Here is a 115343-nt window from a genome sequence, read left to right as displayed (position 1 = left end):
CGGGCACGGACGAGGTCGTGGAAAACCATAAGATCCGTTGCACGCATTTTGATGCCTTCCGTTTCTACACTCCGGAGGCGGTGCCGCTCAACGAACTGCAGCCAACCCGTGAGACGCAACGCGACCTCGAACAGCCGGGCTGCCTGCATGGAAATATGGACCTGTATAAATGGGCCTATAAGTTGAGCCCGGCAGTTCCCAGCGATCTGGTCATGGACTGCTTTGAACTGGCGTGGGATATCCGCACCATGGACATGCAAGCTTCGCCCTATGACCTTGGGGATTGGGGCCAAGAGCCGATCCGAATCGAGACTCCGGAGGGCAAGGCGCACTATGTGCGTCTGCAAAAGGAGTTCGCCCTGCGGGCGGAGAAGCTGCGGATGGAACTATTGCAGGTGGTGCTCAGCCTGCCAATTGCCTCGGAACGCTAGCGTGTTGAACTAAAAGGGAAGCACAATTGGTTCATGGGACGACTGAAGAATCGGAAGGCGCGCACGGGCCTGGTTTTTGTAGCTCCGCTACTGGCCGGTCTGCTGCTCGCTGGTTGCGCCAGTTCGGCTCCCACCGCGGGCACCTCACCCGTTGGCGCTGACGCAGACCTCAAGATCAGCATCAGCTTCGAGGGGAAATCCGTCGACAGCGAATACCATCTATCCTGCCGCGGCGCCCAGGCCGCTGATTCCAGTACGCTGCCCGAGTCGAATGCCGCCTGTGCGTTATTGGCCAAGAATCCCGAAGTGCTCACCCCGCAACGCTCGCCGCAGCAAAGCTGCACTGAGATCTATGGCGGGCCCGCGACGGCAAGGATCAGCGGAAAATTAGGTGGGAAACAAGTCGATACGAGCTTCGACCGCCACAATGGCTGCGCGATTAGCGAATGGGATGCATTGGCCCCGCTGCTGGGCGAGGGCATGAAATAACCCGTTATATCCTCCTCTAGATGCCGCCACGGATAGCTCCAGCGACTAGAATAGGAAGACTATGGAGTTCTTCCTGCTGATCATCGCGCTGCTGTTCGCCACTATTTTGATTGTCGGGCTGGGTGAGCGCATCAAGCTCCCCTATCCAATCCTGATGCTCATTCTTGCCACCTTGGCCGGCTTCCTCCCGTTCATGCCTGAACTGCATATCGATCCAGCGTTGATCCTGCCCATCTTCCTGCCGCCGCTGCTCTTTGCCACCGCGCAGCGCAGCTCCTGGTCGGTGTTCCGGCTGCGCTGGAAAGCGCTGATCCGCCTCGCGGTCGTGCTGATCGTGGTAACCGCCGGCGCAGTGGCGGCAACCTCGCTGGCCTTCGCACCCTTCCTGTCGGTTCCCTTGGCGATCGCCCTCGGTGCCATCGTCGCCCCACCGGACCCGGTAGCGGTGGACGCGATTGCGACGAAGGTGAAAATGCCGCGGAGGCTCACCTCCCTGCTGGAGACCGAGGGGCTGTTCAATGACGCGATGGCCATCGTGCTCTTCCAGCTTGCGGTCACCGCCACGCTGAACGGCACCGAGGTCGGCTTGGATCTCATTCCGAAATTCTTGATCGGTGCGGCGGTGGCCATCATCGTGGGCATCGCCATGGCCTGGATTGTTGGTTGGCTGAACCGGTTCGTGCCTAATCTGGCGGCGCGCTGCGCGGCAACCTTGGTGGCACCCTACGCCGTCTACATGCTGGCCGAGGAAGTCCATGCCTCCGGCGTGGTCGCGGTCGTGGTGCTGGCCCTGGAGCTGGGCCGCCGCGACCGTCCGCAGGACTCGCAAGAACGCTTGACCCGGCACGCCTTCTGGGAAGTGCTCGAAATGCTGGCCACCGGTCTGGCCTTTGGCCTCATGGGCCTGGAGATGAACTCGGTCATCCAGGAAGAGGGCAGCAACCTGCTCGGGTTCATTCCCGGCATCCTTGCCATCTGTGTCGTAGTGATCCTGGTTCGGACGCTCTGGATGTTCGGCACCTACTATCTGCCAAATGCCCGGCGCGGGATGGAGAAGGTCTCCGCGGCCAAGGATTCTCTGGTGCTCACCTGGTGCGGCATGCGCGGGCTGGCCACCCTTGCGCTCGCCTTGGCTCTGCCGAAGTTCACCGCGGAAGGTACCCCCATCGAGGGAAGAAACTTCGTGGTGGTTGCCGCCTGCTCCGTACTGCTCGCCACCCTCGTGGTCCCGGGGCTGACGCTGCCGATGCTGATGCGGGCGCTCAAGCTGCGAGGCAATGACCAGGCCACCAAAAAGGCCCGCCGCGCGCTCGCTCGCCGGGCCGAAGAAGTTGCGGTGCAGACCCTGAAACAGAATCTTGAGCTGCAGCAGTTGCCGGAGAACTACCGCCACGTGGTCACCCGACGCATGCACGACCTGCACAACATCTTGCTGACCGATCCGGATACGCATGACGCGATCACCGATGAAAAATACACCCAGTTGCGCGCGGTGATCACCAAGGCCGATGCGATTCAGTCCACGGCGCTGGCGGCGGCCCGCGACGAGTTGCTCCGTGCCCGGCGCGAACCCGGGGTTGACCCGCATATGGTTGACCAGATCATGCAGCGCCTCGATATGCGCACGGCCACCTTGGACCGCTAGCAAGCAATAGGGTGGCCGGAACCTGCTAATGGTTCCGGCCACCCTATTGCGCATCTATACGCGTTTAGCCTGCGGCGCGTTCGAGACGAACGATCACCTCGTAGTGATTGGTCTGCGGGAACATGTCCATCACCCGGGCCTGCTTCGCGGTGAATTTGTCCAGCCTCGCGAGGTCCCGGGCCAGCGAAACCGAATTGCAGCTGGAGTACACCACATGCTGCACCGTCGAATCGTTGAGCCACTGCGCCAACTCGGCCGAAATGCCCCGACGCGGCGGATTGACGATGACCGCTTCCGGCGCCTGCTCGGCGGATAACGCGAATTCGGTGGCGTCCATGGCGGTGAACGTTGTGTTCTCCAAGCCCATCTCCTCCACCGCGACCTGCGCCGCGGCCACCGCCTCGGTGCTGGTTTCGATTCCCTGCACCCGACGCCCGCCTTCGGCGCAGTGCAGCGCGAAGCCGCCCACCCCGCTGTACAGGTCCCAGAGGCTGGCAGGATTCGCATCGGTAATCCACTGGCGCGCCTGGCGGTACAGCGCGGCGGCAATCTCGGTGTTCGTCTGGAAGAACCCCTGCGGGCGCAGGTGCATCGGCACGCCATTCAGGCCGAATTCCAAGGTGGTGCGGCGGGTGAGGATGATTTCTTCTTCACCCTCCAAGACGGCCTTGTGCTCGGGCAGGAAGTTCACCGAAACCACGCTGTGGCGCGGGAGCAGCTCGAGGAATTGAGGCAGGGAATCGCGAAGGGCCACGAAGTGCTTCTTGGTGCGCAGCACCCAGCGCACCATGACCGCTCCGGTGTCCGAAAGAGTGAGGATGACGTGCTTGAGCTGTCCCTTGCCCTTGGGCACGTCATAGGGGATGAGTTTCAGTTCCTTGATGAAGCGCTCGATCACCGGGAACAGCGCGCGCAGTTCGGGAGCGCAAACCCCGCAGTTGCGCAGGTCTACGCCGTGGCCGTCGGCGTCGAGGATTCCGATGGTCGGATTCTCGGTAGTTCCGGAGATCACCATTTTCGCCTTGTTGCGGAAGCCCGATTCGGAGCTGGCCTGCGGCGGCAAGAATTGCAGGTCGGGGAACTGCGCGAGCGCGGTGGCGCAGTGGTCGGCTTTGGCCTGGAGCTGGTCAACGTACGGCACCGTCATTTGGGTGCATGAACGGCAACGTCCGGCGGAGAAGTAAAGGCATTCCATGGTGCCTCCAATTTTAGCGAAGAAGCCTGAGCCTGGGGCGCAAAGAGATTTCGACGGTTATTGACCGCAAATTTTCAGCTTTCCCCGATATGCTCACTAGCAGATCGACATTCGGCAGGAACATCACCGCTACCGGAAAACCGCGGATCATTGAAAGGAAAGATGGCACTTCGACACGGGCATTCCACGCAACGACGTGGCTACGCATTGCTAGCGCTCCCCTTGGCCGCCGTACTTGGAGCTTGCAGCAGTTGCGCTTCTTCAGTCCCCCAAGCGGCCCCCGTCCCGTCGGCCACCTCTTCCAATAGCCCGACAAATTTGCCGGTGCAAAGTCCTGCTGCTGCTCCCTCCAGCGCGCAGAGCAAGCCATCTGCCGCCACCAGTTCCAGCACCGGCCTGGCAACCAAACCCGCCACGAGCGCGAGCGCCAAGTCGACGTCGAACCCCGCCGCTTCCCAAGGAAGCGTTGCCCCCTTGTCGAGTGCAGCTTCCTCTGGATCTGCCAGCATCAAGCCGTTGACCCAAAGCGGACCGATCCATTCGACCTCAACCACCGCTCTATTTGCGGCGGTTGCCGAAGGCGATGTCGACTCGGTGCGTAAAGCCTTGAAAGACGGCGCCGAGCTGGAAGCCAAAGACGCACGGGGGAACACTCCGCTGATGCGCGCGGTACTGGACCGCAATCATCAGGTCGCCAAGCTGCTGCTGGCCGATGGGGCGAGTCCTAACGCAAAAAACAAGTCCCAGGAATCACCATTTCTGCGAGCCAGCGCCTTTGGCCTCGAAGACGTGCTGCGTTCCGCACTGGCCCACGGCGCCGACGTAAACAGCGTCGATCGGCTGGGCAGCACCGCCTTGTTCGTGGCCAGCGAAGCCGGACAGGTGGAATCGGTTCGTGTCCTGCTGCAGCACGATATCCCGCTGGACAAGGTCAATGATCTTGGCTGGAGCGCACTGCATGTGACCATCTCCTTGGGCCAGGGCTCGAATAATTCGCTGTCCATAGCCCGCCTGCTCTTGGCCGCCGGGGCTAATCCGCACCTGACCGACCCTTCCGGATCCAACGCCTTCGAACTTGCCGAGAAGCGCAACCAGCCGCAGATGCTTTCGGCCCTGCGCAACTCCAGCAAATAGCGCGGCGAGTTCCGCTACAGGGCATCGACGTAGAACCAGGCGCCGTCTTCCCGCACGAACGAGCTGACCTCGCGCTGGCTGTCCCGGCCCTGCCCGAGGCTGTAGTGCGCCTCGAATTCCACGACTCCACGCGTCGCGGTGGCGCCTCCTGCACGGGTTGCAATGATGACCAGGCCCAACCAGCGCATTTGGGCGTCCAGCTCCAGTTCCTTGGGCCGGGTGGTCTCATGCCAGGTCTCAAGCAAATACCGGCGCAGTCCCAAGGCAAAGGCGCTATAGCGCGAGCGCATCAGCTCTTCTGCGGTGTCGGGCAGCGCTGACCGGTCGGTCCGTCCGTCATGAAAGGGCTGGCAGCATTGCGCGTAGCTGCGCTGCTCTGCGTCCAATTCACGGCAGGGACAGCGGGTTTCCTTGGAGTTTTGCACGTATCCAGCTTACTTGCACGCTCCGGTGACCCAGCCCACGAGCCGAATATCACACGTCTTAATCGCCGCTAAAGCGGTAGTTGCACACACCCCTGCGTTTTGCGCGTCACATACCCGGTAGACTTGTAAAGCAAGCTCGCGGAGCGCCAAATCCCCCTGGTGTGAGACGGCAACTCCGTGTGGCATTTAACTTAACCTCGCCAACAGGAGATATGCCGGATGCCCCGCATCGTTGTAGATGTCATGCTCAAGCCAGAAATCCTTGACCCTCAGGGCAAGGCCATCGCGGGAGCACTTCCCCGCCTAGGCTTCACCTCCTTCGAAGCTGTCCGCCAGGGCAAGCGCTTTGAACTCACCGTCAATGGCGAGGTGACCGAAGAAATCCTCGCCCAGGCGCGCGAAGCGGCGGAGACCCTGCTGTCGAACCCGGTCATCGAGGACGTTGTCAACGTCGAGGTAGTCGAAGACTAATGAGCACAGAACTTCCCTTGATTGGCGACTACTCGACGCCAACTTCCGAACTTTCTGGAGCGCGCATTGGCGTGGTGACCTTCCCGGGCACCCTCGATGACCGCGACGCCGCGCGTGCGGTGCGCGCAGCCGGTGCCGAAGCGGTGTCCCTGTGGCACGCCGACACCGAGCTGCAGGATGTTGACGCCGTGGTGATCCCCGGCGGCTTCTCCTACGGCGACTACCTGCGCGCCGGCGCGATCTCCCGTTTCGCACCGATGATGTCCAAGATCGTCGATGCCGCGAACTCCGAAGCCAAGCTGCCCGTGCTGGGCATTTGCAACGGTTTCCAGATCCTCACCGAGTCGCACCTGCTGCCCGGTTCGATGATCAAGAACGACCACCTGAAGTTCCTCTGCCGCGATCAGCTGCTGCGCGTGGAGAACAACCAGACCGCCTGGACCAACGGCTACGAAGCCGGCCAGGAGATCACCATCGTGCTGAAGAACCAGGACGGCCAGTACGTGGCCGACGAGAAGACCCTGGACATGCTCGAGGCCGAGAACCGCGTGGCGTTCAGCTACGTGGGCTGGAACCCGAACGGCTCGCGCCGTTCGATCGCCGGCATCTCCAATGCGGCGGGCAACGTGGTGGGCCTCATGCCTCACCCGGAGCACGCCATCGAGGCCGGTTTCGGTCCGGATCACCGCGGCACCGACGGTCTGACGTTCTTCACCAGTGTTTTGACCCACCTCGTTGGAGGCAAGAAGTGAGCCAGGAAGTGACCAAGGAATTCAATATCGACACCGTCGATAACGCGGCCGGTACCCCGAATGTGGAACTGCCGTGGGCCGAGCTGGGCCTGAAGGACAACGAGTTCGCGGAGATCATCAAGATCCTGGGCCGCCGCCCGACCGCGGCCGAATTGGCCATGTACTCGGTGATGTGGTCCGAGCACTGCTCGTACAAGTCCACCAAGAACCACCTGCGCCAATTCGGCGACAAGGTCACCGAGGAGATGAAGAAGGACCTGATGGTCGGCATCGGCGAAAACGCCGGCGTCACCGACCTGGGCGACGGCTGGGCCGTGACCTTCAAGATCGAATCGCACAACTCCCCCTCCTTCGTCGAACCGCACCAGGGTGCGGCCACCGGCATCGGCGGCATCGTGCGCGACATCATCTCCATGGGCGCCCGCCCGATCGCCGTGATGGACCCATTGCGCTTCGGCGCGATCGACCACCCCGACAGCCAGCGCGTGGTGCACGGCGTGGTCTCCGGCATCGGCAGCTACGGCAACTCGCTGGGCCTGCCGAACATCGGCGGCGAAACCGTCTTCGACCCGATCTACCAGGGCAACCCGCTGGTCAACGCGCTGGCAGTCGGCGCGCTGCGCCACGAAGACCTGCGCCTGGCCAACGCCTCGGGCGTGGGCAACAAGGTGGTGCTCTTCGGCGCGCGCACCGGCGGCGACGGAATCGGCGGCGCCTCGGTGCTGGCTTCCGAGTCCTTCGACGACACCAAGCCTTCCAAGCGCCCGGCCGTGCAGGTCGGTGACCCCTTCGCCGAGAAGGTGCTCATCGAGTGCTGCCTGGACCTGTTCAAGGCCTCCCTGGTCGAGGGCATCCAGGACCTGGGTGCCGCCGGCATCTCCTGCGCCACTTCCGAGCTCGCCTCCAACGGCGAGGGCGGCATGCGTGTCGAGCTGACCGATGTGCTGCTGCGCGACCCGACCCTGACCCCGGGCGAAATCCTGATGTCGGAGTCCCAGGAACGCATGATGGCCGTGGTCACCCCGGAGAACGTCGCGGCTTTCGAAGCCGTCATGGCCAAGTACTCCGTGGAGTACTCCTGGCTCGGCGAGGTCACCGACACCAACCGCCTGATCATCACCTGGGATGGCGAAGTCATCGTGGACGTGGATCCGAAGACCGTCGCCCACGACGGCCCGGTCTATGACCGTCCGTATGCTCGCCCAAGCTGGCAGGACGCCCTGCAGGCAGATACCTTCAAGGCGTCGGAGGCCGGGGCGAACCTTCCGGCTGCCGGTGAAGAGCTGAAGGCTGCGGTGCTCGAGCTGATCGCCAGCCCGAATATGTGCGACAAGTCCTGGATCACCCGCCAGTACGACCGCTACGTCGGTGGCAACACCGCCCTGGCTTCCCCGGATGATGCAGGCGTGGTCCGTATCGATGAGGAAACCGGGCTTGGCGTAGCCATCGCTACCGATGCCAACGGCCGCTACACCTACCTGGACCCTTACCTGGGTGCCCAGCTGGCGCTGGCCGAGTCCTACCGCAACGTCGCCACCTCCGGCGCGATCCCTGCGGCGGTCTCGGACTGCCTGAACTACGGCTCCCCCGAGGATCCGGATGTCATGTGGCAGCTGGCCGAAGGCATCCGCGGACTGTCCGACGCCTGCAAGGTGCTCGGCGTCCCGGTGACCGGCGGCAACGTCTCGCTGTACAACCAGACCGGCACCACCGCGATCCACCCGACCCCGGTCGTTGCGACCCTGGGCAAACTGGATGACGTGGCACGCCGCACCCCATCGGGCTGGCGCGAAGAGGCCGACGGCCAGGCGATCTACCTGATCGGCGAGACCTTCGACGAGCTGGACGGTTCCGAATTCGCCAACCTGCGCGGACACCTCGGCGGCTTGCCGCCGAAGCTGGACCTGGAGGTTGAGAAGGAACTCGGCGCGATCCTGATCAACGCCAGCCGCGACGGCATGGTCGACGCGGCGCATGACCTCTCCGAGGGCGGCCTTGCGGCCGCGCTGTCGGAAATGGTCCTGCGCTACGGTGTCGGTGCCCGTGTGGCCCTGGACGACATCAAGAAGCGTGACGGTGTCGATTCGTTCACCGCGCTGTTCTCCGAGTCGCAGTCCCGCGCACTGGTTGCGGTTCCGCGCAGCGAAGAGGTTCGCTTCAACGACATGACCAGCGCCCGCGGTGTGACCGTGGCTCGCCTGGGCATCGTCGATGCGGAATCGAGGGCCTTGGAGGTACAGGGTGAATTCACCGTGTCCGTCGAGGACCTGCGTGCCGCGCACGAAGGCACCATGGAGAAGTACTTCGGCTAAGCCTCCGCGCTAATAGCCCAATACGGCCAACGGCCCGTTTCCTCGGTGAGGAGACGGGCCGTTCGCCGTATTCATGCCGATTCGAGGTGTTCCCCGGCTCGGGATCCAGCGGTTTTAGTGGTGCTTGTGCTCATCGTGTTCCCTGCGCGATGCCGACTTCTTGGCATCATGCTGGGCACGAAGGTCTTCGGCGTCATGCTGCTCGGCGGCTTTCTCCTGCTGAATCACTTGAGCGAAAAGCTTCTCCATCTCCTTGGCGACACCAGCTGCGGACGCCGGATTCTGGCCGGTGACCAGACGATCGTCGACGACAACCTTTTCTTCGAAGTTTTCAGCCGCCTCGTGGGTGGCGCCTTGTTCAACCAGCCTGTCGGCGAGGAGGAACGGGACGACCTTGTCCTTGCCGACGGCGACCTCTTCTTCGTTGGTGAATGCCGCGACGGTTCTCCCTTCGATGAGGCGCAATCCATTTTTTAATTCGACGTCGAGCAGTCCGGCAGAACCGTGGCAAACCGCACCGACCAGTCCCCCTGCATCGTAGACGCTGGCTACAAGTTTCTGCAGCCCTTCATTTTCAGGGAAGTCCCACATGGTTCCGTGGCCACCGACCAGGTAGACGCCATCATATTGTTCGGGGTCCACGACCTGGACCCTGGCGGTGTTGTAAAGGCCCGCCCGCGTAGCCTCATTCTGCGTGAATGCCACTTGGATTGGGTCATCGGTGTCCACCGTGTCCTGGGGTGGCTGTCCGCCCTTGATCGAGGCAAAGTCTACGAAATGCCCGGAGTCCTTGAATACTTTCCATGGATGCGCGGCCTCGGCCACGTTGTATCCGGTTTTTTCTCCCGTGTCGCCGATCTCGGAAACACTGGTTAGTACCATGAGGATTTTCTTCATGACGTGCTCCTTTCACCCGATCCCCAGCCTAGGCAGGAGCTCTTCATCTGGCTACCTATTCCAGATAGCTCTCGGTTAAATCTCAGGAATTGCCTTTGGCGGGTGAAGAATTTTTGCCCTTGAACTCCGTCCTCCCGGAGCGAAATTGGCGCATTCGAAAGACAAGGCCACCGGGAGTTGTTGCGGAACCTTGCCTTGCCTTCCCTGTGGGGCTTGTTTGCTCCCTCTAGACAGCGCACACTCGGATCAAGAACATTTCCAGCGGGCGCAAGAGTCGGGAGCACAGGTCGTGTCAAAGCATCACAGATACAGCAAGCACGCTCCGCAACTGGTCGTGTCCGCATCGGAGCACTTCATCCTGCAGGCGGTCAATCGTGCCGAAAGGGCGGGCGGAAAACTCGGCTACAAGATTGCCAAGAAGGAACTGAAGAACGCGCAGCATGAAGGGTTCGAGCTTTCCGAGCAACAGACCGACGAACTGCTCCAGGCCGCCGAACGCGCCGGAGCTGCGGCGGCATTGGCCGCCGCACGACGCGTGTTGGGCAAGAGCGTCCAGGGCAGGCAGATCAAAAATCCCGGCGAGATCTCCGAGCACAAGAAGGGCCGCCTCGAACTCACCGAGCCAGCTCCTCTGAACCACGGCATGGGCCAACACGTGCTGGCGGTTAAACGCGTGGAGCATTTGAGTCCGGAAATGATCCGGGTGATCGCCGGAGCCGATCGACTCGCCGGGTTCCGTCCGAACGGCAAGGCGGATCAGTACGTCAAGGTGTACTTTGCCGATCGCGAGCTGGGGCTCACCGCCCCCTACGATTTGAAGGCGTTGCGCCATCGACTGCCCCGCGAGCAGGTTCCACGCTCACGTTCCTACACCATCCGCTGGGTCGACCGGTCGGCAGAAGAGCTGGCCATTGACTTCGTAGTGCATGGAGACCGTGGTTACGGTGGCTCGTGGGCCGCCAAGGTACTGCCGGGCGACCCACTGGTAATATCGGACCCACGTGGCAAATTCACGCCGAGCTCGAAGGCCGGGAACTATCTGTTCGCAGCCGATGAGGCGGGAATTCCGGCCGTTTCCGTGGCGTTGAGTATGCTGCGTGCGGATGCCCAAGGAATTGCGCTGTTGGAAGTGGCCGGGGCCGCGAGCGAATTTGAAATCGAGCATCCGGCCGGGATCGAGCTACGCTGGTTGCACCGGGACGGTCTTCGCCCCGGAACCAGCGATCTGCTTCCCCCGGCGCTTCTAGCGCTGGGACAGCCCGGCCCCGGGACAAGCGTGATGGCACACGCCGAGCGATCCACCGCGAAAGCCATCTCGAATATCACCGCTCAATGGGGTCTGAATAAGAAGTACGTCCACGTTTCTTCCTACTGGACGCTGAGGCGCTAGCGTTAGCGCCTCAGGTCAGCGAGCGATATCGTAGGGAGCGGTATCTTTTCGAAGTGAACCGAGGATCAACTAATGGCTCAGCTCCCCCGCACCCGGCGACTGCTCGGTGCCGTCGGCGGGTTGCTATTGGTCATTATCGGGCTCGCGCTGGCAACCAACTCCGCAGCTTCGGTATCTCTCATCGTCCTGTTGCTCTGCTCGGGGTTGATTCTCACCGGCCTATTGCGTCTGCCAGCCGCGTGGCAGGCAAGCAGCCGGCGAGCGGCACATCTCTCTGGCCCAGTTGTGCTGATCCTCGCTGGTATCGCCCTGCTCATCTGGCGCTCCGCATCCCTGCCGATGCTCGCTTTGCTCGTCTCGCTTGCGCTCTTCGCCGGCGGACTGCTCAGAGCGCTCCCGGTAGTTCAAGGCGAGCGCAAGCCCTCGGTGCGTGGGGTGCTGACCGTAGTGGTTGGCTTATTTGGTTCGGTGCTGGTTATCTTCTGGCCTAGGCTGTCGCTGTGGGTACTCGGCGTAGCCTTTGGCGCCTGGCTGGTCCTCTTGGGACTGCACAATATTTACGAAACTTTTGCACACCGGCTTCCCAAGATCCCCCGGTGGCTCTCCCGGCTGGGGCAGAAGGGACTCACCCTTGCCATCGCCGGTTGCCTCGTGCTCCTGCTTGCCGCCGGCGCTGCCACCGCATGGCTCTATTCCAGCAACGGACAGGCGGTTGCGGACCAGTTCTACCTGCCACCAAGCTCGGTTCCCGACGAACCCGGCCGGCTGATCCGTTCGGCAGTGCTCGAAGGAGAGAGGCCGAGCGATACGCAGGCCTGGCGCATCCTTTATACAACCACGCTTGCCGATAACCGTCCCGCCATAGCTTCGGCAGTGGTCACCGTTCCGCTCCGAAACCCTGATGCCAGGCATCCGGTCATTTCTTGGGCCAACGGCACCAAGGGCCTGATTCCCCGCTGCGGGCTGTCGCAGTCAGAGGCCCCCTACGAAGATGGACCCGGCGTTGCACGCAATGAGATCCTGAAGTCTGGTTGGGCGGTAGTCGCAACCGACTACGTCGGCCTAGGGACCAAAGGCCCACACCCCTATTTGGTCGGCGATTCCGAGGCCTACGCGGTCTTGGACGCGACCCGTGCGGCGGGCGAGCTTCCCGAGGTGAATCTAAGCCAGCAAACAGTGCTTTGGGGGCATTCGCAAGGCGGTCATGCGGCCCTTTTCGGTGCGGCTCGTGCCAAGAGATATGCTCCTGAACTGGAAGTGCTCGGTACTGCCGGGATGGCTCCGGCAACGGATCTGACTCGACTTGCGACAGGAATCAAGGACGAGGCTTCGGGAAAGATCGTCACCAGCTATATTGCCTCCGCCTGGGAGAAGATCTACCCCCAATTGGAGATCTCCGCGCAACAGAACTCATCGGTCCGCTCCGCCGTCGAGCACATTTCACAGTTGTGCTTCTCCGGCAAAGACGTACTCACCGCGCTGGCCACCAGCTCTCAACTATTCGACGCGGTCATCGGCGAAGAAGCCTTGGCTGGACCCATCGGCGATCTACTGCGAGAGAACTCGGCGCCACAAGTGACTTCTGTACCAACTTTTGTCTCACAGGGAACTGCCGATTCGCTGGTGCTCCCCTCCATGCAACGCGCGTGGCGCGTCGACGCGTGCGCAGCTGGAAGCGATCTGCTCTACCGCGAATATGACGGCCTAGATCATCTGGGGCTCGTCGGAGAAAATTCACCGTTGAATCATGATCTCGTGCAATGGACCAAGGAATTGCTGGCGGGGGAACAAGAACGTGGAAACTGCACCCGCCAACTAGCCACCGGGCGAAGTTCCGGACCGTGACGGGCAATTCGGGCCTCTCGCTGCTTAATCAAGAACGATCCGTTTCTCCAACTCTGAAGTCTGCTGTGGAGCTCGACGGCAGAGCCAAATTGCCGATTGGGGCAGCGGCGTGACGGTCGTCATCCTCGGTCTGTCCTGCTCCCAATGCCGTGAAGCATTCCACTGACCGTGGCCTGGCCGATTCTAGACAAGGCGCGTCAGATCAGGAGTTCTCTATTGCTGCTCCCCCACGATCGCGGCTCGAATCATCTCACATTTGAACACGCAGGTGAACAACTCCTCTTGTCGGTGGCAACGAATAGAGTTCTACAGGCGGAAGACGAATCCACCAAGGTCCTATCGAAGCAGGAGAATTCCCCGGGCATGCGCTTATCGCGACGAATTATTTCCATCACGCTGGTAGCCGCCACCCTTGGCTTGAGTGCTTGCGCTTCGCTTGGATCATTGGAGCTTTCAGAGCTGGTCCCCGAGGCCACCGCCCAACCGACAACCACGCTGGGCGATAAAGATGAGTTCGCGAATTCCCTCACCCTGCTTGAACAGATCGAGAGCAAGGGGCGAGCGCCAAAAACCGGTTATGCACGTGATCAATTCGGCAAAGGCTGGAAGGACCCAGACCGCAACGGCTGCGATGCGCGCAACGATATCTTGGCCCGCGATCTGGAAGACGTGGTCTTCAAGCGGGCACGGGTCGACTGCGTGGTGCTCAGCGGCATCTTCCATGATCCGTATACGGGAGAAACCATCGAGTTCCGGCGCGGGCAAGGAACCAGCTCCGAAGTTCAGATCGACCACGTAGTCGCGTTGTCTGATGCGTGGCAAAAGGGCGCACAGAAATGGGATGCACAGACTCGGCTCGAATTCGCCAATGACCCGTTGAACCTTCTTGCCTCGGATGGGTCGGCAAATGCCTCCAAAGGTGACAAGGATGCGGCTACCTGGCTTCCACCAAACAAGAGCTTCCGCTGTGCTTACGTTTCACGCCAGACTCAGGTGAAGGCAAAATACGGCGCGTGGATGACCCCGGCAGAACACACTGCAATTGCCAAAACCCTCAGGTCATGCCTGTAAAACTCAGACAATCGCCTCTCCCTCATACAAAAGGATGAGGGCAATAGGCCATAATTGCACCAAAAGTTTTATATTCAAATCGGTGAACCTGTGGCAGAATTGTATTAGTCCAGCGTTTTGGGAATAACTCCCGACGCGATGAACACGAATCTACAGAAACTGGTGCACCATGAAGGCACGACTGCTCGGCTCGATACTTCTAGCCGCCAGCGTCTGCGTCTTCATGCTCGCCCTGGACGTCCAGCAACGCGAAATCGCCACCGCCTGCTGGGTAACCTCATCACTGATGTTCATTGTCTCGGCAATGATTCTGGTGACCAGCACGCTGGAGAGATCCGAAGTAACTGCCGGAGATCCGCGCCGCCGAAAGGTCTAGCGGACTAGGCTTTCTTCACGATGGAAGATTTCAGTTCCATTGGGCCGAAGCCATCAACCTTGGCGAAGATATCGTGGTCACCGCTGCCCGGAGTCAGCCTGATATTACGCACCTTGGTTCCGGATTTCAGCGCAGCTTGTGCGCCCTTGACCTTCATGGTCTTCACAATGGTCACCGAGTCGCCATCCTGCAAGATATTGCCCACGGCATCCTTTATTTCGGCGCCCACGGAATTGCCGCCTTCCTCCCCAGAAGTGTGCGCATTCCATTCGTGCGCGCATTCGGGGCAGACAAGTAGCGAGTCCATGGCATAGGTGTATTCGCTAGAGCATTCGGGGCACGGCGGCAAGGTTTCACTCATGGGCAAAATCCTATCAACGCTGGCGACCGACTACCTCACCCTGGAGAGCCAAGCGGCGAGCCGGCCGGTAGCGCCCATACCGGAATCGGCGTAATTTCCATATAGATGGACAAATTTCACGAGAAGTCATCGACAGGTTCACCTGCATGCGATAGACATGATGCATGTCACTCGCACACTACTAGGAGGACCTATGTCTGCATTCAAGCAGATAAGGAACACTGGGCTAGCTTCGCTAGCCGCATTGTCCCTGCTCAGCTCGGGCGCAATTGCCACTCAGGCGACCACCACCGAAGCACCCGCTGCTGGCGAAAATGTCACCCTCGACCTCGTCGGGATCAACGATTTCCACGGCCGTATCGCAGCCGACCGGGATTCGGCAGGCGCCGCGGTAGTGGCCGGCGCCGTCGATGCCCAACGCGCAGCGAACCCGAACACCCTGTTCCTCTCGGCCGGCGATAACATCGGCGCTTCAACCTTCGCCTCCGCTTCTCAAGAAGACGAACCGACCATCGATTCGCTTGTCGCCGGCGGCTTGGACGCCGCAGCTGTGGGCAATCATGAATTCGACGGCGGATACGAGGACCTCAGCGGCCGCGTCATCGAACGCTACGCGCAAAAATCCGGTATGGATGGCGCCGACTACGCGCTTGGCGCCAACGTCTATGACAAGGGAACCAAGGATCCCGCCTTGCGTGAATACGCGATCCGCGAGGTGGACGGGCTGCGCGTCGGAATCATCGGCACCGTCACCGCCGATGTCCCCTCGCTGGTCAGCCCGAATGGCATCTCCTCCCTTGACTTCGGAAGCGAACTGGAAGCGGCCAACCGAGTCGCGGCCCAGCTTTCGGATGGAGACGAGGCCAACGACGAAGCCGACGTCCTGGTCCTGCTGACCCATAACGGCTCGGAGAACGATACCTGCGAGGTCATCGCCGAAGAGGACAGCGACTACGGCACGCTCATCCGCGATGCCAGCCCCGAGATCGACGCGATCTTCTCCGGCCACACGCATCAGGCCTATAACTGCGATATCGCGGGCCGATCGGTCATCCAGTCGCACCAGTACGGCACCACCTTGGGCAAGGTTTCCCTAGAGCTCGACGCCACCACCGGTGACGTCGTTGAGAGTGCAACGGAACTCGTCGCGCTGGCAACCGAAGACGCCAATGGCGATTGGTCGCCAAACTACGAGGCAAATGCCGAGGTCCAGGCCATCGTTGATGACGCCGTAGACAAGTCGGAAGAAGTCGGCAGCGTGAAGGTCGGCCAGATTTCCGAGGACATCCTGCGCGGCGGCGAAGAGCCAGGATCCGACCGCGGTGTCGAGTCGACACTGGGAAACACTGTGGCAGATATTCATCTATGGGCCACCTCGAACGAGAACTTCGCCGGAGAGCCGGCGGAGATCGCGTTCATGAACCCAGGCGGCCTGCGCGCCGATCTGCTCTACGGCCAAGACGGCACGGTGACCTACAAGGCCGCCGCCGACGTCCAGCCCTTTGCCAATACGTTGATCACCTTCGAGATGACCGGCGAACAGATCCGTGAGGCTTTGGAGCAGCAGTGGCAGCCGGAAGGCTCGGAACGGACCAAACTGCATCTGGGTATCTCCGAAGGATTGGAATACACCTACGTTGAAGGCGCAATTGCCGGAGAGCATATCAAGGACATTGCCTTCAACGGTGAGCCACTTGATGAGAGCGCATCCTTCAAGGTCGCGGCCAACGCGTTCCTCGCAACCGGCGGCGATAACTTCGCCGCCTTTGCCGAAGCCACCGGCCACACGGACAGCGGCCAGATTGATCTGGACGCCACCGTGAACTACTTCAAATCCCACGACGTGGTTTCCCCGGCACCTTTGGGCCGCGCCACCTTGTCGGGTACCGACTGGGCCAGCGTGGAGATTTCGCCTTCCGAGGTCGTTCCCGGTGAAAGCGCTCAGGTCTCCGTGACGGGCCTCGAAGAAGGGGCAGAAGTAACTGCCACCGCCTTCGACGGCGAATTGGCAGTGGATGATATCCCTGCCGCGGATGCGGAAGGCAAGACCTCCTTCGAGCTTGCCGTTCCAGCCGATGCCGCGTTGGGGGCGAACTCGCTGGTCCTCTCCCAGGTGCAGCGCGAGGACATCTCGGTGGACTTCACCGTGATCGAGCCGGCCGCGGAACCGACTCCGAGCGCCGAACCGACCGAGGAGCCTTCGCAGAGCCCAAGCGAGGAGCCATCGCAAAGCCCTTCGCAGTCGCCGAGCGCAACGCCTTCCGAGGACAGCAAGCAGTCGCCTAGCGAGCAGCCTCGCGACAAGGATTCTCTGGCGGACACCGGGTTCGCCGCTAGCTGGATCGGCATCGCCGCAGGGGTGGTGCTGGTCGCCGGAATCATCTTGCTGGTGATTCGCAGCCGCAAGAAGAACACCCACTAAGCAGGAACGCACAGGCCAACGGCACCCCGGAATCCATCCGGGGTGCCGTTGGTCTTTCAGGAACTATGTACTAGTCAAACCCTGCTAAAACCTCGTTCAAGGCCTCGGTCGAAGACGGGTGGGTGAAGATCGAGTCGCGCAGCGTGCTGGCGGTGATCCCGGAGCGCATGGCTAGCGCCACCAGGTTGATGACTTCCTGTGCGTCTACGTGCATCAGCGCCGCACCAAGTATCTGGTCGCTGTTTCGATCCACCACAAATTTGATGATGCCTCGCGGATCCCGCACAATTTTCGGCCGTGGCATCGCCGCAATATCGGCAACTTTTTTCACCGCCACCTTAATGTCCAGTCCTTGGGCACGCCCCTGGTCTTCGCTGAGACCTACCCGGGCCAGGAGCGGGGTGGTGAACATGGTGGTTGGCACCGCCACCCGGTCTTCGAGGTTCCGTGCGCCCTCCCCCAAGAACTGGTCTTTGAGGATCCGCTGGTCATCTAAAGATGTGTAGGTGAACTGCGGTCCGCCGATGACATCGCCCAATGCGTAGATCCCCTCCGAGCCGGTGGCCAAATGCTTATCAACCTTGATCTCGCCTTTGTCTCCCAAGCGAACATCGGTCGTTTCCAGGTTGAGCCCCTGGGTGGCAGGTGTTCGTCCAAGTGCCAGGAGCACCGCGTCGGCTTCGATGCTTCGCTCCATTCCGTCTCGCTGATAGATCACCGTGACGCCTTCGGCATCCTGACGCATCGAGGTGGCACTTGCGGAATCGAGGATTTTCACTCCGGCATCAGATAGAGCCGAGGCCACCTCGGCGGCAACGTCTTCGTCTTCGCGCTTCAATGGCCGCGCTCCGCGATCCAGCACGGTCACCTCCGAACCGAATTGCGCGAACATGGAAGCGAATTCCAGCCCCACGTAACCACCGCCCACCACAAGAAGCTTGGCCGGGAATTCAGCATGTTGCAGGGTCGTTGAATCGTGGATTCGCCCGCCAATTTCTGCGCCGCTAATTGGCGCAACGGAAGGTAGCGCCCCGGTGTTGATGACGATCCTCGGGGCGCTGAGCTCCAGTACCTCCTCGCCGCCTTCCACCTTGATGCTGTGCGGGCCGGTGAAACTGGCCCTGCCCGTGAGCACCAGAACGGAGTCCAGATCGTTCAGCATCGAGAAATTCTTTTGGCGCATCTTCGCGGTGAGTTCGTCGCGGCGTTCGACCGACTTGTAGAAGTAGTGGGCATCTGCCCTATTGCCCCGATGCTGTTCCGCATCATGGATCAAGGTCTTCGTTGGGACGCATCCAATGTTGATGCAGGTTCCGCCATACATCGACGTCGACTGCTCAACGATAGCCACCCGTTGTCCTGCGCGGGCAAGCGTTCCGGCGAGAGTTTTGCCGCCCTTTCCCCAGCCAATGACAATGACATCCAGGTCCATAGCCGCAACCACGTCCTCACAATTGGTTTTCTGCTTCCAAGCCGGGTCTTCTCCGCGTGTAGCTTCAAAGCAACCCATGGACTCGGGGAATGAGAAAGGCGCGGCCTGTAGTTGGAACTTCTTCCAACTACGGGCCGCGCCGCTTCGCTGTCTGCAAGACTAGCCGATCTGGAGCTCGCCCATTTCGTCCCAGTCTTCGCCTTCGATCTTGCGCGAGATGATCTTCGGGGTCTCAACGAGCAGTGGACGCATCGACTCAAGCCCTGCTGCGAAGTGCTCCGAGTTGACGTGAGCCGCTGCGGCTTCGTCATCGCGGAAGGCCTCGACGAGAACATACCCGTTCGCGTCCTCGACACTTCGCGACCAGTCGAACCACAGGTTGCCTTCCTCGGCGCGGGTAGCCTGAGTGAATTGCGCAACGTGGGACATGAAGCTTTCGGAAAATTCCGGCTTTACCTGATATTTAACGACGATGAAGTACATGTGAATCAGTCTAGCGATTCGTTCGCAATTTTTGTTTGCATGCGGATGAATTCTCGGTCACGCCTCGGCATGCCCTCGACCACCAGATCATAGGAGTCCTCAACGAGTTCCCGCAGGTGCTGCGGTTCCAGCCCCGGACGCACCGAATTCCAATGTTTTTTGCTCATATGATATCCGGGGATGATCTCGTCATATTCGCTGCGCAGCTGGTCTGCGATCGCGGGTTCGCATTTGAGGTTCAGCAGCAGCTCGCCCCGATGCACCATGAGCAACCCGAACATCTTGGATTTTGCGCGGTCGCGGCCGGCAACCTTGAACACGGTGCTGTCTTCACCAAAAGGGTGGTCCTCGAATGCCCCGGGCAGTTCCAGGCAGAGGGCGCGCCACCGTTCGTGGAGTTCTTCCATCGAAGCTTCGGCCATCGATCTGCCCCTCCAATTATGGCTCTGGGTTGTTGCCTGCCACGGTACCAAGTTTTCCCGGACGGACGTTGGCGAGAGCTGCTTTTCAGAGCAGCGGATACTCAATTTTCGGACAGGTATCCATGACAACTTCCAGGCCGGCATCCTTGGCCCGTTGAGCTGCTGCGTCGTCTCTGACGCCCAACTGCATCCAGATGGCCGACGCTCCAACGCTGATCGCCTGGTCGACCACGCCACCCACCTTTTGCGAGTTCACGAAGCAGTTCACCACATCGATCTTTCCTGGGATATCGGCGAGCTTGGCATAGCCTTGTTCGCCGAGCGCATTTTCTGCGCGCAAGGACACCGGGATGATCTCCATGCCCAACGCGTCGCGCAGGTACCGGGCAATCGACGGCGCAACGCGATGCGGGTTAGCGCTCAAACCCACCACCGCCCAGCGTGCCGGAGTCGTTAATAACCGTCGGATGAGCTCGGGATCATTAACCTGGTTTTCGTTCATGCTCGTCACCCTACAGGGTGTGGATACGAAAAGGCCGCCGGTGCACAGCTTGCCCCGGCGGCCTAAACGGTCTGCGTGCTAATGCTGAAGCGCCGCTTCGGTGTTCGTCGCGGAGAACTCTCCGAAGGCGCCACGGTACCGCGCCGCGGGGTGGTTCTCCGGAAGCTTGTCTCCGCGTCCAAAGACCTTCGCACGCAGGCTGCCCGGAGCATATTCGCTCTGCGCCAAACCGCGCCGCCGCAGCTCGGGAAGCAGCCCCTCGATGAAGTTGTCATAGGAGCCAGGCAAAATGTGGTTGATGACATTCAGCCCGTCGATCCCCGCATCCTGCCATTCGAGCAGCTTGTCGGTGATCTGTTCCGGGGTTCCCACGATCTGCTGGGCCTTGGCCCGGTAGTGCGCGAGGTCGCGCAGCGTCGGGTTGCGGCCCGGGGTGGAAGCCAGCGCGGCTTCCAGGACGCCTTGGGCGCCCTCGGTTTTCACCTCGCCCAGCGGGGTGTCCAAATCCAATCCGCCCAAATCCACGCCGATGCCTCCACCGATGTGAGCGATGATCGCGTGCGGATCAAGGTACTGGTCGTATTCGGCTTCCAGCGCTTTGGCCTCCGCCTCGGTGGAGCCGACCACGAAGGAAAGGCCTGCGAAGACCTTCAGATCCTCGCGGCTGCGGCCCGCGGCGTTGAGGTTCTGCGTCAACGCGGCGACCTTCTTGGCCACATACGCCGGGTGCGGCGCGAAGAGGAACGTCGCCTCTGCATGGGTGGCCGCGAATTGGCTTCCGCGAGGAGAGGATCCCGCCTGGAAGAGGAATGGTGTGCGCTGGGCGCTGGGAATCGCCTGATGCGGGCCGTCGATCGAATAGATCTCGCCGCGGTGATTGATCTTGTTAATGCGCGCCGGGTCGGCGTAAATCCCGGATTCCTTGTCGGCCTTCAGCGCATCGTCTTCCCACGAGCCTTCCCAGAGCTTGTAAGCGGCATCGACGTATTCCTCGGCCCACCCATAACGGTCGTCGTGGGCCATGAGGTTCTTCGCGCCGAAATTGCGGTGCGAGTTCTCCAGCACGCTGGTCACGATATTCCATGCCACGCGTCCTTGCGAGAGATGGTCCAGCGTGGAGATCTGTCGTGCGAATTGGAACGGATGGGACTGGACGACCGAACTGGTCATCGCCAGCCCGATCTCCTTGGTGCTGGCGGCCAGCGCCGAAAGCAGCACCAGCGGGTCGTGGCTCGGGATTTGCATTCCCTTGCGTGCCAGGGAGGCCCAACCGCCCTCGTGATCTGCGTACAGTCCGGCCACGTCGGCGAAGAACAGGTTGTCGAATTTCGCATCTTCGAGTTTCTTGGCCAGATCCACCCAGAGCCCCAGCTCATGGAACCGGTCCTGTTGCGCTTCCGGATGACGCCACATTCCGCCGAGGATATGGCTAGAAGTATTCATCAGGAAGGCCGAGAGGATGAAGCGTGGTCGTGTTTCGAAGGTACCCATTTTACTTTGCTCCCTTGGCTTCGCCGATTGAGTTCAGGCCGGTCGGAATCGTGCCATTGATGAAGTAGTCGCCTACCGAGCGGGCCTTGAAGGCCACCGGGTTGTGCGTGGCGACGGTGCGTGCGTTGCGCCAGTAGCGGTCCAGCGACTTGCTGGTGGACACCGCCGAGGCGCCGGTGACGTCGAACAGTTCGCTCGTCGCATCGAGCACCAGCTTGGGCGTGATGACGTGTGCCTGCTGCACCGCGATCTCCGCGCGTAGGAAAGCGGCTTCGTCATCCAGGTTCAGCGCCGGGTCGTGGGCGGCATCCAGTTCGCGGGCCGCGGTGACCACAATAGCTTCCGCGGCGTATACGTTCGCCGCAAGCCGGCCCACCAGTTCCTGAATCTGCGGATCGTTGCGGAACAATTCTCCGGAGCCGGTATTGAAGGTCCGGGTGCGGGTTTCCACGATGCGGGCGGCCTCGTCGCGCGCGGCCTTGCCGATGCCGACGAGTACCGCAAGCAGGCAAAGCTGGAAGAACGCGGGCTCCAGCGTGGAGGCGACCTTGCGTTGCAGGATATTTGCCTCTTCAACGGGAACCTCGGTGAAAATACCGGTTCCGGTACCGGTCAGCGGCTGGCCGAAGCCGTCCCAGTCGTCAAGGATCTCCACCCCTTCGCCGTGGCGGTCAACGATTGCGTACTGGCGGCCTTCGACGCCTTCGGTGGAGGCCATCACGACTACCCAATCGGCGAAGATCGAGCCGGTGGTGTAGTACTTTTCGCCGTTGAGCACCCAACCGACAGCGCCCCGGCTGAGCCGGGTGTTGGTGGTTCCCAGCGCGTTGCCACCACGTTCGGTGGCCGCATTGCCGAAGATCTGGCCGGCGAGCACGCGGGGGAACCAGCGGTCCTGGAATTCTTGGGGCTGCAGCGCGATCGTTTCGACAAAGGAGAAGTGGCTGCGCAGCAGGTGGGCGACGTTCGAATCCGCGGAGGCCAATTCGATCAGCAGCCGGAAAAGATGCTCGTGGCTGACCGGTTCCCCGCCGTGGCTGCGCGGCACACGCAACGTGGTGAAGCCGGCGTCCTTGAGCCATTGCACCTGCTCGAAGGGCAGGATCCGCTGCTGCTCGCGCTGCGTAGCGCCCTCGCCCACGCGGGCGAAGACCGGAGCGAAACGCTCAGCCAGGGCCTGGTAGGTGGCTTCGGGACTCAGGGTTTGGCTGAGGTCAATGCTCATGTGCTTCTCATTCCTTGTCACTGGAAATCTGTCTGGGATGAATCTGCCGCTCAGGCGCTGCGCAGGTGCTCGAATTCGCGCAGCACCGCGCCGGGGTTCGCCGCAAGCAGGGTGCGCGTGTATTCATGGCGGGGGTTGGAGAACACCTGCTCAACGGTTCCGGTTTCCACCAGTTCGCCGCGGCGCATCACGCCCACCCGGTGGCTGATCCGTTCGACCACGTGCAGGTCATGGGAGATGAACAGGTAGGTCAATTGCTGTTCGGTCTGCAGCCGATCGAGCAAGTTGAGGATCTGTTCCTGGGTGAGCACATCGAGCGCGCTCAATGCTTCGTCGAGGACCAGGATCTTCGCGCCGCTGGCCAGGGCGCGGGCGATGGCCACGCGTTGGCGCTGGCCCCCGGAAAGTTCCGGCGAGCGCTTGGCGGCCAGTTCCGGGGCGAGGTTCACCTGCGCCATCAGCTCGTTCGTACGTGCTTCGCGCCAGGCTGAATCGCCAAGCCTGTAGTTGCGCATCGGCTCCTGGATGATCGAACGGACCGTTTGCCGGGGGTCCAGAGCCGAGTCGGGGTTCTGGTAAACCAGCTGCGCCTCGCGCCACAGCGCGTAGCGCTGCTTGCCGCCGATTGAGCTGACGTCCTGGCCGTTCACCTCGACGCTGCCCTGGCTTGCGCCAAGCAGCCCCATGATGATTTTAGCCGTCGTCGACTTTCCCGATCCCGACTCTCCGACCAGCGAGAAGGTCGTGCCGCGAGCCACCTCGAAGCTGACCTGCTGGACCGCCTGATGCGCCTTGGAACCCTGTCCAAACTCCTTGCCGAGGTCCGTCACGCGAATCGCCACGTCGCTGATTTCGGCCGTGTCTCGGCGCTGGTTGGTGGCGTACGCCTGGTCGAGCAGGGCCTTGGTGTAGTCATTGGTGCTGCTGGCAATCAGCTCGCGGACCGAACGGTCTTCGAGCACCTCGCCACCATTCATCACCAGTACCCTGTCGGCGATGTCGGTAGCTACGGCGAGGTCGTGGGTGACGAACAGGACGGTGGTCCCCTTCTGCCGGGCCAAGGACACGAAGACTTCAAGCACCGTGCGCTGCACGGTGACATCCAGTGCGCTGGTTGGCTCGTCGGCGATCAGCAGCTGCGGATTCAGCGCGAAGGCGATGGCGATCAGCACGCGTTGCTTCAGCCCGCCGGATAGCTCGTGCGGGTACTGGCTCAGGCGTTGCTCCGCCCGGTCGATCCCGACGCTGCCGAGAAGTTCGATGGCTTTTTCACGCCACCGGTTCTTGGGCACCGAACGGGTCGGGTGCAGGCGGAACACCTCGATGAGCTGCGAGCCGATGGTCTTCACCGGGTCGAGCGAGGCGCCCGGGTCCTGCGGGACCAGCCCGATACCGGCGCCCCGGATATCGCGCCATTGACGCAAGCTCAGCGCGGTGACCTCGGTGCCGCCAAAGCGGATGCTGCCGGTGGTGCTGGCGTCCTGGGGAAGCAGCCCGATCAGTGCCTTGGTCAGCGTCGATTTCCCCGAACCCGATTCGCCAACGATTGCCACGATCTGCCCGGCCGGGATTTCGAGGTTGATCCCCTGCGCGGCGAGGGTGCCTTGGGCGTACCGCACCGAAAGATCCTCGATGCGCACGACTGGGTTGGTGCCGGTGTCATTGGTAGTCATAATCTGATCCCTTCACAAATTTTGGTCCCCGGTGCCGGTTAGAAGCGGAATGCCTTGTTGATTGCGCGGCCGAGCACGGCGGTGAGCATCACTGCCGCGACGATCACCAGCCCCGGAAGCGTGGTCAGCCACCAGGCGACGGTGAGGTATTGGCGGCCTTCGGAGATCAGCAGCCCCCATTCGGGTGTTGGCGGCGGCGAGCCGAATCCCAGGAAGCCGAGCCCGGAGATCGCCAGGATCGCCGCCCCCAGGTCGACCGCCAGCAGGGCGAGCACCGGGCCGATCACGTGCGGGATGATATGGCGGCGCAGCACGGTGAGGTAGCCGCCACCGCTCATCAGCGCCGCCTGCACGAAATCGCGTGAACGTACGCGCAGCACCTCGGTGCGGACAAGCCGCGCGAAGGCCGCGATCGAGGCGATGCCCACACCGAGTCCCAGCGAGAATGGACCGGGTTCGGTCGCGGTGACCAGGATCAGCGCGATCAGGAAGGCGGGAACCGCCAGCACCACGTCGACGAAGCGCATCGCGACCGAGTCGGCGAAACGGCCGGCGGTGGCGGCGAGCAGGCCCAGCAGGCTGCCCACCACGCTGCCGATCAGGCAGGCCAGTCCGGCGGTCATCAGCGTCTGGCTGGTTCCGTGGACCACCCGGGCATAGACGTCGCGCCCCAGGTGGTCGGTTCCGAAGGGATGGGCCAGCGATGGTTCCGCGAGCTTCTGCTGCGGCACCCCGGTGAGCGGGTCCTGTCCGGAGAACAGCCCCGGCACTACCGCCCAGGCGAGCAGGAGCGCCAGCGGGAGGAGCACCCACCAGTTCCGCAACCAGCCAAGCAGCGTGGTCTTGGGCGTGGCGCCATGCTCCGGTCGGAGCGCGCTGCCAGGGGCCAGCTCCACGGCCGGGGTACCCCGTTCGGTCAAAAGACTCATGATCGTTTCCTTTCCCTAGGCTGCCAGCGCGCGAGGCGAACCGGCGTGGGAGGTGATGATGCGTGGATCAAGCTTCGGATGGATCAGGTCGACGAGCAGATTCACCGCGGTGAAGGCGGCGGCGGTGAGCAGCACCAGTCCCTGCACCAGCGGGATGTCCTGCACCGTGACCGCCTGCAGCACCAGCTGGCCCAGGCCGGCACGGGCAAAAACCGTCTCGGTGATGACGGAACCGGCGAGCAGGGTGCCGATGGTGATGCCCGCGATGGATAGCGCCGCCGGGGCGGCGTTTTTCAGCGTGTGCCGGTAGAAGATCCATTCCTCGCTGGCGCCCTTGGCCCGCAAGACATCGACGAAGGGCTGAGTGTTCACCTCGTGCACGCTCTTGATCAGCACCTGGGCGATGGGTGCGCTGAGGTGGATGGCCAGAACGAGGATCGGCACCGCCAGCGAGAGGAACGAGCCGTCCGGGAACAGCGACATCACCCCGAGCTGCACCGCGAGCACCTGAAGCAGCACCAGTCCGAGCCAGAACACCGGGATGGAAATCATCAGCGGTGGCAGATTCAGCAGGGCGTTGCGGACCCGGGTGCGGCGCGACAGGCTGGCGGCGGCCGTCAACGCGACCGCCAGCACCAGCGCCAGGGCGAAGGCGCTCCCGGCGAGCAGCAGCGTGGAGCCGATGACCTCGCCTATTCGGGTGGACACCGCCGAGCCGGAGGACAGGGAATAGCCCAGGTCTCCGGTCAGCAGCGCACCGAGCTGGGTGAAGTACTGCACGATCAGCGGCTGGTCATAGCCGTAGTAGGCCTTCATCTGCGCGATCGTTGCCGGATCCGCAGACGAGTCTGCGGAGAGGAAGATCGTGACCGGGTCGTTCGGCAGGGCCTGCACCGCGAGGAAGACCGCGGTGTAGGCCAGCAGGATCACCAGCAGTGCCTGACCGATGCGTTGTGCGATGTATCCACCCATGTTGAGTTCCTTTAGCCGTTGCTCTTCCAGGCGCCCTGGAAGATTGGTGCGGTGCCGGAGGTGAAGTCGATGTGCGCGTCCTTGTTGGCGCCGTACACCTGCACTTCGTCCCACAACACGAGGGTCAATGCCTTGTCCAGAACCAGCGCGCGCTGCTCCTCGCCGATGAGCTCCAGATGCTCTTCTTCGGTGGTCGCCGCCTGCTCGCGGGTGAACAATTCGTTCAGTTCCTTGTCGGCGTTCAGCGTCTGGTTATTTGTCGCCGGCGCGTAGACCGGCCCCAGGCCGCCGTAGGCGAACTGGCGGGTTCCGAAGAATTCGATCTGGTCATCGACCATGGCGTTGGTCAAAAATGAATTGTCCGCAGCACGGTTGACCAGCTGCACTCCGATCTCCCGCCATTGCTGTTCGATCAGCTCGAAGGCCGGCTTGATGACCACGGAGTTATTCGAGCTGGCCACCGTGATTTCAAGCTTCTTGCCGTCCTTCTCACGGATCCCGTCCGCACCAACGCTCCAGCCCGCTTCTTCAAGCAAGGCCTTGGACTTCTCCGGGTCATAGCCGAGCTCGGCAGACAGATCCACGAAGCCCGGTGCCTGGTGGTTGAGGATCGACCCTGCGAGCACATAGCTGTCCGAGAGGACCGTGTCCTTCAGCGCCTGGCGGTCGATTCCCACCTGCAACGCCTGGCGCACCTTGGTCTCGGCCAGCTTGCCCGAACCGATTCGAATCGCGGCATGGTTGGTAGTCAGGTCCACGCCTTGGGCGGCGAAGATCTGCCCGCCTCCGGCACTGAGCACCTCTTCGTCAACGGGCTGCAGTCCGCGGACCAAATCGACCTGGCCGGACTGCGCCGCGCCGGCCCGGTGGGCAACTTCTGGCAGGTACTTGACGACCAGTTGTTCAAGGTATGCGTCACCCTGGTTTGCTGCGGTTTCCGGGGCCCAGGCGTAGTCATCGCGGCTGGTGAAGATGACTTCTTCATCTGGCTTTTCGGACTCGAAGACGAACGGTCCGGAACCGACGATCTGCGATATTGCGGTTTGCCCTGCATTGTCCAGTTCCAGTGTGCCCGGGGATACCAGCCCGGCGGTCACCGAGGAGGTGGAGCGCAGGAAGTTCGCATCCGGGCGCTTCAGGGTCACCTTGACCTGGTTCTCGCCGACGACCTCGGAGCTCTTGTAGGCTGAAAAGTCGACGTTCGGTTGAATCTGCGCGGATTTCACGCCTAAGCCCAGCGCGTCCAGATTTTTCTTGACCGCTTCGGCATCCAGGGCCGTGCCGTCCGAGAATGTGACGCCATCACGAATGGTGAAGGTGAATTCGGTCTGTGCCTTATTGGCGGTGAACTCGGAGGCGATCCAGCCTACGAGCTTGCCGGATTCGGTATCAAAATAGGTCAACCGGTCCAGCACCGAGTTCAGCACATTCGCCTTCTCGTAGAAGCGAGCGGCCTGGGTCTGCCAGTTGTTGATCGGGGTTACCTCGGCAAAGGTGAACGTTCCTCCCTCTACCGGGGCGCCTGCTTCCGCGGAAGCTGCCGGCTCGGAGCTCTCCGCGGTGGATGCGCTGTTGCCGCCACAGGCGGTCAGCGAAAGACCTAGAACTGCGAGTAGTGCTGCGGCCTTCAGGCTCAGTGGTGTGTTGCGCATTTTCTGGTGTTCCTCTCGGTAATTTCCCGAGGATTACGCCGAAATCCCGATCCTGCCGCGGTATTGCGGGGCGGGAAGAAGGCAGACTTCTCCCCTGTGCGGACCGTTGCGAAATCTAGCAATCTCCATCGGTCCTGGCCTTAGCACCGCTCCCTGCCGGGATGGTTGCTGCAACGTCAACGAGCCAGGTCTCTCGGTCGCTCTGGATGGTTATCATTCGGTGTCTTTGCCGAACAATTTAAGTCTGCGCGCGCAGGTGCGGTGTGACCAACCATGACGTTATATACGCGTCACGAAGTCATCCCAATACACACTTTGGGGCAAAAACAGGCCCTGAAGCCGGTCACGAAACGTCATAAGTCAGTTCATGACGCTGCTGACTAACAAATTTTGCTATCTGCTGCATAAATTGAATATAATCTCGAATTTCCTAAGGTGGAGACTGCGCCAATAGAAAGCCCCCGACATGAAGGCCTTGAATCTCACCGGCGCGCTATCCCCGCTGAACTTTTCAGTCTGCGGATAGCTATGATGCCGTTTGCCAAGTTGAACATCGCGTCAATATTATAGATTTTCGTACCGTACCAATTGCTCTTTTGAAGCCGCGATTGGGCAACGAGTTGGTTCGCTCCACGTCCCAACATATTCGCGCTCACAGTGGTGCACCTTTGGTGCTGTTCACTGCGTTGAAGTCTAGCTCGGTGAGTAGCTCCCAAGTGCTCTTGCTGTCGTAGACGGCATCCAGATGCACGGTGATTTGGGATGGGAGGAGATAACCGAAACGGCTAAGTCGTTCGAGGTGGGACGAATTAGCGGTGAACCGTGGCGGCTGGCCCGTCTATGACTCATCCGCTGGGGATACCTTGGCCGCCAGTTAGCAGTGAGCGTTTGGCGGCTCACCTCCCCCTGCCTATTGGGGTGACCATCCGACCGCTTCGCCTCCGCAGGGTGTTTTGACCTAGCATCCCTCGACAACTATATTCTCTAGGACCAGTCCGGTTATTCGGTCGTAGCCTTCGAGACAGAGTTGTTCGAGGTTCAGGAAGATGCCTGCCGGTACTGATCCAATCGTCGCGTAGGCGTCGGATGGTGGTTGCGGAGCAAGTTGTGTCGTCGATTTTCTCGTAGGCGGCTCCGAGGACGAGCACCTGGATGAATTTGCTGAAGTCGAGTTCGTCGTTGAAGCGTGTGCGGTGGCATCCCCAAAGGTGCATGCTTTTGCCTTTTAGGGAAGAGGGCGCTGGGTTGACTCCGTAGGGGACTACTTTTCGGGGACCCAACCAAAAGGACAGACCGGACTGGAACGACATGGTGAACGGAGCATCGAGTGGTTGATGTCGAAGAGGGGCCAATCTGCTGGCGATGGCCGCGGGGATCTGGCATAACTGGAAGATTAATGACCCACACAAGCGCTCGTTGCTTGCTTATGATCATTGAGTTTTGCACGGGGCGGAAATTAGGAATTAATCAACTTGGTGTCCGTCGCACAGCTGCTGGTCAAGTTTCTGATACTCGCCGCGCTGCGCCGGTCCTTCGGATAGGCACATGCTTGCGCTGGGCCAAGGACATCATGGCTACTTTGGCCGCGCATGGTTAGCAGACGTATTTGGAGCACGAGTGTATCGAAATACTAAGTATTGAGATCCTCTATCCACAAAGTCATGAGATTCCGTGTCTACGAAGAGACGAGATTCCACATCCGATCTCCGCACAGGTGCTACCAAATACGTCTGCTAAAAACGGTGCAATCTATGATCGCATCCGGGAAGGAGGTTCCGATAGCATGTTACCCGAGTTAGTGTTGATGGTAGCCGACACCCGGGCCGCTAGAGAAGCGATCCGGGTGCGTGTGGAGGCACTCGTCGATCCTCAGGGTGGGGATCCATAGCGAATCTAATATCCTCACCGAAGTCAGTGGCAAGCACTTCGCGACCGCCTGATGTCCCCACCGCGCCACGTACCCAGGCTTAACACCGGTGACGTAGAGATCTGACACATCAATTCGTAGGGTCCATTTCTCGTGGAAGGGAAACCATAGCCTCAACCGAGCCTTGTACCAGTCCGCATTCGCGTCGCTCGAATTCGAATACTTTGGTTCCAGAGCGCATTTCGACGAGAAACGCGGCGGGCTAGAAACAAAATCAAGCGGTGATCGCGGTGGCGCGCCACCGGCACAACATTATCTTCACCATGCTGAGTGCCGACACCTACTACGGAGCACCTTCCACGCGCGCTGAACTGAGCAGAATTCCTGCCGCGCACTCAGTCCAGTCCGAAGTACTTGACCCGGACTGCTGCACAGCGCCCAGATTTCCCGGTGCTAGTTTTCTATGAAGTTCGCGAATGCCCGTTGCGAAAAAATAATCATACACCCCTTCTGGAACTCTCTTCTCGCTTGCGTGCAGCAAAATCAAGAACGCGTTCAGCCGGTGTTTAGATAGTCAGAATCCGAAGAGCTTTCTACGTGTCTCTGTCCACCAAAACATCACTGGTCGAAAGAGAGCCGCAATCGTCTAGAAATGAATTAGCGACGAGAATCTCTACGATCTTTCACAAGGCCCCAGCCAGTAACGTTGCTTGTCTCTGGTCGTCTACTCGTGCCAGATCGGATCCCGCGGTTCAGACACCATTCCGTTAGATGCAAAGTGAACGAAGCGGTCGAAGGTGCGCGCAAACCATCGATCATGTGTCACCGCGACAACAACACCATCGAAAGCCAGTATGGCTTTCTGGAGTGCTTCCGCCGATACAAGATCAAGGTTGTCTGTGGGTTCGTCAAGGAGCAAAACATTGCTCCCGCCAGCTTCTAGGAGGAGCACTTGCAACCTTGCCTGTTGGCCGCCTGATAGTTTATCGAACGGGAGTTCAGCCACGGCGCCGATACCGTATCTGGAAAGCATCGACATAGCAGTTCCAAACTCACGTCCCCCCGAGTCGGGCGACGAGCATTCTTGAAGTATAGCAATCGCCGTTTGTCCCTCCCACTCCGGGTGGGAATGCGTCTGAGCGAAATAGCCCAGCTTGACCCTCGACCCCCAACCCCAAGTCCCCGATATGTCAACATGTTCCCCGGCCAACAATCTAAGAAAATGGCTCTTTCCTGTCCCGTTACCTCCAATTACAGCTACTCGATCCCCATAGAACAGCTCTAAGCTAAAAGCCTTGGTAAGGTCCTCTAGAACCAAATTTTCGGTCGTGAGAGTGCGCAGCCCGGTTCGACTGCCGAATAAACGCGATACAATTTTTTGCTGAATAGGTAGTTCAGGCGGCCGACCTGCCTCTTCGTACTTCCGAAGTCTAGTCTGCATTGCCCTGTATTTAGGCGCCATACTAGCGCTTATTTTCGCCTGTTCACGGAGCGTGTGTACAAGTTGTATCAACCGATCATGCTCTTCATCCCAACGTCGGTGAAGCTCTTCGAGCCGTGAGATCCGGGCCGCTCTAATCTCATCCCACCCAGTGAAGGAACCACCATGAGTCCACGTTGTACCCGCGTCTACGGCTACTACCTTGGACGAAGTATTCGACAAAAGCTGTCTATCATGACTCACCAGTAGCACAGCTTTGTCTGTCTCCAAAAGTCGCGCTTCCAGCCATTCTTTGCCTGGTACGTCTAGATAGTTATCCGGCTCATCGAGGAGAAGCACGCCTTCGCGACCTTCGAATAGGATTTCCAGCAACAAACGCTTTTGCTCCCCCCCCGACAAGGTGCCGCTCGCTCTCTCTGCGACATCGTCGAAGCTAAGACCAAGTGCAGATGTACACGCCTTATCCCACAGGACTTCGAGCTCGTAACCGCCACCATCTCCGTACTCGGCTAATAACTCAGCGAACTTGAATTGATCAGCTTCGTCGGTACTGCGAGCGAGCGTTTGCTCCGCTTCGATCAGCTGTCGACCTAAGTTGCGCAGGAGTGGCGGCGCAACTGTGAGGCACAATTCACGTACAGTCAGTTCGCCAGGCTTATTCCGCACGAACTGGGGCATGACCCCAAGTCCGCCGTGAACAGCCACCGAACCTGACGAAGGATTATCCTGACCGCTCAAAATCCTCAGCAGGGAAGTTTTGCCCGATCCATTTGGACCGATTAAGACCGCGACTTCTCCCTCCGATACTTTAAAGTTCACGTTCTGCAGGATCGTTGCCTGCCCATCATGCGAAACACTGACGTTATTCACGGTAAGGTGACCCATATTTAGAATCCTAAACTATTCTGTACCTGCGAGTTCGGCGGTTCGTCCTCCACGGCGAGGGCATTGCGGAGGTCGAATGAACGAATTCCTCCGCGAGGGAGGAGCCAGATAACTGCCGTTGCGAGGCCTACCGCCGCGATGTAGAGAGTTAGAGTCCCTCCCATAACGGTTGCTAACAGGCCGCCGATAATTGCACCCACAGGTTCGACTCCAAGCGTTAACCAACGGATCGCGGAAGAAACACGTGCGATGGAGTTAGAGGAAGTTAACGCCTGCTTGATGCTTTCGCTCATAACAAGATTTACCACTATCGCGAATGACCATACGAGCTGAGACATAGCGACTAGGGCAAATACAGCCCACTCGTTCTGGGTGTTCATGGCCAGAGGGACCAGTAGCGCGGCGCCGGCAGGTACAACCAAGGAAATACAGAACAGGACGCTAGTGCGGCAGCTTCCCATCAGCCGCCCTGCGATTACTGCGGATACTACTCCCCCGATGCCGCCAGCCACACTGGCTAGACCAACAAACAATGGGCTCAGTCCCAGATCACGCACAAGATAAAACGTGTATACCCCGAAGAAGACTGATGTGAAGAAGTTAAAGTGCGCTGCTGCGAATGTGATCGAGCGAAGAACCGGTTGCTTCAAGATGAACTGAAGCCCAGACAAAAAATTGACTTTCTCTTCTTTCATGGTCTCAACAGCTTCTACCTTGGACGACGCATCAACCGCTGCCGGTCGAATGTTGAGCAAAAGTAAGGAACTCACAAGATAGCTGACTACATCAAGTAGGACTGCGAACGGTGCGCCAATGATCTGTACCAAGAGTCCACCGAGACCGGGCCCCCCACTTCGGTTACCGAGGAGCTACCCTCCATGTAAGAATTCACTGCTGGCCAGCTCTTCCGGTCAAACGTCGTTACCACAGTTTTGGAAAGAGCACTCTGATAAAGCAATGTCCCCGCACCCACAACGAACACTGCAATAAATACGTGGGTGAACGTCAGTGAAAAGAAAAAATAGGCTATTGGGATGCTAACCAATGCGACTGCACGAAGGAAGTTCGCGATCAACATCGCCGTTCTCCCGCCGACTCTGTCTGCATATATTCCGATGAAGAGCCCGAATAGAAGAACAGCTAGGGATTCTGCGGCCTCGAGTAATCCCATCTGGAAGACAGTTGCGCCCGTTATAGTAAGCGCAAGTAGCGGTATAACAACGAGACTCGTATTTGTACCAATAAGAGCGACAGTGTGTGCACCCCATAGAGCGCGGAATGATTCGTTTTTAAACATGTGTGTATCAGGTCCTATGACTGTAAACGCAAACTAAATTGTGCGGTCGACGGCAGTTGCCTCGAAGCGCAAGAAGCCTCGGCCTGAGACCTGCAGACTAAGCCGCAACAAAATGGGTGGCTATCGAGAATCTAGTCCACGTCACGGATTGCATTCTGGCTACTTGGTGGTTGTAGCCTTGCTTTATTCGCAGCGCCGCCACAGCACCTGCGTGTGGTTGTATTACATATGCATCACCGCCAGGCCCTTCGACCATAAGCTCCCCACCGTAACCGTAACGCCATCCTGGAGCGAGGAAGAAAACGAGACCGAACCGGCGATCTTCGTAGTTGTCTGCATGCCTTCGCAGGTAGTGCCCCTGCCGATATCTCGCTACATCTGCTGACTTGAAACGGACGGCCTCACCGAATGCACTGCTTAGTGAGGAGGCCACTTCCTCAGATTTGAGACCAGAGATAAGCCCACGGAGAGCCAATGCGTCTGCCGGGACCTCACGAAGGCAATCGCTCATTGAAAATTGTTCCTCCGAAGAAAGACGCCCAAACTCCTGGGGCGAAACCCGCTGCACGGTTTGGTTGCTATGCAACTGCCAAGCCTCTTCTTTCCAGTCTTGGATCGCGCGCATCTCTTCAAACAGAGACCTAGATGCCACTGGCGGAAGGCCAGACAGGCTGCCAGCCACTCCGTTTTGTTCCGGCCCAAAGCCACTAATAAGGGCCAAACTGTCTTCACGACTCAACATTTCGATCACTGACTTACGGACTTCTAAACCGATTGCCCTCGTAGTACCAAGAACTGATGAAGTTTCGTTGCTCATATCTTCCTATCTTCTGGTTCTCTCGCGTGAGAGGATCTGTTAGTAACGTGCTTACTCGGCGGGACGACGGACAACCCAGAGTTGCTCTGCGGGCCATCGTTCTGCCCATGCCCTATCTAAGTGCTCACGAAAATACGTGCCGCCATCGAGCGGCGCTTTCAGTTCCTCGAGCCGAAGAACTACGAAGCCGGCGGCAACAAACATCTGCACCCATGCGGAATAGGAATAACTAAAAACTACGACTTCGCCGGTGGATTTCACGGTAGAGGGCAACCACGGATTCAATAGCTTATTCTCGACGCTTCCGGTCTCACCGTTTAAGCAAGCTTGAAGTAGAGGTGAGTACACGCAGATGGCAAGCAACCCTCCTGGCTTGAGGACCCTAAATGCTTCCCGGAGGAGCACCTCGGGAGGAGAGAAATCGAAGGCGCCATGGTCCGAGTATGCAGCATCAAAAAAACTATCCTCGAAAGGTAGTCTTTCACTGACCCCGTGCACATATTCAGCACGTTCATGTGGAATTGCGTTGTCTAGTTGACGAGCAGACAACTCGATACCCCATACGTCGAAACCCATATCGGCGAAACCAACGACGTCGTGACCGATTCCACACCCAAGGTCCACCACCTTTCCATCACTAGGCAACAATGACGTAAGCACGTCCATCTCACTCTCAGCAATATGCCATATACCCCAGGAAGGGTGCATTCCTGGGTTTGCGTGCTCAGGGTGTCCTTGTAAATAAAGTTCACTGTTGTGGTCCCAGTAGTTCTGATTTGTCTCTACGTAATTAAGGCTCATCCTGGTACCGTTCTTGAACAATTGGGGAGATTTGAAAGATAATTCGTCCAGCCAGATACCGGCGATGAAAAGTGTGAGAAGCGCGTCCTAGTTATGGAACGCAAACGCACGATTGGGAATATCGCAAGTTCTCCCTCGATAATAGTGCTCGCTTCACGAAGCAACTCATGCCTCTCCGCTACACCTGCCGCGGCAATAGCTCTAACGGTCTGTTCCAGTTTCTTGCCCATGGAAACGTCCATTTCACTGTGCTGCAGATAGGGCAGAATCATGGAAATCGGGTCAGGCCACGGGCTCGCCCTAAGCACAAGTCGAAAGCAGTCGGCATTTGAGGCGCCCTGACCCTGAAGGTAGTCTTCGTAGGTCTGAGCAAACGGAAAGAGATCGAGGCCTAATTCCCTCTTCAACTGCGTTGCGACTGCATACGCTAACTGCTCGTTCGGCGAGAAGTCAGGGTAGACTAGTAACCACTGTCTGCCCAGCGGAGGGCGGGGTGCGTCGGACAATCGTCCCACAGATCTGCCAACACTCCCCTCATCCAGCCACATGTCCGTCGCCGCATTCAAGGGTTCGACTAGCCCGTGCAGATCACGCGCTATTTCGTCGCGGTCGATCGCCGCGCTTATACAACCTACAAACTTCTTGTCCATGCTGATGGGAAGCACGATGTCGACCGAGATATTCAACGGCTGTACATGGAGACCAGCACGTTCGTCGGTGTCTTGCCAACGATCTATTGGGTATGTTGTCGAGCAGGTTAGCGAAGTGATTCCTTCGTCGAACATGCGTTGGCCATCTTCAGCATTATCAGCGAGGACGAACTCTATCGCAGGCGAATCACCATTCGGACGAAACACAGCACGACGTGGCGTGAGTGTTTGAACTTGAAATGACCCAGTACTCGTTTGTGGCTCTATTCGCTCAGGAGCGAAAACAGGGTTCGAGAGCACCGCTGGCAAATCCAAAGGCAATCTTGTCTTGAAACTAAGGGTTTTCGGCCCGAGCACTTGCACTTGCTTCAGAGGCCTTAACAAGAATTTGAATGGCGACGACGCAGCTATTGATCGCATTTGCGTAAGTACGTCGTTTGCGAAGATACCGTCGCCGTTAGTCCACAGTAAGTCATCATCAAGTTCGAGCTGCCAGTTCAGATCATCGTGCCGTGTAGCTTCCCGCACGAGAAGACCACGTACACCAGCATCATCTTGAGACTCAGTAAAGAGCGGACTGTTCAATTGTCGGGAGAATAAAAGGGACGTAAAATCGCGTGATTTATGACCGAAAGTCGTCGGCATGACATCAGTCTCGATCTTGATCGTTGAATCCTGCTGCACTGATGCGCCCAAGCAAACGGAGTCACCCATCGTTGCCTTCGGCATCGACTACAAGGCCTGACTGAAAATTGACATTTCGTGTGACATTGTACTCCACATTTTTGTGGTCTCCGGCTAGATGATGAATGGCTTGAGCGGCCATAAGGCTGGAGATTAGGGAATTAGTTGGACCGAAAGAGTAAGGTACGCCGCTTCTTTCCTCTACGGTACCGTCCCGATGTGGGAATTTTGGCTCCTGAATGGAACGCTCTGGGCAATACACAGGCCCGTAGAATCCCCGTCGCAGCCCCACTCCTCCAAAAAGACTAGGTACGCCTGATTCCCAACAGCTACGGGTGACTAGGTCCGACCCGTACCCTATAGGCATGTCGAGGCAAATTACTGCCAGATCAACCGAGGAGCCACTCAAGGCGTCCCATGTATCCGACTGAGAATCGATGTATTGATTGATAGCTGTTACTTTCGCTTCCGGACGCTTCGTCAACACATATGTGGCCGCAGCTTCCGTTTTTGGTCGACCGATGTCTTCCAGCCGATAGGCGTACTGGCGGTTGAGATTGTCGAGATTCACGCAATCCCCGTCGATGAGGATAAATTTCTCAACCCCGGCACCTACGAGGTGCTCGAGAATGTTGACCCCGGTACCTCCGAGACCGAAGATAGCTACCGTTGAATTACGGATAGCACTCTGGGCAACTGTTGGATGTTGGACGAAGTTTGCCAGGTATCCAAGTTGCCTGGATTCGATTGCGGGTGCGATATCGCGGGGTAGAGAAGTAAATAGATCTGCAGCTTCGAGGGCTCGAACCAGCTTGTTGGACCATAAACGCTTCAGGGCTTCCTCAAAGTTGACCGCATTGCCTGCGGCCAGACCCTCAACCCATATCATGTCCTCATCACTAAGACCACGGAACAAGTATCGTTTGGTTTCTCCTACGATGAGCAGGCCTTCGGTAACTCGCATAGTCCGATGCCCAGGCTTCAATACAACTTCCATACAACCTCCAGACGACAGTGAGGGCCCGACCCAAGGTGGGCCGGGCCCTCATGTGTTCACATTTAGCAGCGGTGAACCATCACAGCTTCGCTGTCAACAGAGTCGAACTCTTCAATGGTGAAGACGTCTTCGGTTGTGGTCTTGGTGATTCTTTCCATGAGGTTCTCCTTTGTAGTCCAAAATGACTTTCTAAATATTTCATAGCATGTGACAAATAACAATAGGTCGAGGACACTTTTATTGCCGTCAGAGGTTTATTTTTAAGTTCTACAGAAAAACCGCAAGTAAGAGCAAGCGCAATGAAGTCAGCTATTCCCGCCAAATAGATGCACCTTGTGCGTGACGGGAACTGAGCTGTCATGCTTTTGTGAAACACGCGTTTGTAGGAGAATGAGTGCATGTCCAAACGTCAGAAGTTCACCCCGGAATTCCGTGCAGAAGCCCTGTCTGTCAGGGGTGAGTGAGACCACCAATTCATAGCAAGCTCCCCTCGCCTGGCAGGTGCTCGACATCAATGCAGTCTAGGACAACAGAAAAATTTAGCTAATTAGCAAGTCGATTTTGATTACGCCATTAGAGCCGCAGGCGCTGCTACTCTGGTCTGACATCGGGATCAGAAAACTTTGTACTCGGTGTACTTTTCCCACGCACGGGTTATCTGACTTCCCTTAGTCAATGTCGTCGAACGTTGGCAGCTTCCTAATGGCTTCCCGAGCAATCAACGTTGCTCCCCCCGTCATCATCTCGACACGCCGCCGGATTCGACTTCATCGCAAGAGGCAGCGATAATAAGGTTTTGCAGCGATAAATTCAGTCTCGTTACTTTCTTCGTCAACTCCGACTTGGCACTTGCGCCGTAGCGCTCCCCATCCAGCCAATCTGAGACCTCCTCCCGCATTGGCAGATCTCTAGGCTGGCCATCCTCGCTCAGTGATCTGCACCGCTGCAAGCGCTCGCCCCGGGCTGCGAACCCGACGCTAGGGAAGGCTTCACCTGAGCGTAATGAGCGGCAAGCATACGCGGTGATGCGTGTCACAGCCCTTGCCTCAGGTGGTTCTCCCGTAAATTGGCGCTTACTTCATCCCCACCTTTTCAGGAGATCAAAGTATGTCACGAGCAAGTACGAGAGCTATCGCCAGTGCCGCGGCACTGGCGCTGGGACTGGGAACCTTCACCGCCTTTCCGGCAAGCGCCGACCCCAGAGCGACCGACAAAACACCTACGGCCAAAGGCAGCGGCGGCGCAGTTTCCTCCGTAGACCCGGAAGCAACCGCCGCCGGAATCGAGATTCTGCGCAAGGGCGGCAACGCGGTTGATGCGGCGGTCGCAACGGCGGCCGCGCTAGGCGTGACCGAGCCTTATAGCGCGGGCATCGGCGGCGGCGGCTACTTCATGTACTACGACGCGAAATCCGGAAAAATCAGCACCATCGACGGCCGTGAAACGGCTCCGGCAGCAATGCCCCGAGATGCCTTCATCGATCCGGAAACCGGCGAGCCCTACAACTTCACTCCCGAACTGGTGACCAGCGGTGTGGCGGTCGGCGTGCCCGGCACCCTGGCCACCTGGCAGCGCGCACTGGATAATTGGGGTTCCCAAAGCCTGAAAAAAGTTCTGCGCCCAGCCACCCAGGTAGCTTCACGCGGCTTCGTTGTCGATGAAACCTTCCGCGAACATACCCTGGATAACAAGGAACGCTTCGCGGCCTTCGGCTCCACCAGCGAGCTATTCCTGCCCGATGGCGATGCGCCGCACGTTGGCAGCATCTTCAAGAACCCGGATCTTGCCCAGACCTACCGGTTGCTGGCGAAGCAGGGCCCCTCGGCGTTCTACCAGGGCGAGATGGCCGAAGAAATATCGCAGACGGTGCAGGCTCCGCCCACGGCCGCGGACACCGAGCTCCCGGTTCCGGCCGGCTATGTGAGCACCGCCGATCTCGCGGACTACAAGGTCGTGGAGCAGCAGCCAACCCAGGTCAGCTACCGCGGCCTCGATGTTTTCGGCATGGCGCCATCCTCCAGCGGCGGAACCACCATCGGTGAATCGCTGAATATTCTCGGCGAGTTCGACCTCGCCGGCATGGAACGGCCCACCGCGCTTCACCACTACTTCGAGGCGACAGCACTGGCCTATGCCGACCGCGGCAAGTTTGTCGGCGATCCGGCCTTTGTGGATGTTCCCACCGAAATCCTGACCGACAAGCTCTTCGGCGTCGACCGGGCGTGCGCGGTAAACCCCGAACAGGCCGCGGTGAAGCCGGTAGCTCCGGGCAACATCGAGGGCTATGACGGAGTGTGCCCGGCGGCAACCAGCGAACCGGTGGTTGAGCAGGATACCGAGAACATCTCCACCACCCACCTGTCGGTGGTGGACCGCTGGGGCAACGTCGTCTCCTACACCCTGACCATCGAGCAGACCGGAGGTTCGGGCATCGTGGTGCCCGAGCGCGGCTTCCTGTTGAACAACGAGCTGACCGATTTCTCCACGGTGTACGATCCCGCCGACCCGAACCGGATCGAGCCGGGCAAGCGTCCGCGCTCCTCGATGGCGCCCACGATCGTGCTGCGCGATGGCGAACCGATGCTCGCCATCGGCTCACCCGGCGGCTCCACCATCATCACCACGGTGCTGCAAACCCTGGTGAACCGCATTGACCTGGGCATGGATCTGAGCGAAGCCATCGCGGCCCCCCGCGCCTCGCAGCGCAATACCGCGGCGGTGACGGCGGAGCCCGAATTCATCGAGGCCTACGGGCCGGTCCTTGAGGCTTTCGGGCACAAGCTCACCGCCGCCGGTGATTCCTTCACCCCGCAGGCTGAGATCGGCGCGGTGGAGGCGGTGGAAATCGCCGCAGACGGGACCTTGATCGCCGCTGCCGAGCCAACGCGTCGCGGCGGCGGTTCGGCCATGGTGGTGACCCCGGCCAAATAGCCATTAAAACCAGCAGGTCCCCGCGGAATTCAACATTTCGCGGGGACTCGCTGGTTCTGCGCTATTGCTTGATCTACAAGGACCTAGGCCTTGGTGGCCAATCGGTTGGAGATCTTGTACTGGGCTGCGCGGTGGGTGTCCTTCACGCGGTCCCCGGCGCCGAACAGCTTGTGGCGCAGCGAGCCCTCGGTGTATTCGGTCTTGTAGACCCCGCGGGCCTGGAGTTCTGGCACCACGTATTCCACGACATCCTCGAAGGTGCCTGGAGTGACCGCATAGGCGAGGTTGAAGCCATCTACGTCGGTGTAGTCCACCCAGTCGATGAGTTTCTCGGCTACCTCGGCACCCGAACCGACGGAGACCGGGCCGAATCCGCCCACGCCGATCCATTCGGCCAACTGGCGGATGGTCCATGGCTTTCCGTCATCCCCGCTGGCCTTCTTGAAGGTTTCCACCGAGGACTGGATGGCGTTGGACTTCACGTCGTCGCCGATGACATCGTCTGGTCCGTAGACGGACATGTCGATGCCGGTCCAACCGGAAAGCAATGCCAGCGCGCCGTCGATATCCACGTAGGAACTGTAGTCCTCGAACTTGGCCTGGGCCAGCTCAGAGCTTTCACCGGTGATGATGGTCTGCATGGCGAAGATCTTGATGTCGTGGCGGTCGCGTCCGGCGGCTTCGGCAGCGTCGCGAATTTTGGCGACCGCTTCCTTGAGCAAATCTCGCGTTGGGCAATTCACGAAGATCGCTTCGGCGTTCGACGCGGCGAATTCGGTCCCGCGCTTGGAGGCGCCGGCCTGGTAAATCACCGGGGTACGCTGGGTGGAAGGCTCGGTAATCGCGATGCCTGGAACCTTGAAGTACTTGCCCTCGTGATTGATCGGGTGCACTTTGGAATGGTCGGTGTAGACGCCGGATTCCTTGTTGTTCTGCACCGCGTCCTCTTCCCACGAACCTTCGAGCAGCTTGTAGACCACTTCGAGGTACTCATCGGCGTGGTTGTAGCGCTCGTCGTGCTCCATCTGGTCTTCCTGGCCCATATTTCGGGCCGCCGACGGCAGGTAGCCGGTGACCACATTCCAGCCGACACGGCCATTGGTCAGGTGGTCCAGGGTGGCCAGGCGGCGCGCGAAGGCATAAGGGTGCTCATAGGCGGTGCCGGCGGTGACGCCGAAGCCGAGGTTCTCGGTGACCGCGGCCATCGCGGAGACGAGCATCATCGGGTCATTAACCGGCGCCTGGGCTCCGCTGCGCAGCGGAGTCTCGTTGGTGCCCTTGTAGACGTCGTAGGTGCCCAGCACGTCGGCGAGGAACAGCCCGTCGAATTTGCCCTTTTCCAGCACCTTGGCCAGGTGGGTCCAGTAGCCAAGGGTGTTGTAGGTCGACGCCTTGTCATCCGGGTGGCGCCAGAGGCCCGGCGACTGGTGCACCACGCAGTTCATATCGAAGGCGTTAAAAAGGATTTCGCGCTTGTTCTCGCTCATTGGTGTGCCCCTATCCATAGAAGAAATCTGGTAAGTCTAAAAATCTGTGTTCGAGGAGTGTTGCCTAGCTGCCGGCGAACCGGTTTGCTCCGGTTACCGTGCCGGTGACGGACAGCCGTTGGGGCTGCACGCCGTTGATCTCGTAGTCCCCCACGATGCGCGCCTTGTAGATCGCCGGATTGTGCGTCGCGATGGTTCGGGCGTTGCGCCAGTGGCGGTCCATATTGCAGCTATTGCGGGTGGAAGATGCACCCAGCGCGTCGAAGAGCTTGCTGGTCGCACCGATGACCAGCGGCTGCACGATCGTCTGGGCACGGTTTGCCGCCAGTTCGCACACGGCAAAGCGCTCCTCGGCGTTCAGGTTCGCGTCGGCCATGGCCGACTCGACCTCCAGCACCGCGCCCATGACCACGGACTCCGCGGCGAAGATTTCGGCGGAAACCTCCCCGACGAGCTGCAAGACCTGCGGTTCGCGGTGCACCGGAACTCCGGTGCCGGTGCTGAAACTGCGGGTACGCGCCTGCACGGAGGAGCGCAGGTCGTTCAGTGCCGCCCGTCCGATTCCGGCCTGTACCGCCATGAGCACGAGTTGGAAGATCGCGGCTTCCGGATCCGTGGGATCCTCCGGCATGAAGGTGTCCACCGGAACTTCGTGGAATTCGGTGCTGCCGGTACCGGTGAGCTGTTGGCCGAAACCATCCCAGTCATCGAGGATTTTCACGCCGCTGTGCTGGGTGGAAACTACCGCGATCTGGCGCCCTGGGAGCTGTGGGTGCGCCACCGCTACGGTGGTCCAGTCGGCGAAGATGGTGCCGGTGCAATAGAACTTCCGCCCATTGACCAGCCAGCGCGACCCCTCCTCGGTGACCTTGGTGTTGAGCAACCCGAGGGCGTTGCCGCCTTCCTCGGTGTAGGCGTTGCCCACGATCTGCCCGGAGCTGATTCGGGCAACCCATTTGCTACGGAGCTGCGCATCTTTCAGTCGCACCGCATTTTCCACGAAGGCAATATGCGCGCGCCATAGCTGAGCCACATGCGAGTCGGCCTCGGCTAATTCGATGAGCAACCGGAAGACATCGCTCAAGCGCGCCCCATGGCCGCCGTCGGCAACCGGCAGGCGCAGCGCACCGAAGCGCTCACGGTTCAGCAAGCCAACCTGTTCGAAAGGCAGGATCCGCTGCCGGTCGCGTTCCCTTGCACCGGCGGCGATCTGTGCGAACACCGGACGGAAAATGCCGGCAAGCCGTTCATACTGCTCGTCAGCGCCGGGGCCCGGGGTGATTTTCAGCAGCTGCCGGGTAGGAAGTTCCTGTGGAAGGTCGTCAAGCTCCACCGCGCTACCCGCAATAGACGGGTCGCTGAGCGCATTAAAGTCGCCAGCGGGATCGCCAAATGACATCGAAAGTCCTCAATTCTTTCCATCGGTCCTGGCTGTAGCACCGTCCCGCGCCAATATTTAGGTGGGTGGTTGCTGCGACGTCGACGAGCCAGATCTCTCGGTCGCTCTGGATGGTTCGTAATCATTTGTAGCCTGAGGTCTACTTCGTCCTCAACCCGGTTAGTCACATTTCGTCGTGCACGGATGGAGATTGAAATGCATCAAGGACAGCACTTGCCTAACGCGGCCGAACACAATGCCTAGCGTTTAGCGATTTTTCGGCCAAATACGCGATTAGTGAAATAAAAATCGAAACATCACGATGATGTGACGCATCTATCGAATATTTATCATGTTACGAAAGATTTGCATTGAAATCGTTCGAAGGCCTGTAATAGTCGTGTAACCATCCCGAGCGGCTAAGAGATCTGGCTCTGTGACGCCGCAGCAACCACCACCCACGGTTAATAAACCAAACGGTGACCGGTGCTACCGCCAGGAACGATGGAGATGATCATGGCTTTCATTTCGCCTTGCCCGCAACGGCTCGCTATGCGACATTGCACTTTCTTGGCGTTCCCATAAAGTACCGCGCACCCACACGCTCAGTGCGCCTTCCGCTGACTCGAAATTAATCGCCCTAAACTTTTCAAGGACCGCAATGACCACCACCGAATTGGCCAGTACAAATCAGCCCTCCAGCGCCGAGGCACGCCAGGAGTTCTGGGACGAGGCGGCGAACCTGCTTGACTGGGACACCCCATGGCACACCACCAGCCAGATCATCCCGGCAGACGCACAAGCCAAGCGCGGCCCGCAGATCTCCTGGTACCTGGGGGGCAAGCTCAACGCCGCGGTGAATTGCGCCGACCGCCATGTGGCAGCCGGCAACGGTGAAAAGGTCGCCCTCTACTTCGAGGGCGAGCCAGGTGACCGCATCGCGGTGACCTATCGGAACCTCCAGGAGCGCGTCAGCCAGGCGGCGAACGCCCTGCAGGAGCTCGGCGTGGCCAAGGGCGACCGCGTGGTCATCTACCTGCCGGTGCTTATCGAAACCATCGTCATCACCCTGGCCTGTGCACGCATCGGGGCGATCCATTCGCTGGTCTTCGGCGGCTTCTCCGCGGAGGCGTTGAAGTTCCGGGTGGAAGACACCAAGGCCAAGCTGCTGGTCACCACCGACGGCCAGTTCCGCCGCGGCACCTCGGTTCCGGTCAAGGCCAACGCAGACCTTGCGGTATCCGGGGAAAACAGCATCGAAAAGGTTCTGGTAATCCGCCGGACCGGGGATGAGATCCCGTGGACCGCCGGACGCGACGTGTGGTGGCACGAGGCGGTGGAAACCCAGTCCACCGAGCACGCGGCGCAGGCTTTTGACGCCGAGACGCCGCTGTTCATCATGTACACCTCCGGAACCACCGGTCAGCCCAAGGGCCTGGTGCACACCACCGGCGGTTACCTGACCCAGGCCGCGTACAGCCACAATCTCCTGTTCGGCAACCCCGACGAATCCCAGCGCGCGGGCGACGTGCACTGGTGCACCGCAGATCTGGCTTGGGTCACCGCGCACACCTACGAGATCTACGGCCCGCTGGCCAACGGCGTCACCCAGGTGATCTACGAGGGCGTGCCCAACGCACCGCACCCGGGCCGCCACTTTGAGATCATCGAACGCTACAAGGTCACCAGCTACTACACCGCGCCGACCCTGGTCCGTTCGCTGATGGGCTGGTTCCCCGAAGGGGTTCCCGCCGACTATGACCTGTCCTCGGTTCGGGTGGGCGGCACCGTGGGCGAGGCGGTCAACCCCGAGGCGTGGCGCTGGCTGCGCGCTCAGCTGGGGCGCGGCACCCCCGGCGGCATCCCGATGGTCGATACCTGGTGGCAGTCCGAGTCCGGCGCGACAGTCCTCTCCCCGCTGCCTACCGACGAGCACTTCAAGCCCGGCTGCGCTTCGCGGGCGCTGCCCGGCGTTTCGGTGGACATCGTGGACGCCGCCGGCGGCCGCGTGGGGCCCAACGAGCAGGGAAATATCGTGATCACCCAGACCGGCCCGTCCATGGCCCGCACGGTCTGGGGAAACCCGGAACGCTACTACACCAGCTACTGGGAGCAGTACGCCGCGCAGGGCTGGTTCCTGGCCGGGGATGGCGCGCGTTTCGATGAGGATGGGGATATCTACATCCTGGGACGCACCGATGACGTGATCAATATTTCCGGGCACCGGCTGTCCACCATCGAGATCGAATCAGCACTGGTCACCCACCCAGGCGTGGTCGAGGCGGGAGTCTGCCCGACCCCGGATCAGCAGACCGGGCATGCGGCTACCGCGTTCGTGGTGCCGCTGGATGCCTCGCTGGTTGCGGCGCAACCCGATGCGCAGACGCTCGCCCGCCAGCAGCAGTTCATCGCCGAGCTGCGCGCAACCGTCACCACGCAGATCGGACCGATCGCCAAACCACGCGATATCGTCCTGGTCCCCGATGTGCCCAAGACCCGCTCGGGCAAAATCATGCGCCGCCTGCTGACCCAGCTCTTCGAGGGCACCAAGCTCGGGGACACCACCAGCTTGCAAAATGAACCATGCATTGCCCGGCTCAACGAGATCTGCCGCGCTCGTCCCTAGCCGCCAATGAATCTGGCCGACCTTCATCCGCAATTGCGAAGGTCGGCCAGATTCGTTTAACCGCTTCTGACCACGAATTTTCAGCGGAGCGAAAAGACACGAGTAATTATCTTGACTCATTCAAAATAAATAGGGCAAGCTAGTACCATGACAACATCCGAGGGAATCGAGAAGGTGCTGCGCGAAGCATCGATGCGGGTCACCCGACCGCGCGTCGCGGTGCTCGCCGCGGTGACAGCTCATCCCCACGCGGATACCGAAACCATTATCGAGGCAGTGCGCCAAGAACACCCGCTGGTATCCCACCAGGCGGTCTACGATTCGCTGAAGCTTCTCACGAACCTTGGACTGCTCCGCCAAATTCAGCCCCACGGGCATATCGCCCGGTACGAAACCCGCGTAGGGGACAACCACCATCATGTGGTGTGCCGCAATTGCGGAACGCTGGCAGACGTGGACTGCGCCGTCGGAGCCGCACCTTGCTTGCATGCCTCGGATCACCACGGTTTCAGCATCGACGAGGCAGAGGTCATCTATTGGGGACTCTGCCCGGACTGCCAACAAGCCAAGACAGCGCAGCCGGCTACGGGAACTGTCTGAAAAGAAGTACCGCAAGGAACTAATTTTCGTCTCCGCGGGCCAACGGCGCACGGAGACGGAGTACCAAACCAATCCCTTATCGGAAGGAAGACTACATGTCAGAAACGACTGCAGGTCAGTGCCCAGTAGTAGGAGCCGGACGCGTTCACCCTACCCAGGGTCATGCGAATACCGAATGGTGGCCAAATAAGCTCAACCTGAAGATTCTTTCGAAGAACCAGGAAGCCACCAACCCGCTGGATCCCGACTTCGATTACATCGCTGCCTTCGAGGCGCTGGATCTTGCTGCCGTCAAGGCCGATATTGCCGAGCTGATGACCAAGTCCTACGACTGGTGGCCAGCTGACTTCGGTCACTACGGTCCGTTCTTCATCCGCATGGCGTGGCACGCGGCGGGCACCTACCGCTCGCATGACGGCCGCGGTGGTGCAGGCGCCGGTCAGCAGCGTTTCGCGCCATTGAACTCCTGGCCGGATAACGTGAACCTGGACAAGGCACGTCGCCTGCTATGGCCAGTGAAGAAGAAGTATGGCCAGTCGCTGTCCTGGGCAGACCTGATCGTGCTGACCGGCAACGTGGCCCTTGAAGACATGGGCTTCGAAACCTTCGGTTTCGCCGGCGGCCGCAAAGACGTTTGGGAAGCTGACGACGACATTTACTGGGGCCCGGAAAAGGTCTGGCTGGAAAGCGAACGCTACACCGGCGCACGCAATCTGGAGGCACCGCTGGCAGCAGTCCAGATGGGCCTGATCTACGTAAACCCAGAGGGTCCAGATGGCGTGGCAGATCCATTGGCCTCGGCCATCGATATCCGCGAAACCTTCCGCCGCATGGGCATGGACGACGAGGAAACCGTCGCGCTGATCGCCGGCGGCCACACCTTCGGCAAGACCCACGGCGCCAGCGCCGAATCCCACAAGGGCGAAGACCCGGAGTCGGCTCCGCTGGAGATGCAGGGACTGGGCTGGAAGTCCACCCACGGCACCGGACACGGCGATGACACCATCGGCTCGGGCTTGGAAGTCACTTGGACCTACCACCCAACCCGTTGGGACAACGAGTTCTTCCACATCCTCTTCGCCTACGAGTGGGAGCTGTTCTACTCCGAGGCCGGCGCGCAGCAGTGGCGCCCGAAGGACGGGGCAGGCGACGACATGGTGCCAATGGCCCACAACGCAGCCGCACGCCGCGAACCACGCATGCTGACCAGTGACCTGGCGCTGCGCTTCGACCCGATCTACGGTCCGATCTCCGAGGAGTTCAAGAACAACCAGGAGAAGTTCGCCGATGCCTTCGGCCGCGCCTGGTTCAAGCTGACCCACCGCGACATGGGCCCGAAGTCCCGCTACTTCGGCCCAGAAGTTCCGGCAGAGGACCTCACCTGGCAGGATCCCTTGCCGGCAGCACCGGAGGTCACCCTGGGTGACACCGAGATCGCCGCGTTGAAGTCCCTGATCGCCGAATCCGGGCTGTCGGTTCAGCAGCTGGTTTCCACCGCGTGGAAGGCCGCAGCAAGCTTCCGCTCCTCGGACAAGCGTGGCGGCGCCAACGGCGGTCGCATCCGTCTGGAACCACAGGTTTCTTGGACGGTGAACCAGCCTGAGCAGCTCAAGCCGGTCATCGCGGCGCTGGAAAGCATCGTTGACGAATTCAACGCGACTTCGGCCGTGAAGGCTTCCTTCGCCGACGTTGTGGTTTTGGCCGGCAACGTAGGTGTCGAGCAGGCAGCGCTGGCCGCCGGCCAGCAGCTAAGCGTTCCGTTCACTCCGGGGCGCGTTGACGCAACCCAGGAGCAGACCGACGTGGAGCAGTTCGCCTGGCTGGAGCCGGTAGCCGACGGCTTCCGCAACTACGATTCGGGCTTCCTGCAGCTGCCTTCCGAGTACCTGCTGCTGGACCGCGCCAACCTGCTGGGCTTGACCGCCCCGGAGACGACCGTGCTCCTTGGCGGCCTGCGCGTACTGGGCAACAACTGGGACGGTTCGAACACCGGTGTCTTCACCGATACCCCGGGCGCGTTGACCAACGACTTCTTCGCGAACTTGTTGGAGCTGGGTCTCGAGTGGACCCCGGACGCCGAGGAGAAGACCTACTCGACCACCGACGGCCGCTGGATTGGCAGCCGCGTTGATCTGGTCTTCGGCTCGAACTCCGAGCTGCGTGCGCTGGCCGAGGTTTACGCCGCGGACGATGCCAAGGAGAAGTTCGCCAAGGACTTCGCCGCAGCATGGGCCAAGCTCATGGATGCCGACCGCTTCGAACTGCGCAATAAGTAGTTTCTAGCCTCATGACGATGGCCGCCACCCCTTGCGGGGTGGCGGCCATTGTTCTCGAATGGGCCTCGAGGGAACGCTTCCAAATCGTTGGTTTGCTGCGACGCAGCCACGCCATTGCGCATGACCGTGCTGCCCTGGTTATTGGGGCTTAGCCGCTACGCCCATTTGCTGGTTGAATGCTCCGCATCGATCACGCGAACCGTTCGGGATTTCGAGCGCATCACGATCGATTGTGTGTGAATAGTCCGCGGCCCGGTCCGCAGCCCCTGCAGCAAGTCACCGTCGGTGATGCCCGTGGCCGCGAAATAACAGTTGTCGCTGCGGACCAAGTCACCGGTGGAATACACCTTATCCATATCCAGGCCCGCAGCCAGGCCGCGTTCGCGCTCTTCGTCGCTGGTTGGATGCATCCGTCCCTGGATAACCCCGCCGAGGGCCTTGATGGCGCACGCGGTGATCACTCCTTCCGGAGAGCCGCCAACGCCCATCAACGCGTCGATGCCGGATCCTTCACGCACCGCCGCGATCGCCGCTGCCACATCACCGTCGACCAGTGCCTTGGTCCGAGCGCCAGCCGCATGAATTTCTTGAACCAGATTCTGGTGCCGTTCACGATCGAGTACGCTCACCGTCAACTGGCGAATATCGACTGACTTTGTCTTCGCGATCAACCGCAGGTTTTCCTTCACCGGCAACCGCAAATCCACGTATTCCGCGGCTTCGGGGCCGGTCACCAACTTCTCCATATAGAACACCGAAGAGGCATCGAGCATCGACCCGGCATCGGCGACGGCCAGCACGGACAGTGCATTTTCGAGGCCCATGGCGGTCAGCCGGGTGCCATCGATCGGGTCGACTGCCACATCGCATTTCGCGCCCTCACCGGTGCCCACGCGTTCACCGTTGAACAACATGGGTGCCTGGTCTTTTTCGCCCTCGCCGATCACCACGGTCCCGTCGAAACGCACCGAGGAAAGCAGCGAACGCATCGCGTCCACGGCGGCCCCGTCTGCGCGCAGCTTGTCCCCCGCCCCCACCCACGGGCCAGCGGCAATTGCCGCCGCTTCGGTCGCCCGCACCAGCTCCAAGGCCAGGTTTCGGTCGGCATGCAGAGAAGAAATATCAGGCATCAGATCAACTGCTTTCTACTACGTGGGCCCTTGCAGGACCTAATTTTTGAACCACAGGCAGGCTCCGGGGCAATAGCCTTCGACGTTATGCCGAAGAAGATGAGTCTGCGCGGTACTTCCGGTTACGCACTGCGAGGATCAGGGCACCAATCACGGCGGCAAGCAGCGAGCCGCACAGCACCCCGACCTTGACATACTGCGCTTCGGCACCGTCTGCGCCAAAGGCAAGTTCACCAACCAGCAGCGAGACCGTGAAGCCGATTCCGGCGACGAAGGCCATCCCGAGCACGTCCACCCACTTGATCGACCGGTCCAGCGTGATCCCCGGAATCCTCGTGACCAGGAAGGTGGAGGCGGTGATGCCAATGGATTTACCCAGCACCAGGCCGGCAATGATGCCTATGGCCACCGGGCTGAGCAGTGACTCGGTGAGCCCCGACAGCCCTCCCACGGCCACGCCCGCGGCGAAGAACGCGAACACGGGGATGGCGATCACCGATGAGGGTACGCTCCAGCGGTCCGCAAAATGCGCCGCCAACCCGTCATATACGGGTTGGCCCTCTTTGGTCGTGCCGATCTTCACTCGCGCCCGCGACGTCGCGACCACCGGGACCATGAAACCTAGCAGCACCCCGGCCACGGTCGCGTGGATACCCGAAGCGTGCACCAGCGCCCACACCGCGATACCTAGCGGCATCAGGATCCACCACGCACGCACGCCGCGCTGCACGGCGAGCGCAAACACCAACAGCGGAATCACGGCCAGCGCCAGCGGCAGCCACGCTAGATCGTCGGTGTAGAAGATCGCGATGATCGAAATCGCCAAGAGGTCGTCAACTACCGCCAGGGTCAGCAAGAACGTGCGGAGCGCCGGTGGGAGGAACTTTCCGACTACTGCGATAACCGCGACCGCGAAGGCAATATCGGTGGCGGCAGGAATCGCCCAGCCGTTGATCGCGTCGCTCCCGGAGCTGGTGATCACCCACGCGTAGAACAGCGCCGGCAGGGCTACGCCGCCGACTGCGGCAGCGATGGGGACCAATGCGGTGCGCGGGTTGCGAAGCTTGCCGACAACGAACTCTTCCTTCAATTCCAGGCCGACCACGAAGAAGAAGATTGCCAGCAGCCCGTCGGCTGCCCACGTGCCTACCGAAAGATTCAGGTGCAGTGCCTCGGGGCCGAAGGTGAAGTTCCGCAGATCCTCATACCAGGACGCGGCAGGGGAATTGGCAAGGATCAGGGCAGCAACCGTTGCGCACAGCAGCAACAAGCCGCCGACCGAGTCTTGCTTTAATGTTTGGTGGATTCCACGCCAGATGGAATGGGGTGCTTGACGGATAACGTCGGAAGAAGGGTGCGACAAAGTAAGGTGTCTTTCTCAGAAGTGGAATGCGGGCGCGAAGGCGCGCGGAATCCACCGATCAAGAAAGAGAGTAGAGAGCCGCGCAGATTAGGAGCGCGGTGGTGGACAGCCGGCGATTTCGCCATGGGCGTTGGTTCCCCAGGAACTCATCCACCCGTTAGTGCCGCTAGCCCGTTTGGTCAGCAATTTTGAGTTCGGGAACACGGCAGCGATCAACCGCTGCACGTGGGACGAAACCAAAAAGGACATGCTTCAACACTAACATGAACCGGGCAGGCAGCGTTTGGAATACGCCACTAGTGCGGGGCCAGAACAGCCATAGAAAACCTGTTGCCCGGCCCCGAGGTGAAGGCGTTTTGCAGCGGGGTTCGCTGCTGAATAGTTCCTCGTGTTACTGACTTGTCAATCACTCACCCGAGCACCGCACCGTCGGAACTGAAGGGTGGGGTCGCGTACCCCACCACGCCGATGCTCTTCACTGCGCGGGGCGCCATGCCGCTTGCCGGCTGCAGCGCCTGCCCCGTCAGCCACGGCGACTGCGGCCGACGACCAGCACCACTCCTAGGCCCGTGCGGCCCGTCTCCGGGGCTCGGGCTAGAAAAGGACCGGGGCGTCCTCTGAACGATCCGGATTTTCCATCCGGAGCAGGTAGGTCTTGGTCTGCAGCCCACCCAGATAGCCGCCGAGCGAACCATCGGTGCGCAGGACTCGGTGGCAGGGCAGGACGATGGGCAGCGGATTGGTGGCGCATGCCGATCCAACCGCGCGCACCGCCTTGGGCTTGCCGAGCCTTTCGGCCATCCGGGCATAGCTCCAGGTTTCGCCGTAGCCTATCTGGCTCAGTTCCAGCTGGACTTGCCTGCGGAATTCGGTCGAGAGGCGCAGGTCCAAGGGCACTTCGAATTCCTGCCGTTCCCCGGCAAAGTACTCTTCGAGCTGCCAGGCGGCATTGTCCAATTTTGCTGGCGCGCGCAAGATCCGCGCACCCACTTTGTCGGACAGGATGTCGAGGATCGATTCATGCCCCTCGCTTTCGAAGGCGACCCGAACCAGCCCCACCTCCGTGCAGGCCATGAGCAGCCGTCCGATAGGCGAATCGACTACCCGATAGGCGATATCGATCAACTGCCGCTCCCCCGCGCTGCGCTCCAGGCGCGTATGGAGCTCACCCAGCAGCTGTGCCTCGGATGAGGTCGGGTTGGAGTCTGGAGTTTGCGTGTTCATCGGTCGCCTCCTGGCAGTTGATCCTGCGACAGGTGGGTGCGCAGGTTCTTGATTCCGTCGGCTGAAGCACGCCGGGCAGCATCCGCGCTGCCGGAGAGAATCTCAGCGATTTGGGCATAGCTGAGCCCACCCAGATAACGGTAGGCCACGACCAGCCGTTGCTTTTCGGGCAGCAGCTTCACCGCCTGCCACAGCTCCAGGTTTGCCACGTGGTCCTCCGCGCTGGTTTCGGTCGATACGCGTTTGGGCGGCTCGACCTCGGCTTGGCTGAGTTCCGGCTTGTGCCGGCGGAGTTCATCGATGGCCCTGCGGTGGGCGATGCGCACCAGCCACGCTTGGACATTCGCCTCCTCATCCAGCTCCGGGTACGCCTTCAGCGCGGAGAGAAACGTTTCGGACCAGGCATCCTGTGCGCGGTGTTCATCGAGCAGGGCGCGGCAAACCCGAAGGACGCTCAGCCCGTGGGCCTGGACGATGCGTTCAAATGGTTGTTTCATGCTGCTCCTGATTCGGTGCTGTCACCATGTAAACGTACCGCCGCGATGTTTTGTGAGGTTTTGTGAGGTTTTTCTTTAATCGAGATTCTCCGCAGTAGCCTGGCGGTGGTGGAGCAGCGCCGGCCCGGTACCGGGCAGAGAACCGGGAGGAACCGCTTGGTGCATCCGGCGTTTTCCGTGCATGCGTCCGTTTTAATCCAGGCTGGCTCGGTTGCGGCTCCAGGCAGCGCCAGGTTGCGCGGAGTTGGGTGGAAAACGAGCTTAGCGGGCGCCGGCAAGATCGTGTTCCTGGACGAGCTCGGCGAGCCGGTCAAGGTTGACCGGAATGACTTCGCCATTTTCAACGCCCCGCTCGGCTCGGGTCCCGGCGAGCGCGTCGCGGGTGATGCGCATGGCGGCGCCGTGGCTGACCACCAGCATGCGTCGGCCGGGGTTTGCCTGAACCAGCTCGGTCAACGCGAGCAGCATCCGCTGCAGCACCAGTTCACGGCTCTCGGCTTGTCCCGCCAGCGCAGCCGCTTCCCGCTCGGTCACTTCGATCATGACCCGCCCTTCGAGCGGACCGAAGCCTCGTTCAACCGCCTGAGCAACCGGGGCACCGGTGTCGACGCCGAGTTCGGCGGCGATGAGCGCGGCGGTCTCCTGGGCGCGGGACAGCGGGGAGGCGAGCACCAGATCCCAGCCGTCCCCCATGAGCGCTCGCCCGGCCGCGCGCGCCTGTTCACGACCGGTCTCGTTCAGCTCGATGTCGGTGCGGCCCTGAAGCCGACCCGCAAGATTCCAGTCGGTCTGCCCGTGTCGTACCAGTGCTAGCGCGGTGTCCATAATTCGAGCATAGGGTAATCGCGCAACCGCACCCGAATCGGCCTGCGCCTTAACCTTCGCAACCTTAGGACTCATTGTTGGGTCATCCCGGGACATGTTGACAGACTATTACTTACCATCCCGAGCGGCCGAGAGATCTGGTTTGATGACGCCGCAGCAACCTGCCACAGCCGGTGGATCAGGTGCTACCGCCAGAACCGATGGAGCTGCTTTCCACTGAATCCCAGGGGTTAAGCGACATTGATCCGGGATTCCTGCCGAAGACCCAGTCGACAAGGAGTCGTAAGCCACCATGGCCGACCACAAGTTTGGATTCCGCACCCGCGCGCTACACGCGGGCGGCACCCCCGACGCCGAGCATGGCGCACGCGCCGTGCCGATCTACCAGAGCACCTCATTCGTCTTCAAAGACACCGATGATGCGGCGAACCTTTTCGCCCTGCAGAAATACGGCAACATCTATTCGCGCATCGGCAATCCCACCGTGGCGGCTTTCGAGGAACGCATGGCCTCCCTCGAAGGCGGCATCGGCGCGGTAGCCACCGGCTCCGGCATGGCAGCCGAGTTCGTCACCTTCGCGGCGCTGGCACAGGCCGGAGACCACATTGTGGCCTCCTCCAAGCTCTACGGCGGCACCATCACCCAGCTGGACGTCTCCCTGCGCCGCTTCGGCATCAACACCACCTTCGTCGATTCCAACGAGGCGGCCGACTTCGAGGCTGCCATCCAGGAAAACACCAAGGCCGTCTACACCGAGATCGTGGCGAACCCCTCCGGCGACATTGCAGACCTAAAGGGCCTGGCCGAGGTGGCGCACCGGCACAACCTGCCGCTGGTGGTCGACTCCACGCTGACCCCGCCGTACCTGCTGCGCCCTATCGAGCACGGCGCGGACATCGTGATCCACTCGGCTACCAAGTTCATCGGCGGGCACGGCACCACCTTGGGCGGCGTGGTCATCGAGGCCGGCACCTTCAACTGGGGCAACGGCAAGTTCCCCACCATGACCGAACCGGTGCCGAGCTACGGCAACGTGTCCTGGTGGGATAACTTCGGCGAGTACGGCTTCCTGACCAAGCTGCGCAGCGAACAGCTCCGCGATTTCGGTCCCTCGCTGCCGGCCCAGTCGGCCTTCCAGCTGCTGCAAGGCCTGGAGACGCTGCCGCAGCGCATGGACAACCACCTGGCCAACGCGAAGCAGATCGCCGCGTGGCTCGAAGCCGATGACCGCGTCAGCTATGTGAACTACGCGGGCCTGGAATCCCACCCCCAGCATGAGCGGGCCACCGAATTGCTGCCCCTGGGCGTCGGTTCGGTCTTCAGCTTCGGCGTGAAGGGTGGACGCGCGGCGGGCACCAAGTTCATCGAGGCATTGCAACTTGCCAGCCACCTGGCGAATATCGGAGATGCGCGCACCCTGGTGCTGCACCCGGGCTCCACCACGCACCAGCAGCTGAGCGCCGAGCAGATGATTGCCGCCGGCGTTCCGGAGGACCTGATCCGCTTGTCGGTAGGCCTGGAGGACGTCGAAGACATCATCTGGGACCTTGACCAGGCGCTGAGCGCCTCGCAGGCACAGGCCGCGGCCGAACAGCTCGACACTCCCACCTATGACGGCGCCGCCTGCGCCGTGCCAGCCGCTTCGAAGGGAGCGAACTAATGAGCATCGAAGAACGCACCTGGCAGGCGCCCGGCGCGGCCGAACGCCTGCAGATCCTGCGCGATACAAAGGTCATCGCCATCGTTGGCGCCTCGAACAAGCCCTCGCGTGCGAGCTACTTCGTCGCCACCTACCTGCTGTCCTCCTCGAAGTACACGGTGTACTTCATCAACCCGGTGCTCGACGAGATTCTGGGCCAGCCGGTCTACAAGTCGCTGGCAGACCTGCCGGAGACCCCGGATCTGGTTGAGGTCTTCCGAAAGCACGATGACCTTCCCGGCGTACTGGATGAGGCCATGGCGGTGGGCGCGAAAACGCTGTGGCTGCAGCTTGGCTCCTGGCATGAGGAAGTCGCCGCACGCGGCGAGGCGGCGGGCTTGAACGTGGTCATGGATCGTTGCGTCAAGATTGAGCATGCACGCTTCCACGGCGGCTTGCGCCTGGCCGGATTCAACACCGGAGTCATTTCTTCCAAACGCCAGATACTGGCGTAGACCTCGGCTTAATACCTCAATCGGTGGGATCCCTCTGCGGAGGGGTCCCACCGATTTTTGTCTTTTGAACAGAAAACCCCACGCAATCAAAGATTAATCCACAATATTTTTGGATTTCATCTTGACTACCCCACACAAACGGGCATAAAGTCATGGAAACACAGATTCATGTGTTGTAGGTCATGACTTCATGGAGGCGCAGATGTTTGCCGAGGAAAGACACCGGCTAATCACGGATCAGCTGGCGAGCGCCGGGAAAGTAACCGTCGCTCAGCTGGCCCAGCGCTTCGAGATCACCGCCGAAACTGTCCGCCGCGATCTGGCCCAGATGGAATCAGAGAACCTCTTGCGCCGCGTGCACGGCGGTGCGGTCGCGGCCAGCGAGGCGAGCACCCGCGAGGAAAGCTACGTGGCACGCACGGCCATCCACGCCGAAGCCAAAGCCCGGATTGCCCAGCGCGCGTTGAGCCTGCTCCCGGTCTCCGATGCCTCGGTCATTCTCGATGCGGGAACCACCACCGAAATTCTCGCCGAACGCATGGTGAAAACCAACGCAGGTTCGGGGCTCGTGGTGATCACCCACGCGCTGCCGATCGCCACGGCGCTGGTGCAAAGCCCAGACATTGCCTTGGAAATGATTGGCGGACGAGTTCGCGGAATCACCGGTGCCAGCAGCGGAGCACGCACGGCACAGGAGTACTCCAACTACCGCGCAGACATCGCCTTCATCGGAACCAACGGCCTGCATGCCGGCTTCGGGCTGAGCACCCCGGACCCATTGGAAGCCGCTGTCAAAACGGCGCTGGTCGCCAGCGCCCGCCGAGTGGTCCTCCTGGTGGACTCATCAAAATTCGAGCAGGAAACCCTCGTCCGCTTCGCGCGGCTGGACCAGGTGGACACGATCGTCACCGATTGCGCCCCGGAAGCCAAGCTGTCCCGCGCCCTCGAACTAGCCGAGGTAGAGGTAGTGATCGCATGATAATCACCCTGACCTGCAACCCGGCCTTGGACAAGACCATCGAGCTGCTTGATCCGCTGGCGCACGGAGCCGTCCAACGCGCGGCCAACAGCCACACCCAAGCCGCCGGCAAGGGAGTCAACGTTTCCCGGGGGATCGCGATCGCCGGCGCCCAGACCCTGGCTCTACTCCCCGGGGCCACCGATGACCCCCTGATCGCGGCGCTGCGCGGCGACGGACTTGAGTTCAAGGCGCTGCCCATCGATGAGCCCTTGCGCACCAACGTCACCATCACCGACCCGGATGGCACCACCACCAAGATCAACGAATCGGGTCCGGTGCTCACGGCCGAGGCGCTGAGCGCATTGAGCGCGCTGGTGCTCGAATCCGCTGCCGGAGCCCAATGGGTGGTGATGGCCGGCTCGCTGCCCCCGGGCGCACCCGCAGATTTCTACGCCCAGCTCACCGCGGCACTGCGCGATTCGCTCGGGGTGAATTGCCCGAAAATCGCCGTGGACACCTCCGGTGAACCGCTGCGCCAGCTCTTTGCGCACGGCCCAGGCCACGTTCCGGATCTGATCAAGCCAAATGCCGAGGAATTGGCCGAACTGGTCGGTTCGCAACTCACCGAGGAGCAGCTCGAGGCCGACGCGGAGCTGGCCGCGAGCACCTGCCGCGCCCTGCTCGAACGCGGCGCCGGCGCGGTGCTTGCCACCCTCGGAGCGCACGGCGCCGTGCTGGCAACGGGCCAGGGCGCCTGGCATGGCTGGCACCAACCGATCACCGCCCGCAGCACCGTGGGCGCCGGAGACTCTTCGCTGGCAGGCTATCTGCTAGCGGCTACCTCCGGGGCAGCACCGGATCAGTGCCTTGGCTCCGCCATCGCCTACGGCGCAGCGGCGGCATCGCTTCCCGGCTCAACCATTCCCGCACCATCCGATCTCACCGTGGACGCCGTCACCGTTCTCGCACTCACCCCAAGGCAAGGATCATAGCTATGAGCGACCTGATCACCACCCAGCTCGTCACCCTCGACGCGCACTTGGGCACCTCGACCACCGAGGTCATCAACCATCTGGCAAATCTGGTGGCCCAGGCCTCCCGCGCCACCGACGCCTCGGCTTTGGCCGAGCATGCGCTGGCCAGAGAAGCCAAAACGGCAACCGGCGTCCCCGGCGGCATCGCGATCCCGCACTGCCGTTCGGCGGCAGTAACCATCCCGACCCTGGCCATGGCGCGCCTGGCCACTCCGGTGGACTTCGGTGCCAAGGACGGCCCCGCGGATCTGATCTTCTTCATCGCCGCCCCGGAAGGCGCCGACAAGGATCATTTGAAGCTGCTCTCCAAATTGGCCCGCGCGCTGGTCAAGAAGACCTTCACCGGCGCCCTGCGTGAAGCCAAGAGCGACGAGGAAATCGTCGCACTGGTTTCCGCGGTGATCTCCGATAGCCCCACGGCGCCCGCCGCGGCGGCCGCCGCACCTGCCGAGCAGCCCGAAGCGCCGGCTGCTACCGCGAAGGCCTCCAAGATCGTTGCGGTCACCGCCTGCCCCACAGGCATTGCGCACACCTATATGGCGGCCGACTCGCTGGCGCAAAGCGCCGCGGAGCTCGGCATCGACTTCGCCGTGGAAACCCAGGGCTCCTCCGGCTCAACCGCCTTGGACCCGGCGGTGATCGAAGCCGCCGACGCGGTGATCTTCGCGGTAGACGTCGATGTGCGTGACCGCTCGCGTTTCGCCGGCAAGCCGGTGATCCAGGTTCCCGTCAAACGCGGCATCGACGAGCCGGAAAAGCTCCTGCAGGATGCCATCGCCGCGGCCACCGACCCCAACGCGCGCAAGGTTCCCGCCGGCACCGCCGCCGCGGAATCCGAACAGGGCGGCGGCAAGCAAGGCTTCGGCGCCGACCTGAAGCGTGCACTGCTCACCGGCGTCTCCTACATGATCCCGTTTGTCGCCGGCGGCGGCTTGCTGATCGCCTTGGGCTTCCTGCTCGGCGGTTACGACATCACCGACGTGGCCGATCAGTACCTGGCGGAAACTACGCTGTTCAATCTGCCGAACGAGGGGCTCCTGGCCTTCCTCGGCGCGGTCGCCTTCAAGATCGGCGGGTTGTCCATGGGCTTCCTGGTGCCGGCGCTGGCCGGCTACATCGCCTACGCCTACGCCGACCGTCCGGGCATCGCCCCCGGTTTCACCGCCGGTGCGGTGGCCGGGTTCATGGGAGCCGGCTTCCTCGGCGGTATCGTCGGCGGCCTGATTGCCGGACTCGCGGCACGCTGGATTAGCTCGTGGAACGTTCCGCGCTGGCTGCGCGGCCTGATGCCGGTGGTGATCGTGCCGCTGCTGGGCTCGATCATCGCCTCGGGGCTGATGATCCTCTTCCTTGGCGGCCCGATCGCAAAACTCACCGAAGCCTTGAACTCATGGCTTTCGGGCATGTCGGGCACCGCCGCGGCAATTCTTGGACTGATTCTCGGCCTGATGATGGCGGTGGATCTGGGCGGACCGGTCAACAAGGTCGCTTACTCCTTCGCCGTGGCAGGGCTGGGAGCCGGCTCGATTACCGATAACCCGGCACCGCTGATGATCATGGCGGCGGTTATGGCCGCGGGCATGGTTCCACCACTGGCCATGGCGCTGGCCACCGCGGTCTCCCCGAGGCTCTTCACCGGGGCCGAACGCGAGAACGGCAAGGCGGCCTGGCTGCTCGGTGCCGCGTTCATCTCGGAAGGGGCAATCCCCTTCGCCGCGGCGGATCCGCTGCGCGTCATCCCGGCCTCGATGGTCGGCGCCGGGGTCACCGGTTCGCTGATCATGACCTTTGATGTGGTCAGCCAGGCACCGCACGGCGGAGCCTTCGTCTTCTTCGCGATGAACAACACCTGGCCGATGTTCTTGCTGGCAACGCTCATCGGCACGCTGGTCTCCGCGGCGCTGGTGATCATCTTGAAGAAATTCGTCCGCAAGTCCGCGACGCCGGGCGTAGAGAATGCGAAGGTCGGCGCATGAGCACCCACAGCGTAGAAAAGTTCTCCGGCGTCGGGGTCAGCGCGGGCCGGGTCATCGGCACCGTGCGGCGCATGCCCGATCCGATCAGCGCCCCGGCCGACGGCGCCCCGTTTGCCCCGGGGGCCAGCGTGGAGAGCGAAACCGCCCGCCTGGCCGAGGCCACCGCGGCGGTCGCGGCCCAGCTGAAGGAACGCGCTGTGCATGCCACCGGAGACGCGCAGGCGGTGCTCAAGGCCACCGCGCTGATGGCCAGCGACCGCAGCCTGCTGAAGTCTGCGACGAAGCTTGTCGCCTCGGGCACCTGCGCCGAATCCGCGCTCTGGGAAGCCGCCGACGCGGTGGCCACCCAGCTTGCGGCGCTCGGCGGCTACATGGCCGAACGCGCCGGCGACGTGCTGGATGTGCGGGCGCGCATCGTGGCCCAGCTGCGCGGGGTCCCCGCCCCGGGAATCCCCGATTCGGACGAGCCCTTTGTGCTCGTTGCGGTGGACCTGGCCCCGGCGGATACCGCCACCCTGGATCCGGCCAAGGTCTTGGCGCTGGTCACCAGCGACGGCGGACCGCAGTCCCACACCGCGATCATCGCCCGCTCCCTGGGCTTGCCTGCCATCGTCGCGGCGAGCGAGACCACCGCGCTGCATGATGCGGACCGGGTGTATGTGGACGGCATCGACGGGCTGGTGGTGCGCAACCCCACCGAGGTCGAGGTCGCCATCGCGCGCACCTACGCCAACCGCGAGCAGTTGCCGGACTTTGACGGCAGCGGCGTGCTGGCCGACGGGCACCGCGTCCCGCTGCTGGCCAACGTCGGAAGCGGCGAGGACGCGCAGGCGGCCGCCGCGGCCGGAGCCGAAGGCGTGGGCCTGCTGCGTACCGAGTTCTGCTTCCTGGGACGCGAAAAGGAACCTTCCCACGAGGAGCAGGTCGCGGCCTACGGTGCGGTCTTCGCGGCGTTCGCGCGGCAGAAGGTCGTGGTGCGCACGTTGGATGCCGGCGCCGACAAGCCATTGCCATTCCTCACCGATGCCAGCGAGCCGAACCCGGCCCTCGGGGTGCGCGGCTACCGCACCGATACCACCAGTCCCGGCGTGCTGGCCCGCCAGCTCACCGCGATCTCCGAGGCGGCCGCCGCCCACCAGGCCGAGGTCTGGACCATGGCCCCAATGATTTCCACGCCCGCCGAGGCACAGGATTTCGCGGCGCTGGTCGCCGAGGCGGAGCTGCCCACCGCCGGGGTGATGATCGAGGTGCCCTCGGCCGCGCTGTTGGCCGAGCGGATCCTGGAACGCTGCGATTTCGTCTCCATCGGAACCAACGACCTGACGCAGTACACCATGGCCGCCGACCGGCAGCTGGGTTCGCTGGCGGAACTCAACGACCCCTGGCAGCCTGCGGTGCTGCACATGGTCGCGGCCACCTGCGCCGGGGCGCAAGGCGCCGGGGCCAAACCGGTAGGCGTGTGCGGTGAAGCCGCGGCAGATCCCGCGCTCGCGGTGGTGCTGGTAGGCCTGGGAGTCAGCACGCTGTCGATGAATAAGCGTGCGCTCGCTCCGGTTGCTGCAGTGCTTCGCACCGTGGACCTGGCGGCCGCGCAGGATTTGGCACGCCTCGCCCTGCGGGCGGCCTCGGCGGAAGAGGCTCGCGCTCTGGTGCGCGCGCAGCTGCCCGAACTCGACCGTTTCGGACTGTAACCGAAGACCTAAGTACTTTAAGCTTACGAATACCACCGATCAAAAGGAGCCATCATGGCAGAACGTACAGCAATCATTGGAAGCCGGGTTGGCCTGCATGCCCGTCCGGCTGCAATCTTCGCCGAAGCCGCCGGTGAGCTTCCGGTCGAGGTCACCATCGCCTTGGAAGGAGAACCTGCCGAGGACGCGCTGGATGCCTCGAGCATCCTCTCGCTGATGGGGCTGGGAGCCGAATACGGCACCAAGGTCGTGTTGCGCGCCGAAGGCGAAGGGGCCGAGGCCTCCCTGGAGCAGCTGGTAACGCTGCTGGAAATTGACCACGACTCCGAGTAGTCAAAGCTTCTCTGCTTAGCCCCGTGCAGCACCCGTCAAGGGTGCGGCACGGGGCTTTTGCGTGCACCCGAATTTACTGATTGACAAAATTCAATCAGTGGCTGGATGATTGGTCTTACGCACGTTTATGCAGGAGCACCCATGAGCAGATTGCAAGACTCGGTGCTGCGTCTAGTCAAGCCATTCGCCCACCGGGATTATGCGCTGCTAGCCAGTTCCCTAATCATTTCCACCTTTGCCGCGGGCATGTGGGCGGTGGCGATGGTCTACCAGGTGCGCCGCCTGGGCGGCGGACCGATGGAGCTGTCCATGGTGGCCACGGCCAGCAGCGTGGGGCTGCTCGCCCTGGTTTTGCTCGGCGGCATCCTGGCGGACAGGTACTCCTGCCGGAGAATCGTAATTTTCGTTCAGCTGCTTTCGCTGCTTATCATGAGCGCCACCACGGTGCTGGCACTCACCGGCGTCATCGAGTTGTGGCATCTGATCGTGACCGGCTTTCTCGCCGGGGCGGGTTCCGCGTTCTTCTACCCGGCCTATTCGGCGCTGCTGCCACGAATGCTTCCACCCGAAGACCTGCTGGCCGCCAACGGATTGGAAGGCACCGTGCGCCCGGTGGTCCATACCGCCATTGGCCCCATGGTTGCCGGCTTCCTCGTGGCCGCGGTCTCCCCGGCGCACGCCATCGCGGGGATCGCCATCTGCCATCTGATCGCGATCTTTGTCCTGCGCACCATAGCCCACCGCAAGGAATACGATGCTCCGGGCCATGCCGATCCGCAGGCCGCTGCACCCGGCGTGCTGCGTCAGCTGCGCGAGGGCGTGGGCTACACCCTGCGCACCGGCTGGTTGCGCTGGACCCTGATCTTTTCGGTCATCTCGGTATTCACCTTCATCGGACCATTTGAGGTGCTGCTGCCATTTATCGTCAGCGACAACCTTGGCGGGGACGCGAAACTCTTCGGGTACACCCTGGCCTTCTTCGGCGCTGGTTCGGCGATCGGTTCGCTGCTCATCGCTTCGTCGAAATTCCCGCGGCGCTATCTGAGCGTGATGACCGCCTGCTGGTGCCTGGGCACCCTGCCCTTGGCTCTGGTGGGATACGTGGATGCCGCTTGGATGCTTTTCGCGATTCTATTGCTCTTCGGAATCACCGATGCCGTGGGCATGGTCATCTGGGGTACCCTGCTGCAGCGACGCGTGCCGAAGCACCTGCTGGGACGCATCTCCAGCCTGGACTTCTTCGTCTCCTTGGCGCTGATGCCGCTATCCATGGCGGTCGCCGGGCCGCTGAGCCAGCTGATGAGCCTGCAAGCAATCTTCATCATTGCCGGGGTGGCCTCGCCGCTCTTCGGGCTGCTCGCCTGGCGGGCCGGGAAGTTTGCGCGCGACGAGCTGCAGCATCCGCTGGACTCTGCCGCGCAGCCGGCTGCGCAGAGTTAGCCGTGAAATTCGCGCCGTGGGGCGTGGCAGCTTGGCGCCAGCGCCATTGGAGGTAGATGGTTGAAGGATGAGTTCGTTCTCCCGCCGCGGCTACCGCTTTTCCGTGCTGGCTATCGCCATCGCCTTGCTTGCCGGCTGCGCCGCACAGCCTGCGGCGCAGCCGACGCCCGCCGAGCCAAGCCCCGCAGCCGTGGACTGCGCGGCCACCAAGTGCGCCGCGCTGACCTTTGACGATGGGCCCGGGGAGTTCACCGACAGGCTTTTGGACGAATTGGGCGCGCAGCACACCCCGGCCACCTTTTTTGTGCTGGGCAAAAACGTCAAGAAGCACCCGAAAACCCTGGAGCGCATGGTCCAAGAGGGACACCAGATCGGCAGCCACACCTTTGACCACAAGGATCTCACCACGCTGACCGCCGAAGGCATCGAGCAGGAGGTGCAGTGGACCGAGGAAGCAATCGAGGAGGCCGCCGGGGTGCGCCCCGATATCCTCCGGCCACCCTATGGCTCCCACGGCGCGGTTTATGACCGGCTGGTGCCCTACCCGCTGGTGCTGTGGGATGTGGACACGATGGACTGGCAGCATCATGACCCGGAAAAGACCGTGGAAATAGCCATGGAGGAAGTCAACCCCGGCTCCATCATCTTGATGCACGACATCCACGAAAGTTCGGTCCAGGCCGTGCCGCAGCTGGTGGAAGAACTTCGGCAGGCGGGCTACACCCTGGTGACCGTCGAGCAGCTTTTCGCCGGAACCGAGTTCAAGGATTCCAAGGCCTATGCCAAGCGCAGCATGCCGCACAGCCAATAGGTTCTGCTACGGCGCCTGCTCGGCGTAGAGCCTGAGCTGATCGAGCATATCTCCCTCCGCCTCGCGCACCGAGGCGGCAAGCTCTTCGCATTGCTCAACGGTGAGATCCGGATTGATCACCGCCACCTGGAGCACCACTTCGGTGTACCCGGCATCATCTTTCAAATCAAAACGGTAGGAGAGGCCATCTGGATTTTCGGAAGTGTGCGCCACCAGCAGGCGGTTCTCGATCAGGTCGTGGATCCGGTAGTGGCGCTCGTGCTTGCCTACCCGATATATCAGCTGCGTGCCTACGCGTAGCTGCACGTCGTCGGAATGCATGGTGGCAATGCCCGGCATCCATAACGGGGTGGCCGCCCAGTCGGTCAGCAGTTCCCAGACGCGGTGCACCGGCAGGTGAATCACCACGGTGCTTTCAAAGACGCTGAACTGGCTCATAACGGCATCGTCCCACCAATCATCCGATATGGAAATAGCAGGATCCATTTTTCCGCTCCGGCCTGCCGGTTTCGGCGAGCAAAAAACCGACCCGCCCACGGCGAACCATGGGCAGATCGGCTTCGTGCGTGGGGATCTGGGTTTACCAGTCGTCCTCGTCATCGGCTTCGGAGGTTCCCAATTCGGGTTCCTGCTCCTGGTCGAAGTTGTACCAGGCTTCGGTGAAGCCCACCATCTCGTCCAAGGCTTCCTGCTGATCATCGTCGAGCGCTTCCAGCGCTTCGTCGTTGTTCAGGATCGCTGTCACCGCAAGGAATGGGTGGCGCTCAAAGTAGTCAAGTGGAGTGGCCGCCCGATTGAAGGTCAGGTTTTCACTCTGTGCAAATAGCTCAATGTATTGCCCTACGGCGCCCGGCATTCGGGTCAGCGAGATGCCGGATAGGGATTCGTTGTAGATTTCGGCAGTGGCATCGGCCCACTGCTCAATGAGCTCTTCGCTCATTTGTGCCATCTGATTCTCCGCCTTGGTGGGTTGGGATTGGATTGCTCTCGTATTCCGTAGGAATTCAGCTTAAACCGTCCCACCGGGCATGCCAAGGCGATAGGAGTGGGATTTATCATTGCCCGGGTTGCAGGCCGCGCCAACGGCAGGCCGCTTGGTCCTCCGCGGCAGCTCTCGAATCGATCGGGAGGCCGATTTCCGGGTACAGGGCAGGGGTTAAAGCACTCAGCGAGCGCCGCCGGGCACTCGCTGAGCACTGCGACTTGGAGCCGCCTAGTAGGCCTTGACGCCCTGCTCCACGATCAAATGGATCAACGCGAAAGTTTTCTCTCCGTCGATGGCGGCGAACGCCGCTTCGACTGCCGCGGGAACGTCCGCGTCCTTTTCGACGCGCACGCCGTACCCGCCGAAGGCCTGGGCCATCAGCGCAAAGTCCGGATTCTGCAACTGCGTGCCGGAGACCCGGCCCGGGTAGTGGCGTTCCTGGTGGGTGCGGATGGTGCCGTATTGCTGGTTGTCCATGACGATAACCAGCGGGGTGGCGCCATACTGGGTGGCGGTCGCCAGTTCCTGGCCGTTCATCATGAATTCGCCGTCCCCGGCTATGGTGACCACGCGGCGTCCCGGGTAGGACAGCGAAGCGGCCACCGCCGAGGGGATGGAATAACCCATCGAGCCGTTACGCGCCGAGAGCATCGAGGCGTAGCCGTTGGTGGGGAAGTAGCGATGCGCCCAGTTGGTGTGCTCGCCAGCCCCGAAGGTCACCATGGCATCTTCCGGGAGGGATTCGACCAGGTTGGCCATGAGAGTTGCCATCCGGGCCTGGCCCTCCCCCGGAACCGCCGAAGGCAGTAGCGCGAACTTCTCCTGCTCGCCGCGCATGCGGCCAGTCCATGCGCGCCAGGAGTCCTTGACCTTCAGGTCCATGAGCATCAGGTCGCGGACGAACACGTCGGGCTTGGCCACGATCTGGTGCGAGACGGGCCCCGAACGGCCACGCAGCGATGGGTCGATAGTCACCAGGAAGTTCTTCTTATCCCAGTTTTGGCGGATGTTGAAGCCGTCGGTAATCACATCTCCGGGCACGGTGCCTACGAAGATGAGCAGGTCCGTTTCTTCGAGCAGGTCATAGGTGGGCTTGGGACGGCCGTACCCGATGGGCCCCACATAAGACGGGGAGTTGAACGGCACGGTTCCTTCGCAACGCCATTCGGCGGCGGCCGGCAGGTCGTGCTCTTCGAGCCAGCTGGTGAAGTTTGCCGCCCCCTCATGGGACCAGTCGTTGCCGCCGAAGATGAACAGCGGCTTATCGGCTTCCTGCAGCGCCTCGTTCAACGCTTTCCAGTCGGTGACGGTCATGCCGCCGGTAGCGACAGGGATCGCAGGGTGCACCTCCGCAGGCACCTGCCGGGTGATGATGTCTTCTGGCAGTCCGACCACCACCGGGCCGGGGCGGCCGGACATGGCGGCGAACATGGCTTCGGCGACGATTTCCGAGGCTCGATCGGGATGGTCCAGGATCATCACGCGCTTGGCGCCGGTACCGAACCAGGCCTTCGGATCGAATTCCTGGAAGGCCTCCTTGCCCCGGTGCTCGAAGGGAATCAGTCCCACGAAGAGCACCAGCGGAGTGGAGTCCTGCCACGCGGTGTGCAAACCGACATGGGCGTTCGCGGCACCCGGGCCACGGGTGACCATCGCGATTCCCGGGCGCTGGTGCATTTTGCCGTCGGCTTCGGCCATATAAGTGGCTCCGCCTTCATGGCGGCAGACGATGGTGTCGATGGCCGAGTGGTGCAGGCCGTCAAGGACGTCGAGGTAGCTTTCGCCCGGTACGACGTAGGCGCGTTCCACGCCATGGGCTGCAAGGGTGTCGACAATGACGTGTCCGGCCGACTTCATTGTCGACGGCTGACCATTTTCACTCATCTTTTAGGCGTCTTTCTATCGAAAAATCGGGGGGGGACGCTCATACGAAAAAAGGTGCCACAGAGGCACCGGATGCAACGTTGCGTCGTCGTGAAACAGTACTCGAGTCCACGCAGCATCGCACAAGATCCATGGATTGCTACGCAAATATGACACGTTGCCCAACGATCATGCATATCGCTCGTCAAATTGTCCATAAAATTACGACAGGCAAGTCAGTGTGTTCCATCACAACAACCAAGGATAAATCAGACGAGTCGCACCTCGGCTTGCCTGCAGCTGGCTGGGCCGCGTCTCGAATACCCTGCAACTGTCGAAACAACCACCGGGCAAGCTTCATGTGTTTGACGACACACCGCTATCACCAATAGCCTGTAGAACAACAAAAGTTTACTTACGGTAATCTCGATTGCCCGCCCTCACAGAACACAGGCCACCTTCATGGAATACATCAACGGAATAATCGTTGCAGCTTATTTGGCGGCAATGCTGCTCTTCGGATGGTGGGGAAAATCGCGCACCAAGAACAGCAGCGACTACCTCGTAGCCGGACGTCGGCTAGGCCCCTTCCTCTACACCGGCACCATGGCGGCCGTCGTGCTCGGCGGTGCCTCCACCGTGGGCGGCGTCGGATTGGGCTACAAATGGGGCATCTCGGGAATGTGGCTGGTGGTCGCCATCGGGGCCGGAGTCATCCTGCTCTCGCTCTGCTTCGCGCCGACATTGCAAAGGCTCAAGGTCTTCACGGTGTCGCAAATGCTGACCCTGCGCTACGGCAGCAAGTCGGCCACCAATACCTCGGGCATGGTCATGCTCGCCTACACCCTGATGCTCTGCGCGACATCCACCAGCGCGTACGCGACGATCTTCGTGGTGCTCTTCGATTGGGAGAAGTGGCACGCCATCGCCATCGGCGGCGCGATCGTAGTGGTCTACTCGACTATCGGCGGCATGTGGTCAATCACCCTGGCAGACCAGGTGCAGTTCATCATCAAAACGATCGGCATCTTCTTGCTGATGCTGCCCTTCGCCTTGAACGCAGCCGGCGGAATGGCTGGCATCCGCGAACGAGTAGATGCCGAGTTCTTCAGCTTCACCGGCATCGGGTTGCAGTCAATCATCACCTACTTTGTCGTCTACACCCTTGGGCTGCTCATCGGCCAAGACATCTGGCAACGCGTATTCACCGCGAAAACTCCCAAGGTAGCCCGTTGGGGCGGCACCACCGCCGGGATCTACTGCATCATTTATGGCGCTGCCGGAGCGATTATCGGCATGGCTGCCCGGGTAGCCCTACCGGACATCGCTGGGGCAGATTCCAACCAGGATGTGGTCTATGCCGAGGTTGCAACCCAGTTGCTTCCGGTTGCTGTCGGCGGCTTGGTCATGGCCGCCGCGGTGGCTGCGATGATGTCAACCGCTTCCGGCGCATTGATCGCCGCGGCCACCGTGGCACGCGCCGACGTCACACCCTTTGTTGCCAGCTGGTTCGGCAAGACCGTCCAGGCCAACTCCGACGAAAATCCGGAGCATGACGTGCGCGCAAACCGCATCTGGGTCCTGCTCCTCGGCATAGTCACGGTCTCGCTGGCGATTCTGGTTGATGATGTGGTCGCTGCACTCACCATCGCCTATGACATTCTGGTCGGCGGTCTGCTGGTCGCCATCATTGGCGGGCTGATTTGGAAGCGCGGAAACGGCATCGGCGCCGCGGTCTCCATGGCGGCCGGTACAGTCGTCACCCTGGGCACTATGATCGTCTTGGAGATCCAGGCCGAGGAAAAATTCGCCGGCGTATACGCAAATGAGCCGATCTACTACGGACTAATTGCCTCAGCGCTGACCTTCGTGATCGTCTCCCTGCTCACCCGACCCACCTCGGCGCAGGTCATCGAGCATTGGAATCAACGAGTAGCAGGCAAGATCCAGGACGCTCCGGCCAGCACTACGGCACAGGAGTCAGCACTCTAGACCAGTAGGCAGCATCGGGGCGAACCCTCGTATTCGAGTCCCGCGCTCAGCCGTGAACGTCGCTGAGCACGGGGCTTGTTTTGTTATTCGACATCCAGCGCCACGGAATAGGCTGCGCAGGAATCCAGGAGGGCCATGAAATTATGAGTTCACAATTCAGCAGGACGCGTCTTTGCCGTACGGGAACTTGGAAACGGCAGTTTTGCAGCGTTGGAATCTCGGCATCTTTATCGATCCCGCCAAATTGAAACCCTTTATTTCCGATCTGTCGTTAATGCTCATATTTTCATCACCTGAAATAGTAGGTGCGGCAGCTGCCCTAGGCCGAGCATGATGATTGCCACGGTGACCATGATGATCAGCTTGCTGGTGGTGCTGGCCTTGTGGCACCTTAGCGGTAATGCGCAGTTTTTTGGTCTTTAGCGGCGCACAGCGATTAAAGACCAAACTTCTGTGCGTTAATGCTCACCATGCACTAATGCACAAGATTCTGCTCATTAGAGTCACCGACCTACTAAAACGCAAAAATCAGTACATTATGATGTCATTGGGGTTAATTCACGATAAAATGGGCTTTAAGAGAAAGGCGGGCGCATGCGAAACGACCCCAAAGCCATAGGAAGCACCTTGCGCAAACAGCGCATCGACCTCGGACTGAGCCAAGAGGACGTCGCCGACCAGCTCGGCATCTCCCGCAACACCATCAGCGCGATCGAAAACGGCAAGCTCGGCAACGCCAACATCCTGCTCGAAATCATGTCCCTCCTCGGCCTGGATCTGCTCATCGCCCCGCGCCACTCCGGCGAAACCAACGCCATCCGCAACAGCATGGCCCGCAACGCCCGCAGCATCCACCACCGAGTCAAGAGGAGCTGACGTGGCAGACCCGCAACTGGCACTATGGTTCGACGGAGTGCACACGGCCACCATCACCGATCACGGCTTCGGCACCATATCCCTGCAGTACACCCCCGAAGCCCAAAACAGCAGCGCACTGCTGTCCACCAAGCTGCCCATCCGGGAAGAACCCTACCCCTGGGTCGAATGCGTCCACTTCCTGGACGGCCTGCTGCCAGAAGACGACGTCCGCAAAATGCTCGCCGACAAGGCGAGAATCCCGCACGAGGACACCTTCATGATGCTCGGCGCCTACGGCAAGGACTGCGCCGGCGCCGTCCAAGTGCTCCCCCTGGGCGAAGAGCCCAACAACGAACCGCACAAAATCCGCTGGACCACCGACGAGGAACTGGCCAAAGCCATCGCCAGCCTGCCCACAGCACCCCTGGGCATCGGCATCGACAGCTCCATCCGGGTGAGCCTGGGAGGACTCCAAGGCAAGCTGCTCGTAGTCCGCGACGGACCCCGCATCGGCATGCCCCTGGACGGCAGTCCCACCACCCACATCCTCAAACCCGCGCGGCTGAATGAAGACGGCACCGAACAATGGCCGTCCATCGCCGAGCTGGAACTGTTCGGCCTGAGACTGGTCGAAGCCTCCGTGCGCCTGAGCCGCTCCAAACGCCAAATCGCCGCCGCCGCCGAAGTCATCACCGTCCAAGGCCGCAAAGCAATCCTGGTTGAACGCTACGACCGCGACGCCCAATCCAAACCGGTGCGGCGCATCCACCAGGAGGACTTCTGCCAAGCGCTCGGCATGAAGCAGAAGTACCAGAAACCCGCAGAGAACTCCCCCACGCTGAAGCTAATCGCCCAGGTCCTCACCGACAACGCTTCAAATCCTCCGCAAGAGCGAGAACTGCTGCTCAAATACCTGACCGTGAATCTGGCCTTGGGGAACTGCGACATGCACGCCCGGAACATCGGGTTGACCATCGACCGCGGAACCGTGCGACTGGCGCCGGCCTACGATGTGGTCCCCACCGCCGCATGGGCGCACGCCGACCGCGAGCTGTCCCTGCACGTAGGCGCCGGTGCGCACATCGACGAGGTCAATGGAAGGCATCTGATGGATGAAGCGGCCTCCTGGGGTGTCCCTTCGAAAATTGCCGCCAGGCAGATCCGTACCGCCCTGGGAGAGATGCTTGATGCGCTCCCGGCGCTCATCGAGCAATCGCGCGCAGAAGGCTGGTTCACCCCCATGATCCTCGACGTTGCCGATGACACCAGAAAACGCATCGGCCGGCTCACTCCGCCAAGTGCCTAGCGAAAAGGGAGCTGGCCCCCAGTTCCCCACTCACTTCGCGCACGCCCGCATCGAGAGGAGACTCGCCTGGTTCAGGCTTGCCACCCGGGACCATGAAAGTTGCCGTACCTCGTTTGCGGACTGCCAGAACCTGCCCGGCCTCGTGCCCGGTAATGCCCGCTGACAGTAATCTGTTCTGGAATTCGAGTTTCTTCTTGATCCACCCACGGGCTGGGTGTGCATGTTCGGAGAAACCACGAAGCCCGCCATCCAATCCTAGAACTTCATCTTGGGGTGACTGAATCCCACTACCAACACGTCTTAGGTTCGAGCGCACGAAAAAAGAGCCGTCGCAGTTCATCAATCAATGAACTGCGACGGCTCCCAAATGTCTAGGAATTAATCCTTAAGCAGATCGTGGCGCACGATGGTCTGATCGCGGTCCGGACCCACGCCGATGGCGGAGATCCGCGTGCCGCTGATCTTCTCCAGGGCCAGGATGTAGTTGCGCGCATTCTCTGGCAAATCTTCCATGCTCCGCGCCTCGGAGATGTCCTCGGTCCAGCCCGGGAAGTATTCGAAGATCGGCTTCGCGTGGTGGAACTCGGTCTGCGTCATCGGCATCTCGTCGTGGCGCACTCCGTCAACGTCATAGGCCACGCAGACCGGAATCTGCTCAATGTTAGTGAGCACATCCAACTTGGTCACGAAGTAATCGGTGAAACCGTTTACGCGCGAGGCGTGACGGGCAAGCACGGCGTCGTACCAGCCGCAACGGCGCGGGCGACCGGTGTTCACGCCGAATTCGCCGCCGGTGGTCTGCAGGTAGATCCCCATCTCGTCGAACAGCTCGGTGGGGAAAGGGCCTGCGCCCACGCGGGTGGTGTAGGCCTTGATGATGCCGATCGAACGGCTGATGCGGGTCGGGCCGATGCCCGAACCGACCGAGGCGCCGCCTGCGGTGGGGTTCGAGGAGGTGACAAACGGGTAGGTGCCGTGGTCAACGTCCAGGAAGGTGGCCTGGCCGCCCTCCATGAGCACCACCTTGCCCTCGTCCAGCGCGTTGTTCAGCTCGAAGGTGGAATCGATCATCAACGGGCGCAGGCGATCGGCATAGGACAGGAAGTACGACACGATGTCCTCGACGATCACGGTGCGCCGGTTGTAGATCTTCACCAGCAGTTCGTTCTTCTGGCGCAGTGCGCCTTCGACCTTCTGGCGCAGGATCGACTCGTCGAAGACGTCCTGCACGCGGATGCCGAGGCGTCCGACCTTGTCCATGTAGGCGGGGCCGATGCCGCGGCCGGTGGTGCCAATGGCACGCTTGCCCAGGAAGCGCTCGGTGACCTTGTCCATGGTCTGGTGGTATGGAGCCACCAGATGGGCGTTGGCCGAAACGCGCAGCTTCGAGGTATCGGCGCCGCGGGCTTCGAGGCCATCGATTTCTTCGAAGAGCGCTTCGAGGTTCACCACGCAACCGTTGCCGATGATCGGAGTGGCATTTGGCGACAGGATGCCGGCTGGAAGGAGCTTGAGCTCGTACTTCTCACCGCCGACGACCACGGTGTGCCCGGCGTTGTTGCCGCCGTTTGGCTTGACTACATAGTCGACGTGTCCACCGAGCAAATCGGTAGCCTTGCCTTTGCCTTCATCGCCCCACTGGGCTCCGACGATCACGATTGCTGGCATGGGATCCTCCCCCTTGCATAAAGCAGCGGTTGCGGCGCTCTTCACGCCGTCCCGGCACGGTGCCGGGCAAAAAATATGCCCCTGTACTTCTCACTTGGCCCAATGGGCTCAATGTAAGAGTTAGGGGCTCTTACGACCAAAGTTTACCGAAACGATTAGGGAATCTCGAGCTCAGCGTCACGGTGTCGTCCCCGCCGGCCATATGCGACGACGAGAAAGGCTATTCCCGCGAAGGCCACGGCAATGGAAACAACGTACAAGCCGATGACTCCGTATCCCTGATCCGGGTCGAGGAAGGGATAGGGGACCCACCCATCGACGGCCCCGCGAACCAGCACCACCCCGGTCCAGAGCAGCGGGTAAAGCAGGAGCACCGGTACCGCCGTGTAGGGCAAGGCCTTCCGCTCCTTAGCCAAGAGCCAATCGGCCAGAACCAGGATTGGGCCGAGAATATGCATCACCCAATTCGCCCACGGCAGCGGCACCCCGCCGGCAGCTCCCAAGGGTGCCAGCAAGGTGATATAGATCAGCCCGACGGCCACCATGCACATACTGGCCAAGGCCCGCAGGCCTACAACCCAGCGTGGCACCGCGGCGCCCTTGGCTAGGTCCATCGCCCCGGCGACGAGCCCGACGCCTACCACAATCAGGTTCGACTGGATCGTGAAGTAGCCAAAGAAATTCATCGCTTGCACCGGGCCTCGCGATGCGGTGTCTGCGTAAGTGGCCAAAATAGCGCCCAGGGTGACCAGCGCCCAGAGGATTCGAGCGAGGTTGAGATCGCGCACGGTTTTTTGAGGCGTCTTCACCTTCGAAGATTATCGCCTAGCGCTGCAGTATCCAATGGCTCTAGCTAAGCGACCTGTACATTCCGGGAAATTACCGGACCCAGGAATCGCCAATGGCACCCGACACGGTGCAACAATAGCCCCAGAACTAACCGAGGGCTTGACTCTCACACGGTGTCAGGGCGGAGAACTTAAAGCATGTTATCCATTGGGGCGTTTGCGCAGATCGGTCAGGTGACTCACCGGATGCTTCGGCATTGGGACACCGCCGGGCTGCTTGTGCCCGCCGACGTGGACGAGTTCAGCGGCTATCGCTCGTATGATCCGGCGCAGCTAGAACGCCTGCACCGGATCGTTGCGCTGCGGCAGCTTGGTTTTGGCTTGGAAGATATCTCGCTGATTTTAGATCAGGGAGTGGATGCCGACCGCATTGCGGCCCTGCTGCGCGTGCGTCAAGCCGAAGTCGAAGCGGAACACCAACTGGCGACAACTCGACTGTCAGACGTGGAGCGGCGCCTGGCGCTCATTGAACAGGAGAATCTCATGTCCCGCATTGAAATCATCGAAAAACCCCTTACGGCGCTTCGGCTCGCGGCGCAAACAACCACCGTCAGCGAACAACCAGAGATCGCCAACGTCATTGGCAAGATGTTTGATGCTGTGGCTGATGCACTGAACGACGCTGCTCCGGGCATGCCCGTGGCGCAGTACCGTGCGGTGGAGGAAGGAATTCAGGTGGTTGCCGGATACGAGTACTCGGGAGAAGAAACCGAGTTCTTCGACATCGTGGAACTCCCTTCCTCGCCCACGGCAGTGTGCGGCGTGCATCTCGGACCCATGGATCGCATCCATGAAAGTTGGCAGGCGGTGCATCAGGAAATCCTGGCGCGCCAAGGTGTTCCCAACGGTCCCTGCCGAGAGGTCTACGTGCGCTCCGATACGCCTGACCAAGCAAACTGGGTAACCGAACTGCAGCAACCCTACGAACGCGGCTAGCTCCAACTGTTCGCCGGTCGACGAACCCCGGTTCGCCGGCCGGCAAGCGCCGACAAGACTAGTCCAGGGAAATGTAGCCAGAGCAGGACTGCACAACTTCCTTGGAGTGGGTTGCCACGATGACAGCGGCACCCTCCTCAGCGATCCTTTGCAGCTCAGCGAGCACCATGGCTGAGCTAGCCGCATCCAACGCTCCGGTAGGTTCGTCGGCCAGAACGACTGCAGGCTTTTTCACCACCAGGCGCGCCAATGCAATACGTTGCTGCTCACCACCGGACAGCTTGTAGACCAGTTCTTTTCCACGTCCGCCAAGCCCCACTCGTTCCAAAGCAGTTTCGAAATCTGCGGATCGCACAGCCGCTCTCCCTCGTGCGGCCAGGGCGACTACTAGGTTTTCGTTGATTGTCGCGTTCTCGATCAGCGCGTAGTCCTGGAACAAATAACCGAGTGCATCCCGACGGAACAGGCGTTGCCGTTCTGCGTTCAACCGCGAAATGCTGCGGCCGCCGATTTCGATTTTTCCGTGATTCAAATCTTCCAAAAGCCCAATGCAATTGAGCAAGGTCGACTTGCCAGATCCCGAGCGTCCGGTAAGCGCCGTCAATTGCCCGGAGGGAACTTCCAAGCTGAGGTTCTCAAAAAGGACTCGATCTCCGTATTTTTTGGTAGCTTCCCAAATCAGGATGTTGCTCATGCGGTCTCCTCCGAGCGAGTGCGAATCATGGAAAGTGTGCGGAGATGAACCAGGCCAACCAGCACCCCGAGATTTATTACGGCGAGCGCCAAGAGTATCCAGGGTTCCCATACCAGCAGGGCATTGTTCGTCCCATGGTTTGCTGCTGGAGCAGACCCCGAATGCTGTGAAATGAAGGAATAGAGCCACCGGACTGCCGCCCAACAGCACACTGCACCAAACATGATCGCTTCGGCGCGTAGCAGCCAGCTGTGGGTGGTGAAGAACTTCCACCCATGCAAATAGCGCACGAGGATTGTCTGCGCATTACCTCGCACATGGATCTGCGCCATACCTACCGCTGTTGCGAGCAGCACCATCAGTGAGACTAGCGCCAGCGCTACCGTGGTTCTCAGGTCCGAGATCCGCAATGAGTATTCCGATGCCGCAGACTGTGCCACTGGCGTATATGCGGCGATCCATGAGCCGAGGAATTCGTCAGGTGTGTTTTCGGCTGCGACTTCGGCGTCTGTAACCAACACTCGCCCGCGACTCGCGGCAGCCATGTAGTCATCGTCGCTCATGAACCCCGATTCCGGATGGACCACAATGACGACGGAATCCGTGAGTTCAGATGGATACTGTGAGCCATCCGGATGCGGCTCATATAGGAAATGTGATTGTCCGGTCTTGAGGCCAGAAAATTCGAGATGGACGTTTTGCTTGGAGTGGTTCCCAGCTGAAAGACCCAAGAAATCATTGATCTCAGTTTGTGTCATAGATGAACCTTCGGGGAGATAGGCCTTTACCTGACCTGCATCTACCGGCGCAATTTGTTGTCCAGATGGATCAAGAACTGAATTCAACTGCAAATAGGTGTTGTTCACTAGCAGCAGTTCGTAAGCCGTGGCTTTGTCATCATCCAGTGTTTCTGGAAGCGCGAGGATGGTCCGTCCCGCTGCATCTTCTTCCTTCAGCCACGCCCCCGAAGCGATAGCGAGCCGCTCTGTTCCTGCCGGGTTGTTACCTTCAAATCGAATTGTGGCCGCACTTCCCGCGGCGTTCATTGAGCTCCGGGCATCCGCGGCATTTGCTAATGCTCCAGCCGATACAACCACGGCAGCGCACGTAGACACTGCAAGCAGCAATCCGGGAACTCGGACCAAGTACGCGGCCGGTACCGCAATCTTGAATCCAAGTTTTCCTTTGACCCCTTGTAGAATCTTCTGATCCCATACAACCGCCAAGGTCGCCGAGTGGATAAAGAGGGTCAGCATCAGCGCCACAGCAAAAATCCGGCCTGTAGCCCGCATCATGTTGCCGAGTTGGTTGAGGCTATTGTAAAACCACAACCAGACGATGGTCGCAACGAGGACCAACAAGACAAAGAGCAAGACACCCATGAGAACGTCCTTGAGATCTCGAAGGATCGCGTGGCGTTTCTGGGCACCATGTAGCTTTTGAATCGCGTAGGACTTTACGTTCGTCGTGACGGCGATTCCTACCAATAAGGCAACAAGCAACGCGGCAATCAGGGTAGAGAAAGCAAAAGGTCCCTCAAGCAAGAACACTGCGATTGATCCCGCTTCGTGCTGTTCCACGGTATACCCAAGATCAGTGAAGGTACGCGCAACTTTTTCGGCGGCTTCGGAAGGCCCCAACGTGTAGTAAGTTCCACGAGGATCAACTCCGAGAAGTTCGCTGGCATCGTGTATCTGCGTAGACTGTCCGGCGCTGAAGCCCGGGTAACCGTCTTCGAACCATGAGGCCACCGTGCTTTCAGAGTCCCCAAGTTCAACGAAAAAATGACGCAAGCTTGGATCGTGTAAATCAATGGATTCACGAACAATGACAGCATCAGTCGAATTGGCCACGTCGTGAACCAGGGCCGGTAGTCCGGCACCATTAGTTGTGCTTGTATCGCCGCTAACCCTGAGCTGTGTTGCATCTGGAATTGTCACCTCATCGCTCAGTAGCGTGACCATGAATCCGGCAAAGACCGCATAGGTAAATGCCACTGCGATTGCAAGCATTAGCCCTGTATTGCGCATAGGTGCCTACTTTCAAACCAGGACACTTCCTGTATCGCAGTTGTTCGAGATGAGTCTGGTAGCAAAAGACTGCAGGTCAAAACATTATTTCATCAGGTATTGAATAACAATTTCGCTGTATTCAAGTCGCAATAGTTTCGCGGAACCACAAGTGCCTCAACAGGCTAAACCCATTCGGGAGCCAAAAATCGGTGGTCCCCACGGTGAACTTTGACCCGAAACTCACCGGTCAACTAGGACACAGTAGTTGCCGGCGCACCCGAGCTTGATACCGGTGCTGGCATGACGCGGGGATCCTGGCAAGTCACGTACCAAGTGCGATGGTGTTTGTACGTCGCCCAAGCGGGATTTGGCACTCCCCGAAGGATACAGTCAAGACGCTGACACCGAGACCGGCGTAGAGCCTTCGGCTGACCCTCTGGCAACGCTACTGTACTAATCAACGAACTTCACTAGAAATTTACCTGCTCAATGCAGCAAAGGCCGCTGATTCGCCCCTGCCAACTCAGAAGAACTGCAAATGACGCGGAACGTCATTGCATTCCGGTTTTGGATGCCCATAGCGCCGAGCCCGCGCGCCGATGATGAAAGCCAGGCCTGGAAGCAGGAGCCCGATGATAAACGGGAACAGTTCCAAAAGGCACAGGACTCCCGCGACAACGAGGATTGCCGCGTTGGTGCGATAGGACTTTGCAACGCCCCTAGGGCACCTCAAAATATATGGGCGCACGGTAATCCAATAAAGCTACGCCGAAACAAATTGCGCAACGATCAGCAACACAATGTTTCCGCTGAAGCCGACAAGGACTGCGCATCCTGCTGAAAAGGCAAAAAATAGCACCTCAAGATGATGCCGCATGAACCGCCTACTCTCCTGAATGGATGAACAGCAAAAATTCTATCTCGGTAACACTTATTGAGTTGGGGATTTTTGATCAAATACGCAGATCCCCCGTACAACGTGCACACTCCGCTGTTCAAGGGATCTACGTTTAATCAAGCGCGCCGGGGCCCGAAATTGCTAGACGAGCATCGGGACACCCGCAGCTTATGAACCTGTCCGACGTTCCTTGTTTCGGCAGTCTGGTAGTGGTCAGTCTCTAGGCGACTTTCTCGACTGGCATTCCGCCTACCGAACACAAGAAGTTCTCTTCCATCATTACGACGGATCGCAATAGCATCGGTGGCGTCGTCGGCAATCCGTTGTTGATTGGTGTCGGGAAGCTTTCCCGCGAGCATCCGGGGCACGGTGAAACCGCCAGTTCCCAATTGCGCCCATTGTTTTCGCGCCTTTTCGAGTAGGTCTTATCGAGTAGCGAGTCGGAGTACCAGCGCTGCTCTAGGAGCAATAGCAGGATGCGTTGATGCCATGCGACTAGACTAAGTCGCATGGCATTGACTCAGTTAACGGTCGTGAACACAGCGGTCGACATCCTGCAGCAGTTTGGATTGGCTGATCTGTCCATGCGTCGCTTGGCAAAAGAGCTCGACGTTCAGGTTGGCGCCCTGTACTGGCATGTCAAGAACAAGCAAGAGCTACTCGCACAAGTAGCAGCCCAGTTGCTGAACACCGAGCCGCTAAGGGTCAACGCGGAGCATTTCAGTAGCCCAGCGGATGCGGTCCTGCAGCTGAGCAGAAACCTGTATCTGGCATTATTACCAATTCAGGACAGCCCCGAAGTCATCGAAGTTGCCACAGCATTGCAAGTCAAGGAGCTGAACCCCATGCTGCAACTGCGAGAATTACTCGTGAGCGCAGGGCTCTCGGTTGAGCATGCTCGGTTCGGACAGCAGCTGCTCCTGAACCATGTTCTGGGCTCGGTAGCCTACCGGCAAAACCTCGTTCAGCTCGACGTAGACGCACCACAGGCCGATGGTTTTGATTGGGGTCTGCGGTGCGCAATCACCGGGCTGTTCAAGGAAGCTTAACCCTGAGCCCACCTAGCGGTAGCCGCAGCGCAAACGATTTATCGATGCAGCTGAGCGCCCTTGACGGCCCGGTCAACCGCGTTTTTCGGGCCACGTAGCGCAACGCCGGCAAGGTCCAGTTGCTCTGAGGTCACCGCCGCGACTGCGGCCCTGTTAGCGGCGTCGAGTTGCGTGGCAAAAAGATCACGGGTGTAGAGCGCCAAGGGCAGCCCTCGCCCGATCGCCTTGCTGCGAATTTTGCCCAAAGTTTCAGCATCAGCACTCATCACCATTACGGGTTGGCGAAGCATCGGCAAATAGCTGTTTCCGTCCCCGTCCTCATAGTGCTTGCCCACCAAGCCGGGCTCGCTCGTGGCGATACCGGTCATGAGGAACGCCGTGACGTTCAACTCCTGCCAGGGCAAAAGATCCTCGTGCAATACCACAATGACCTTAGTGTCAAAGCGGATCTCAGGGATTTCGGACGTTGATTCTCGGGATGCAATTGCGCTTTCATTCATGCTATTGACCTTGGCACGCGGATCCAGAATTGTATTGTACGTTTATGACATGAGCGATTTAGCGCGAGTCTGGCATCCACAAGTGCCGCTCGTGCAGGAAGTGCTCCACGCTCGGTTCGAGCAGCATGCCTATCCGGCGCATACCCATGACTCATGGACCGTGCTGTTGATTGATGAAGGCGCCGTTTCGTACAAATTGGACCGCACCGCGCACGCAGCAATCCCCGCTTCGATCACGCTGCTTCCGCCAGGCATAGCCCACGACGGACGCTCGGCAATTGAAGGACAAGGATTTCGCAAACGAGTTTTGTACCTGGAACCCGAATGGGTTGATGTAGGGCGTTCTGGCTTGGTAGCCGACCACCCTCGAATCAGCCAAAGTGCCGCCGTCGCTACGGTGAAGTCCATTCATCAGGCGCTCAGTTCCACGGCCGATGGATTAGCTGCAGAGAACGGGGTGCTGGAGCTTCAGTTGCTTGTTTCCTCTTGCTTAGGCGCGCCCGGCTCACAGCTGCGAGACGTTCCGCTGGCACGCAAATTACGCAGCCTGCTTGATGAGCATCTCACCGATTCCTTCACACTCGCCGAGGCAGGGATAGTTCTAGACGCCCATCCAAGCCACTTGGTGCGCACATTTTCCCAAGCCTACGGAATCGCCCCGCATCGTTATGTCACCGGGCGTCGCGTCGATCTCGCTCGCAGGTTGCTCCGTGCCGGCAAGAGTTCGGCCGAAGCGGCCATAACGGCAGGGTTCCACGACCAACCACATATGATTCGGCATTTCCGCAATGTCCTAGGCGCGACCCCAGGGACCTTTATCGCCTGAGCACTCCACCGATTCTAAGTTGACGGACCGCGCAGTTCAGGGATCACCAACAAAAAATGAAAGTCAGTTGGTCTCAGCCTAGGCGCGCGCCAGAAACTTCAAGGTAGCAAGCGGCGCATAGCGATTCGTACCAGACGTCTTCCCCGTCGATGGCCACCTGATCACCGTCGAAGACCACCTGATCACCGACGCGGCGCGTATTGAACATTGCCTTGCGCCCGCAGCGACAGATAGTCTTCAGCTCCTCAAGCGAGTGCGCCAACTCCATCAGGCGTGCGGAACCGGGGAATGCCCGGGTGCGGAAGTCGGTGCGGATGCCGTAAGCAAGCACCGGAACATTGTCTAGGACCGCGATCCGCAATAGGTCGTCTACCTGTTCACGGTTCAGGAACTGCGCCTCATCGACCAGCAGGCATGCCACCGGTGGGGCGTCGACATGTGGCAGCAGGGCATCAGGGTCGTCCCCCGAAGCGATACTGGCGAACTGAGTACGTACATCGCCTTTAGGACCGATAACAAAATCTACTTCGCGCTTCAGTCCAAGTCGCGAAACAATCGAGGTTTCCCCCTTGGTGTCAACACCTGGTTTGGCCAACAAGATTCGCTGACCGCGCTCCTCGTAGTTGAAGGCAGCCTGCAACAAGCTCGTTGACTTACCCGAGTTCATTGCTCCGTATCGAAAATACAGCTTGGCCACATTTGCCCCTTCAAGAAATTGATGCCAGACCTTCACCGGCCCATTACGATCTTAGTGCGCCCGGCCACGCTTGCCGTTTACGCGGTGCTACGCGTGGCCAGACCGTGTGAGAGCCTAGAAATAGCTTCACCAGAGTTATTCATCTCGACTGGATTCTGGAAGCTTTGGCCAGAATTCGACTGATTGGTCACCAGCTCCAGAGTCGGTTGGTGGGTGGCGCGGCTCCCCCGGATCAGCTCAACCTCCAGATCAGAAGATCCTGCCATTATCCGTGGCCCGGTAAAGACTGCCGGTTCGCACTTCAAGCGGCGGTCTTCGCCTGTTTGCGGGCGAAGATGAGCTTATAGAGCAGCGACATCACGACCACAAACGGAATGCCGAAGACCAGGGTGTAGGTGAACTGCTCGGTGAAAAACGAGGTGGCCAGCAAGCCCGTGAGAAGTATCGCGCCAAGCAACGAAGCGGTCGGGTAGCCCGGCAGCCTGAAGTCCAGGCGGATTTGTTCTTTGCCGATGTGTCGGCGGAAGGCTAAGTGAGTTAGGAGAATCATGAACCAGGTGGCGATGGCACCAAAAGTCGCCAGCGAGATCATGATGCCCAGGCCGCCATCCGGGACAAGCCCGTAGACCAGCGCCGCGACAGCAATCCCGCCAGCAGACATCCAGACCGCGTGAATAGGCGAGCCCTTCACGTTGAGCTTTCGTGCAAGAGGTGGAGCATGGCCGGAATCCGCCAAGGAGTTGAGCATGCGAGTCGCCGCATAAAGTTGCGCGTTCATGGCTGAAAGGGCAGCGATGATCAACACGAAGTTCAGCACCGAGTCGGCGAAGGGTACACCCATCAGGCTCATCACGGTCACGAAGGGCGAACCGCCATTGACCAGTTCGCTGGTTGGTGCGATCGCGAGGATCAGCCCCATGGTGAACACATAGAACAGCAACAGGCGCAGGAAAGTCGTCTTGAAGGCTTTGCGCACCGCGATCTGCGGATTGCGTGATTCCGCGGCTGCAATGGAGATTGCTTCGATGCCCATATAAGAGAAAATTGCGACGATCACCGCATTCCAAGTGCCCCAGACGCCGTTGACGAAGAACCCTGATTCGGCGCTGTAGTTGGCGATACCAAACTGGTCATTTGGGTCATGGAATACCAGCCATGCGGCGATAATAATGAAAGCGACGATCGCGAAAACCTTGATCGCGGAGAACCAATATTCAGTGGTTCCAAAAAACTTCACGCTGTTCATGTTCACCGCGAGAAGTGCCAAAGAGAAGACGCTCACCCAGAACAATCCGGGAATATCGGGGAACCAGTACTGCATGTACTCCCCCACCACGCTGACTTCGGTTCCCACCGCGAAGACCAACGCGGACCAGTAAAGGTACTTGGTCAGGTACCCGGCGAAGTGCCCAAGGTACTTCTCCGCGTACACACCGAACGAACCGGCCACAGGTTGATGCACAGTCATTTCCGACAGCGCGCCCATCACCAGCAGGGCGATAATGCCACCAACAACGTAGCTGATGATCACCGAAGGCCCGGCCAGCAGGATGCCAAGCTTGCTGCCCATGAATAGGCCGGTGCCAATCGCCCCGCCGAGGGCGATCATGGTCATCTGGGCCGTGGTAAGCGACTTTTTCAGCCCCATGCCACCCGGTACATTGTTCGCAGGTTCAGTTCCCACGTTGCGCAGCACCCCTCAAAGAAAACGCAGCGAGGCACCAGCTGCCTCGCTGCGTTCAAGCGTACTATCGCCTCGGCTGAGCGGTTTTGGGAGCCATTCGGCGCCCGCGCCTAGTATTCCTGCTATGTCACGGCGTTTCGCACGGCAAACTCTTCGCGTTGCCAGTGGCCTGTGTGCAGAACTTCACGCAAGATCTCCACCGCATCCCAGATATCCGTACGGCTCAGATACAGCGGCGTGATGCCAAAGCGCAGCACCGCAGGCTCCCGGTAGTCACCAATCACGCCGCGTTCGATCAACGCCGCAATGATCTCGTAGCCGTTCGGATGATGGAAACTCACATGGCTTCCGCGCTGCCCATGCTCACGTGGGGTAATCAGCTCGAGCCCGTGTCCGGCACACCGAGTCTCGACAAGTTCGATGAATAGGTCGGTGAGTTCCAAGGACTTCGCCCGGACCAATTCCATCTCGGCTTCCACTGCGATATCCAGGCCCACCTCGATCATCGCCATGGACGTTACCGGCTGGGTGCCGCACATGAATCGGCGTACATCATTTGCCGGGGTGTACTGCTCCGCCATTTCGAAGGGCGCCTGGTGGGACCACCATCCCGTGAGCGGTTGCCAGAAGCGGTCCTGATGCCGGGCGTTGACCCAGATGAAAGCCGGGGATCCCGGGCCGCCGTTGAGGTATTTGTAGGTGCACCCAACCGCGTAGTCGGCCTTTGCGGCGTTTAGATCTACGGGAACGGCGCCGGCAGCATGCGCCAGATCCCAAATTGCCAGTCCCCCCGCTTCGTGGACCGCTTCGGTTATCGCCGCCATGTCCCACATGGAGCCGGTGCGATAGTTAACGTGCGACAGCGAGAGGACCGCGGTGTCCTCGCCCAATGCGGCACGCAGCTCGGTTTCGTTGTCGATCAATTTCACTTCGTAGCGAATGCCGGTTTCTGCACCGACCGAGTTCAGCAACTCGGCGAGACCTTCGGCAATGTAGATGTCGGTGGGGAAATTGTCGCGTTCGGTGATGATCACACGGCGGCCCGGGCCATCGACCTGCTGGATGCGAAGCGCCGAAGCCAAGGCCTTGAAGAGGTTCAGGCTGGTGGTATCGGTAACCACAGTCTCGCCCGGGTTGGCACCAAGCAAGGATCCGAGTTTGTCACCCAACCGAGTGGGCATCTCAAACCATCCGGCGCTGTTCCACGAACGGATCAACCCTTGTCCCCACTCGACATTCACCACCTCTGCAGCACGCTCGGCTGCCCCGGCCGGAAGCGGGCCCAGCGAATTTCCGTCCAGGTACAGCACCCCGTCGGGCAGCAGGAACCGATCCTTGAAGGAGGCTAGCGCATCCTGGCGGTCCAATAGCTCCAACTTTTCTCGACTGACCACTGTGCTCATACTATGTTCGCTTTCTCTGAGAACTCACCTTTGCATTCATCGTAGAATCAACAGTGGAAGATTTGTTTAACTTTCGAACTTTCGCAAAGAACTAGGAGAATATTCCGTGTCAGGTTCAGCATGGGCCAGCTCTGGACCTGCCCAGTCGAATTCCGTTCAGGTGGATGAAACCGATCTTGCGATTCTCGTCGAGCTGCACAAGGATGCGCGGCTGGCCAACAATATTTTGGCTCAACGCGTGGGCCTTGCCCCCTCCACTTGCCTTGGCAGAGTCAAGGCGTTGTGGACCCGCGGCATCATTGAGGGTTACCACGCAAGAATCAATGAAAAACTCCTCGGGGTCACGGTCCATGCCATGATCTCCGTGGTCGTAGCCGCACAAGCCCGCGACCGGATGCTTCCCGCAGCAAAGAACCTAGCTGACCTGCCACAGGTCCGTGACGTATTTGTCCTTGGTGGCACTCCGGATCTGCTGGTCCGCGTGGCCACCCGTTCAATCGATGAGTTGCGCACGTTCGTTGCGAGCCACTTGGGCGCCAATAACGCGTTTTCATCCACGCAAACGAACATCATTTTCGAACACCTGCACTGATCCCGAGCTGCATGGAACATCAGAATCTAGAATTTAAGTCGAACCCGATAATTGTTCAACGCGCGGCGCCCACGCGTCAGAGCATGCTGTCTGCAACATCGGTGACACCAGAGCCCTTCCTCGCGATCAATTTTTCGTGGCGACTTAGGCCACTTCTCATCTTGGTCTAATCTGGCTCAGAGACAATGGGTTGCATGGGATTGGAAACGTTGCGCCGCCTCGCGCTCTCGATCATCGTGATCGTCGTAGTGCTCTTGGGATTTCTAGGTATTCGGCAGGTCATCGCAGACCCAATGGACAAGGATCTGGGCAACGGCTTCATCATTAACGAAGATCGCACCTCACCCACCAGCGAGGTGCCCAACTCCCCGACTTTTACCTCCTCCGAGACTCCCTCGCCTTCTCCATCGCCATCTATAAGCGAGGAACCTACGAAGAGGGCTGCTCCAAGTAAAAGCACCGTCACGGAAACGCCCAAGGCAAAGCCGACAAAGCAGCCCACGGTGAAGCCAAAACCGACCAAGAAGCCGGTGGTCCCGCTGCCACCCTCGGCGAATACTTACGACGATGACGACGACTATGATGACGATTATGACGACGATGACGATGACGAGCTAGACGACGATGACGACTAGGCGCTCATGGTCTATTCGCGCACGAGTGCTCACCGGCATGCTATTGGTCGTTGGCTTGGCATTGCTCGTAGCCGGCGCCGCGAGTTACGCGGTACAACGCCACGAGCTCAATGAGCGGCTCGATGACTCGTTGTCGCGTACCGTGCAGGAGTTCGGCGTACTCGCCGAAACTGGCGTGGATCCGCGCACCTTGCAGCACTTCGAAAAGGCCGAGGACCTGCTGTACACGGCCATGCAGCGCACGTTGCCCTCACGGCATCAGGGAATGCTCGGACTGGCCGGAGGCGAGGTTCAGTGGACCGCACCGGACGTCGTCCAGCTACGGCTGGAGGACGACCCAGAATTTCTGGCTTGGGCCGAACGGAGCAAAACCGACAGCCATATCCATTTGGGGACCGTCAAGACGGAGATGACCACATATCGGGCGGTTATCGTCCCGGTGCAGCTTCCAGAAGATCCTAGTTTCAGCGCATTTGTGCTCGCCTATGACTACCTCGGAGAAGCACGCGCCGATGACCGAAATTTTGCTATTTTCTCTGCGGTTGGGGTCTTGGTGATGGCGCTTGCGGCCGGTGCCTCGTGGCTGGTGGTGAATCGGACCCTGGAGCCGATACGCAGGCTGCAGACTACCGCGCATCAAATCTCGGAAAGCGACCTCTCGCGGCGAATCGAAGTCACCGGGAATGACGAATTCGCCGAGCTGACTGTGACCATTAACGAAATGCTTGACCGCTTGGAAGGTGCGCTGAAGTCACAGCGGCAGCTGCTCGACGATGTCGGGCATGAACTGCGCACCCCGGTCACAATCGTCAGCGGCCACCTCGAGCTCATGGACACGCACGACCCGGAAGATGTGCAGCAGAGCAAAGAAATAGCGCTGGATGAAATGGGGCGCATGAGCCTGCTCATCAATGATCTTGTCATGTTGGCTAAATCCAATCGAGCAGACTTCATCCAGCCTCAGCCAACCGAGGTTGGCACGCTATTGGATGACATTCTGGACAAAGCCAGGGGTCTGGGCGATCGCCACTGGAGAGTGGATTATCGTTCCGAATCCACGGTTAACCTGGATCAAACGCGCATAACCCAAGCTATGCTGCAGCTCTGCGCCAATGCCGTGAAGTTTTCCACGGACGGAACTCGAATCGGGTTGGGCAACGAAGTGCTTCGAGACGGCCACGGGGATACCTTATTGCGCTGGTGGGTCTCGGATACCGGCGTCGGCATCCAGCCCGATGACATCGACCGCATTTTCGAGCGCTTCGGTCGAGGCAAGAATTCGGTACGCGCAGATGGATCTGGGCTGGGCCTCAATATTGTCTCTGCAATAGCCACCGCCCACGGCGGCCGTGTCTGGGTGGATTCCGAACCGAATAAGGGCTCCACGTTCTATATCGATATCCCACTAACTACACGAGGTACCGAAGCATGAGTCGAATCCTGATCGTTGAAGACGAACCTCGCATCAGTTCATTTATCGCCAAAGGCCTACGCGCCGCGGGGCTGACTTCAGCTGTTGCAGGAACCGGGCGCGATGGCTTCGATCTGGCCCTCGACGGCGACTATGAACTGATCATCTTGGACCTCGGGCTGCCTGATGAAGATGGCTTCTCGGTGCTGCGGCGGATGCGTGCAGCGCAGATCGAAACACCAGTGATCATTCTGACCGCGCGAGGCAGCGTGGAAGACACCGTCACCGGCTTGCAGAACGGCGCCGATGACTACATGGCAAAACCATTCCATTTTGACGAGCTGTTAGCTCGGGTGCGCTTGCGCCTGCGTACCGAAGACAGCGCCAGCGAATCCTCGGTACTGAACCACGGCGACCTGGAAATGGATTTATTGCGCCGCCGGGTCAGTATCGCGGATAAGGAAATCGAGTTATCCGCCCGAGAATTCGCCTTAGCTGAGGCGTTCTTGCGTAATCCAGGCCAGGTGCTCAGCCGCGAGCAGCTGCTATCTCGTGTTTGGGGCTACGACTTTGATCCGGGCTCGAATGTGGTGGACGTCTACGTGCGCTACCTGCGCAACAAACTCGGCGGGGAACGCTTTGAAACCGTGCGCGGAGTTGGATACCGGCTGGCCGCCACGCGCTAGCGCGCAAAACCCTAGGGGGTTCTCGTATAAGCGATCATCCCCCAGGTCGGCACACTTTGATGTTTAGCTGCGTACCGCTGGCCGGCGTCTTGCCGGATAGGACACCGTACGACGCCGTGCGCCAAAGCGCTGTTCCAACAAACGGCTCCAGCGGTTAGCAGGCAGTTCCGGATGCAATAAAGCGATGCCTATGCAGTACTTCGACATGCTGACCTCGCGGATGCCCAATTCGGCAAGCGCTCGGTCTGAAGCTCCACGTCCGTCGGCAGATTTGGTTTCCACGACGATCAGATCTGGTCCGGCGATCTGCTGCTCGCCATTGGCGTAGGCCAATTCCACATCGCAGGTTACTCGTTCACCGTCGATGGGGTTCACGAAGGTCGCACGAACATAGGAGCTATCGAGCACTGGTGCCAAGTCCGGCGCTTCCGCTCCATACTCGGTGGCCAGCACTTGTTCGAGGAACTCGGCGTTCTCAGCGGTCAGCTCGCCAGCCAACCGCGGATCTTGTTCCACGCGGTGTTTCACGGTGGATCCGCGAAGTCCCTTGGTTTTGATCTCGAACATCGACAGTCCGGTGTCCGCGTAGGTCCGCGAGCGGACCTTGTAGCGCCGGCGTCGGCCCTGGCGGTGAGCTCGGTACTGCTCAAAGTCCTCGGTGTCGAAGTACACGGATTCATAGCGGAAGGTGCGAAGTCCGTCGATCTCCATGATTTTGAATTGCTCCCCCAGACGCTCGGAGAGAGCGGTAAATTCATCTGGAGTGAGCAGAAATTTGCGATCCACGCGTGTCTGCAACGCAGCTTCCGAAATGACTTCCGCTAACCCTATCGGCGAGCGGCCATCGACCGCCGCTTCGATGGCTTCACGTGCGCAGGAGAAGGTCCTCGCCTCGGTGGTCATTTGGACCACAACTCCTGCTTGACGCTGTTCCCCGAGACCGGCAGCGTATTGGCCAGTTCATAGGTTCCCGAGAAGTCGTCGGTTTTGGTGCTCGGCTTGCTGGCCTGATTCGTGCGGAAACGTACATCTACGATGGTCAGATCGCGAACCATGTCGAGCTCAACTACAACGGTGCGCAGCACCTTCGCATCGAGCAGTTCTTCAAGCGCTGCCACCAATTCAGGCTTCTGCGGGTAGGCCTTCTCTAAGGTCACCGTCTGGCGATCGGTACGTGGCGCAAAGCGCGGGTGGTCGGCGAGGAACATGACCAGCACCAGGGCGCCGGTGGCTGCCGGTGCCAACCAGGCCGGTTCCGGATGAAGGCCGTTGACCAGGCCAATCGCTAGAGAAATGAAGTAGTAAGCGACCTCTTCTTGGGTCAAGGTATCCGAACGCAGTCGAATGATCGACAGAATGCCGAAGAGGCCAAGACCCAGGCCCATGCCTGCGCCGCTACCGGAAAGCAGCATAGTCACGGCGAAAATACCCATGCTCAAGGCAATATAGGCCAAAACCAAATCTCGCCGGAAATGACGGCGGAAATACACGAAGTAGACGAGGACCGTAATACCGACAATGTTCGAAGCTAGCGCCAGCCAAAATGACAGCATGGTGGATTCCCTTCACTGAAATAAGGTGATGATTCGTTCACAAACTTGAACTCTAGGTTAACAATATGAGTCTTAAAGTAGAACTTGATGAGAACGGTCTCATTTTCATCCAGTGGGGATACTTTTCTGTTCTTCCTCCCCAAATACTTCTGTAAAGCACAAGTCAAACAGAGAATCATGGGTCGGGTTCGCCACCAAATCTCCGCTCAGGAACATCCGGAATATGCAGCTTGACTCGGACCGCAGATGGCTTTCAAGCTCAATACTCATCTCTTCCGGTCAAAGGACATATTGCGAATTGCAATTTGGAATCAAAAAAGACGGACGAAAACCCGAATGGTTTTCGTCCGTCTTATTAATTCGTTACTACTCGGCTTCGATGGAGCCCTTGGCGCTGGAATCCGAATCATTGAGGAATTTTTCAATTCGCTCAACTTCCTCGGCTTCGCCGATGGCTGCAGCCGCTCGACCCAGCGCGTAAAGCGAACGCAGGAAACCGCGGTTTGGTTCATGGCGCCAAGGAACGGGCCCCTGTCCACGCCAGCCTGATTTGCGCAACGAGTCCAAGCCACGGTGGTAGCCCACCCGGGCAAACGCGTAAGATTCCACGGTGCGGCCCTCTGCGTGCGCCTCATTGGCCAACAGCGCCCACACCAGTGAAGACGAAGGGAACTTCGCTGCAAGGTCTAACGGCTCATCCCCGGCATCCAGACGCGCAAGCACGTCGGTTTCCTCGGGCAGCAGTGTCTCTGGGATACCCAGTAGATTCTCGCCGGCCATTGTTACTTCAACGACTTTCCGGCCGAGCCGAGCTGACGTGCGCCCTCAACGATGCGAGCCGCCATGGACTCTTCGGCCTTGGCACCCCAGACGCGTGGGTCATAGGTCTTCTTGTTGCCTACTTCGCCGTCAATCTTCAGCACGCCATCATAGTTGGCGAACATGTGGCCGGCCACCGGGCGCGTAAAGGCGTACTGGGTGTCGGTATCGATGTTCATCTTGATGACACCGTAGGACACCGCGTCAGCGATTTCCTTGTCGGAGGAGCCCGAACCGCCGTGGAAGACCAGATCGAACGGGTTGGCCTTGCCCAGTTTTGCACCAACCTGAGCCTGGATATCCTTCAGGATCTCCGGACGCAGCTTCACGCCACCTGGCTTGTAGACGCCGTGCACGTTGCCGAAGGTCAGCGCGGTGATGTAGCGGCCCTTTTCGCCGGAGCCCAAGGCTTCGATGGTAGCCAGCGCGTCTTCAACGGTGGTGTACAGCTTGTCGTTGATGGCGTTCTCCACACCGTCTTCTTCGCCGCCTACGGTACCGATTTCAACTTCGAGGATCTGCTTGGCGGCAGCGGTGCGTGGCAGCAGCTCGGCTGCGATGCGCAGGTTCTCTTCCAGGGTTTCGGCCGAGCCGTCCCACATGTGCGAGTTGAAGAATGGGTCGCGGCCTGCGGCGACCTCTGCCTCGGAGGCTGCAAGTAGCGGCAGCACGAAGGAGTCTAGCTTGTCGGCCGGGCAGTGGTCGGTGTGCAACGCGATGTTCACGCCGTAGCTCTTGGCTACCTGGCGGGCGAAGGCGGCAAAACCGAGCGAGCCGGTCACCATGTCTTTGATTGAGGCACCGGACCAGTAGGCTGCGCCACCGGTGGATACCTGGATGATGCCATCCGATTCCGCTTCGGCGAAGCCGCGGATTGCGGCGTTCAGCGTCTGCGAGCTGGTGACGTTGACCGCCGGGAAGGCGTACCCGCCAGCCTTGGCGGCATCGATCATTGCATTGTACTTATCGGGGGTTGCGATAGGCATGCTTCACTCCTTGTGTTTAGCGAGGGTGGACGCGTCGCCTTTGACGGCGTTTCTCACCCCATCCTATCGGCAGCGGGGTGTGACGTGGCGTAGATCTCCGAACGTGACACGTGATGAAGCGTGTTAAAGCTGAAAACCGCGAGTGAAACCCAGCCTTTGGCTGACTTCCACTCGCGGTTTTCGGTGAACTGCTACTTGCTGGCCGACCCCGAGGACTGCGAAGCGCCGGATGACCCGGTAGTCTCAGGGGTTACCGTGCTTGACGTTGCCGGCGGTGCCGAGGAACCCTTGGTTTCCGGGACTGCAGAAGTCGATTCCTGCTTATCCGGAGTAGAAGAGTCACTGGTCTTCGGTGCTGTTTCCGTAGCCTTAGGCTTCGTTGGGGTAGATGTATCCTGCGTTGGATCCCCGGATGGAGTGGTTTCCCCCGACCCCTCAGTCGGTGTCGTCTCTTCCGTTGGTGAAGGCGACTTGGAATCGGTCGGTGATGGAGACTTCGAGTCCGTCGGTGAGGGCGACTTCGAGTCAGTAGGCGACGGAGATTTCGAATCCGTAGGCGATGGCGACTTGGAGTCCGTCGGTGATGGCGAGTTCGATTCGCTCGGGCTTGGCTTTGGCTTTGGCTTTGGCATAGGCACCACTGGAGTGTCGTCGCGTGGAATCACTACATCAGGATCCGAGCTCTCGTTGCGGTCCGGCCCCTGTGATTGCGGGCCGTTGGATCCGTTGCCCTTTGGCGCACTGTTCGAGTTCACCGTCAGTCGGCTCGAATCGATCATTGCCTTGGGCTGGCCGGGGATCCCTGGCAGGTAGTTGCGTGGATCGTGCCAGCGACCGTTGACGATCACTTCGAAGTGCACGTGGCAACCCGTCGAATTGCCGGTGGTTCCCGCGAGCGCGATCAGCTCGCCCTGCTTGACCTCCTGGCCAATCTTGGCCAATAGCTTTGAGTTGTGGCTATAGCCGGTCTGCACGTTGCTTCCGTGGTCAATGGTGACGCGCATGCCCGAGTGGCCGTGCCATCCGGAGACGATGACGCGACCAGCTTCACTGGCGTACACCGGAGATCCACAAGAGATTGGGTAGTCCTGTCCGATGTGGATCTGGTTTCCTGGACCGGTGGGATTGCTGCGCCACCCATAGGGGCTGGAGATGCGTCGGGTAGGGACCGGGTGCATCAGTTGCAAGTCACCGGGAAGCTGCCCGATGGTGCCTACGGCTCCTGCGAGAAGTGCGGTTTCGGTTTCGTTCTCGGAGTCCTCGGAAGTCTCGGCGGCGCCTTCAACCATCCCCAAGGGCCGGCCATCAATGGCAAGGGCCCGCCCCGATCCGCCGAAGGCGTTCAAAGGAGCGTCCTGATTGACGTAGACCGGGTTGCTGAAGTTTGCGGGCGCGGCCTGCGCATCGATGGCGATGGGCATATTGCCCTGACGATCATCGGCTGTTTGCGCAACAATAGGAATTGCGAGCGCGCCTGTGAGACCAATGGCGGCCACCACTGAGGTGGCCCATACGATCAGACGTTTCCTTTTCCGGGGCAAGCCGATAAGTAATAAGTCGTGGTTTACCTGATGTCGCCGTTTCACTACTGCCGCTCCCAGATCACGAATGTATAACCAAGGCCTAGCCTATGGTGTATTTCACAACTAATCCAGATGCTCGAATAAACTTTTGTCTAAAAGACAGATGTTTATTCCTTTGTTAACTCACGCGTTGCCCAAAGACGTGCCTGCGGACCCAGGCATGCATGGCGATACCGGCCGCCGAAGCCGCGTTTATCGATCGAGTTGAACCAAACTGCTCAATTGAAAGGGTGTCTTTCGCTGCCGCATGCACCTCTGGGCTGAGGCCCGGGCCTTCTTGGCCGAACACCAGCACACAGTTTCGTGGAAGTTCGTATGTCTCCAGAGGGACCGAATCGGGGAAAATATCAATCCCCAAAATGGTCAGCCCTTCACCTTCTGCCCAGATCACGAATTCATCCACGGTGGCATGGTGGCGGACATGTTGGTAACGATCGGTCACCATCGCACCTCGGCGATTCCAGCGTCGGCGGCCGATGATATGGACCTCCTTGGCGAGGAAGGCGTTTGCGGAACGCACCACGGTGCCGATATTCATGTCATGCTGCCAGTTCTCGATGGCGATATGGAAATCGTGGCGGCGTTCGTCGAGATCTGCAATGATCGAGTCCATCAACCAGTAGCGGTACTTGTCGGCGACGTTGCGCCGGTCGCCTTGGGCCAGCAGTTCAGGGTCATAGTGCGCATCGGTCGGAAGTTCACCCTGCCAAGGGCCAACGCCGATGATGTGTTGTGCTGCTGGGTCTGCCGTGGGTTCCTGCGATTCTTCGTTCACTCTTTAAGGGTAGTTGTTCGGCGAGGTGTCCACGTTCACGGCACTTACGGCAATTGCTGTGTAGGCTTTTAGCATCAGGGAAGTTGATCAATGACGAAACGTCCCACCATCACTGCCCAAGGAGGAATAACACCTCGTGACGACCATAACTCGAGCTTCGCGCACCATCCACGACATCAAAACGTGGCTGACCGACATGGACGGCGTGCTTGTCCATGAGAATCAGGCAATCAAGGGTGCCGCCGAGCTGATTCAGTACTGGCGCGAGAATGATTTGCGATTCCTCGTGTTGACCAATAACTCGATCTACACCCCACGCGACCTGCGTGCCCGATTGCTCGCCTCGGGCTTGGACGTTCCGGAGCAAAACATCTGGACCTCCGCCCTGGCCACCGCCGAGTTCCTGGCACGTCAGCGTCCCGGCGGACGTGCATTCGTAATCGGTGAAGCTGGTTTGACCACCGCCTTGCACGATGCCGGGTTCATCATGACCGATCAGAATCCGGATTATGTGGTGCTCGGTGAGACCCGCACTTACTCATTTGAGGCCATTACCAAGGCGATTCGTTTGATCGAGGGTGGCGCACGCTTCATCGCGACCAACCCGGACGCCACCGGCCCCTCGTCCGAGGGCCTGCTACCGGCCACCGGCGCGGTGGCGGCGCTGATCACTCGGGCCACCAACCGCGAACCGTATGTGGTGGGCAAGCCCAATCCAATGATGTTCCGTTCGGCTCTGAACCGGATCGACGCGCACTCGGAAACCACCGCAATGATCGGCGACCGGATGGACACCGACATCATTGCCGGCATGGAAGCCGGACTGTTGACCGCGCTGGTCCACACCGGCATCACCGCCGCCGGCGATGTTGACACCTTCCCGTTCCGCCCGGATCTGCAATACCCCTCGGTGGCGACCCTGCACGGTGAGCTCGTCGCCGAAGGCGCCAGCGAACCAGCTGCCGGCAAGGCTAAAAAGCCGTAGCCTGAGCCTTGAGATCCGCCCCTTGCCAACCATGGAAAGGGGCGGATACTTGTTTGCATGATGAGCCGTTCCTCCCAGCGGAGGCTACTGAAGTTCGTATTGCTTGCCGTAGGCATATATTTGGGCCTGACCCTTTTCATTGCCTTGAATTATGCGATGCGTTCCTGTCTGGGCCAAGGCGCCGAGTTGCACTGCTCGGTATCCAATACCGTCGTGTGGGGAGAGCACCGCCTGCTCGGATTTGCCATGCTCGCCTACTTGCTCGTAGTTCTCGGTCTGTGGGCCAAACGCCGCTGAGGTACCCAAGACGTATGCTTGATCCGTGAATCAGGAATCCGAATACCCGAACGCCGCACCACGCGGCCGTGGGCGGCCTAGGGGCAGCACCACGGGTTCGACCCGCCGGAAAATCTTGAAAGCCGCTACCGAGGAATTCAGCACCGTAGGTTTCGAGGCGGCAAGCATTCGTTCCGTGGCGCGCCGCGCGGGTGTCGATTCGGCTCTGGTTCACCACTACTTCAAAGACAAGACCGGGCTCTTCCTCGAAGCCCTCAATATGCCGGTTAATCCTAGGGAGCTGGTTGCCCAGGCAATGACCAGCCCGCTTGGCGAACTGGGCGAAGCCCTGGTGCGCACCGTCGTGACGGCGTGGGCAAACCCCGTCATTCGTCCTGCGGCCACCAGCTTGATCCGAGGCATGCTTTCCAGCCAGTCGGCAACCAAGCTCATGCAGTCCTTCCTCCAAAAAGAACTGCTCGCGCGACTTGGCAGATCCTTGCCGCCCGCCGACGCTGACCGTCGGGCCGCGCTGGCAGCGACACAGATTATCGGAATGATTATCGGGCGGTACATCATTCAGCTCGAGCCGCTGGCTTCGATGGACGACGATGAGGTTGTCGCCTGCATTGGGCCCGCCGTCCAGTGGCATCTGACAGGAAAAATGCCGTCCTGAAAGCGTTGACCCCGGCCTTAAAGGGGTCTTTAATTCATTGCATGATGAATAAATCGGCCTGCGTTGTCGTGGACGGTTTGAGCGTGAAGCGAAGCAAGATGCTGGTGCTCGACGAGCTGAGTTTTGCGCTGTCCCCCGGACGCGTCATTGGCCTGCTGGGCCCTAGCGGCAGCGGAAAGAGCACGCTGCTGCGGAGCATCGTCGGGAGCCAAATTATCACCCATGGCAGCGTGACGGTGCTCGGCTCCTCGGCCGGCAGCAAGGCCCTGCGCCACCGAGTTGGCTACATGACGCAGGCAGCCAGCGTCTACGACGATCTCACCGTGCGCCAGAATATCGCCTACTTCGCAAGAATTCTTGGCGTATCCGCCGCAGAGGTTGACCGCGTCATCGCGTTGACCGATCTCGAACTCCAGTCGAGAAAATTAGCCATAGATCTTTCCGGCGGACAACGCAACCGAGTGTCATTGGCCATTGCGCTGCTCGGAACACCAGATCTCGTCATCCTCGATGAACCAACGGTCGGGCTTGACCCGGTGCTTCGCTCCGATCTCTGGCGGCTGTTTACCGAACTTGCCGCCACCGGAATGTGCCTGCTGGTCTCCAGCCATGTCATGGATGAAGCGATGCGCTGCGACGAGTTGCTCCTGCTCCGCGAGGGTCAACTGCTAGCCCAGCTCACCCCGGCTGAACTGCTTGCACGCACTCGAACCGAGAATCCAGAAGAAGCCTTCCTGGCCCTTGTTGGCGGGGTTGGCGGCGCAACGCCGAACGTTGCACGGCCGACTCCAAAACACCGCGCCGCGGGCAAGGAGAGTTCACCATGATCCGCACGCTCGCCACCTCCGGACGCGTCTTGCAGCAGGTTCGGCACGATCCACGAACCATTGCCCTCATGCTGGTGGTTCCCAGCCTGCTCATTGGCCTGATGTCCTGGATCTTCACCGATACACGAGTTTTTGCCCTGATCGGCCCAGCCATGATCGCGCTGTTTCCGTTCATCGTCATGTTTCTGGTGACCAGCATTGCCACGCTTCGTGAGCGCCGCAGCGGAACCCTGGAGCGGTTGCTGAGTTTGCCGCTGGCCAAGGGGGAATTCATTCTTGGCTACGCGCTGGCCTTCACCCTGATCGCAATCCTCCAAACGGTGATCGCGGTGTCATTCGTCGTCTGGGTGTGCGGCTTGGAAATCCAGGGAAGCCTCTGGCTGCTATTTTCGGTTGCGGCGCTCGACGCCTTGTTGGGCACCAGCCTGGGATTGATGGCAAGCGCCTTCGCCCGTACCGAATTCCAGGTGGTGCAGTTCATGCCGCTGTTCATCTTCCCGCAATTTCTGCTAGCCGGGATCATCCTTCCACGAGCGCAGCTTCCACGCCCTCTGGAGGTCTTCGGCGATTGGCTGCCGCTGTCTCATGCGATCGATGCGTTGACGGCGATCGCGAATGGCACCGAAGATTCGGCGACGACCGCGAGCCTGCTGGTTATCATCGCGTGGATTATCGCGGCACTCATTGTAGGTTCGCTGACACTGCGCCGCAGGACACCATAACCGCCAGCCTCGAGACCCAGTGAGGTAGAGGCACTAGCCTGCCCGGGGTTTCTCAACGCTCTCTGCAGGGCAAAACTCGAAGCGCCAAAACATCGGGAGGCAAAAAGGCAGTGGGGACTGAGCAGAATCAGTCCCCACTGCCACTTATCTGAGTTCTAGTCTCGGGATTCCAGCCATGCGGCCGCATCTTGGACCAAGGCGACAGGCGGTTGCGCGATATCCAGTACGAGACCGGATTCGTCAGCTTCCAGCGGTTCGAGCGTTTCCAACTGCGACTGCAACAGTCCCACCGGCATGAAGTGGCCGGGCCGTGAGCCCATGCGCTCGGTCAACAACTCTTCCGAGCCGTGCAGGTGGATGAACACAGTTCCCGGTGCCTGCGCCCGAATCAGGTCACGGTATTTCCGCTTCAGCGCAGAGCAAGCGATGACCATCGATTCGTTGCTGAGCGCTCCCAAACGATTGCCGACCTCGCGAAGCCATGGCTCACGGTCCATATCGTCCAGTGGCTGCCCGGCAGCCATCTTGTCGATATTCGCCTGCGGGTGCAGTGAATCCCCATCGAGGAACCCGGCGTTCAGCTTCGTGCCGAGCAGTTCGCCGACCGTGGACTTGCCGCAACCGGAAACACCCATGACAATGACTCGGTTCAATGCGACAGCTCCTTGGGAAGTTTCCGTTTGCCCGGCGTGCGCAATAATTTGCTGGCTCACCAGTCGTGGACGGTGCCGTCGATAAGACGGTTGTAGGGCAGGTAGGCCTGCTGGTACGGGTAGGACAACGCTGCTTCATCATTGAATTCGACACCCAGGCCCGGCTTGTTGCCTGGGTGCAGGTAGCCGTCCTTGAAGGTCATGGACTGCTCGAAGACCGTGTTGGTGGCGTCCGAGTGCTGCATGTATTCCTGCATGCCGTTCGCGCTGGCCGGCACCGCAGAGGCCATCCGCGAGCAGTACAGCGATCTGCCGGGTTATGCGGAAACTACCGACGGGGAGCTCTACCCCTTCGGCTACGGCCTGACTTACTAGCAAGCCAAGGCTCAGGAACCGCAGCTCTATAAAAACTGGCCTGGATGGGGCGGACCAAAAGTCCCTCCCATCCAGGCCAGCGTCGGTTAACGTCTCCCGTCAACCAGCAAGTTCCTTGAGTATGTTGTTACAGGCCCAGCTCGGTCTTGCCGTAGGCGAAAAGGTACGGAACGCCGGCCTCGGCCTCGATACGCTCCTTGGCGCCGGTGTCGCGGTCAACGATCACGGCGACGGCAATGACGTTGCCGCCGGCCTTGCGCACGCCTTCGACTGCGGTCAAAGCGGAACCACCGGTAGTTGAGGTATCTTCCAGAACGATCACGTTCCTGCCTTCGACGCTCGGGCCTTCAACCTGGCGTCCCATCCCATAGGACTTCTGTGCCTTGCGCACCACGAATGCGTCAAGGCTACGGCCCCGGGTTCGCGCGGTGTGCATGATTGCGGTACCCACCGGGTCCGCGCCCATGGTCAAACCGCCAACATTGGTGAATTCAAGCTTGGCCTCGTCCAGCAGGTCGAGCATGACCTCGCCGATAAGTCCGGATGCTTCTTGCTGCAAGGAGACCCGGCGCAGATCGATATAGTAATCGGCTTCCTTGCCGGAGGAAAGAGTGACCTTGCCGCGCACGATGGCAAGTTCTTGGATCAGTTCTTTAAGCCGCTCACGGGCGCTGGTTTCGCTCATAGACACAATTCTAGTCGCCACAACGGAGTGGCCGTTGCAAGGAATGCCCTGTATGACGGCTATTCCTCGGTGCAGTTCACCACCAGGGCGCGGCGCTCCGAGAGCGGTCTCTAGCAGCCGCACATCATTACCTGATGATGCCATGCGTCCTGGCCCTGCCAGATTGCCAAGCGCGCCGCACATCCGCCCGGCGACGGATCGGTGGAACCGCGATTGAGCTGGCCGTACTTGTTTAAATTAGCCCCTAGCCCCAGCCGTAACTCCCGGCTAGGGTGGGATCATGAATGCGACTCGCCCCTTGGGTTTCTGGTTGAAATTGGTAGATTCGCTGATCGACGAGCAGTTTGCAGCGACCTTGGAAGAACACGGTGTTACGCGCCGGCAATGGCAGGTACTGAACCTGCTCGAGCAGAATCCTGCGTCGGAAGCCGAGCTCACCACGGGCCTCTCACCATTTTTTGCCTCGCCCGATGAACCTCAGTCCGTCACCGAACATCTGGCAGAGCTCGTGGAATCCGGGTGGATCTCGCGCCAGGGCGGTGAGTACATAATCACCGAACGCGGACATGTGTCATTGGTGAAGCTCAGCGAACTGGTTGAACGAATCCGTACCCAGTGCGGCGAGGGGCTCACCCCGGAGGCATACTCCACCACGGTGAGTTCTCTGGAACAAATGGCCAAGAACTTTGGCTGGGCCGAGGCTGAAACCGAGTAGCCTGCCGGGTGGAATGTTGAAAACAGATTAACTTTCCGCCCCGAACACCGGTATTTAGCCACTGCGCCCATTCTCATGCCTAGTATTGAATGCATGCGCGAACTGCAAGCAGAGATCATCGAAGAACTTGGCGTCAAGCCACAAATCATTCCGGCACAGGAGATCCAACGACGCGTGGGGTTCCTGAAGGACTACCTCGGAGCGACCGGAGCCAAGGGTTTCGTGCTGGGAATTTCCGGTGGCATCGATTCCACCTTGGCCGGAAGGCTTGCGCAACTGGCGGTCCAAGAGGTCCGCGACGCCGGTGGCGAGGCGAACTTTGTCGCGGTCCGACTGCCCCATGGGGTGCAGAGCGACGCCGACGACGCGGCGAAGGCCATGGCGTTCATCGGCGCCGACGAGGAATTTGAAGTAAATATCGAAAAGCCCGTCAAGGCCCTGGATGAAGCGCTGGACAACGCAGGCCACCCACGCATCAGCGACTTCAACCGGGGTAACGCGAAGGCCCGGATGCGCATGATCGTGCAATACGCCATGGCAGGTGATCGCCGCATGCTGGTCCTCGGAACCGACCATGCAGCCGAATCGGTCACCGGATTCTTCACCAAGTTCGGGGATGGTGGCGCCGACCTTTTGCCTCTCGCCGGGTTGAATAAACGTCAGAACCAAGCCTTGCTGCGAGAATTGGGTGCTCCAGAGCTCCTTTGGGCCAAGGAACCAACCGCGGACCTATTAGACGGCCAGCCACAGCGGACAGATGAAGACGAGCTGGGGCTGAGCTACTCGCAGATTGATGACTACCTCGAAGGCCGGGAAGTCGATGCTGCCGCAGCCAAGACCATCGAGTCCCGCTTCCTCGGTTCGCGCCACAAGCGTACGGTTCCCGCGACCTACCTCGATACCTGGTGGCGCAGCTAGCTCTGCTCCTCGGGCATCGAGTCGGTTACTTCGAGAGCTTCGCGCAGGGTTTTGAAGTCGTCACTAATTTGTTTTCGTGGATGTTCGCTTACTCGTGCCAGCTTCCAGAAACCGCCAAACAGCAGTGGCAGGGCAACTGCAGCCCCGAGCACAACGCAGCTCAAACGCAGTTGCCGTGCCCCACGCGGAGCTACGGACGCCTTAGACCGCGATGCTCCTCGTATAGGTGGCGCATGCTGATGAATCTGCCCTAGCCAGTACTTTCCGGATTGGAACGTACTGTCGGAGCAAGAGTTCACTAGGACTCGGCCACCTACACAAGGGAACTCTCGCTAGACGAATGCGCTCACTCCGGTCAGCGCTCGTCCGACGATCAATGAATTAATTTCATAGGTGCCCTCATAGGTGTGCAGGATTTCAACATCGCAAAAGAACTTGGCCATCTCATGGTCGGTCACCACACCATTTCCGCCAAGCAGCGCACGGCCCAATGAGACCGTTTGGCGCGCGAGCCGCGTCGCAGTGGACTTGGCCAGCGCCGCGTCGACCATTTCCAGCTCGCCGCGTTCTTGCTTGCGCGCGATGTCCATCATCATCGACAGGCACGCCGTCGCATTGCCGGCAATCTCCGCCAAGGATTGCTGCACCAACTGGAACGAGGCAATGGGTTGGCCGAATTGCTGCCGGTCCTTGGCGTAAGCGGTACAGATATCCAAGGTTGCCAGCATGGCGCCGACCGCCTGCCACCCGACCCAGGCGCGAGACTGCATCAACAACGCATTCGCCGAGGCGAAGTTGACCGCGCCAGGGAGTTTATTCTCCACCGGAATGCGGACATTCTCCATTGAAATATCCGCGTTCTGCATGATGCGCAGGCCGATCTTATTTTCGATCTTGGTTGCGCTGTAGCCCGGACGGTCGCTTTCCACCAGAAAGGCCCCCACCGCTCCGCTCTCGGGACATTTTGCCCAGACCAACGCAAAATCGGCGATAGTTCCCATGCCGATCCAACGCTTGGCCCCGTTGATCACATATTCGTCGCCCTCGCGGGTCGCGGTGGTGTGGATGCCTCCGGCAATGTCCGACCCATGGTCGGGTTCGGTCAAGGCAAAGGCGCCAAAGGCTTGGAACGTGGTGAGTTTTGGGAGCCAGGATTCACGCTGCTCAGCCGACCCGAGCGCATCGATCATGCCCACGATGAGCTCATTGTGGATGCCGACAATGGATGAAAGTGATACGTCGGCTCTTGCGATTTCCGCGTGGAGCAACCCGCGCAATAGATGCGAGGAGCCATCTAGCTGCACTCCCGCTAAACCGGCATCGGCCAACTCTTGCACAAGTCCTGCGGGAAATTCCTCGCGATTCCAGAACTCGATCGATTGCCGGCGAATGCGTGCCTGCAAAAACTCACGCACCTGCTCTAGTCGCGTCCGATCGGCCTCGTGCAGTTGGTGTGCCACACCCAATAGGTCCATCCGATTTCTCCTTCCAAACCCTTGGAAGTCCAAGTATATTGTTGGACTAAGACTTCCTTAGGGGGTAAATGTTGAATTCTCCATTGCCACGCGATCCGATTGCTCAGGCCCGCGAACAGTGGGTTGCCCATGGTTGGGCATCCGAAGCCAATGCCATGGCCGCAATCACCGCGGTGATGCGCACGGCATCGATTTTCTTGCAGCGAGCCGATGCGATTCTCAAGCCGCACGGGCTCACCTTTGCGCGTTTCGAAGTGCTCGCCTTGCTTGGGTTCTCCAAGCGCGGTTCGCTCCCGATGAGCCACGCAAGCGAGCTGCTCCAGGTTCATGCTACGAGCTTGACGAATTCGGTGGACCGGCTAGAGGCCACCGGGCTGGTGCAACGAGTTGCACACCCTACCGATGGGCGAACCAGGCTACTGGAGCTCACGGCCCAAGGCCTGGAGGTGCTCGACGCCGCCCGAACTGATTTGAACGCACAGCTCTTCGCCCAAAGCGATTTGGAAGCCGCAGACGCGACAGATCTATTCGAGATCCTCTCTCGTTTCCGCCGCGCCTCGGGCGACTTCCTATAACGAACCGTCTCGAATCGCATTGATGACCCCGGAAAAGTCGGTGCCTGCATTTCCCGCATCGCTGAACTTCCGATACAGCGCGGCCGCGAGACTGCCTAGCTGCGCATCGGTCTGCGTCTGCTCCAATGCGCTGGAGGCCAAGCCGAGATCCTTGGCCATCAACGCGGCAGCAAATCCAGGCTGATACTCCCGGTTGGCCGGCGAGCTAGGGACGGGGCCCGGGACCGGACAATTTGTTGTCACCGCCCAGCACTGCCCCGAAGCCGAGGAAATCACATCGAATAAGGCTTGATGCTCCAGTCCCAAGCGCTCGCCTAGGACAAAGGCTTCCGCCGCTCCGAGCATGGAGATGCCCAAAAGCATATTGTTGCAAACCTTGGCCGCTTGCCCGGCCCCATGCCCACCGCAATGCACGACCCGCTTGCCCATGATTTCGAGCACCGGGTTGATCTGCGCCAGGTCGGCCTCATCGGCGCCGAGCATAAATGTCAGGGTTCCCGCTTCCGCGCCAACTACCCCACCGGAAACTGGAGCGTCGGCGCTTCGATGGCCGGCCGCCACCGCGAGCTGGGCGGCTTCGCGCGCCTGTGCCACATCGATAGTCGAGCACTCCAGGAACAACGTGTCCGCCTTGGCAGCCCCAAGCAGGTAGTCCCGGTAGGCATCCAATACATGCTGCCCGGTAGGGAACATGGTCAGCACGACATCCACGTCGCTCGCGGCTTCGGTCCCGGTAACCACAGTTTCAATTCCGGCCGCGGCGGTGGCTTCGAGGGCCGCAGGCACCACATCAAAAGCCTTGAGGCGATACCCGGCACGGTGCAAGTTGATGGCCATGGGAAGCCCCATATGGCCCAGTCCCAAGAATCCTATGATTGGTTTTTCGCTCATCTTCCACTCTTTTCTCGTAGCCCCTGCTCCAACAGTGCAAAATTCAATTCCGCTCCAGGCAATGGGGCGAAATGTCGTGCCGTTCGCTGTTCGCGCGTCAAATTACCCACTCGTTCGTGCCACCGCGGATTGCGATCCTTGTCGATCACCGCGGCTCGGATTCCTTCGGCGAAGTCCGGGTCATCCAGTCGGTTAACCGCGACCCTGAACTCGCGACGCAGATCCTCGCGCAGGTCCATCCCGGCACTGTCCAACAATTCATCGACGAGCCGCACCGAACTAGGGCAGGCGGCTCGAAGCGCCTTAGAAACCAGGCTGGCCTGAGCATCGCCGCTAGAGTCGAGCGCGGCGAGAATTGCCGGGACACTTGGTTCGGCGAAGGCCTGAACCCAATCGGCGCCCAGCATTCCCTGCTCGACGGTGCGCTCAAATCGCGTAATCACCTGGTCGGCTTCGAGAGTCTCCAACTCGGTCAGCAGTTGCGGCAAGTTCGCCTGCGCCACGTAGTTGTCTGCCAGCCCCAAGGCAATGGTGTCCGCCGCGTGGAATCTCATCCCGGTTAGTGCCGCTAGGCGCCCTGCGGATTTTGCGCCCTTGGCCAGCAGGTGGGTGCCTCCCACATCCGGGAAGAAACCGATTCCCACTTCTGGCATACCGCAGCGGCTGGTCTCGGTCACGATGCGATGGCTGCCGTGGGCGGAAACCCCAATCCCGCCGCCAAGCACTATGCCGTCCATCAACGCCACGAACGGTTTCGGATACTCGTCAATGAGTACATTAAGTTGATACTCGATACGCCAGAACTCTTCGGTGGACCCATCTCGGTCCAAGATATCCCGGTAGATCGCCACAATATCGCCCCCTGCGCACAGGCCTCGCTCCCCCGCTCCGGTGATCGCGACCTGTCGCACCGCTGGATCATCACGCCATTCAAGCAACGCGTAGAGCATGCCCCGGCACATCTGCGTAGTGAGCGCATTGAGCGCTTTTGGCCTATTGAGAGTGATGAGTCCCAAATGTCCCCGGCGCTCGGTCAGAATGTCGGTCAAAATACCCACCCCTCGGTGATCGCTGTCACAGTTCATTCTCGAATATACTCGGACTTCCAAGTAAATTGAAGTGGCGCATGACAGCAAACTTGATAGGTTGAACTAGTGAAGATAGCGACCTGGAATGTGAACTCCCTGCGCGCCCGGGCTGACCGCGTCGAAGACTGGCTGCGCCGTACCGACGTTGATGTCCTGGCAATTCAGGAAACAAAATGCAAAGACGACAATTTCCCCTGGGAACTTTTCGAGAACAACGACTACGAGGTGGCGCATTTTGGCGTCAACCAGTGGAACGGCGTGGCAATCGCCTCCCGTGTGGGACTGGACGACGTCCAGCGCACGTTCCCGAATCAGCCAGAGTTCGGCAAGGGCGGGAAAGACCCGATCCAAGAACCCCGAGCCATCGCGGCCACCTGCGGTGGGGTTCGCATCTGGAGCCTCTATGTGCCCAACGGCCGGGCCCTGGATGACGAGCACATGGGCTACAAGCTCAACTGGCTCGACGAATTGAAGAAAAATTCGGTCGAATGGCTCGCCGCAGATCCACAAGCTCAAATTGCGCTGCTCGGCGACTGGAACATCGCGCCGAAAGACGAAGATGTCTGGGATATCCAGTTCTTCTTGGACAACCAGCTCACCCACGTCTCGGCCCCCGAGCGTGCCGCATTTGGCGCATTCGAAGACGCCGGTTTCACAGACGCAGTTCGCCCACACACCGAGGGCGCCTACACCTACTGGGATTACACACAGCTGCGCTTCCCGAAAGGCGAGGGCATGCGGATCGATTTCGCGTTGACTTCCCCCGCACTAACCGAACGGGTTACTACCGCGAGCATCGACCGCGAGGAACGCAAGGGCAAGGGCGCTAGCGACCATGCTCCGGTCATCGTGGAGCTGGACGACTAACCATGACCAGAAAATTGACTGGGCCATTGGCAGAGCTTACGGCGGCTACCGCGCATTTGCGCGTCTATGAACCGTTGGACGCTTTCGAGGATTGGGCCCAGTCAATTATCTTGCGCACCGGGCAGCGTAGCGCAAGCCATTGGGACAGCTTCGAGAACGAACGACTCTGGGAACGCACGCTACGCCCCATTTCGGACCCCTTCCCGCACCATGAAGCAGAGCATTTTCGCTCGCTAAAGATCCTTGACTACGAGGGCAACGAGCACACCCGCTACTGTCCCGGCCAGCTGCAGGCGCGCAGCGTGCTGGCCGCAGAACAAGCCGAGGAGGCCATCCGGACCGAGGTCCTCGACCTCCTGGTGCCTCCCGCAGCCCGTAGCGCGAATGCCGAGCGCGTTAATCCCGATCGGCTTGCGGCAGATCTCACACACCTGCATACCCGCACCTCCACCTGGGGCATACCGCTGAGCTGGTTTGCGCTCTTCCGGGAAGATGACGAGTACGAACAGGTTCATGTTGATGACCGGTTGCTCACGGTGCGGCTCATCGTGCCCTTCGACCAGGCGGTAGAACGCCTCTCTTGGGCAGTGCAAACGCTTGTGACCTATGCACCTCAGGCACCATTGTTTGAGGAGCTAGGCGCGCTCGGTAGCTGGCTTGAATCCTTCGATAGCCGGTCGGTGATCGAGCTGGACTATGGGATGCTTGCCGAGATCGTGTGGCCAGATGAATCCGCCAACGACCTCATGCACGGAATCCAAGCAATCGAAGACGGAGATCTGCCCACGGCGGCGGCGGCATATCGCCGACTGACGAACCGCTGGTTGGGTCCTCGGCATTTGGGCCGCGCAAACTAAACACTGCCCAGAGCAGCCGAATCAAAAAAGTATTTCGTTAACGCAAAAAGCTCCGGTTGAAACCGGAGCTTTTCTATTTGGCGACCCTGACGGGACTTGAACCCGCGACCTCCGCCGTGACAGGGCGGCGCGCTAACCAACTGCGCTACAGGGCCATGAGTTTTGAATCTAACTTCAAATCACATGGCAAAGCCCTCGGTATACCGAGGGCTGCGTGGCTCCGACCGGCGTCGATCCGGTGACCTTTCGATTTTCAGTCGAACGCTCTACCAACTGAGCTACAGAGCCTGGCACCACTGAGTGGACACCAGATTTATTGCCTAAACAATAAACCGAGCGACCCTGACGGGACTTGAACCCGCGACCTCCGCCGTGACAGGGCGGCGCGCTAACCAACTGCGCTACAGGGCCTTGCTTTCGCAAGCCAATGGATTTCTCCATCTGACAACCAACGAATTGGCTGTTTGTACCCCCAACGGGATTCGAACCCGTGCCGCTGCCGTGAAAGGGCAGTGTCCTAGGCCGCTAGACGATGGGGGCCTATATCTGCTGCGGTTTCTTTCGTCTCCGCTGCGGACTTCAATAACTATACGTGGCCTTTTTGCCATTTGCAAAACCGGCATCCGAAGGACTTTCGAAGGGCGCAAATCGATGGCGGACAGTAGGCTTGAATCATGGATCTGGAGATGAGCGACGACGAGTTTGATGAGCTGGTTCAGGCTGCCCTCGACGGCATCCCCGAGTCCGCGGTAACCATGATGGACAATGTTGTTTTCTTTATCGAGGACGAGTACGAGCCGCTTCCCGGAGAAGCGAAAAATACCGAGATTCTGGGGCTATACGAGGGTGTTGCACTGACCGAGCGAGATCTCGACTGGGCTTCAGGGGCACTGCCTGATCGAATCACGATCTTCAAAAACCCGACCCTCAGGGCCTGCGAAACGCGTGATGACGTCGTGCGGGAGGTTCGCATTACGGTCATGCACGAGGTGGCCCATCACTTCGGAATCGACGACGAAAAACTGCACGATTTGGGCTGGGGATAGCCCAAATCGGCAAAAACTAATATTGAGATGTGCGTCACGAAAAATACTCATATTTCTGGATTGCCCTGGTTTAGCCGTTCCTCGGGAGCGAATGCTGCGCACCCGTTTCCTGCTTAAGCCACAGGAATGCGGAAGCCCACAATCATTTCATCATCGGAGCACCTGCAGAACAGCGGGACCTTTTTGGAGCAAGCAGGCAAAATTCCGCTTCCAGGCCCGGGCCATGGCAACACCCCGTGACTCAGCATTCCCCGGCCGCCCAGCACCGGGCTTCGACTCTGGATTCGGCGCCAAGAACAGTTCCCGACCGCAAGACCCCTCGATGGCACAGCAATTAGCAGCTGCTCGCTACGCCAAACACGGAGAGCGGGGACCTCTGGCTTAGGGGAGGCGGGCCAGCAAGCAATGGACTCCAGCTGCAGCGGTAGAGACGGACGTCGAGATGCCCACTCGGGCCCACGTGCAAGCCATTTCGAAACAGGATCCCTGCCCATCGCGTAGCAAAGTGGGGGCGTTCGGGGCCTACAACCCCAAAACACCCCCACCGCCACAACGCCAGCTGGAGATTCAATTCGAGTGCATCAAGCGGGTCTCAACGACCGCCAGCGGCAAAGCCCGAGGGTCAGGACTACCCGCCCGCTTCTGTTCGCAGGCTCTAGAGAACGATGGTGCCCAAAGCTGAAATGACATCGGCGACGATATCCAGGTCGACGGTCGCATCCACGTCTGCGTCGACATCCGCTGCGGCGGCGACGCTCGCGGCTACGCCAGCTTCCAGATCGGCTTCCACGGTTGCGTCCACGGAGGCGTCAGCCAGCAGCTCTGCTTCGACGGTGGATTCCACGGCGGCTTCAACCTCGGCGGCAATCTCAGCGGCGGCGGTGGCGGTGAGGACATCGGCGTCGACAAGCACCTCGAGCTGGGCCGCGGTGTCAGCCTTCGCCTCGGCGGCTACCTGCGCAGCCACCTGCGCGGTGAGGTCGACGTCGAGTACCGCGCCGAGGGACAGCGCCGAGGCGCCGGCTACGCCAGCGAAGCTCTAAGACGCCGCGGCGATCAGCGCGGCGCCGGTTCGGGTGAAGTTCTTCATGGTGATGCTCCTTCGGGTCGGTCGCCGGCCCAGTTGACCGACGCACTGTTGACCACGCTATTGGCTACCGGCGAGTACCTATCGGTCGAATTCCAACAGTTCTGCTATTCACGGAGCTTGTTAAGCTTTCAGTCCCTGAAATGTCATTCACAGTTCCCCGCATGATGGGGTCCCCAAGCGGATCGAGTACTGTTCCGGGGTTGGCGGGAAATCCGTGATCGTATGCGAGCCGGTGCTGCTCGCCGATCGCTGCGGACTTGGTGGCGGGGTTCAGACGGTCCCGCTGGGATTCGCTTCCTAGAACCGAACGAACGCATGTTCCCGGATGCCCCTGGCTGGCGCTCGACAGGACCGCCTGCCGGGCAGAGCCTGCAATAGGCGGTGGCCAGAGGACTTCGGGCTCTTAGCCGGGGAGGCCGGCGGGTCCGGCAGCCGCATTAGCGCGTTTGTTGCACTGATTGCGCAGGGCATTTGGTGCAGCGCTGACTGCTTCAGCCGCAGCTCCGCGGACGATGCCCAGCCGCTTAGAAGGGCCGGACCGACGATGATGGACTACGGTGTGCCGAATTCCTGCGCTCGTGGATCGCTCTCGGCAGTTGCCAACCCTCTGGAGGATACGCAACAGCTCAACGTCTCTTACCGGCGCATTGTGTAACGCATTGTCGCCATTAAATGCTCGTGCCGCCATCCGGTGCCCACAAGGTCACGACTCAAACGTCACTCGAACACTCGGCCCGGAGCCATTTATTTCTCTGAAATAATTTCAGAACGCACCAAATAGGATGCACTTCCCCCAAATCATCCCTGAATTGGGCGAACAAATACCATCAATGTAATTCCTGTGACTGGTGTGACCAGTGTTGCCAACTACCTAATTTTTAGCCTAGTGTGCTATTTGGGAACTTAATCAAATCGCGACCTTCCGTTCTCGGATAATCACAATTCGACCATTTCCCAACTGTCATCACCTGAATCTAGTGAGGAACGATATGGCTAACCGCCACTCGCTCGGAGTTGCCGCGTGCACCCTGGCCCTAGCAGTCTCTTGCCTTGCTGGCGCCGTCCCGGCAGCCGCCGCCCCGTCGGCAGCGTTTCCCACCTCCGTCTCCGTTGCAGCAGCACCGTCGAACTCCCCGTTGCCATCGGCAGCAGAGGTTGAGTCGGCAAAGTCGAACAAGGCAGCAACCAACGAGATGATCGCGCGCCTTGAAGCATCGCTCGATTCCAGTCGCGTAGAACTCCAGCGCGTGGAAACGGCGGCCCTGGAAGCTCAGGAGTCCCTGCTGACCGCCGCAGAAGAACGCGACCTGCGGTCCGCGGAGGCCACCAAGGCAGTTGAACAGGTCGAATACGCGCAGCAGTATCTCGCACAAAGCCGCAATGATCTGGGCGCGATCGCTTCGGACATGTACCGCAATGGCGCAAGCAACTCCAGCCTGGGCATCTTGCTGCAGGACGATGAGTCAAACGATCTCTTCTACAAGGCAGCCACCATGAGCGCCTTGAGTGAGAACCGGTCACAAACGGTCAGCACCGCTACCGAGGCCGAAGCTCTGGTATCCGCGTGGGAAGAGTACGCAGACACCGCGCAGAAAGCCGCTAAGGCCGCAGCTGAGAACTACGATGCAGCCGCGACCACCGCCAGCGCCACGCTCACTACCTACGAGTCAGCGATTGCTCCGCAGAAAGAATTGCGTGACGAGCTCGTTGGACACCTCGCATTCCTGAAGGAACAGGAAGAGGAAGTAGTTCGCCAGCAGATCGCTGAAGCAGTAGAACAAGCTCAGGAGAAGGCTCTCCAGGAAGCCGTCGAGGCTCCGGAGGCTGATAAGCCAGTCACGAAAGATGACTTGGCAACCATGCAGCCACTGGCTATCGAAGCTCCTCAGGAACTGGAATTTATCGATTCCGAAGAAGCCAAGCCAAAGACGCTGACCCCGAAGGTCATCGACGTCGAAAAGGACGAGCCGAAGGCGCCGGAAAAGCCAAAGCAGACCGAAGCTCCGAAGGCACCAGAAAAGCCAAAGGAAACCCAGACACCAAAGGCCCCGGAAAAGCCCAAGGCAACTCCGCAGGCTCCCGAGAAGCCGAAGACCACCCCCAAGGAAACCGAGAAGCCGAAGGTTCTCCCTCAGGCACCGGAAAAGCCGAAGGTTATTGAGGAACCAAAGCCGAAGCCTAAGCCTAAGCCCGAACCCAAAAAGGTCCAGCCGAAGGCACCAGAAAAGCCAAAGGCAACCCCTAAGCCTTCGCCAAAGCCAGAGGTGAAGAAGGAAGAGCCTAAGCAGGAGCAGAATAACAACAGCAATTATTCTGCGGCGATCTCGTGGGCCCTGCAGACGGCCAACGATCCGAGCAAGCGCTACGTATTCGGCGGCAATGGGCCAAACGTTTTCGACTGCTCTAGCTTCTCGCAGACTGCATTCGCCAAGTCCGGCATCAGCTTGCCACGTACTTCCAGCCAGCAGTTCGCCAGCGCTCCGCAGTATGTCTCGCTGAGCCAGCTTCGCCCAGGTGACCTCGTGTTCTCCAGCTCGAATGGCGGAGCGTCGTTCTACCACGTGGCCATATACATTGGTAACGGCCAGGTAGTCCACGCTCGCAACCCGAACGCCGGCATCACGGTGACTCCGCTGAGCTGGGTCAACAACATGTATCCGAAGGCAGCCCGCTACTAGGCAGGCGAGACCTCGAGAGAAAAGATGCTCCGCAGCCAGTTGGCTGCGGAGCATCTTTTGGCTCTGCCCTGCAATGCGCTTAGGGCTAGCGTTTTCAGCGCTACTGAAAAATATGGCCCGGAAGGAATACCTCCTCCCGGGCCATATTGGCCTACCTACTCGGCTCCGGTATCGAAATCCTTTCGGTTGGCCAGCCGTGGATCATCCCCGTCCGGAACTACCATCACCGGGCCCTTGGAGTGGTGCAAGACCCCTTGGCTGGTGGAGCCAAGCAGCATGCCGGCAAAACCACCGCGTCCGCGTGAACCGGTTACCGTGAGGACCGCATGTTCGGACTCGCGAATCAGCACCTCCACCGGCGGCCCGGAGATCACATCGGTTTCGACCTCGAGATTTGGGAAGTGTGATTTGATCCAGCGCCGCCCGACATCCATTTGATAGCGAACGTCCTCAAGCACCGCTTCCTGATCAACGGTGGCGGGCATCCACGCAAGGGCCGCCGAAACCGGCGAGACCGCGCACACCACGCGGAGCCTCAGGTCCCGGGCCAACGCCGCTTCCGCCGCCGCGAGCACCGCCGAGCGCGCGCGCTCCGAACCATCCACGCCGACAACAATCGTCTGGCGCTCCGGCGCATCCTCTAGGGTCTGTTCCTGCTCCTTGGCCATGGACAATGGCACCACCACGGTGGGGCACTTGGCGTGCGCCGGCAAAGCCGAGGAAACCGACCCCAGCAGCCTGCCTACGAAGCCTCCTCGGCCACGAGTGCCGACAACGACGAGCTCGGCATCCGCGCTCAGATCCAGCAGGACCCCAGAGGGATCTCCTGACTCGATGTAAGTGCGAATTGTTGCCTGGCTGCCCTCTAGCTCCGCGCGCGCTTGGCGCACGATGTCCTCGGCTCCGCCACGGATCAAATCGTCATCCAGTGTGGAGTACCCGGCGTCCATGGACGACGCGGCGAAAACGGGAATCGTGTAGGCGGACACGATATTCAGAACGCTGCCACGGCGCACCGCTTCTCGTTCTGCCCAGCGCAAGGCGCACTTGCTCTGCTGGGAACCGTCGGCGCCGACGACAATACCCTCGATTTTTTCAGTTTCGACTGGTGCTTCGTCACTCATCAGACTCGCTCCTCATTGACCTGTGATGGCATGGGGTGTGACCCCCCTTACAACCAATGTACTTCCAATCTTCGCCCACAGTGTGAGTTGGGTCTAATGATTTCACGCTAAGCCTACTCAGCTATGAGATCGGTATGTATCTATACCCAAAACGTCATAGAATTTTTACCATGCCCTCCACCACCAGAACAGTGTCTGAGACATCCTTCCCGGCGCGTGTTGACCGATACTTCAAAATCTCGGAACGCCGCTCAACTTTTGCAACCGAAGTCCGTGGCGGCATCGCCACCTTCTTCGCGATGAGCTATATCGTTGTGCTCAACCCGCTAGTGCTTTCCGGAGCCGACGCGTCCGGCGGCGAACTCGGAATCCAGCGCGTAGCTGCTGTCACCGCATTCGTTGCAGGTATCCTGACCATTTTGATGGGCATCTGGGCTCGCCACCCATTCGCGATGGCCACCGGGCTGGGCGTAAATGCCTTTGTTGCGATTACCGTGGCGACGAATCCGGAGCTTACCTGGCCAGATGTCATGGGGTTGGTGGTCGTCGCAGGTATCGTCATGTTCCTGTTGGTCCTCACCGGCTTTAGAACCGCCGTGTTCCGTGCTGTTCCGGCGGGCCTGAAAACGGCAATCGTGGTCGGCATCGGCATGTTCATCGCGCTGATCGGCTTGGTCAACGCTGGCTTCGTGCAGCGTATCCCCGATGCTGCGAATACCACCGTGCCGGTGGGCCTGGGTTTTGACGGCAAGCTGATGGGCTGGCCAATCGTGGTCTTTGTGGTCGGTTTGCTGCTGACCATGGCGTTGGTAGTGCGCAAGGTCAAGGGCGCTATCCTCATCGGAATCGTCGCCGCAGCAGCTTTGGCAAATATCTTCGAAGCCGTGTTCAACATCGGAGAGAAGGAGACGAGCACCTGGTCTTTGGTCGTCCCTTCGCTGCCAAGCTGGACGCTGCCGGATTTGAGCCTCATCGGCCAGGTCAATCTCTTTGGATCGTTTGAAAAGCTTGGCGTCACGGCGGCTTCATTGCTCGCCTTCGTGATTCTGCTGTCGATTTTCTTCGACGCCATGGGCACCATGGTTGGCTTGGCGTCCGAGGCGGGCGTCTTGGATAAAGACGGAAATATCCCGAATGTCGACAAGGTCCTGCTCGTTGATGCGGCCGGCGCCATCGTCGGCGGCGGCACCTCCAGCTCATCGGCCCAGATCTTCGTGGAGTCCGGTGCCGGCATCGGCGAAGGTGCACGTACCGGGCTGGCTTCGGTAGTCACCGGTCTAATGCTCATCGTGGCGATGTTCCTGACTCCGCTGATCCACCTTGTCCCTTTCGAAGCGGTCGCGCCCGCTTTAGTCGTTGTGGGCTTCATGATGGTTTCGCAGGTCTCGAAAATTGACTGGAATGATTGGGGCATTGCCCTGCCCGCGTTCCTGACCTTCACCCTGATGCCGTTCACCTTCTCCATCGCCAACGGCATCGGAGCTGGCTTCATCTCCTACGTGTTCATCCGAGCCGCGCAGGGCCGCGCGAAGGAGATCCACCCGTTGATGTGGGTTGTCGCTGCCGCCTTTGTGCTGTTCTTCGGCATCGGACTGATTGAGAATCTCATCGGAATGTAACCGAGGCAGAAGCAGCGCCGGCTCGGCATCGTATCCCTACGGTGCCGAGCCGGCGCTATTTAAAGCCACTCAGCGCGGGATCGGGCGTGGGGCGTAGATGAGTTCCTGCGTACGCCCATCGAGCAGCGTCGCGGATATCAGTTCAAGATCAAAATCGCCAAACCCCTCAAAGATGCGCTCGCGTCCGGTAATTCCGGTAATCACCGGGTAGAGCGTGAGCTGCAGAAAATCCACCAGTCCCGCACCCATCAGCGCCCGGTTCATCGACAGGCTGCCATGCGAGCGGAGCGGCATGGTTGATTCATTCTTCAACCTGCGCACCACATCGACGGCATCCGCGGATTCAAGCGTGCTGTTTTTCCAGCTCAGGTCGGTTTCGGCGTTCAGCGTAGAGGAGATGACAATTTTGGGTTGGGCCGACATTTTGGCAACCCACTCGTCCGGGTCTGCCCAATCCGCCAGCATAGACGACATCATCGTGTAGGTGGTGGCACCGAAAACCATGAGCGTCGGCCGGTCGTACAGGCGGCTGCGGTGTGCAAGGAGTTCGGGACCTTGCTTGCCCCAGTATCCTTCCCAGGGTTCGGTCGCGGCGGCAAACCCGTCGAGCGAACTGAAAACGTCAAACGTATAGGTCATCATGACCGCCCCTTAGCTGAGTCGACCATGCGTGGCACCTGTTCCGGCACCGATGGGCCGAGAGCACTCACCTTGGTCCTCTGCAGTCCAAAGAACAACGCCTCCGCACCCGTTGGGTAGCATGTGGGCTAAGGCAGTTAGGCGCAGACGGAGGATGAGGATGTCTCAAGGTAATAAATGGATTGAGATCGCCGCAGGGTTGAAGAATCAGGCTATGCGAACCGCATTGGGTCTGGTCCTCGCCGGTGCGCAAGAGCAGCTCAGCGACTCGGCCCAGAGCCGCAAGGACTTGCAGCGCTGGGCCAAGATCGGATTGCTCACCTCGCATGAAGGCCGCTGGCAGCTGAACGATGAGCTGCTGGAGGAAACCCTCGCCGCGGCAGCAGCGTCCAGCACCCAGCGCGCTGGGGTCATGCGCTACTTCACCGGCCCACGGCTGAATGCCTTGCCCGCACGTCCGGCGGACCGCCTTGAAGTCATGCTCCATATCCGCGACCACGTGCTCTTCACCGGAGAATCCCTACGCGAGGATCAGCTCAACGAGCGGTTGCGGGTGATCCACGAAGACGTGGCGCTGCTACGCCGCTATCTGGTGGACCATGAGCTGGTCCACCGCGATCTCGACGGAAGCCGCTACCGCCTGCCGGCTAAATTATCGGTGCGGCTCCGGCGGCGAAGCGCGCCACCGCTGGACCCGAAACAAGTTGCGCCGGCAATGGAGCGGTGCGCAGATTCTTTTCGAAACTTGCCCCGAGAGCCAACGGTTCATCGCTGGCGAGGAAAACGATATTGCCGTACCGCCGGCCCTTGAACATCGGCGGGTCGGCAATCATTGCCACGTGCGCAAAGACCGAAAGCAAGGTGGCTGCCTCGGCTCGGGCGCCTGCCAGATCAGCCGAGTCGCCACAGTTCAGCAGGTACACGCCTCCTTGGTCCAACACGCGTTGGGCCTGCTTGGCGTAGCCGATGGTGGTCAGCTCGCGCGGGGTTGTACTACCGGCGAACACATCGCGAATGATGATGTCGCGGCTGTCGTCGCTGAGCGTCGGAAGCACCTGCCCGGCATCACCCACACGCAATCGCACCAGCGGGGCGCGAGGCACCTCGAAACGGGTGCGCACCAGCTCGGC

Annotated in this window: 102 protein-coding genes, 4 tRNA genes, 5 pseudogenes and 4 riboswitches (2 of these 115 cut by a window edge); of the genes and pseudogenes, 50 read left to right on the top strand and 61 right to left on the bottom strand. The window is 60.1% G+C overall.

Translation table 11 applies throughout. The features are described 5' to 3' along the window. The 3 genes from CQ015_RS08670 to CQ015_RS08660 all read left to right on the top strand — a co-directional run. A protein-coding gene (locus tag CQ015_RS08670; RefSeq protein ID WP_105649884.1) for a 3-methyladenine DNA glycosylase crosses the window boundary here: on the top strand, nucleotides 1-431 show its final stretch. It extends 469 nt beyond the left edge of the window; the window shows 431 of its 900 coding nt (coding positions 470-900); its start codon lies off the left edge, out of view; the stop codon is at nucleotides 429-431. Between the two features lie 33 nt (nucleotides 432-464). Continuing rightward, complete coding sequence (locus tag CQ015_RS08665) at nucleotides 465-920, top strand: hypothetical protein (protein ID WP_105649883.1); 456 nt, start codon at nucleotides 465-467, stop codon at nucleotides 918-920. A 61-nt stretch (nucleotides 921-981) separates the two neighbouring features. Further along, on the top strand, nucleotides 982-2565 hold the full coding sequence (locus CQ015_RS08660; RefSeq protein WP_105649882.1) for a sodium:proton antiporter: 1584 nt from the start codon (nucleotides 982-984) through the stop codon (nucleotides 2563-2565). 64 nt (nucleotides 2566-2629) lie between these two features. On the opposite strand, the gene rlmC is transcribed toward CQ015_RS08660, so the two are convergent. Together rlmC and CQ015_RS18945 are read right to left on the bottom strand one after the other, a co-directional pair. Next, nucleotides 2630-3760, bottom strand: coding sequence for a 23S rRNA (uracil(747)-C(5))-methyltransferase RlmC (gene rlmC / locus CQ015_RS08655; protein WP_105569754.1), 1131 nt, complete (start codon nucleotides 3758-3760; stop codon nucleotides 2630-2632). A gap of 200 nt (nucleotides 3761-3960) precedes the next feature. After that, nucleotides 3961-4314 (bottom strand): hypothetical protein, encoded by a 354-nt coding sequence (locus CQ015_RS18945; protein WP_181148442.1) that lies wholly within the window; start codon nucleotides 4312-4314, stop codon nucleotides 3961-3963. On the opposite strand from CQ015_RS18945, the gene CQ015_RS18940 reads away from it, so the two are divergent. Next, a complete protein-coding gene (locus CQ015_RS18940; protein WP_258138125.1) occupies nucleotides 4235-4894 on the top strand; it encodes an ankyrin repeat domain-containing protein in 660 nt (219 codons plus the stop codon). The genes CQ015_RS18945 and CQ015_RS18940 overlap by 80 nt on opposite strands. A gap of 14 nt (nucleotides 4895-4908) precedes the next feature. Here the strand turns inward: CQ015_RS18940 and CQ015_RS08645 are convergent, their stop codons facing one another. After that, nucleotides 4909-5319 carry a YchJ family protein gene (locus CQ015_RS08645; RefSeq protein ID WP_105649881.1) on the bottom strand — a complete coding sequence of 137 codons (411 nt, stop codon included), beginning with the start codon at nucleotides 5317-5319 and terminating at the stop codon, nucleotides 4909-4911. A 219-nt stretch (nucleotides 5320-5538) separates the two neighbouring features. On the opposite strand from CQ015_RS08645, the gene purS reads away from it, so the two are divergent. Genes purS through purL form a run of 3 tightly spaced genes read left to right on the top strand, consistent with a single transcriptional unit; the run spans nucleotide 5539 to nucleotide 8854 of the window. Next, complete coding sequence (purS, locus tag CQ015_RS08640; RefSeq protein ID WP_096285640.1) at nucleotides 5539-5790, top strand: phosphoribosylformylglycinamidine synthase subunit PurS; 252 nt, start codon at nucleotides 5539-5541, stop codon at nucleotides 5788-5790. Beyond that, complete coding sequence (gene purQ / locus CQ015_RS08635; protein ID WP_105553515.1) at nucleotides 5790-6542, top strand: phosphoribosylformylglycinamidine synthase subunit PurQ; 753 nt, start codon at nucleotides 5790-5792, stop codon at nucleotides 6540-6542. The genes purS and purQ overlap by 1 nt, the downstream gene beginning before the upstream one ends. Continuing rightward, complete coding sequence (purL, locus tag CQ015_RS08630; RefSeq protein ID WP_105649880.1) at nucleotides 6539-8854, top strand: phosphoribosylformylglycinamidine synthase subunit PurL; 2316 nt, start codon at nucleotides 6539-6541, stop codon at nucleotides 8852-8854. Before purQ ends, purL begins: the two co-directional genes overlap by 4 nt. A gap of 114 nt (nucleotides 8855-8968) precedes the next feature. Here the strand turns inward: purL and CQ015_RS08625 are convergent, their stop codons facing one another. Beyond that, nucleotides 8969-9751, bottom strand: coding sequence for a type 1 glutamine amidotransferase domain-containing protein (locus CQ015_RS08625; RefSeq protein WP_105649879.1), 783 nt, complete (start codon nucleotides 9749-9751; stop codon nucleotides 8969-8971). Nucleotides 9752-10040: 289 nt separating this feature from the next. Here CQ015_RS08625 and CQ015_RS08620 point away from each other — a divergent pair, with 289 nt between their 5' ends. From CQ015_RS08620 to CQ015_RS08605, 4 genes are all read left to right on the top strand, one after another. Next, nucleotides 10041-11141, top strand: coding sequence for a siderophore-interacting protein (locus CQ015_RS08620; RefSeq protein WP_105553518.1), 1101 nt, complete (start codon nucleotides 10041-10043; stop codon nucleotides 11139-11141). A gap of 72 nt (nucleotides 11142-11213) precedes the next feature. Then, complete coding sequence (locus CQ015_RS08615) at nucleotides 11214-12986, top strand: lipase family protein (protein WP_105649878.1); 1773 nt, start codon at nucleotides 11214-11216, stop codon at nucleotides 12984-12986. Between the two features lie 288 nt (nucleotides 12987-13274). Then, on the top strand, nucleotides 13275-14057 hold the full coding sequence (locus CQ015_RS08610) for an HNH endonuclease family protein (protein ID WP_258133572.1): 783 nt from the start codon (nucleotides 13275-13277) through the stop codon (nucleotides 14055-14057). Nucleotides 14058-14226: 169 nt separating this feature from the next. Next, nucleotides 14227-14433 carry a hypothetical protein gene (locus CQ015_RS08605; RefSeq protein ID WP_105649877.1) on the top strand — a complete coding sequence of 69 codons (207 nt, stop codon included), beginning with the start codon at nucleotides 14227-14229 and terminating at the stop codon, nucleotides 14431-14433. 4 nt (nucleotides 14434-14437) lie between these two features. Here the strand turns inward: CQ015_RS08605 and CQ015_RS08600 are convergent, their stop codons facing one another. After that, the gene (locus CQ015_RS08600; protein ID WP_105553520.1) at nucleotides 14438-14794 is read right to left on the bottom strand and encodes a zinc ribbon domain-containing protein YjdM; all 357 of its coding nucleotides are present in this window, start codon (nucleotides 14792-14794) and stop codon (nucleotides 14438-14440) included. 193 nt (nucleotides 14795-14987) lie between these two features. Between CQ015_RS08600 and CQ015_RS08595 the strand changes: the two genes are divergently transcribed. Next, nucleotides 14988-17216 (top strand): bifunctional UDP-sugar hydrolase/5'-nucleotidase, encoded by a 2229-nt coding sequence (locus CQ015_RS08595; protein ID WP_105649876.1) that lies wholly within the window; start codon nucleotides 14988-14990, stop codon nucleotides 17214-17216. A 70-nt stretch (nucleotides 17217-17286) separates the two neighbouring features. Here the strand turns inward: CQ015_RS08595 and CQ015_RS08590 are convergent, their stop codons facing one another. The 11 genes and pseudogenes from CQ015_RS08590 to CQ015_RS19330 form a co-directional block, all read right to left on the bottom strand. Beyond that, the gene (locus tag CQ015_RS08590; RefSeq protein ID WP_258138121.1) at nucleotides 17287-18660 is read right to left on the bottom strand and encodes an FAD-dependent oxidoreductase; all 1374 of its coding nucleotides are present in this window, start codon (nucleotides 18658-18660) and stop codon (nucleotides 17287-17289) included. A gap of 147 nt (nucleotides 18661-18807) precedes the next feature. Continuing rightward, on the bottom strand, nucleotides 18808-19131 hold the full coding sequence (locus tag CQ015_RS08585) for a putative quinol monooxygenase (protein ID WP_181150380.1): 324 nt from the start codon (nucleotides 19129-19131) through the stop codon (nucleotides 18808-18810). Between the two features lie 5 nt (nucleotides 19132-19136). Then, nucleotides 19137-19553, bottom strand: a complete 417-nt coding sequence (locus CQ015_RS08580) for an MmcQ/YjbR family DNA-binding protein (protein ID WP_105649873.1) — start codon at nucleotides 19551-19553, stop codon at nucleotides 19137-19139. An 85-nt stretch (nucleotides 19554-19638) separates the two neighbouring features. After that, a complete protein-coding gene (locus CQ015_RS08575; RefSeq protein ID WP_105649872.1) occupies nucleotides 19639-20055 on the bottom strand; it encodes a CoA-binding protein in 417 nt (138 codons plus the stop codon). A gap of 78 nt (nucleotides 20056-20133) precedes the next feature. After that, nucleotides 20134-21546 (bottom strand): NtaA/DmoA family FMN-dependent monooxygenase, encoded by a 1413-nt coding sequence (locus tag CQ015_RS08570; RefSeq protein WP_105553526.1) that lies wholly within the window; start codon nucleotides 21544-21546, stop codon nucleotides 20134-20136. Between the two features lies 1 nt (nucleotide 21547). Continuing rightward, on the bottom strand, nucleotides 21548-22771 hold the full coding sequence (locus tag CQ015_RS08565; protein ID WP_105553527.1) for an acyl-CoA dehydrogenase family protein: 1224 nt from the start codon (nucleotides 22769-22771) through the stop codon (nucleotides 21548-21550). A 50-nt stretch (nucleotides 22772-22821) separates the two neighbouring features. Continuing rightward, entirely contained in the window at nucleotides 22822-24444 is a 1623-nt protein-coding gene (locus CQ015_RS08560; RefSeq protein ID WP_105649871.1) for an ABC transporter ATP-binding protein, read from the bottom strand. Between the two features lie 38 nt (nucleotides 24445-24482). Then, nucleotides 24483-25373, bottom strand: coding sequence for an ABC transporter permease (locus CQ015_RS08555; RefSeq protein WP_105649870.1), 891 nt, complete (start codon nucleotides 25371-25373; stop codon nucleotides 24483-24485). A gap of 15 nt (nucleotides 25374-25388) precedes the next feature. Then, complete coding sequence (locus tag CQ015_RS08550; protein ID WP_105649869.1) at nucleotides 25389-26345, bottom strand: ABC transporter permease; 957 nt, start codon at nucleotides 26343-26345, stop codon at nucleotides 25389-25391. An 11-nt stretch (nucleotides 26346-26356) separates the two neighbouring features. Further along, nucleotides 26357-27997, bottom strand: coding sequence for an ABC transporter substrate-binding protein (locus CQ015_RS08545; protein WP_105649868.1), 1641 nt, complete (start codon nucleotides 27995-27997; stop codon nucleotides 26357-26359). Between the two features lie 122 nt (nucleotides 27998-28119). After that, nucleotides 28120-28210, bottom strand: a riboswitch (SAM riboswitch). Between the two features lie 313 nt (nucleotides 28211-28523). Beyond that, nucleotides 28524-29281: pseudogene (locus CQ015_RS19330) on the bottom strand (IS5/IS1182 family transposase). Here CQ015_RS19330 and CQ015_RS19325 point away from each other — a divergent pair. After that, a pseudogene (locus tag CQ015_RS19325) lies at nucleotides 29227-29434 on the top strand (IS982 family transposase); the annotation flags it as partial. The pseudogenes CQ015_RS19330 and CQ015_RS19325 overlap by 55 nt on opposite strands. A gap of 1154 nt (nucleotides 29435-30588) precedes the next feature. On the opposite strand, the gene CQ015_RS08540 reads toward CQ015_RS19325, so the two are convergent. The 6 genes and pseudogenes from CQ015_RS08540 to CQ015_RS08510 all read right to left on the bottom strand — a co-directional run bounded on the left by CQ015_RS08540 (nucleotide 30589) and on the right by CQ015_RS08510 (nucleotide 37436). Further along, complete coding sequence (locus CQ015_RS08540; RefSeq protein WP_105649867.1) at nucleotides 30589-32190, bottom strand: ABC-F family ATP-binding cassette domain-containing protein; 1602 nt, start codon at nucleotides 32188-32190, stop codon at nucleotides 30589-30591. A 2-nt stretch (nucleotides 32191-32192) separates the two neighbouring features. Further along, nucleotides 32193-33473: pseudogene (locus tag CQ015_RS19320) on the bottom strand (MFS transporter); the annotation flags it as partial. A gap of 111 nt (nucleotides 33474-33584) precedes the next feature. Beyond that, on the bottom strand, nucleotides 33585-34304 hold the full coding sequence (locus tag CQ015_RS08525; protein ID WP_105649864.1) for a 2OG-Fe(II) oxygenase: 720 nt from the start codon (nucleotides 34302-34304) through the stop codon (nucleotides 33585-33587). Between the two features lie 51 nt (nucleotides 34305-34355). After that, complete coding sequence (locus tag CQ015_RS08520) at nucleotides 34356-35105, bottom strand: class I SAM-dependent methyltransferase (RefSeq protein WP_105649863.1); 750 nt, start codon at nucleotides 35103-35105, stop codon at nucleotides 34356-34358. Then, entirely contained in the window at nucleotides 35102-36439 is a 1338-nt protein-coding gene (locus CQ015_RS08515; protein ID WP_146114039.1) for a hypothetical protein, read from the bottom strand. Before CQ015_RS08515 ends, CQ015_RS08520 begins: the two co-directional genes overlap by 4 nt. 22 nt (nucleotides 36440-36461) lie before the next feature. Next, the gene (locus tag CQ015_RS08510) at nucleotides 36462-37436 is read right to left on the bottom strand and encodes a ThiF family adenylyltransferase (protein ID WP_105649861.1); all 975 of its coding nucleotides are present in this window, start codon (nucleotides 37434-37436) and stop codon (nucleotides 36462-36464) included. A gap of 1107 nt (nucleotides 37437-38543) precedes the next feature. Between CQ015_RS08510 and ggt the strand changes: the two genes are divergently transcribed. Next, a complete protein-coding gene (ggt, locus tag CQ015_RS08505; protein ID WP_105649860.1) occupies nucleotides 38544-40367 on the top strand; it encodes a gamma-glutamyltransferase in 1824 nt (607 codons plus the stop codon). Nucleotides 40368-40450: 83 nt separating this feature from the next. Here ggt and CQ015_RS08500 read toward each other — a convergent pair whose 3' ends face one another. Both CQ015_RS08500 and CQ015_RS08495 read right to left on the bottom strand, forming a co-directional pair. After that, nucleotides 40451-41854 carry an LLM class flavin-dependent oxidoreductase gene (locus tag CQ015_RS08500; RefSeq protein WP_105649859.1) on the bottom strand — a complete coding sequence of 468 codons (1404 nt, stop codon included), beginning with the start codon at nucleotides 41852-41854 and terminating at the stop codon, nucleotides 40451-40453. A 64-nt stretch (nucleotides 41855-41918) separates the two neighbouring features. Beyond that, on the bottom strand, nucleotides 41919-43253 hold the full coding sequence (locus CQ015_RS08495; RefSeq protein WP_105649858.1) for an acyl-CoA dehydrogenase: 1335 nt from the start codon (nucleotides 43251-43253) through the stop codon (nucleotides 41919-41921). 16 nt (nucleotides 43254-43269) lie between these two features. After that, nucleotides 43270-43370: riboswitch (SAM riboswitch) on the bottom strand. 265 nt (nucleotides 43371-43635) lie between these two features. Next, a riboswitch (SAM riboswitch) is annotated at nucleotides 43636-43743 on the top strand. A gap of 150 nt (nucleotides 43744-43893) precedes the next feature. On the opposite strand from CQ015_RS08495, the gene acs reads away from it, so the two are divergent. From acs to katG, 3 genes are all read left to right on the top strand, one after another. Then, on the top strand, nucleotides 43894-45858 hold the full coding sequence (gene acs / locus CQ015_RS08490; protein WP_105649857.1) for an acetate--CoA ligase: 1965 nt from the start codon (nucleotides 43894-43896) through the stop codon (nucleotides 45856-45858). Between the two features lie 147 nt (nucleotides 45859-46005). Further along, a complete protein-coding gene (locus CQ015_RS08485) occupies nucleotides 46006-46458 on the top strand; it encodes a Fur family transcriptional regulator (protein WP_105569773.1) in 453 nt (150 codons plus the stop codon). Between the two features lie 95 nt (nucleotides 46459-46553). Then, entirely contained in the window at nucleotides 46554-48734 is a 2181-nt protein-coding gene (gene katG, locus CQ015_RS08480) for a catalase/peroxidase HPI (protein WP_105649856.1), read from the top strand. 155 nt (nucleotides 48735-48889) lie between these two features. Here the strand turns inward: katG and glpX are convergent, their stop codons facing one another. From glpX to CQ015_RS08455, 5 genes are all read right to left on the bottom strand, one after another. Beyond that, nucleotides 48890-49864, bottom strand: a complete 975-nt coding sequence (glpX, locus tag CQ015_RS08475; RefSeq protein WP_105649855.1) for a class II fructose-bisphosphatase — start codon at nucleotides 49862-49864, stop codon at nucleotides 48890-48892. 85 nt (nucleotides 49865-49949) lie between these two features. Then, the gene (gene nhaA, locus CQ015_RS08470; RefSeq protein ID WP_258138096.1) at nucleotides 49950-51227 is read right to left on the bottom strand and encodes a Na+/H+ antiporter NhaA; all 1278 of its coding nucleotides are present in this window, start codon (nucleotides 51225-51227) and stop codon (nucleotides 49950-49952) included. A gap of 594 nt (nucleotides 51228-51821) precedes the next feature. Continuing rightward, a complete protein-coding gene (locus CQ015_RS08465; protein ID WP_105569776.1) occupies nucleotides 51822-52451 on the bottom strand; it encodes a methylated-DNA--[protein]-cysteine S-methyltransferase in 630 nt (209 codons plus the stop codon). After that, nucleotides 52448-52948, bottom strand: coding sequence for an RNA polymerase sigma factor (locus CQ015_RS08460; protein ID WP_105569777.1), 501 nt, complete (start codon nucleotides 52946-52948; stop codon nucleotides 52448-52450). Before CQ015_RS08460 ends, CQ015_RS08465 begins: the two co-directional genes overlap by 4 nt. Before the next feature lie 261 nt (nucleotides 52949-53209). Next, nucleotides 53210-53848: a histidine phosphatase family protein gene (locus tag CQ015_RS08455; protein WP_181148450.1), complete on the bottom strand. Its 639-nt coding sequence runs from the start codon at nucleotides 53846-53848 to the stop codon at nucleotides 53210-53212. Between the two features lie 37 nt (nucleotides 53849-53885). Continuing rightward, a riboswitch (SAM riboswitch) is annotated at nucleotides 53886-53980 on the top strand. 85 nt (nucleotides 53981-54065) lie between these two features. Between CQ015_RS08455 and CQ015_RS08450 the strand changes: the two genes are divergently transcribed. The 9 genes from CQ015_RS08450 (at nucleotide 54066) to CQ015_RS08410 (ending at nucleotide 64173) form a co-directional block, all read left to right on the top strand. Then, nucleotides 54066-55433, top strand: a complete 1368-nt coding sequence (locus CQ015_RS08450; RefSeq protein WP_105649854.1) for an O-acetylhomoserine aminocarboxypropyltransferase/cysteine synthase family protein — start codon at nucleotides 54066-54068, stop codon at nucleotides 55431-55433. Continuing rightward, nucleotides 55433-55927 carry a CoA-binding protein gene (locus tag CQ015_RS08445; RefSeq protein ID WP_105569780.1) on the top strand — a complete coding sequence of 165 codons (495 nt, stop codon included), beginning with the start codon at nucleotides 55433-55435 and terminating at the stop codon, nucleotides 55925-55927. The genes CQ015_RS08450 and CQ015_RS08445 overlap by 1 nt, the downstream gene beginning before the upstream one ends. 202 nt (nucleotides 55928-56129) lie before the next feature. Beyond that, a complete protein-coding gene (locus CQ015_RS08440) occupies nucleotides 56130-56906 on the top strand; it encodes a DeoR/GlpR family DNA-binding transcription regulator (RefSeq protein ID WP_105649915.1) in 777 nt (258 codons plus the stop codon). Continuing rightward, nucleotides 56903-57880: a 1-phosphofructokinase family hexose kinase gene (locus tag CQ015_RS08435; RefSeq protein ID WP_105649853.1), complete on the top strand. Its 978-nt coding sequence runs from the start codon at nucleotides 56903-56905 to the stop codon at nucleotides 57878-57880. The genes CQ015_RS08440 and CQ015_RS08435 overlap by 4 nt, the downstream gene beginning before the upstream one ends. Before the next feature lie 2 nt (nucleotides 57881-57882). Then, nucleotides 57883-59898: a fructose-specific PTS transporter subunit EIIC gene (locus tag CQ015_RS08430; RefSeq protein ID WP_105649852.1), complete on the top strand. Its 2016-nt coding sequence runs from the start codon at nucleotides 57883-57885 to the stop codon at nucleotides 59896-59898. After that, on the top strand, nucleotides 59895-61589 hold the full coding sequence (gene ptsP, locus CQ015_RS08425; protein ID WP_105649851.1) for a phosphoenolpyruvate--protein phosphotransferase: 1695 nt from the start codon (nucleotides 59895-59897) through the stop codon (nucleotides 61587-61589). Before CQ015_RS08430 ends, ptsP begins: the two co-directional genes overlap by 4 nt. Nucleotides 61590-61643: 54 nt before the next feature. Continuing rightward, nucleotides 61644-61922 (top strand): HPr family phosphocarrier protein, encoded by a 279-nt coding sequence (locus tag CQ015_RS08420; RefSeq protein ID WP_096285728.1) that lies wholly within the window; start codon nucleotides 61644-61646, stop codon nucleotides 61920-61922. Nucleotides 61923-62063: 141 nt separating this feature from the next. Then, nucleotides 62064-63362, top strand: coding sequence for an MFS transporter (locus CQ015_RS08415; protein ID WP_105649850.1), 1299 nt, complete (start codon nucleotides 62064-62066; stop codon nucleotides 63360-63362). 67 nt (nucleotides 63363-63429) lie between these two features. After that, nucleotides 63430-64173: a polysaccharide deacetylase family protein gene (locus CQ015_RS08410; RefSeq protein WP_105649849.1), complete on the top strand. Its 744-nt coding sequence runs from the start codon at nucleotides 63430-63432 to the stop codon at nucleotides 64171-64173. Between the two features lie 6 nt (nucleotides 64174-64179). Here CQ015_RS08410 and CQ015_RS18935 read toward each other — a convergent pair whose 3' ends face one another. The 3 genes from CQ015_RS18935 to CQ015_RS08395 form a co-directional block, all read right to left on the bottom strand. Further along, nucleotides 64180-64611 (bottom strand): SRPBCC domain-containing protein, encoded by a 432-nt coding sequence (locus CQ015_RS18935; protein WP_176484155.1) that lies wholly within the window; start codon nucleotides 64609-64611, stop codon nucleotides 64180-64182. A gap of 142 nt (nucleotides 64612-64753) precedes the next feature. Then, nucleotides 64754-65122 carry a hypothetical protein gene (locus CQ015_RS08400; RefSeq protein ID WP_105553544.1) on the bottom strand — a complete coding sequence of 123 codons (369 nt, stop codon included), beginning with the start codon at nucleotides 65120-65122 and terminating at the stop codon, nucleotides 64754-64756. 264 nt (nucleotides 65123-65386) lie between these two features. Further along, a complete protein-coding gene (locus CQ015_RS08395) occupies nucleotides 65387-67042 on the bottom strand; it encodes a thiamine pyrophosphate-dependent enzyme (RefSeq protein WP_105569787.1) in 1656 nt (551 codons plus the stop codon). A gap of 441 nt (nucleotides 67043-67483) precedes the next feature. Here CQ015_RS08395 and CQ015_RS08390 point away from each other — a divergent pair, with 441 nt between their 5' ends. The 3 genes from CQ015_RS08390 to CQ015_RS08380 all read left to right on the top strand — a co-directional run bounded on the left by CQ015_RS08390 (nucleotide 67484) and on the right by CQ015_RS08380 (nucleotide 71177). Further along, a complete protein-coding gene (locus CQ015_RS08390) occupies nucleotides 67484-69013 on the top strand; it encodes a sodium:solute symporter (RefSeq protein ID WP_105569788.1) in 1530 nt (509 codons plus the stop codon). A gap of 594 nt (nucleotides 69014-69607) precedes the next feature. Beyond that, nucleotides 69608-69889, top strand: coding sequence for a helix-turn-helix domain-containing protein (locus CQ015_RS08385; RefSeq protein WP_096285740.1), 282 nt, complete (start codon nucleotides 69608-69610; stop codon nucleotides 69887-69889). A 1-nt stretch (nucleotide 69890) separates the two neighbouring features. Further along, nucleotides 69891-71177 (top strand): HipA domain-containing protein, encoded by a 1287-nt coding sequence (locus CQ015_RS08380; protein ID WP_105649848.1) that lies wholly within the window; start codon nucleotides 69891-69893, stop codon nucleotides 71175-71177. Here the strand turns inward: CQ015_RS08380 and CQ015_RS18930 are convergent. The 3 genes from CQ015_RS18930 to CQ015_RS08365 all read right to left on the bottom strand — a co-directional run bounded on the left by CQ015_RS18930 (nucleotide 71158) and on the right by CQ015_RS08365 (nucleotide 73654). Continuing rightward, on the bottom strand, nucleotides 71158-71517 hold the full coding sequence (locus CQ015_RS18930) for an NUDIX domain-containing protein (protein ID WP_181150379.1): 360 nt from the start codon (nucleotides 71515-71517) through the stop codon (nucleotides 71158-71160). The two genes, CQ015_RS08380 and CQ015_RS18930, sit on opposite strands and share 20 nt — an antisense overlap. Before the next feature lie 38 nt (nucleotides 71518-71555). After that, complete coding sequence (locus tag CQ015_RS08370) at nucleotides 71556-72845, bottom strand: adenylosuccinate synthase (RefSeq protein ID WP_105569790.1); 1290 nt, start codon at nucleotides 72843-72845, stop codon at nucleotides 71556-71558. Between the two features lie 155 nt (nucleotides 72846-73000). Beyond that, a complete protein-coding gene (locus CQ015_RS08365) occupies nucleotides 73001-73654 on the bottom strand; it encodes a Pr6Pr family membrane protein (RefSeq protein ID WP_105649847.1) in 654 nt (217 codons plus the stop codon). Nucleotides 73655-73831: 177 nt separating this feature from the next. Here CQ015_RS08365 and CQ015_RS08360 point away from each other — a divergent pair, with 177 nt between their 5' ends. Further along, on the top strand, nucleotides 73832-74629 hold the full coding sequence (locus tag CQ015_RS08360) for a MerR family transcriptional regulator (RefSeq protein WP_105649846.1): 798 nt from the start codon (nucleotides 73832-73834) through the stop codon (nucleotides 74627-74629). A 58-nt stretch (nucleotides 74630-74687) separates the two neighbouring features. Here CQ015_RS08360 and CQ015_RS08355 read toward each other — a convergent pair whose 3' ends face one another. Both CQ015_RS08355 and CQ015_RS08350 read right to left on the bottom strand, forming a co-directional pair. Next, entirely contained in the window at nucleotides 74688-75323 is a 636-nt protein-coding gene (locus tag CQ015_RS08355; RefSeq protein ID WP_105649845.1) for an ABC transporter ATP-binding protein, read from the bottom strand. Then, nucleotides 75320-77335 carry a hypothetical protein gene (locus CQ015_RS08350; RefSeq protein ID WP_146114038.1) on the bottom strand — a complete coding sequence of 672 codons (2016 nt, stop codon included), beginning with the start codon at nucleotides 77333-77335 and terminating at the stop codon, nucleotides 75320-75322. Before CQ015_RS08350 ends, CQ015_RS08355 begins: the two co-directional genes overlap by 4 nt. 1407 nt (nucleotides 77336-78742) lie before the next feature. Here CQ015_RS08350 and CQ015_RS08340 point away from each other — a divergent pair. Beyond that, nucleotides 78743-79282, top strand: coding sequence for a TetR family transcriptional regulator (locus CQ015_RS08340; RefSeq protein ID WP_105649842.1), 540 nt, complete (start codon nucleotides 78743-78745; stop codon nucleotides 79280-79282). A gap of 38 nt (nucleotides 79283-79320) precedes the next feature. Here the strand turns inward: CQ015_RS08340 and CQ015_RS08335 are convergent, their stop codons facing one another. Continuing rightward, nucleotides 79321-79782, bottom strand: a complete 462-nt coding sequence (locus tag CQ015_RS08335) for a DUF2000 domain-containing protein (protein WP_105649841.1) — start codon at nucleotides 79780-79782, stop codon at nucleotides 79321-79323. 49 nt (nucleotides 79783-79831) lie between these two features. Here CQ015_RS08335 and CQ015_RS08330 point away from each other — a divergent pair, with 49 nt between their 5' ends. After that, nucleotides 79832-80608, top strand: coding sequence for an AraC family transcriptional regulator (locus CQ015_RS08330; RefSeq protein ID WP_105649914.1), 777 nt, complete (start codon nucleotides 79832-79834; stop codon nucleotides 80606-80608). A gap of 73 nt (nucleotides 80609-80681) precedes the next feature. On the opposite strand, the gene CQ015_RS08325 is transcribed toward CQ015_RS08330, so the two are convergent. From CQ015_RS08325 to kynU, 3 genes are all read right to left on the bottom strand, one after another. Next, nucleotides 80682-81305: a thymidine kinase gene (locus CQ015_RS08325; RefSeq protein ID WP_105649840.1), complete on the bottom strand. Its 624-nt coding sequence runs from the start codon at nucleotides 81303-81305 to the stop codon at nucleotides 80682-80684. Between the two features lie 301 nt (nucleotides 81306-81606). Further along, nucleotides 81607-82989, bottom strand: coding sequence for an amino acid permease (locus CQ015_RS08320; RefSeq protein ID WP_258138089.1), 1383 nt, complete (start codon nucleotides 82987-82989; stop codon nucleotides 81607-81609). A gap of 122 nt (nucleotides 82990-83111) precedes the next feature. Beyond that, entirely contained in the window at nucleotides 83112-84392 is a 1281-nt protein-coding gene (gene kynU / locus CQ015_RS08315) for a kynureninase (protein WP_105569795.1), read from the bottom strand. A gap of 106 nt (nucleotides 84393-84498) precedes the next feature. On the opposite strand from kynU, the gene CQ015_RS08310 reads away from it, so the two are divergent. The 4 genes from CQ015_RS08310 (at nucleotide 84499) to CQ015_RS08295 (ending at nucleotide 87716) form a co-directional block, all read left to right on the top strand. Continuing rightward, the gene (locus tag CQ015_RS08310; RefSeq protein ID WP_105649838.1) at nucleotides 84499-84984 is read left to right on the top strand and encodes an Lrp/AsnC family transcriptional regulator; all 486 of its coding nucleotides are present in this window, start codon (nucleotides 84499-84501) and stop codon (nucleotides 84982-84984) included. A 194-nt stretch (nucleotides 84985-85178) separates the two neighbouring features. Further along, nucleotides 85179-85619 (top strand): hypothetical protein, encoded by a 441-nt coding sequence (locus CQ015_RS08305; protein ID WP_105649837.1) that lies wholly within the window; start codon nucleotides 85179-85181, stop codon nucleotides 85617-85619. A 37-nt stretch (nucleotides 85620-85656) separates the two neighbouring features. Beyond that, nucleotides 85657-87051 carry a cell wall metabolism sensor histidine kinase WalK gene (locus CQ015_RS08300; RefSeq protein WP_105553679.1) on the top strand — a complete coding sequence of 465 codons (1395 nt, stop codon included), beginning with the start codon at nucleotides 85657-85659 and terminating at the stop codon, nucleotides 87049-87051. Further along, entirely contained in the window at nucleotides 87048-87716 is a 669-nt protein-coding gene (locus tag CQ015_RS08295; protein WP_105649836.1) for a response regulator transcription factor, read from the top strand. The genes CQ015_RS08300 and CQ015_RS08295 overlap by 4 nt, the downstream gene beginning before the upstream one ends. 63 nt (nucleotides 87717-87779) lie before the next feature. On the opposite strand, the gene CQ015_RS08290 is transcribed toward CQ015_RS08295, so the two are convergent. The 6 genes from CQ015_RS08290 to CQ015_RS08265 all read right to left on the bottom strand — a co-directional run bounded on the left by CQ015_RS08290 (nucleotide 87780) and on the right by CQ015_RS08265 (nucleotide 93432). Further along, the gene (locus tag CQ015_RS08290; protein WP_105649835.1) at nucleotides 87780-88619 is read right to left on the bottom strand and encodes a polyphosphate polymerase domain-containing protein; all 840 of its coding nucleotides are present in this window, start codon (nucleotides 88617-88619) and stop codon (nucleotides 87780-87782) included. Continuing rightward, on the bottom strand, nucleotides 88616-89269 hold the full coding sequence (locus CQ015_RS08285; RefSeq protein ID WP_105649834.1) for a DUF4956 domain-containing protein: 654 nt from the start codon (nucleotides 89267-89269) through the stop codon (nucleotides 88616-88618). Before CQ015_RS08285 ends, CQ015_RS08290 begins: the two co-directional genes overlap by 4 nt. Nucleotides 89270-89635: 366 nt before the next feature. Beyond that, a complete protein-coding gene (locus CQ015_RS08280; RefSeq protein WP_105649833.1) occupies nucleotides 89636-90049 on the bottom strand; it encodes a DUF3151 domain-containing protein in 414 nt (137 codons plus the stop codon). Between the two features lie 2 nt (nucleotides 90050-90051). After that, nucleotides 90052-91074, bottom strand: a complete 1023-nt coding sequence (gene fbaA / locus CQ015_RS08275; protein ID WP_105649832.1) for a class II fructose-bisphosphate aldolase — start codon at nucleotides 91072-91074, stop codon at nucleotides 90052-90054. 191 nt (nucleotides 91075-91265) lie between these two features. Next, nucleotides 91266-92495, bottom strand: coding sequence for a M23 family metallopeptidase (locus CQ015_RS08270; RefSeq protein WP_146114037.1), 1230 nt, complete (start codon nucleotides 92493-92495; stop codon nucleotides 91266-91268). 280 nt (nucleotides 92496-92775) lie between these two features. Then, nucleotides 92776-93432 carry an RNA methyltransferase gene (locus CQ015_RS08265; protein ID WP_105553562.1) on the bottom strand — a complete coding sequence of 219 codons (657 nt, stop codon included), beginning with the start codon at nucleotides 93430-93432 and terminating at the stop codon, nucleotides 92776-92778. A gap of 136 nt (nucleotides 93433-93568) precedes the next feature. Here CQ015_RS08265 and CQ015_RS08260 point away from each other — a divergent pair, with 136 nt between their 5' ends. Genes CQ015_RS08260 through CQ015_RS08240 form a run of 5 tightly spaced genes read left to right on the top strand, consistent with a single transcriptional unit; the run spans nucleotide 93569 to nucleotide 96918 of the window. After that, nucleotides 93569-94417 (top strand): HAD-IIA family hydrolase, encoded by an 849-nt coding sequence (locus tag CQ015_RS08260; RefSeq protein ID WP_258138088.1) that lies wholly within the window; start codon nucleotides 93569-93571, stop codon nucleotides 94415-94417. 57 nt (nucleotides 94418-94474) lie between these two features. Next, nucleotides 94475-94714 carry a hypothetical protein gene (locus CQ015_RS08255; RefSeq protein WP_105553563.1) on the top strand — a complete coding sequence of 80 codons (240 nt, stop codon included), beginning with the start codon at nucleotides 94475-94477 and terminating at the stop codon, nucleotides 94712-94714. Between the two features lie 25 nt (nucleotides 94715-94739). Then, entirely contained in the window at nucleotides 94740-95369 is a 630-nt protein-coding gene (locus CQ015_RS08250) for a TetR family transcriptional regulator (protein WP_105649830.1), read from the top strand. A 41-nt stretch (nucleotides 95370-95410) separates the two neighbouring features. Further along, nucleotides 95411-96196 carry an ABC transporter ATP-binding protein gene (locus CQ015_RS08245; RefSeq protein WP_219844297.1) on the top strand — a complete coding sequence of 262 codons (786 nt, stop codon included), beginning with the start codon at nucleotides 95411-95413 and terminating at the stop codon, nucleotides 96194-96196. Then, complete coding sequence (locus CQ015_RS08240; RefSeq protein WP_105649829.1) at nucleotides 96193-96918, top strand: ABC transporter permease; 726 nt, start codon at nucleotides 96193-96195, stop codon at nucleotides 96916-96918. Before CQ015_RS08245 ends, CQ015_RS08240 begins: the two co-directional genes overlap by 4 nt. 155 nt (nucleotides 96919-97073) lie before the next feature. On the opposite strand, the gene CQ015_RS08235 is transcribed toward CQ015_RS08240, so the two are convergent. The 3 genes and pseudogenes from CQ015_RS08235 to pyrE all read right to left on the bottom strand — a co-directional run bounded on the left by CQ015_RS08235 (nucleotide 97074) and on the right by pyrE (nucleotide 98631). Next, entirely contained in the window at nucleotides 97074-97571 is a 498-nt protein-coding gene (locus tag CQ015_RS08235) for a gluconokinase (RefSeq protein ID WP_258133575.1), read from the bottom strand. Nucleotides 97572-97627: 56 nt separating this feature from the next. Beyond that, a pseudogene (locus CQ015_RS08230) lies at nucleotides 97628-97831 on the bottom strand (bifunctional D-altronate/D-mannonate dehydratase); the annotation flags it as partial. Nucleotides 97832-98073: 242 nt separating this feature from the next. Next, nucleotides 98074-98631 carry an orotate phosphoribosyltransferase gene (pyrE, locus tag CQ015_RS08225; protein WP_105553568.1) on the bottom strand — a complete coding sequence of 186 codons (558 nt, stop codon included), beginning with the start codon at nucleotides 98629-98631 and terminating at the stop codon, nucleotides 98074-98076. A gap of 280 nt (nucleotides 98632-98911) precedes the next feature. On the opposite strand from pyrE, the gene CQ015_RS08220 reads away from it, so the two are divergent. Beyond that, the gene (locus tag CQ015_RS08220; RefSeq protein WP_105649828.1) at nucleotides 98912-99346 is read left to right on the top strand and encodes a MarR family winged helix-turn-helix transcriptional regulator; all 435 of its coding nucleotides are present in this window, start codon (nucleotides 98912-98914) and stop codon (nucleotides 99344-99346) included. A gap of 93 nt (nucleotides 99347-99439) precedes the next feature. After that, complete coding sequence (gene nadE, locus CQ015_RS08215) at nucleotides 99440-100264, top strand: ammonia-dependent NAD(+) synthetase (protein ID WP_105553570.1); 825 nt, start codon at nucleotides 99440-99442, stop codon at nucleotides 100262-100264. Between the two features lie 332 nt (nucleotides 100265-100596). Here the strand turns inward: nadE and CQ015_RS08210 are convergent, their stop codons facing one another. After that, complete coding sequence (locus CQ015_RS08210) at nucleotides 100597-101739, bottom strand: acyl-CoA dehydrogenase family protein (RefSeq protein ID WP_105649827.1); 1143 nt, start codon at nucleotides 101737-101739, stop codon at nucleotides 100597-100599. 71 nt (nucleotides 101740-101810) lie between these two features. On the opposite strand from CQ015_RS08210, the gene CQ015_RS08205 reads away from it, so the two are divergent. After that, nucleotides 101811-102314: a MarR family winged helix-turn-helix transcriptional regulator gene (locus CQ015_RS08205; protein ID WP_105553681.1), complete on the top strand. Its 504-nt coding sequence runs from the start codon at nucleotides 101811-101813 to the stop codon at nucleotides 102312-102314. Here CQ015_RS08205 and mmsB read toward each other — a convergent pair. After that, nucleotides 102309-103205 (bottom strand): 3-hydroxyisobutyrate dehydrogenase, encoded by an 897-nt coding sequence (mmsB, locus tag CQ015_RS08200; RefSeq protein WP_105649826.1) that lies wholly within the window; start codon nucleotides 103203-103205, stop codon nucleotides 102309-102311. The two genes, CQ015_RS08205 and mmsB, sit on opposite strands and share 6 nt — an antisense overlap. Next, nucleotides 103202-104254 (bottom strand): 3-hydroxyisobutyryl-CoA hydrolase, encoded by a 1053-nt coding sequence (locus tag CQ015_RS08195; protein WP_105553573.1) that lies wholly within the window; start codon nucleotides 104252-104254, stop codon nucleotides 103202-103204. Before CQ015_RS08195 ends, mmsB begins: the two co-directional genes overlap by 4 nt. A 105-nt stretch (nucleotides 104255-104359) precedes the next feature. Here CQ015_RS08195 and CQ015_RS08190 point away from each other — a divergent pair, with 105 nt between their 5' ends. Together CQ015_RS08190 and CQ015_RS08185 are read left to right on the top strand one after the other, a co-directional pair. Further along, entirely contained in the window at nucleotides 104360-105160 is an 801-nt protein-coding gene (locus tag CQ015_RS08190) for an exodeoxyribonuclease III (RefSeq protein ID WP_105553574.1), read from the top strand. A 26-nt stretch (nucleotides 105161-105186) separates the two neighbouring features. Continuing rightward, complete coding sequence (locus CQ015_RS08185; protein WP_146114036.1) at nucleotides 105187-106017, top strand: hypothetical protein; 831 nt, start codon at nucleotides 105187-105189, stop codon at nucleotides 106015-106017. Between the two features lie 78 nt (nucleotides 106018-106095). Here the strand turns inward: CQ015_RS08185 and CQ015_RS08180 are convergent. The 4 genes from CQ015_RS08180 to CQ015_RS08165 all read right to left on the bottom strand — a co-directional run bounded on the left by CQ015_RS08180 (nucleotide 106096) and on the right by CQ015_RS08165 (nucleotide 106557). Further along, nucleotides 106096-106172 (bottom strand) — tRNA-Asp (locus CQ015_RS08180). Between the two features lie 60 nt (nucleotides 106173-106232). Beyond that, nucleotides 106233-106305: transfer RNA gene (locus tag CQ015_RS08175), tRNA-Phe, on the bottom strand. A gap of 49 nt (nucleotides 106306-106354) precedes the next feature. Next, nucleotides 106355-106428, bottom strand: a tRNA-Asp gene (locus tag CQ015_RS08170). Nucleotides 106429-106484: 56 nt separating this feature from the next. Beyond that, a tRNA-Glu gene (locus tag CQ015_RS08165) sits at nucleotides 106485-106557 on the bottom strand. A gap of 134 nt (nucleotides 106558-106691) precedes the next feature. Here CQ015_RS08165 and CQ015_RS08160 point away from each other — a divergent pair. Further along, entirely contained in the window at nucleotides 106692-107063 is a 372-nt protein-coding gene (locus CQ015_RS08160; RefSeq protein WP_105553576.1) for a metallopeptidase family protein, read from the top strand. 655 nt (nucleotides 107064-107718) lie between these two features. Here the strand turns inward: CQ015_RS08160 and CQ015_RS08155 are convergent. Then, on the bottom strand, nucleotides 107719-108030 hold the full coding sequence (locus CQ015_RS08155) for a hypothetical protein (protein WP_105649824.1): 312 nt from the start codon (nucleotides 108028-108030) through the stop codon (nucleotides 107719-107721). 1112 nt (nucleotides 108031-109142) lie between these two features. Between CQ015_RS08155 and CQ015_RS08145 the strand changes: the two genes are divergently transcribed. Beyond that, nucleotides 109143-110831, top strand: coding sequence for a C40 family peptidase (locus tag CQ015_RS08145; RefSeq protein WP_105649823.1), 1689 nt, complete (start codon nucleotides 109143-109145; stop codon nucleotides 110829-110831). A gap of 155 nt (nucleotides 110832-110986) precedes the next feature. Here CQ015_RS08145 and CQ015_RS08140 read toward each other — a convergent pair whose 3' ends face one another. After that, nucleotides 110987-111955, bottom strand: coding sequence for a universal stress protein (locus CQ015_RS08140; RefSeq protein WP_105553580.1), 969 nt, complete (start codon nucleotides 111953-111955; stop codon nucleotides 110987-110989). 170 nt (nucleotides 111956-112125) lie between these two features. Between CQ015_RS08140 and CQ015_RS08135 the strand changes: the two genes are divergently transcribed. Further along, a complete protein-coding gene (locus CQ015_RS08135; protein WP_105553581.1) occupies nucleotides 112126-113574 on the top strand; it encodes an NCS2 family permease in 1449 nt (482 codons plus the stop codon). A 69-nt stretch (nucleotides 113575-113643) separates the two neighbouring features. Here the strand turns inward: CQ015_RS08135 and CQ015_RS08130 are convergent, their stop codons facing one another. Further along, nucleotides 113644-114216, bottom strand: a complete 573-nt coding sequence (locus tag CQ015_RS08130) for a dihydrofolate reductase family protein (protein WP_105649822.1) — start codon at nucleotides 114214-114216, stop codon at nucleotides 113644-113646. 49 nt (nucleotides 114217-114265) lie between these two features. Between CQ015_RS08130 and CQ015_RS19520 the strand changes: the two are divergent. Further along, a pseudogene (locus CQ015_RS19520) lies at nucleotides 114266-114841 on the top strand (DUF2087 domain-containing protein); the annotation flags it as partial. 19 nt (nucleotides 114842-114860) lie between these two features. Here CQ015_RS19520 and CQ015_RS08120 read toward each other — a convergent pair. Next, nucleotides 114861-115343, bottom strand: the 3' portion of a protein-coding gene (locus tag CQ015_RS08120) for a spermidine synthase (RefSeq protein WP_258138082.1). Its footprint extends 342 nt past the window's final position; only the last 483 of its 825 coding nucleotides appear in the window; its start codon lies off the right edge, out of view — the gene reads right to left on this strand; it ends in the stop codon at nucleotides 114861-114863.

Source organism: Arthrobacter sp. MYb221 (genome assembly GCF_002979835.1).
Classification (GTDB): Bacteria; Actinomycetota; Actinomycetes; order Actinomycetales; family Micrococcaceae; genus Glutamicibacter.
Note: the sequence above shows the minus strand (reverse complement) of the source record. Positions and strands in the feature narration are given on the sequence as shown.

Coding starts and splice junctions, on each gene's coding strand:
- CQ015_RS08295 (WP_105649836.1), top strand. CDS start 87,048: ATGAGTCGAATCCTGATCGTTGAAGACGAACCTCGCATCAGTTCATTT.
- CQ015_RS08600 (WP_105553520.1), bottom strand. CDS start 14,794: ATGAGTGAAACCTTGCCGCCGTGCCCCGAATGCTCTAGCGAATACACC.
- CQ015_RS08255 (WP_105553563.1), top strand. CDS start 94,475: ATGATGAGCCGTTCCTCCCAGCGGAGGCTACTGAAGTTCGTATTGCTT.
- CQ015_RS18935 (WP_176484155.1), bottom strand. CDS start 64,611: ATGAGCCAGTTCAGCGTCTTTGAAAGCACCGTGGTGATTCACCTGCCG.
- CQ015_RS08550 (WP_105649869.1), bottom strand. CDS start 26,345: ATGGGTGGATACATCGCACAACGCATCGGTCAGGCACTGCTGGTGATC.
- katG (WP_105649856.1), top strand. CDS start 46,554: ATGTCAGAAACGACTGCAGGTCAGTGCCCAGTAGTAGGAGCCGGACGC.
- CQ015_RS08510 (WP_105649861.1), bottom strand. CDS start 37,436: ATGGAAGTTGTATTGAAGCCTGGGCATCGGACTATGCGAGTTACCGAA.
- CQ015_RS08270 (WP_146114037.1), bottom strand. CDS start 92,495: ATGCCCATCGCCATCGATGCGCAGGCCGCGCCCGCAAACTTCAGCAAC.
- CQ015_RS08560 (WP_105649871.1), bottom strand. CDS start 24,444: ATGACTACCAATGACACCGGCACCAACCCAGTCGTGCGCATCGAGGAT.
- CQ015_RS08580 (WP_105649873.1), bottom strand. CDS start 19,553: ATGGCCGAAGCTTCGATGGAAGAACTCCACGAACGGTGGCGCGCCCTC.
- CQ015_RS08500 (WP_105649859.1), bottom strand. CDS start 41,854: ATGAGCGAGAACAAGCGCGAAATCCTTTTTAACGCCTTCGATATGAAC.
- CQ015_RS08525 (WP_105649864.1), bottom strand. CDS start 34,304: ATGAGCAACGAAACTTCATCAGTTCTTGGTACTACGAGGGCAATCGGT.
- CQ015_RS08160 (WP_105553576.1), top strand. CDS start 106,692: ATGGATCTGGAGATGAGCGACGACGAGTTTGATGAGCTGGTTCAGGCT.
- CQ015_RS08395 (WP_105569787.1), bottom strand. CDS start 67,042: ATGAGTGAAAATGGTCAGCCGTCGACAATGAAGTCGGCCGGACACGTC.
- CQ015_RS08585 (WP_181150380.1), bottom strand. CDS start 19,131: ATGTACTTCATCGTCGTTAAATATCAGGTAAAGCCGGAATTTTCCGAA.
- CQ015_RS08330 (WP_105649914.1), top strand. CDS start 79,832: ATGAGCGATTTAGCGCGAGTCTGGCATCCACAAGTGCCGCTCGTGCAG.
- acs (WP_105649857.1), top strand. CDS start 43,894: ATGACCACCACCGAATTGGCCAGTACAAATCAGCCCTCCAGCGCCGAG.
- CQ015_RS08465 (WP_105569776.1), bottom strand. CDS start 52,451: ATGAACACGCAAACTCCAGACTCCAACCCGACCTCATCCGAGGCACAG.
- CQ015_RS08360 (WP_105649846.1), top strand. CDS start 73,832: ATGTTATCCATTGGGGCGTTTGCGCAGATCGGTCAGGTGACTCACCGG.
- CQ015_RS08290 (WP_105649835.1), bottom strand. CDS start 88,619: ATGACCACCGAGGCGAGGACCTTCTCCTGCGCACGTGAAGCCATCGAA.
- CQ015_RS08410 (WP_105649849.1), top strand. CDS start 63,430: ATGAGTTCGTTCTCCCGCCGCGGCTACCGCTTTTCCGTGCTGGCTATC.
- CQ015_RS08400 (WP_105553544.1), bottom strand. CDS start 65,122: ATGGCACAAATGAGCGAAGAGCTCATTGAGCAGTGGGCCGATGCCACT.
- CQ015_RS08615 (WP_105649878.1), top strand. CDS start 11,214: ATGGCTCAGCTCCCCCGCACCCGGCGACTGCTCGGTGCCGTCGGCGGG.
- CQ015_RS08565 (WP_105553527.1), bottom strand. CDS start 22,771: ATGAGCATTGACCTCAGCCAAACCCTGAGTCCCGAAGCCACCTACCAG.
- CQ015_RS08455 (WP_181148450.1), bottom strand. CDS start 53,848: ATGAGTCCTAAGGTTGCGAAGGTTAAGGCGCAGGCCGATTCGGGTGCG.
- purQ (WP_105553515.1), top strand. CDS start 5,790: ATGAGCACAGAACTTCCCTTGATTGGCGACTACTCGACGCCAACTTCC.
- glpX (WP_105649855.1), bottom strand. CDS start 49,864: ATGCCTGATATTTCTTCTCTGCATGCCGACCGAAACCTGGCCTTGGAG.
- CQ015_RS08340 (WP_105649842.1), top strand. CDS start 78,743: ATGGCATTGACTCAGTTAACGGTCGTGAACACAGCGGTCGACATCCTG.
- CQ015_RS08460 (WP_105569777.1), bottom strand. CDS start 52,948: ATGAAACAACCATTTGAACGCATCGTCCAGGCCCACGGGCTGAGCGTC.
- CQ015_RS08660 (WP_105649882.1), top strand. CDS start 982: ATGGAGTTCTTCCTGCTGATCATCGCGCTGCTGTTCGCCACTATTTTG.
- CQ015_RS08495 (WP_105649858.1), bottom strand. CDS start 43,253: ATGTCATTTGGCGATCCCGCTGGCGACTTTAATGCGCTCAGCGACCCG.
- CQ015_RS08135 (WP_105553581.1), top strand. CDS start 112,126: ATGCCCTCCACCACCAGAACAGTGTCTGAGACATCCTTCCCGGCGCGT.
- CQ015_RS08285 (WP_105649834.1), bottom strand. CDS start 89,269: ATGCTGTCATTTTGGCTGGCGCTAGCTTCGAACATTGTCGGTATTACG.
- pyrE (WP_105553568.1), bottom strand. CDS start 98,631: ATGAGCGAAACCAGCGCCCGTGAGCGGCTTAAAGAACTGATCCAAGAA.
- CQ015_RS08435 (WP_105649853.1), top strand. CDS start 56,903: ATGATAATCACCCTGACCTGCAACCCGGCCTTGGACAAGACCATCGAG.
- CQ015_RS08140 (WP_105553580.1), bottom strand. CDS start 111,955: ATGAGTGACGAAGCACCAGTCGAAACTGAAAAAATCGAGGGTATTGTC.
- CQ015_RS08555 (WP_105649870.1), bottom strand. CDS start 25,373: ATGAGTCTTTTGACCGAACGGGGTACCCCGGCCGTGGAGCTGGCCCCT.
- CQ015_RS08570 (WP_105553526.1), bottom strand. CDS start 21,546: ATGGGTACCTTCGAAACACGACCACGCTTCATCCTCTCGGCCTTCCTG.
- CQ015_RS08240 (WP_105649829.1), top strand. CDS start 96,193: ATGATCCGCACGCTCGCCACCTCCGGACGCGTCTTGCAGCAGGTTCGG.
- CQ015_RS08385 (WP_096285740.1), top strand. CDS start 69,608: ATGCGAAACGACCCCAAAGCCATAGGAAGCACCTTGCGCAAACAGCGC.
- CQ015_RS08145 (WP_105649823.1), top strand. CDS start 109,143: ATGGCTAACCGCCACTCGCTCGGAGTTGCCGCGTGCACCCTGGCCCTA.
- CQ015_RS08545 (WP_105649868.1), bottom strand. CDS start 27,997: ATGCGCAACACACCACTGAGCCTGAAGGCCGCAGCACTACTCGCAGTT.
- ptsP (WP_105649851.1), top strand. CDS start 59,895: ATGAGCACCCACAGCGTAGAAAAGTTCTCCGGCGTCGGGGTCAGCGCG.
- CQ015_RS08350 (WP_146114038.1), bottom strand. CDS start 77,335: ATGCTTGCAATCGCAGTGGCATTTACCTATGCGGTCTTTGCCGGATTC.
- CQ015_RS08520 (WP_105649863.1), bottom strand. CDS start 35,105: ATGAGCCTTAATTACGTAGAGACAAATCAGAACTACTGGGACCACAAC.
- CQ015_RS08300 (WP_105553679.1), top strand. CDS start 85,657: ATGCTATTGGTCGTTGGCTTGGCATTGCTCGTAGCCGGCGCCGCGAGT.
- CQ015_RS18930 (WP_181150379.1), bottom strand. CDS start 71,517: ATGAACTGCGACGGCTCTTTTTTCGTGCGCTCGAACCTAAGACGTGTT.
- CQ015_RS08430 (WP_105649852.1), top strand. CDS start 57,883: ATGAGCGACCTGATCACCACCCAGCTCGTCACCCTCGACGCGCACTTG.
- fbaA (WP_105649832.1), bottom strand. CDS start 91,074: ATGCCTATCGCAACCCCCGATAAGTACAATGCAATGATCGATGCCGCC.
- kynU (WP_105569795.1), bottom strand. CDS start 84,392: ATGAGCACAGTGGTCAGTCGAGAAAAGTTGGAGCTATTGGACCGCCAG.
- CQ015_RS08355 (WP_105649845.1), bottom strand. CDS start 75,323: ATGAGCAACATCCTGATTTGGGAAGCTACCAAAAAATACGGAGATCGA.
- CQ015_RS08420 (WP_096285728.1), top strand. CDS start 61,644: ATGGCAGAACGTACAGCAATCATTGGAAGCCGGGTTGGCCTGCATGCC.
- CQ015_RS08575 (WP_105649872.1), bottom strand. CDS start 20,055: ATGAACGAAAACCAGGTTAATGATCCCGAGCTCATCCGACGGTTATTA.
- rlmC (WP_105569754.1), bottom strand. CDS start 3,760: ATGGAATGCCTTTACTTCTCCGCCGGACGTTGCCGTTCATGCACCCAA.
- CQ015_RS08665 (WP_105649883.1), top strand. CDS start 465: ATGGGACGACTGAAGAATCGGAAGGCGCGCACGGGCCTGGTTTTTGTA.
- CQ015_RS08305 (WP_105649837.1), top strand. CDS start 85,179: ATGGGATTGGAAACGTTGCGCCGCCTCGCGCTCTCGATCATCGTGATC.
- CQ015_RS08390 (WP_105569788.1), top strand. CDS start 67,484: ATGGAATACATCAACGGAATAATCGTTGCAGCTTATTTGGCGGCAATG.
- CQ015_RS08220 (WP_105649828.1), top strand. CDS start 98,912: ATGAATGCGACTCGCCCCTTGGGTTTCTGGTTGAAATTGGTAGATTCG.
- mmsB (WP_105649826.1), bottom strand. CDS start 103,205: ATGAGCGAAAAACCAATCATAGGATTCTTGGGACTGGGCCATATGGGG.
- CQ015_RS08130 (WP_105649822.1), bottom strand. CDS start 114,216: ATGATGACCTATACGTTTGACGTTTTCAGTTCGCTCGACGGGTTTGCC.
- CQ015_RS08370 (WP_105569790.1), bottom strand. CDS start 72,845: ATGCCAGCAATCGTGATCGTCGGAGCCCAGTGGGGCGATGAAGGCAAA.
- nadE (WP_105553570.1), top strand. CDS start 99,440: ATGCGCGAACTGCAAGCAGAGATCATCGAAGAACTTGGCGTCAAGCCA.
- CQ015_RS08440 (WP_105649915.1), top strand. CDS start 56,130: ATGTTTGCCGAGGAAAGACACCGGCTAATCACGGATCAGCTGGCGAGC.
- CQ015_RS08210 (WP_105649827.1), bottom strand. CDS start 101,739: ATGGACCTATTGGGTGTGGCACACCAACTGCACGAGGCCGATCGGACG.
- CQ015_RS08415 (WP_105649850.1), top strand. CDS start 62,064: ATGAGCAGATTGCAAGACTCGGTGCTGCGTCTAGTCAAGCCATTCGCC.
- CQ015_RS08625 (WP_105649879.1), bottom strand. CDS start 9,751: ATGAAGAAAATCCTCATGGTACTAACCAGTGTTTCCGAGATCGGCGAC.
- CQ015_RS08445 (WP_105569780.1), top strand. CDS start 55,433: ATGAGCATCGAAGAACGCACCTGGCAGGCGCCCGGCGCGGCCGAACGC.
- purS (WP_096285640.1), top strand. CDS start 5,539: ATGCCCCGCATCGTTGTAGATGTCATGCTCAAGCCAGAAATCCTTGAC.
- CQ015_RS08245 (WP_219844297.1), top strand. CDS start 95,411: ATGATGAATAAATCGGCCTGCGTTGTCGTGGACGGTTTGAGCGTGAAG.
- ggt (WP_105649860.1), top strand. CDS start 38,544: ATGTCACGAGCAAGTACGAGAGCTATCGCCAGTGCCGCGGCACTGGCG.
- CQ015_RS08335 (WP_105649841.1), bottom strand. CDS start 79,782: ATGAATGAAAGCGCAATTGCATCCCGAGAATCAACGTCCGAAATCCCT.
- CQ015_RS08540 (WP_105649867.1), bottom strand. CDS start 32,190: ATGGGTCACCTTACCGTGAATAACGTCAGTGTTTCGCATGATGGGCAG.
- CQ015_RS08485 (WP_105569773.1), top strand. CDS start 46,006: ATGACAACATCCGAGGGAATCGAGAAGGTGCTGCGCGAAGCATCGATG.
- CQ015_RS08595 (WP_105649876.1), top strand. CDS start 14,988: ATGTCTGCATTCAAGCAGATAAGGAACACTGGGCTAGCTTCGCTAGCC.
- CQ015_RS08605 (WP_105649877.1), top strand. CDS start 14,227: ATGAAGGCACGACTGCTCGGCTCGATACTTCTAGCCGCCAGCGTCTGC.
- CQ015_RS08280 (WP_105649833.1), bottom strand. CDS start 90,049: ATGGCCGGCGAGAATCTACTGGGTATCCCAGAGACACTGCTGCCCGAG.
- CQ015_RS08450 (WP_105649854.1), top strand. CDS start 54,066: ATGGCCGACCACAAGTTTGGATTCCGCACCCGCGCGCTACACGCGGGC.